This is a genomic window from Gordonia sp. KTR9 (genome assembly GCF_000143885.2).
In the GTDB taxonomy this organism is placed as follows: Bacteria; Actinomycetota; Actinomycetes; order Mycobacteriales; family Mycobacteriaceae; genus Gordonia.
This window is the reverse complement of sequence record NC_018583.1, coordinates 57,672-172,385: the sequence shown is the minus strand read 5'-3', so window position 1 is coordinate 172,385 and position 114,714 is coordinate 57,672. Positions and strand designations below refer to the sequence as shown.

105 protein-coding genes, 9 pseudogenes and 4 other annotated features are annotated in these 114,714 nt (G+C 63.4%); of the genes and pseudogenes, 52 read left to right on the top strand and 62 right to left on the bottom strand.

Annotation, left to right across the window (positions count from 1 at the left end):
* The first annotated feature begins 3,283 nt into the window (after positions 1-3,283).
* The 3 genes from KTR9_RS28330 (at position 3,284) to KTR9_RS27535 (ending at position 8,915) form a co-directional block, all read left to right on the top strand.
* Positions 3,284-5,065: a MarR family transcriptional regulator gene (locus KTR9_RS28330; protein WP_014928992.1), complete on the top strand. Its 1,782-nt coding sequence runs from the start codon at positions 3,284-3,286 to the stop codon at positions 5,063-5,065.
* Positions 5,066-7,265: 2,200 nt separating this feature from the next.
* On the top strand, positions 7,266-8,096 hold the full coding sequence (locus KTR9_RS26400) for a hypothetical protein (protein WP_238554187.1): 831 nt from the start codon (positions 7,266-7,268) through the stop codon (positions 8,094-8,096).
* Between the two features lie 285 nt (positions 8,097-8,381).
* The gene (locus KTR9_RS27535; RefSeq protein WP_144066074.1) at positions 8,382-8,915 is read left to right on the top strand and encodes a hypothetical protein; all 534 of its coding nucleotides are present in this window, start codon (positions 8,382-8,384) and stop codon (positions 8,913-8,915) included.
* A gap of 804 nt (positions 8,916-9,719) precedes the next feature.
* Here KTR9_RS27535 and KTR9_RS26385 read toward each other — a convergent pair.
* Positions 9,720-10,931, bottom strand: coding sequence for a DUF7373 family lipoprotein (locus KTR9_RS26385; protein WP_014928988.1), 1,212 nt, complete (start codon positions 10,929-10,931; stop codon positions 9,720-9,722).
* A gap of 18 nt (positions 10,932-10,949) precedes the next feature.
* Positions 10,950-12,536: a DUF7373 family lipoprotein gene (locus tag KTR9_RS26380; protein ID WP_144066073.1), complete on the bottom strand. Its 1,587-nt coding sequence runs from the start codon at positions 12,534-12,536 to the stop codon at positions 10,950-10,952.
* A 45-nt stretch (positions 12,537-12,581) separates the two neighbouring features.
* On the opposite strand from KTR9_RS26380, the gene KTR9_RS26375 reads away from it, so the two are divergent.
* Genes KTR9_RS26375 through KTR9_RS26360 form a run of 4 tightly spaced genes read left to right on the top strand, consistent with a single transcriptional unit; the run spans position 12,582 to position 18,046 of the window.
* Complete coding sequence (locus tag KTR9_RS26375; protein ID WP_014928986.1) at positions 12,582-14,408, top strand: dynamin family protein; 1,827 nt, start codon at positions 12,582-12,584, stop codon at positions 14,406-14,408.
* On the top strand, positions 14,405-15,829 hold the full coding sequence (locus KTR9_RS26370) for a GTPase (RefSeq protein ID WP_014928985.1): 1,425 nt from the start codon (positions 14,405-14,407) through the stop codon (positions 15,827-15,829). Before KTR9_RS26375 ends, KTR9_RS26370 begins: the two co-directional genes overlap by 4 nt.
* 31 nt (positions 15,830-15,860) lie before the next feature.
* Entirely contained in the window at positions 15,861-17,693 is a 1,833-nt protein-coding gene (locus tag KTR9_RS26365) for an Hsp70 family protein (protein WP_014928984.1), read from the top strand.
* Positions 17,694-17,743: 50 nt separating this feature from the next.
* On the top strand, positions 17,744-18,046 hold the full coding sequence (locus KTR9_RS26360; RefSeq protein WP_044508785.1) for a hypothetical protein: 303 nt from the start codon (positions 17,744-17,746) through the stop codon (positions 18,044-18,046).
* Between the two features lie 14 nt (positions 18,047-18,060).
* On the opposite strand, the gene KTR9_RS26355 is transcribed toward KTR9_RS26360, so the two are convergent.
* The 4 genes from KTR9_RS26355 to KTR9_RS26340 form a co-directional block, all read right to left on the bottom strand.
* Positions 18,061-18,849, bottom strand: a complete 789-nt coding sequence (locus tag KTR9_RS26355; RefSeq protein WP_049942647.1) for a hypothetical protein — start codon at positions 18,847-18,849, stop codon at positions 18,061-18,063.
* A 211-nt stretch (positions 18,850-19,060) separates the two neighbouring features.
* Entirely contained in the window at positions 19,061-19,534 is a 474-nt protein-coding gene (locus KTR9_RS26350) for a hypothetical protein (RefSeq protein WP_144066072.1), read from the bottom strand.
* Between the two features lie 113 nt (positions 19,535-19,647).
* Positions 19,648-20,226, bottom strand: coding sequence for a hypothetical protein (locus KTR9_RS27530; protein ID WP_144066071.1), 579 nt, complete (start codon positions 20,224-20,226; stop codon positions 19,648-19,650).
* Positions 20,227-20,604: 378 nt separating this feature from the next.
* Positions 20,605-21,252, bottom strand: coding sequence for an MspA family porin (locus tag KTR9_RS26340; protein ID WP_014928980.1), 648 nt, complete (start codon positions 21,250-21,252; stop codon positions 20,605-20,607).
* 374 nt (positions 21,253-21,626) lie between these two features.
* Here KTR9_RS26340 and KTR9_RS26335 point away from each other — a divergent pair, with 374 nt between their 5' ends.
* Positions 21,627-21,956: a hypothetical protein gene (locus tag KTR9_RS26335; RefSeq protein WP_044508781.1), complete on the top strand. Its 330-nt coding sequence runs from the start codon at positions 21,627-21,629 to the stop codon at positions 21,954-21,956.
* A 67-nt stretch (positions 21,957-22,023) separates the two neighbouring features.
* Here KTR9_RS26335 and KTR9_RS26330 read toward each other — a convergent pair whose 3' ends face one another.
* Entirely contained in the window at positions 22,024-22,221 is a 198-nt protein-coding gene (locus tag KTR9_RS26330) for a hypothetical protein (protein WP_044508779.1), read from the bottom strand.
* A 164-nt stretch (positions 22,222-22,385) separates the two neighbouring features.
* Positions 22,386-23,042 (bottom strand): MspA family porin, encoded by a 657-nt coding sequence (locus KTR9_RS26325; protein ID WP_014928979.1) that lies wholly within the window; start codon positions 23,040-23,042, stop codon positions 22,386-22,388.
* A gap of 275 nt (positions 23,043-23,317) precedes the next feature.
* Here KTR9_RS26325 and KTR9_RS27170 point away from each other — a divergent pair, with 275 nt between their 5' ends.
* Entirely contained in the window at positions 23,318-24,388 is a 1,071-nt protein-coding gene (locus tag KTR9_RS27170; RefSeq protein WP_049942646.1) for a DUF6924 domain-containing protein, read from the top strand.
* Between the two features lie 84 nt (positions 24,389-24,472).
* Here the strand turns inward: KTR9_RS27170 and KTR9_RS26665 are convergent, their stop codons facing one another.
* Complete coding sequence (locus tag KTR9_RS26665) at positions 24,473-25,171, bottom strand: hypothetical protein (protein WP_014928977.1); 699 nt, start codon at positions 25,169-25,171, stop codon at positions 24,473-24,475.
* A 183-nt stretch (positions 25,172-25,354) separates the two neighbouring features.
* On the opposite strand from KTR9_RS26665, the gene KTR9_RS26660 reads away from it, so the two are divergent.
* The gene (locus tag KTR9_RS26660) at positions 25,355-25,795 is read left to right on the top strand and encodes a hypothetical protein (RefSeq protein WP_049942645.1); all 441 of its coding nucleotides are present in this window, start codon (positions 25,355-25,357) and stop codon (positions 25,793-25,795) included.
* Positions 25,796-25,815: 20 nt separating this feature from the next.
* The gene (locus tag KTR9_RS26305; protein WP_014928975.1) at positions 25,816-26,376 is read left to right on the top strand and encodes an RNA polymerase sigma factor; all 561 of its coding nucleotides are present in this window, start codon (positions 25,816-25,818) and stop codon (positions 26,374-26,376) included.
* Positions 26,377-26,394: 18 nt separating this feature from the next.
* On the opposite strand, the gene KTR9_RS26300 is transcribed toward KTR9_RS26305, so the two are convergent.
* Positions 26,395-28,344, bottom strand: coding sequence for a MucR family transcriptional regulator (locus KTR9_RS26300; RefSeq protein ID WP_044508777.1), 1,950 nt, complete (start codon positions 28,342-28,344; stop codon positions 26,395-26,397).
* A gap of 55 nt (positions 28,345-28,399) precedes the next feature.
* Positions 28,400-28,825, bottom strand: coding sequence for an Rv3235 family protein (locus KTR9_RS28325; RefSeq protein ID WP_425269086.1), 426 nt, complete (start codon positions 28,823-28,825; stop codon positions 28,400-28,402).
* Positions 28,826-29,172: 347 nt separating this feature from the next.
* Between KTR9_RS28325 and KTR9_RS26290 the strand changes: the two genes are divergently transcribed.
* Entirely contained in the window at positions 29,173-29,649 is a 477-nt protein-coding gene (locus tag KTR9_RS26290) for a lipoprotein LpqH (RefSeq protein WP_014928973.1), read from the top strand.
* Positions 29,650-29,963: 314 nt separating this feature from the next.
* Positions 29,964-30,629 (top strand): hypothetical protein, encoded by a 666-nt coding sequence (locus KTR9_RS26285; RefSeq protein ID WP_014928972.1) that lies wholly within the window; start codon positions 29,964-29,966, stop codon positions 30,627-30,629.
* Between the two features lie 170 nt (positions 30,630-30,799).
* Here KTR9_RS26285 and KTR9_RS26280 read toward each other — a convergent pair whose 3' ends face one another.
* Complete coding sequence (locus KTR9_RS26280; protein ID WP_238554185.1) at positions 30,800-31,093, bottom strand: hypothetical protein; 294 nt, start codon at positions 31,091-31,093, stop codon at positions 30,800-30,802.
* A gap of 159 nt (positions 31,094-31,252) precedes the next feature.
* Between KTR9_RS26280 and KTR9_RS26275 the strand changes: the two genes are divergently transcribed.
* The gene (locus KTR9_RS26275; protein ID WP_014928971.1) at positions 31,253-31,579 is read left to right on the top strand and encodes a hypothetical protein; all 327 of its coding nucleotides are present in this window, start codon (positions 31,253-31,255) and stop codon (positions 31,577-31,579) included.
* A complete protein-coding gene (locus KTR9_RS26270; RefSeq protein ID WP_044508773.1) occupies positions 31,576-31,788 on the top strand; it encodes a hypothetical protein in 213 nt (70 codons plus the stop codon). Before KTR9_RS26275 ends, KTR9_RS26270 begins: the two co-directional genes overlap by 4 nt.
* Positions 31,789-31,885: 97 nt before the next feature.
* On the opposite strand, the gene ligD is transcribed toward KTR9_RS26270, so the two are convergent.
* On the bottom strand, positions 31,886-32,839 hold the full coding sequence (gene ligD / locus KTR9_RS26265; RefSeq protein WP_044508770.1) for a non-homologous end-joining DNA ligase: 954 nt from the start codon (positions 32,837-32,839) through the stop codon (positions 31,886-31,888).
* Positions 32,840-32,887: 48 nt separating this feature from the next.
* Between ligD and KTR9_RS26260 the strand changes: the two genes are divergently transcribed.
* Entirely contained in the window at positions 32,888-33,196 is a 309-nt protein-coding gene (locus KTR9_RS26260; protein ID WP_044508768.1) for a hypothetical protein, read from the top strand.
* A gap of 214 nt (positions 33,197-33,410) precedes the next feature.
* Here the strand turns inward: KTR9_RS26260 and KTR9_RS26255 are convergent, their stop codons facing one another.
* The 6 genes from KTR9_RS26255 to KTR9_RS26230 all read right to left on the bottom strand — a co-directional run bounded on the left by KTR9_RS26255 (position 33,411) and on the right by KTR9_RS26230 (position 37,626).
* Positions 33,411-33,617, bottom strand: coding sequence for a hypothetical protein (locus tag KTR9_RS26255; protein ID WP_044508856.1), 207 nt, complete (start codon positions 33,615-33,617; stop codon positions 33,411-33,413).
* 127 nt (positions 33,618-33,744) lie between these two features.
* Positions 33,745-34,830 (bottom strand): GmrSD restriction endonuclease domain-containing protein, encoded by a 1,086-nt coding sequence (locus tag KTR9_RS26250; RefSeq protein ID WP_086536015.1) that lies wholly within the window; start codon positions 34,828-34,830, stop codon positions 33,745-33,747.
* A gap of 205 nt (positions 34,831-35,035) precedes the next feature.
* Positions 35,036-35,737 (bottom strand): helicase associated domain-containing protein, encoded by a 702-nt coding sequence (locus KTR9_RS26245; protein WP_014928967.1) that lies wholly within the window; start codon positions 35,735-35,737, stop codon positions 35,036-35,038.
* A gap of 4 nt (positions 35,738-35,741) precedes the next feature.
* Positions 35,742-36,500, bottom strand: a complete 759-nt coding sequence (locus KTR9_RS26240; RefSeq protein WP_014928966.1) for a helicase associated domain-containing protein — start codon at positions 36,498-36,500, stop codon at positions 35,742-35,744.
* Complete coding sequence (locus KTR9_RS26235) at positions 36,485-37,237, bottom strand: RES domain-containing protein (RefSeq protein ID WP_014928965.1); 753 nt, start codon at positions 37,235-37,237, stop codon at positions 36,485-36,487. Before KTR9_RS26235 ends, KTR9_RS26240 begins: the two co-directional genes overlap by 16 nt.
* A complete protein-coding gene (locus KTR9_RS26230; protein WP_014928964.1) occupies positions 37,234-37,626 on the bottom strand; it encodes a hypothetical protein in 393 nt (130 codons plus the stop codon). Before KTR9_RS26230 ends, KTR9_RS26235 begins: the two co-directional genes overlap by 4 nt.
* 148 nt (positions 37,627-37,774) lie before the next feature.
* On the opposite strand from KTR9_RS26230, the gene KTR9_RS26225 reads away from it, so the two are divergent.
* The gene (locus KTR9_RS26225; RefSeq protein ID WP_014928963.1) at positions 37,775-38,410 is read left to right on the top strand and encodes a helicase associated domain-containing protein; all 636 of its coding nucleotides are present in this window, start codon (positions 37,775-37,777) and stop codon (positions 38,408-38,410) included.
* A gap of 27 nt (positions 38,411-38,437) precedes the next feature.
* On the opposite strand, the gene KTR9_RS26220 is transcribed toward KTR9_RS26225, so the two are convergent.
* A protein-coding gene (locus tag KTR9_RS26220) for an IS3 family transposase (protein WP_085949824.1) occupies positions 38,438-39,720 on the bottom strand; the annotation gives its coding sequence in 2 pieces (ribosomal slippage) (positions 38,438-39,432 and positions 39,432-39,720; 1,284 coding nt in all).
* Positions 39,314-39,442, bottom strand: a sequence feature (AL1L pseudoknot). (Overlaps the previous gene by 129 nt.)
* 129 nt (positions 39,721-39,849) lie before the next feature.
* Here KTR9_RS26220 and KTR9_RS27665 point away from each other — a divergent pair.
* Positions 39,850-39,990, top strand: coding sequence for a hypothetical protein (locus KTR9_RS27665; protein ID WP_156422439.1), 141 nt, complete (start codon positions 39,850-39,852; stop codon positions 39,988-39,990).
* A 135-nt stretch (positions 39,991-40,125) separates the two neighbouring features.
* On the opposite strand, the gene KTR9_RS26210 is transcribed toward KTR9_RS27665, so the two are convergent.
* A complete protein-coding gene (locus KTR9_RS26210) occupies positions 40,126-40,602 on the bottom strand; it encodes a PaaI family thioesterase (RefSeq protein WP_004023289.1) in 477 nt (158 codons plus the stop codon).
* Between the two features lie 258 nt (positions 40,603-40,860).
* On the opposite strand from KTR9_RS26210, the gene KTR9_RS26205 reads away from it, so the two are divergent.
* The 10 genes from KTR9_RS26205 to KTR9_RS26160 are packed head-to-tail and all read left to right on the top strand — an operon-like array spanning position 40,861 to position 50,970.
* Positions 40,861-41,595 (top strand): MlaE family ABC transporter permease, encoded by a 735-nt coding sequence (locus KTR9_RS26205; protein ID WP_033206584.1) that lies wholly within the window; start codon positions 40,861-40,863, stop codon positions 41,593-41,595.
* A gap of 10 nt (positions 41,596-41,605) precedes the next feature.
* On the top strand, positions 41,606-42,469 hold the full coding sequence (locus KTR9_RS26200; protein WP_014928961.1) for an ABC transporter permease: 864 nt from the start codon (positions 41,606-41,608) through the stop codon (positions 42,467-42,469).
* Between the two features lie 8 nt (positions 42,470-42,477).
* Positions 42,478-43,515 carry an MlaD family protein gene (locus KTR9_RS26195; protein WP_004023292.1) on the top strand — a complete coding sequence of 346 codons (1,038 nt, stop codon included), beginning with the start codon at positions 42,478-42,480 and terminating at the stop codon, positions 43,513-43,515.
* On the top strand, positions 43,512-44,525 hold the full coding sequence (locus tag KTR9_RS26190) for an MlaD family protein (RefSeq protein ID WP_004023293.1): 1,014 nt from the start codon (positions 43,512-43,514) through the stop codon (positions 44,523-44,525). The genes KTR9_RS26195 and KTR9_RS26190 overlap by 4 nt, the downstream gene beginning before the upstream one ends.
* Entirely contained in the window at positions 44,522-45,517 is a 996-nt protein-coding gene (locus KTR9_RS26185; RefSeq protein WP_004023294.1) for an MlaD family protein, read from the top strand. The genes KTR9_RS26190 and KTR9_RS26185 overlap by 4 nt, the downstream gene beginning before the upstream one ends.
* Positions 45,511-46,572, top strand: a complete 1,062-nt coding sequence (locus KTR9_RS26180) for an MlaD family protein (RefSeq protein WP_014928959.1) — start codon at positions 45,511-45,513, stop codon at positions 46,570-46,572. Before KTR9_RS26185 ends, KTR9_RS26180 begins: the two co-directional genes overlap by 7 nt.
* Positions 46,569-47,612: an MlaD family protein gene (locus KTR9_RS26175; protein ID WP_004023296.1), complete on the top strand. Its 1,044-nt coding sequence runs from the start codon at positions 46,569-46,571 to the stop codon at positions 47,610-47,612. The genes KTR9_RS26180 and KTR9_RS26175 overlap by 4 nt, the downstream gene beginning before the upstream one ends.
* Entirely contained in the window at positions 47,609-48,565 is a 957-nt protein-coding gene (locus KTR9_RS26170; protein WP_004023297.1) for an MlaD family protein, read from the top strand. Before KTR9_RS26175 ends, KTR9_RS26170 begins: the two co-directional genes overlap by 4 nt.
* Before the next feature lie 6 nt (positions 48,566-48,571).
* Positions 48,572-49,300, top strand: a complete 729-nt coding sequence (locus tag KTR9_RS26165; RefSeq protein WP_223258800.1) for a hypothetical protein — start codon at positions 48,572-48,574, stop codon at positions 49,298-49,300.
* 29 nt (positions 49,301-49,329) lie between these two features.
* Positions 49,330-50,970 (top strand): long-chain fatty acid--CoA ligase, encoded by a 1,641-nt coding sequence (locus KTR9_RS26160; protein WP_014928958.1) that lies wholly within the window; start codon positions 49,330-49,332, stop codon positions 50,968-50,970.
* Between the two features lie 119 nt (positions 50,971-51,089).
* On the opposite strand, the pseudogene KTR9_RS28100 reads toward KTR9_RS26160, so the two are convergent.
* The 4 genes and pseudogenes from KTR9_RS28100 to KTR9_RS26140 form a co-directional block, all read right to left on the bottom strand.
* A pseudogene (locus tag KTR9_RS28100) lies at positions 51,090-51,380 on the bottom strand (IS3 family transposase); the annotation flags it as partial.
* 4 nt (positions 51,381-51,384) lie between these two features.
* Positions 51,385-52,839 (bottom strand): IS30 family transposase, encoded by a 1,455-nt coding sequence (locus tag KTR9_RS26150; RefSeq protein WP_078114170.1) that lies wholly within the window; start codon positions 52,837-52,839, stop codon positions 51,385-51,387.
* The gene (locus KTR9_RS26145; RefSeq protein WP_014928955.1) at positions 52,754-53,494 is read right to left on the bottom strand and encodes an IS3 family transposase; all 741 of its coding nucleotides are present in this window, start codon (positions 53,492-53,494) and stop codon (positions 52,754-52,756) included. Before KTR9_RS26145 ends, KTR9_RS26150 begins: the two co-directional genes overlap by 86 nt.
* Positions 53,408-53,536: a sequence feature (AL1L pseudoknot), on the bottom strand. It overlaps the preceding gene by 87 nt.
* Positions 53,497-53,814 (bottom strand): transposase, encoded by a 318-nt coding sequence (locus KTR9_RS26140; protein ID WP_004022138.1) that lies wholly within the window; start codon positions 53,812-53,814, stop codon positions 53,497-53,499. Its footprint overlaps the feature before it by 40 nt.
* 148 nt (positions 53,815-53,962) lie before the next feature.
* Between KTR9_RS26140 and istA the strand changes: the two genes are divergently transcribed.
* Together istA and istB are read left to right on the top strand one after the other, a co-directional pair.
* Positions 53,963-55,261 carry an IS21 family transposase gene (gene istA, locus KTR9_RS26135; RefSeq protein ID WP_165629285.1) on the top strand — a complete coding sequence of 433 codons (1,299 nt, stop codon included), beginning with the start codon at positions 53,963-53,965 and terminating at the stop codon, positions 55,259-55,261.
* Between the two features lie 6 nt (positions 55,262-55,267).
* Positions 55,268-56,032, top strand: a complete 765-nt coding sequence (istB, locus tag KTR9_RS26130; RefSeq protein WP_004021756.1) for an IS21-like element helper ATPase IstB — start codon at positions 55,268-55,270, stop codon at positions 56,030-56,032.
* A 56-nt stretch (positions 56,033-56,088) separates the two neighbouring features.
* On the opposite strand, the pseudogene KTR9_RS26125 reads toward istB, so the two are convergent.
* The 9 genes and pseudogenes from KTR9_RS26125 to KTR9_RS26085 all read right to left on the bottom strand — a co-directional run.
* Positions 56,089-56,595 (bottom strand): annotated as a pseudogene (locus tag KTR9_RS26125) (transposase); the annotation flags it as partial.
* A gap of 243 nt (positions 56,596-56,838) precedes the next feature.
* Positions 56,839-59,880, bottom strand: a complete 3,042-nt coding sequence (locus KTR9_RS26120; protein ID WP_033206569.1) for an MMPL/RND family transporter — start codon at positions 59,878-59,880, stop codon at positions 56,839-56,841.
* Positions 59,881-59,966: 86 nt separating this feature from the next.
* Positions 59,967-60,593 carry a TetR/AcrR family transcriptional regulator gene (locus KTR9_RS26115; RefSeq protein ID WP_004021759.1) on the bottom strand — a complete coding sequence of 209 codons (627 nt, stop codon included), beginning with the start codon at positions 60,591-60,593 and terminating at the stop codon, positions 59,967-59,969.
* Positions 60,594-60,893: 300 nt separating this feature from the next.
* The gene (locus KTR9_RS26110; protein WP_004021760.1) at positions 60,894-61,646 is read right to left on the bottom strand and encodes a TetR/AcrR family transcriptional regulator; all 753 of its coding nucleotides are present in this window, start codon (positions 61,644-61,646) and stop codon (positions 60,894-60,896) included.
* An 85-nt stretch (positions 61,647-61,731) separates the two neighbouring features.
* Positions 61,732-62,637: an alpha/beta fold hydrolase gene (locus KTR9_RS26105; RefSeq protein WP_004021761.1), complete on the bottom strand. Its 906-nt coding sequence runs from the start codon at positions 62,635-62,637 to the stop codon at positions 61,732-61,734.
* Positions 62,627-63,700: a ferredoxin--NADP reductase gene (locus KTR9_RS26100; RefSeq protein WP_004021762.1), complete on the bottom strand. Its 1,074-nt coding sequence runs from the start codon at positions 63,698-63,700 to the stop codon at positions 62,627-62,629. Before KTR9_RS26100 ends, KTR9_RS26105 begins: the two co-directional genes overlap by 11 nt.
* Entirely contained in the window at positions 63,697-64,566 is an 870-nt protein-coding gene (locus KTR9_RS26095) for an SDR family NAD(P)-dependent oxidoreductase (protein WP_004021763.1), read from the bottom strand. Before KTR9_RS26095 ends, KTR9_RS26100 begins: the two co-directional genes overlap by 4 nt.
* 47 nt (positions 64,567-64,613) lie before the next feature.
* Positions 64,614-66,134, bottom strand: a complete 1,521-nt coding sequence (locus KTR9_RS26090) for a flavin-containing monooxygenase (protein WP_004021764.1) — start codon at positions 66,132-66,134, stop codon at positions 64,614-64,616.
* 161 nt (positions 66,135-66,295) lie between these two features.
* On the bottom strand, positions 66,296-67,264 hold the full coding sequence (locus KTR9_RS26085) for an AurF N-oxygenase family protein (RefSeq protein WP_004021765.1): 969 nt from the start codon (positions 67,262-67,264) through the stop codon (positions 66,296-66,298).
* Between the two features lie 133 nt (positions 67,265-67,397).
* Here KTR9_RS26085 and KTR9_RS26080 point away from each other — a divergent pair, with 133 nt between their 5' ends.
* The 4 genes and pseudogenes from KTR9_RS26080 to KTR9_RS26060 all read left to right on the top strand — a co-directional run.
* Positions 67,398-67,736: a DUF4873 domain-containing protein gene (locus KTR9_RS26080; RefSeq protein WP_004021766.1), complete on the top strand. Its 339-nt coding sequence runs from the start codon at positions 67,398-67,400 to the stop codon at positions 67,734-67,736.
* An 82-nt stretch (positions 67,737-67,818) separates the two neighbouring features.
* Positions 67,819-70,851 (top strand): MMPL/RND family transporter, encoded by a 3,033-nt coding sequence (locus tag KTR9_RS26075; protein ID WP_014928953.1) that lies wholly within the window; start codon positions 67,819-67,821, stop codon positions 70,849-70,851.
* Between the two features lie 239 nt (positions 70,852-71,090).
* Positions 71,091-72,362, top strand: a pseudogene (locus tag KTR9_RS26065) (IS3 family transposase).
* Positions 71,369-71,497 (top strand) — a sequence feature (AL1L pseudoknot). It overlaps the preceding pseudogene by 129 nt.
* Before the next feature lie 31 nt (positions 72,363-72,393).
* Positions 72,394-73,215, top strand: a pseudogene (locus tag KTR9_RS26060) (IS256 family transposase); the annotation flags it as partial.
* 142 nt (positions 73,216-73,357) lie between these two features.
* Here KTR9_RS26060 and KTR9_RS26055 read toward each other — a convergent pair.
* The 6 genes and pseudogenes from KTR9_RS26055 to KTR9_RS26030 all read right to left on the bottom strand — a co-directional run.
* A pseudogene (locus KTR9_RS26055) lies at positions 73,358-73,705 on the bottom strand (transposase); the annotation flags it as partial.
* Positions 73,706-74,005: 300 nt separating this feature from the next.
* Positions 74,006-75,019: a BtrH N-terminal domain-containing protein gene (locus KTR9_RS26050; protein WP_172622077.1), complete on the bottom strand. Its 1,014-nt coding sequence runs from the start codon at positions 75,017-75,019 to the stop codon at positions 74,006-74,008.
* A 111-nt stretch (positions 75,020-75,130) separates the two neighbouring features.
* Positions 75,131-75,802, bottom strand: a complete 672-nt coding sequence (locus tag KTR9_RS26045) for a transglutaminase-like domain-containing protein (protein WP_004020618.1) — start codon at positions 75,800-75,802, stop codon at positions 75,131-75,133.
* On the bottom strand, positions 75,799-76,998 hold the full coding sequence (locus tag KTR9_RS26040) for an NAD(P)/FAD-dependent oxidoreductase (protein ID WP_014928948.1): 1,200 nt from the start codon (positions 76,996-76,998) through the stop codon (positions 75,799-75,801). Before KTR9_RS26040 ends, KTR9_RS26045 begins: the two co-directional genes overlap by 4 nt.
* Complete coding sequence (locus KTR9_RS26035) at positions 76,995-78,386, bottom strand: cytochrome P450 (protein WP_004020620.1); 1,392 nt, start codon at positions 78,384-78,386, stop codon at positions 76,995-76,997. The genes KTR9_RS26040 and KTR9_RS26035 overlap by 4 nt, the downstream gene beginning before the upstream one ends.
* Before the next feature lie 26 nt (positions 78,387-78,412).
* The gene (locus KTR9_RS26030; protein WP_004020621.1) at positions 78,413-78,733 is read right to left on the bottom strand and encodes a 2Fe-2S iron-sulfur cluster-binding protein; all 321 of its coding nucleotides are present in this window, start codon (positions 78,731-78,733) and stop codon (positions 78,413-78,415) included.
* 99 nt (positions 78,734-78,832) lie between these two features.
* On the opposite strand from KTR9_RS26030, the gene KTR9_RS26025 reads away from it, so the two are divergent.
* Positions 78,833-79,858 (top strand): helix-turn-helix domain-containing protein, encoded by a 1,026-nt coding sequence (locus tag KTR9_RS26025; RefSeq protein ID WP_004020622.1) that lies wholly within the window; start codon positions 78,833-78,835, stop codon positions 79,856-79,858.
* A 5-nt stretch (positions 79,859-79,863) separates the two neighbouring features.
* Here the strand turns inward: KTR9_RS26025 and KTR9_RS26020 are convergent, their stop codons facing one another.
* The gene (locus tag KTR9_RS26020; protein WP_004020623.1) at positions 79,864-80,340 is read right to left on the bottom strand and encodes a PaaI family thioesterase; all 477 of its coding nucleotides are present in this window, start codon (positions 80,338-80,340) and stop codon (positions 79,864-79,866) included.
* 108 nt (positions 80,341-80,448) lie between these two features.
* Between KTR9_RS26020 and KTR9_RS28095 the strand changes: the two are divergent.
* A pseudogene (locus tag KTR9_RS28095) lies at positions 80,449-80,574 on the top strand (TetR family transcriptional regulator); the annotation flags it as partial.
* Positions 80,575-80,578: 4 nt separating this feature from the next.
* Positions 80,579-80,821, top strand: a pseudogene (locus KTR9_RS26015) (MMPL family transporter); the annotation flags it as partial.
* A 67-nt stretch (positions 80,822-80,888) separates the two neighbouring features.
* Here KTR9_RS26015 and KTR9_RS26010 read toward each other — a convergent pair.
* Both KTR9_RS26010 and KTR9_RS26005 read right to left on the bottom strand, forming a co-directional pair.
* Positions 80,889-81,812: an acyl-CoA dehydrogenase family protein gene (locus KTR9_RS26010; protein WP_014928945.1), complete on the bottom strand. Its 924-nt coding sequence runs from the start codon at positions 81,810-81,812 to the stop codon at positions 80,889-80,891.
* A gap of 99 nt (positions 81,813-81,911) precedes the next feature.
* Positions 81,912-83,194 (bottom strand): IS3 family transposase gene (locus KTR9_RS26005; protein ID WP_226512018.1). Its coding sequence is split into 2 segments (ribosomal slippage): positions 81,912-82,906 and positions 82,906-83,194, totalling 1,284 coding nucleotides; the frame shifts between segments, so codons are not numbered across the junction.
* Positions 82,788-82,916, bottom strand: a sequence feature (AL1L pseudoknot). Its footprint overlaps the gene before it by 129 nt.
* A 233-nt stretch (positions 83,195-83,427) precedes the next feature.
* Here KTR9_RS26005 and KTR9_RS25995 point away from each other — a divergent pair.
* The gene (locus KTR9_RS25995) at positions 83,428-84,609 is read left to right on the top strand and encodes a hypothetical protein (protein WP_014928943.1); all 1,182 of its coding nucleotides are present in this window, start codon (positions 83,428-83,430) and stop codon (positions 84,607-84,609) included.
* Positions 84,610-84,704: 95 nt separating this feature from the next.
* On the opposite strand, the gene KTR9_RS25990 is transcribed toward KTR9_RS25995, so the two are convergent.
* Positions 84,705-85,316 (bottom strand): LppU/SCO3897 family protein, encoded by a 612-nt coding sequence (locus KTR9_RS25990; protein WP_144066114.1) that lies wholly within the window; start codon positions 85,314-85,316, stop codon positions 84,705-84,707.
* A 378-nt stretch (positions 85,317-85,694) separates the two neighbouring features.
* Between KTR9_RS25990 and KTR9_RS25985 the strand changes: the two genes are divergently transcribed.
* On the top strand, positions 85,695-86,225 hold the full coding sequence (locus KTR9_RS25985; RefSeq protein WP_014928941.1) for a M15 family metallopeptidase: 531 nt from the start codon (positions 85,695-85,697) through the stop codon (positions 86,223-86,225).
* Positions 86,226-86,440: 215 nt separating this feature from the next.
* Complete coding sequence (locus KTR9_RS25980) at positions 86,441-86,710, top strand: hypothetical protein (RefSeq protein ID WP_044508756.1); 270 nt, start codon at positions 86,441-86,443, stop codon at positions 86,708-86,710.
* A gap of 176 nt (positions 86,711-86,886) precedes the next feature.
* On the opposite strand, the gene KTR9_RS25975 is transcribed toward KTR9_RS25980, so the two are convergent.
* The gene (locus KTR9_RS25975; protein WP_014928940.1) at positions 86,887-89,241 is read right to left on the bottom strand and encodes a pentapeptide repeat-containing protein; all 2,355 of its coding nucleotides are present in this window, start codon (positions 89,239-89,241) and stop codon (positions 86,887-86,889) included.
* Positions 89,242-90,166: 925 nt separating this feature from the next.
* Between KTR9_RS25975 and KTR9_RS25970 the strand changes: the two genes are divergently transcribed.
* A complete protein-coding gene (locus KTR9_RS25970; protein ID WP_044508754.1) occupies positions 90,167-90,532 on the top strand; it encodes a hypothetical protein in 366 nt (121 codons plus the stop codon).
* 82 nt (positions 90,533-90,614) lie between these two features.
* A complete protein-coding gene (locus KTR9_RS25965; protein ID WP_014928938.1) occupies positions 90,615-91,730 on the top strand; it encodes a hypothetical protein in 1,116 nt (371 codons plus the stop codon).
* Between the two features lie 201 nt (positions 91,731-91,931).
* Here the strand turns inward: KTR9_RS25965 and KTR9_RS25960 are convergent, their stop codons facing one another.
* The 10 genes from KTR9_RS25960 to KTR9_RS25915 all read right to left on the bottom strand — a co-directional run bounded on the left by KTR9_RS25960 (position 91,932) and on the right by KTR9_RS25915 (position 103,976).
* Positions 91,932-93,914: a pentapeptide repeat-containing protein gene (locus KTR9_RS25960; RefSeq protein ID WP_014928937.1), complete on the bottom strand. Its 1,983-nt coding sequence runs from the start codon at positions 93,912-93,914 to the stop codon at positions 91,932-91,934.
* Entirely contained in the window at positions 93,911-94,531 is a 621-nt protein-coding gene (locus KTR9_RS27795; protein WP_014928936.1) for a hypothetical protein, read from the bottom strand. Before KTR9_RS27795 ends, KTR9_RS25960 begins: the two co-directional genes overlap by 4 nt.
* 270 nt (positions 94,532-94,801) lie before the next feature.
* The gene (locus KTR9_RS25950; protein WP_148281346.1) at positions 94,802-95,071 is read right to left on the bottom strand and encodes a hypothetical protein; all 270 of its coding nucleotides are present in this window, start codon (positions 95,069-95,071) and stop codon (positions 94,802-94,804) included.
* Between the two features lie 209 nt (positions 95,072-95,280).
* Positions 95,281-95,709 carry a hypothetical protein gene (locus KTR9_RS25945; RefSeq protein ID WP_238554189.1) on the bottom strand — a complete coding sequence of 143 codons (429 nt, stop codon included), beginning with the start codon at positions 95,707-95,709 and terminating at the stop codon, positions 95,281-95,283.
* 335 nt (positions 95,710-96,044) lie between these two features.
* Positions 96,045-98,870 carry a DNA methyltransferase gene (locus tag KTR9_RS25940; protein WP_014928932.1) on the bottom strand — a complete coding sequence of 942 codons (2,826 nt, stop codon included), beginning with the start codon at positions 98,868-98,870 and terminating at the stop codon, positions 96,045-96,047.
* A gap of 197 nt (positions 98,871-99,067) precedes the next feature.
* Positions 99,068-100,213 carry a hypothetical protein gene (locus KTR9_RS25935; RefSeq protein ID WP_014928931.1) on the bottom strand — a complete coding sequence of 382 codons (1,146 nt, stop codon included), beginning with the start codon at positions 100,211-100,213 and terminating at the stop codon, positions 99,068-99,070.
* Positions 100,198-100,404 carry a hypothetical protein gene (locus KTR9_RS25930; RefSeq protein ID WP_148281345.1) on the bottom strand — a complete coding sequence of 69 codons (207 nt, stop codon included), beginning with the start codon at positions 100,402-100,404 and terminating at the stop codon, positions 100,198-100,200. Before KTR9_RS25930 ends, KTR9_RS25935 begins: the two co-directional genes overlap by 16 nt.
* A gap of 171 nt (positions 100,405-100,575) precedes the next feature.
* On the bottom strand, positions 100,576-101,247 hold the full coding sequence (locus KTR9_RS25925; RefSeq protein ID WP_014928929.1) for an 8-oxoguanine DNA glycosylase OGG fold protein: 672 nt from the start codon (positions 101,245-101,247) through the stop codon (positions 100,576-100,578).
* 314 nt (positions 101,248-101,561) lie between these two features.
* The gene (locus KTR9_RS25920; RefSeq protein WP_014928678.1) at positions 101,562-102,878 is read right to left on the bottom strand and encodes an IS256 family transposase; all 1,317 of its coding nucleotides are present in this window, start codon (positions 102,876-102,878) and stop codon (positions 101,562-101,564) included.
* A gap of 201 nt (positions 102,879-103,079) precedes the next feature.
* Positions 103,080-103,976 (bottom strand): PH domain-containing protein, encoded by an 897-nt coding sequence (locus KTR9_RS25915; RefSeq protein ID WP_158409770.1) that lies wholly within the window; start codon positions 103,974-103,976, stop codon positions 103,080-103,082.
* A gap of 64 nt (positions 103,977-104,040) precedes the next feature.
* On the opposite strand from KTR9_RS25915, the pseudogene KTR9_RS28320 reads away from it, so the two are divergent.
* The 5 genes and pseudogenes from KTR9_RS28320 to KTR9_RS28200 all read left to right on the top strand — a co-directional run.
* Positions 104,041-104,712: pseudogene (locus KTR9_RS28320) on the top strand (DUF4839 domain-containing protein); the annotation flags it as partial.
* A 59-nt stretch (positions 104,713-104,771) separates the two neighbouring features.
* On the top strand, positions 104,772-105,158 hold the full coding sequence (locus KTR9_RS28090; protein ID WP_443134926.1) for an LmrA/YxaF family transcription factor: 387 nt from the start codon (positions 104,772-104,774) through the stop codon (positions 105,156-105,158).
* Positions 105,159-105,198: 40 nt separating this feature from the next.
* A complete protein-coding gene (locus KTR9_RS25905) occupies positions 105,199-105,702 on the top strand; it encodes a hypothetical protein (protein ID WP_014928925.1) in 504 nt (167 codons plus the stop codon).
* Positions 105,703-105,953: 251 nt separating this feature from the next.
* Positions 105,954-107,513 carry an ATP-dependent nuclease gene (locus KTR9_RS25900; RefSeq protein ID WP_014928924.1) on the top strand — a complete coding sequence of 520 codons (1,560 nt, stop codon included), beginning with the start codon at positions 105,954-105,956 and terminating at the stop codon, positions 107,511-107,513.
* Positions 107,514-107,522: 9 nt separating this feature from the next.
* The gene (locus KTR9_RS28200; protein WP_274518074.1) at positions 107,523-107,651 is read left to right on the top strand and encodes a hypothetical protein; all 129 of its coding nucleotides are present in this window, start codon (positions 107,523-107,525) and stop codon (positions 107,649-107,651) included.
* A gap of 220 nt (positions 107,652-107,871) precedes the next feature.
* Here KTR9_RS28200 and KTR9_RS25895 read toward each other — a convergent pair whose 3' ends face one another.
* Positions 107,872-108,144, bottom strand: a complete 273-nt coding sequence (locus KTR9_RS25895; protein WP_044508839.1) for a helix-turn-helix domain-containing protein — start codon at positions 108,142-108,144, stop codon at positions 107,872-107,874.
* Between KTR9_RS25895 and KTR9_RS27515 the strand changes: the two are divergent.
* Together KTR9_RS27515 and KTR9_RS27510 are read left to right on the top strand one after the other, a co-directional pair.
* Positions 108,118-108,333 (top strand): annotated as a pseudogene (locus tag KTR9_RS27515) (DNA cytosine methyltransferase); the annotation flags it as partial. The gene KTR9_RS25895 and the pseudogene KTR9_RS27515 sit on opposite strands and share 27 nt — an antisense overlap.
* 163 nt (positions 108,334-108,496) lie before the next feature.
* Complete coding sequence (locus KTR9_RS27510; protein WP_148281343.1) at positions 108,497-108,832, top strand: hypothetical protein; 336 nt, start codon at positions 108,497-108,499, stop codon at positions 108,830-108,832.
* A 368-nt stretch (positions 108,833-109,200) separates the two neighbouring features.
* Here KTR9_RS27510 and KTR9_RS25890 read toward each other — a convergent pair whose 3' ends face one another.
* The 4 genes from KTR9_RS25890 to KTR9_RS25875 form a co-directional block, all read right to left on the bottom strand.
* Positions 109,201-109,542, bottom strand: coding sequence for a hypothetical protein (locus KTR9_RS25890; protein ID WP_044508740.1), 342 nt, complete (start codon positions 109,540-109,542; stop codon positions 109,201-109,203).
* 177 nt (positions 109,543-109,719) lie between these two features.
* Entirely contained in the window at positions 109,720-110,151 is a 432-nt protein-coding gene (locus KTR9_RS25885) for a hypothetical protein (RefSeq protein WP_014928919.1), read from the bottom strand.
* Entirely contained in the window at positions 110,148-110,468 is a 321-nt protein-coding gene (locus KTR9_RS25880; RefSeq protein ID WP_014928918.1) for a hypothetical protein, read from the bottom strand. The genes KTR9_RS25885 and KTR9_RS25880 overlap by 4 nt, the downstream gene beginning before the upstream one ends.
* 98 nt (positions 110,469-110,566) lie before the next feature.
* The gene (locus tag KTR9_RS25875; RefSeq protein ID WP_238554188.1) at positions 110,567-110,773 is read right to left on the bottom strand and encodes a helix-turn-helix transcriptional regulator; all 207 of its coding nucleotides are present in this window, start codon (positions 110,771-110,773) and stop codon (positions 110,567-110,569) included.
* Between the two features lie 371 nt (positions 110,774-111,144).
* Here KTR9_RS25875 and KTR9_RS25865 point away from each other — a divergent pair, with 371 nt between their 5' ends.
* The 3 genes from KTR9_RS25865 to KTR9_RS25850 all read left to right on the top strand — a co-directional run bounded on the left by KTR9_RS25865 (position 111,145) and on the right by KTR9_RS25850 (position 113,661).
* Positions 111,145-112,137: a hypothetical protein gene (locus KTR9_RS25865; protein WP_014928915.1), complete on the top strand. Its 993-nt coding sequence runs from the start codon at positions 111,145-111,147 to the stop codon at positions 112,135-112,137.
* A 38-nt stretch (positions 112,138-112,175) separates the two neighbouring features.
* A complete protein-coding gene (locus KTR9_RS25860; RefSeq protein WP_044508731.1) occupies positions 112,176-112,517 on the top strand; it encodes a hypothetical protein in 342 nt (113 codons plus the stop codon).
* A gap of 418 nt (positions 112,518-112,935) precedes the next feature.
* A complete protein-coding gene (locus tag KTR9_RS25850) occupies positions 112,936-113,661 on the top strand; it encodes a hypothetical protein (protein WP_148281342.1) in 726 nt (241 codons plus the stop codon).
* A 261-nt stretch (positions 113,662-113,922) separates the two neighbouring features.
* Here KTR9_RS25850 and KTR9_RS25845 read toward each other — a convergent pair whose 3' ends face one another.
* Together KTR9_RS25845 and KTR9_RS26655 are read right to left on the bottom strand one after the other, a co-directional pair.
* The gene (locus tag KTR9_RS25845) at positions 113,923-114,159 is read right to left on the bottom strand and encodes a helix-turn-helix domain-containing protein (RefSeq protein WP_014928911.1); all 237 of its coding nucleotides are present in this window, start codon (positions 114,157-114,159) and stop codon (positions 113,923-113,925) included.
* 116 nt (positions 114,160-114,275) lie between these two features.
* Positions 114,276-114,653: a hypothetical protein gene (locus tag KTR9_RS26655; protein ID WP_049942641.1), complete on the bottom strand. Its 378-nt coding sequence runs from the start codon at positions 114,651-114,653 to the stop codon at positions 114,276-114,278.
* Positions 114,654-114,714 lie beyond the last annotated feature (61 nt).

Genomic DNA, 114,714 nt, shown 5'->3' with positions numbered 1-114,714 from the left:
GTTCGCGCGGTGTACGACACGCTACGGACGACTTGGCGTTCTACCGGGAGGTCTCTCGTGCGCGACGCCGCAGATACTCACTTGAGCTTGGCAATGATCGAGGCGTTAACAACGACGATGTCCCTGGTCGGCATGCAATATCTACGTCCTGCGTTACGTATAGACATAACTGCTTACACAGAGCTGCCATCACTGCGCACGGGTATGTGTTCACTAGTTTGGTATGTACATCGATCTACATGTACCGCATCAGCGGAGCCGGTAGACGGAGGAACATCTCGACGCACAACGCTTGCGACGTGGAACAAGATATGGCGATGCATGCGGACATGAGTGCTCTGTGCCGCGTAGGTCGCCTTGCGAGCGTCCGCAAGCAGCCCAGTACGTAGCACTTCACAGGACCTTGTACTGAGTGCAACATGGTTTCTGGTAGTCGAGTGGCTACGTGTTTTATTGCTGCGCAGCGTATGGGGGTCTGGACGCTGAGGCGCATCCCGTACTTCGGTGCGGCACTTCACGCTGTATGTATGGCGCGCCGAACAGTGCAAAGTACGGCCCGATAGACGGGGGAACGTATTTGTCGGCGTGCGGTCTGACTGGTGGCGCCCATTAACGCAGAAGATCCGGGCAGCAACCAACAAAGGTGCACTTCCTCGAGTGTTGTGGTTCGTGCTAGGGGGCCCATTGCGGGGCGTAGCGCATAGCTCCGTGACCACAGTGCTGTCGCGATTCACCTAGACGGTCTCGTCGACTGCACTGAGCGCGTGGCTGCGCGCATTGCAGCGCGAAGTAATGCGTGCATTATTACGGGCTGAACAGGCCGTTTGTGCGCACGGCATTCGCCATCGACGCGGTCGGTAACCACGTGTGCGGGGAACGAAAGTCGGAGACCAGGATCGCGGATACGATACCCAGGACAAACAGACGCATCGTGTCTGCACCCGGGAGAGATTCGCGCTCTCGACTAGACCCGTGAAAGAACGAGGCGCTGGGTGACATAGCCACACAGCTCGGCTGTCAGCTGAGTGGCTTATGAGCCAACAGCTCAATGAAGCGGTCCCCGCGCAGACTTGCGCGTCTGCGTGACCTGACCCGGTGGGACGGGTCTGACCATTCGCGACACGGGTGCACAGAGACATAAAGACATGAGACCACAGCGCAGCTCGTTCACGACGAGTTTCGTCCCACCAATGATGACCGGGGAATGGCGTCCGCCTTGCTCGATCGCTCGTCTACGTCGACGCAGCCATCCGGCAACGTGTAGCAGCGGTCCTCGAAGTCTCTGGAATGGCCGGGCGGACCCCACTGTTGGGTCACGACACAGACATCGGCCGCTCTTGTGGGTCCACAACTGAACCGGGCTGACTTAGGATGACCAGATGGCTGACCGGGGACCAGTGCCACAACTACATGCGGCAGCTCAGGCGGGCACCTACAATCCGTGCTCTACGTAGATCACCGAGTCGTCTCACTCCCCCGGGGGCACCGGTGTCGCCGCCGGCCCCCCTCGAGTTCGGCCGCTAGGCCCAATGCCACAAAGCTCTCGGCACTTCGTAAGACTCCCTGAGTGATGGCTTCGGTGGGGTTCCGAGAACTGAGCCGACGTCGTCACCAACCGGATGACACCCGTATGGGTCGGCCGTATGGGCCGGCGGGAGATGTTCGACTCTGACGGTGGGCCATCGCGTATCGACGACCCGTTGGGGCTGAGGAAGCAAGAATGAACGCTTAGTGCGGCTGACAGGAGTCCTGGCTAACGCGCTGAGACGACAGACTTACGTTAACGGCTCCAGATCGCACCGTGACGAGCTGCCACCCATTTTGGCCCTAGGGGATAGGACAACTCAGTTTCGTCGTTCTGCGGGAAACTGGGAGGCAGTTTCGATTTGCGCAGGTCACGGTGCTCAAATGCTGTCGTGATCCGATAATCGAAGTCACGCGCTGGCGCTCGACCGGCACCGCTGGCCGGTGGGGGAGCGGAGAACCGCGGCGGAGTAGACCTTTCTGACCCATCGGCGAACTACTGCTGATGGCCCGCTTGAGGCGCGCCTGTGACTCAGTCGGTACCGCTTCTACCGACAGGCCGACGGCTTGTTGATTGCCTGCCGGTTAGCCCGCTCGATGTTGCTGCTGCGAGGGCTGCGCAGCACGAACTGCGTCCAGCAAGCGAGTGAACTCGCTTGCCAGAACACTCCCGTCTGAAAGCCCCAGGAGCACACCTTCCGCGCGGGCAACGGCTGTGTCTAAGCCAGCGACTGACGAGGGCTCCGGGGTGGACTTGGGTGACGCGGACGAATCGAACGCCGCAAGGTCGCGTTCGAGCATCTGCGCCATCTCGCGATGATGCTGAAGTTGCGCGGAAATTCGTCGAGCGGCGTTCTCGGCGGAGCGCCGGCAGGCATCCGAGCAATAGATCCGAGGCCGACCACGACCCGCGGTCCTACGAAACTCCTTTCGGCACTGCGGGTCAGCGCAGTACGCCGTCACTACCGGAGCTTTGGTCGACCGGTTCTCGATAGCTGCCGGAACTGGCGTGGGTGCGCCAAGGCGCCCACGCCGGCCGTCAGCGGACCGATCCATCCACCCAGTGTGGCATAAATTCGCGCGAAAATACAGCCGAACAACGCCCATGACCTGCGGAGATGAGAGAACCGCCCTACTTGATGTCCCCTGACCCGCCGTCCAGCACCAACATAAAATCGCGCGGAAATCGCGCTCATACAATTACACCGATGTGATTCGAGCCAGCAAGGGGGTGTGATGACTGCAGGACGCGCAGGTAGCGCCAGTCCTAGCGTGGCCACTGCACCGCGGCTCGATCGTCCCTGCGGGAGATCGTGCTCGAGCTTGCGCAGTTCTTCAGCCCAGCACCACGGTCGGTCCCTACTACCGACGACGGTCGATCAGCGCCGGTGCCGCGCCTTCGGCGCGAACCAGATCTTTCCTACCCTGCGCCAGCTTCGTGCTGCGCGCCTAGCATCGCCAACCCAGAAGGGAGCCTCCGAACCTTCCGAACGCTGACATCTGAATAACGCGCGAGGTCCAACACAAGGACCCCCCGATTACCAGTCGGAGGGTCCTTGATCTGAAGTTTCGAGACTGAGTTACCAGCTCGGTCTCACGGGCTCTCGCCCATCCCCGAAGGGACTGTCTTGCCGGACAGATCTCAGGGTAGCGTGCGCCCTCTCGGAGTGCCCGCAATCCCTGTGCTCCGCGTGTCGCACAACCACACGCGGGGAATCGACTGCATTCGTCCGCAGCACTCACCCACTAGTGGGTGGACATGCTGAGTGAATGGAGGCAGTGGTCGCCCCGCTCCACAGTGCGTGTCGACGCAACAAATGAACACAGATACCGATCAGCACCATGGCCAGAACGAATGCCACCGGTGCCTATCGCGACGTATCTAGCGGACCGCCATTCCCGGTACACGCTGCTCGCATTCGACCTGGATGCAGGACCGTACGGTCCCGAGGCCGTTGCTGTGGATGCCAACGTACTTACCGGCGTCCTAACCGACTTGGGTGTGAGCCACCTGCAAGTGCAGTCGGGGCCCTCAGGAGGGCGGCACATCTGGGTGCGCGTCATTGACCCAGGGATACCCGCGGAGAAAGTCGCCGACCTTGCTCGTAGGCTGCGCGCGCATCTTCCAACCCTCGACATCTCTCCGCTTACCAACCCCGTGTCGGGCGCAGTTCGGATCCCCGGGTCTGTGCACCGGTCGGGCGGAAACGCGAGCCCACTATTGACCGGACGGGAACTGGGCAACGCCGTCAGGGACATGCAGGCTCGGCCGGCGCCACCCGACCTAGCTGAGTGGCTGATAGCGAGGTTCCCAACAACCGCGCGGCAAAACTCCAGGCAGCGAACTACGACTATCGGCCTACGTCTGGTCGGGCAGGGGCCTGCCACACGGGTTGATCGCGCGCGAACCGAACTATCCTCAACTACGGCTGAGCGCCTAGTCAGGCGGCTCACAGCCGCCGACGATCGCTCGGCACACGCGTGGTCGATCATGCTCGGGATGGCCGCCAGCGGTTGGTGCTGGACTGATGTGCTTCAACATCTGCACAAGCCTGGACTAGTCCGCTTGCGCGAAGACCTCCGCCAGAACGAGGCGCACGCCCTCACGCAATGGCACAAAGCACTGCGCACTGCTGCCGAGACAGCGTGGCCACGAGCGCAAGGCGACCACACCGTCGACGACCCAGTCCGCACCCACATCGAGGCTGTCTTCGCTGCAGCGAACTCAGATCCCGCAACTTGGGCACGAAAGGGGTGGGCCAGTGCTGAACGGGTCCTGCACAGCCTCCTCGTTGTGTGCGCTGAGGCGCACACAACGACCGTGAACATCGACGTTCGCCGGCTAGCCGAAGCCGCTAACGTTCACGCTGCAACAGCATCGAGGGCACTTCACCGCCTCCAGGCAGAAGGCTGGATCAGACGAGTCGCTGAGGCGCAGGGGACAGAGTCGGCAACTTGGGAGCTCGCACATGTTCCGCATGACACAGCTGCAACACAAGGGGAAACACGCCCCCCGTTTGCCAGCTCCACCCTGCGACTCCACCATGCCCACCACGACATCTGGGTTTGGCGAGAAGGTTTAGGCGGAATCGCCGAGAGGATCCACGCAGCCTGGCAGGGTGGTCACGTATCCGTGATCGGTCTTGTGAGTGCCACGGGTTACTCCAGCCGGTGCGTCCGTGCGTGGCTTCGCTACTTCAGGGAGCTGAACCTACTGACTCCATCCAGAAATAGGTGGGACGAAGTAGCCGTCGCATTCGGATCTTACGGCGCAATGGTCCGACGGGCACAGAGCCATCTTGTCGATCGACTGGTTCGGGACTGGTGGGATGAAGAACTTCGCTGGCGAAAGCAAAGAGGGAAGCGAAGGTATCGGGGTCCGGGCAGAGTGGCAACGGATCCGCAAGCGATCGCACTGCCAATCGCAGCGCCCTCGCGGACACGGTATGGGCGGTTCCCGACGCGGCCCAACGGCAAGGTCGACTATCCGTCGGCTCGTTCGTTGGTGCGTAGTCACATGCAGACAAGTGAGGCTGCTTAGGTGTCACCGCGATCATCAGGACTGCGCGTGACAGTCCAACGTCACGCCACACCGAAGTTCCCGCGTGGTTCGAGGAGATAGTGCTGGGCTGGATTGAACGCCTGCTCACGCTGGCACCTCCGTTGGCGGGCCGTTGATGATCGGCCGGGTGTCGGGTGTCGGGCGTCGAAACTCGGGAACCTTTAGGTGACTACACAGCAACTGACGGGTGTAAGGGTCGCCGCAGCGGCGAACCTTACACCCGATCGGAGAACCACCTAAGGCAACAACCTCGACTGTCTGGACCGCCGGCGCTGTGCCCGCTGCGGGATTGGCCGGCCTCGGAGCGGCGTCGCGACCGCGGCGACGGGCCCATTCGTTCGTTTCGGACTTCGGAGTTCATCAGGTGCACGGCAGTGCCACCGAAAGCCAGGAGCCCTGCACCCTCGAAATCCCTACCGGTTTCCGAGGTCCGGTCAACAACGACGATGAGTTCACCCGTCGTGGTTACGGCGACCCGATCGGTGACGCCGGGCAGCCGAAGATCTTCCGCCCCTGACGGCAGGGTTAGTAGGTGCCCGGACCCGACTGCCGGGTCCGGAAACCGCTGTGTCTGCACCAAGAAGACGACGACCGGCGCGTAGCTGGACTCCGCCGGTCTGTGTGCTCGTTGGTCGGCGGTCGTCAGGATCGGCGCCGGATCTCTCGCGCCGGCTCAAGAAACTGTCAGTTTTCTCGGCAGTGATCTCGGTGCGGGTCACGACGTCGACGACCGCGTGGTCGGGGTCGTGGCCTGAAGCGCCGTCGGCTCCACCAACCGTGTCGCACCCCAAACCAGGCCGCGTCACCATGGGCGAGCTGACGCTGACCGGGCGGCCGTCCGGCATGCGATCGACGGATGATCTGGACGCAATCGCCGCGACCATACTGGCGATCTCGCAGCGACGCTGCTGGCACACCGGGTTCAATTTTCTGGCAAGACCACTCACCCGCTGGCTAGTAGCTGCCTACCAGCAGTGACCGCACCCATCGAAGTGGTCCAATCCGAGCTTTTGCAGTGCCCAATGTCTCGGACAGGCCCCGGCCCTGGTGTGAGCTATGACACAATAGTGGTCGTCGGTCGGGGAGTAACACCTACCGAAAAGGGGGCGGCATCTAGATCTACCTAGCCCATCTATCCGCACATTACGCGGCCTATTTGCAGTAGACGAACCGCGCGCCTTGCTCATCCTGGCCGAGGGGAGAAGAGACGTTCGATAGTCGTCGGTTGACTTCTACGGAACTCGAGGCGCTAGTTTCTCGAGGGCCGACGTCGTCAAGTCTTCGACCGAACAGATCGACTGACAAAGGGGCCAGGAGTAGATCGCCGCTCCTGAGGGGTGGGGTGTTCTGCTTTCCGACCACCGTGCGACTCATGAGCGTGTAGCGAAGTGCTCATGCATCGTCATCTTGGAGCGGGGTTCACGGGTCACTCACATAAGGCCCTGTGTGGCCCTTGTATTCGGTGTCCAAAGGGAGTTAAAAGTGCTCCGAGAGCGCTCACAGTTGGCGGGGCGAGTAATTCGGCCGGGTTCGTCTCGTCGATCATCAGGAAGCGGCAACCCTACGGCACAACGATCGCTCCGATCCGCGCTTCCGGTTCGGTTGCTCATCGTCGTAGCGGTGGTCTCCGCGGGTGCCTGCAGTTCGACTCAGGTGGCCGAACCACAAACAGCGGGGCCTAGGACTGCCGCTGCCGAGTCTACAATTACTACGCTGAAACCAACTAAAGAGACCAAGTTCCCATTACCGCAAGGTAGCAATCTGTACTTCAGTGGAACCGCTGTATACAGTGGATGCGTCCCTGAAATGGAAGAACCCGATCCGCGAAATAGCAATCGTGAGTTTTTTGACATCTCAAAGGGGCGGAATGTTGACATGCCAAACCCCACGCCCAAGTCGGGCGATACGATCATAGAGCAGGCCTGTGTTGTCACAGAAGACTCCAGCGGGAAACCGCTAGCCATATATCTCACCAAGACGAGAACGCCGTCTCATGGTCTCGAACCAGAAGTGATCCGCACAGAATTGTCGTCATACGATATCGTGCGCGCCGAATTGAGAGATTCTAGAGAATTCGAATGGCCGGTTGGGGATAGTGTCAATTGGTCATTGCATCCCGCCTCTGGGGGGGGCGTTTTCTCTCATTACTGCCAATCCTGCTGGCTTTTCACTCGATCATGTGGCCTTTTTTGACGCGTCTACTCTTTCTCTGAAAAGTCAGACTCGGCCAGATGACAAACCGTACGATGGCGTTGATACAGGACCGCAGGGTGTGAACTACGGCGGGTATAGTCTCACGACGTCCAGGCAGGTCGGTGTGGGATACGTCAAAGACATGCACTTCTATGACAGCGACGGTGCGGAAGTTGGGGAGTTCCGGAATGTCGGACCCTACATGGTTACGCAGTTTGGAATCTTGATGGAGCACCGCCCGCGGACAGATGCGATTCCCGAGGAACGTAGGCCGGGCGTTTTCTATTTCGATTTTCGCAACAAGACCTTGGTTGGACCGATTGCGCCGTACTCCGATTTCGGTGACAGTTCATTCAATACCTGGTCTCAAGCTTCCCGGTACACCTACGGTGATCTAATCTTGCTGCGGGGCACGAGCACTTCGGAAGGGCAATATGTCTCGATTGTCGACTTGGGGAGCGGGCAGGTCGTCTTCGACCTCGATCGCACTAAGGTTGCGGGTCTACGGTTAAAGGAAGCGTTCCTTGGCGATCGTTATCTGTATCTGACAAAGTCGGACCAAAGGTCTGTCGTCGATTATCAAACGAAAGAGGAGGTTGCTACGGACTGGGCATTGCGCCCAGTTTTCAAACTCGCTGAGGGTTGGGCGCTCCTCAGGGTAGGTCATGAATCCGAAAATCACTCGCTCATGGCGAGTGGCATCTGCATCAACGTGTACTGGACAACGTGCACTCGTGGACAAAGTGTGCACCCAATAGCTAATGAGTACATCGCTGCTGGTGTCGGTGGGGGTGCATATACGGGGCCCTGGTATTGACTGACAGGTATACAAGACCGCCGTGACTGCGGATTCGGGCGGTTAGAAACGGGGTGGGGTATGGGGTATTGGAGAGGCTTTAGGACTCCGTGGTTCGGGCTGCTTCTTGCGATATTGGCGGTAATCTGGATTGCGGGTTGTTCTTCTAGCTCGGACTCAAGTGAGGCCGTCGATGTCGTACTTGGAGATTCATTCGAAGACTGTGTTGATGCTCGGGGAGTAAACTCAACACCGGAGGAAATAGCCGAGGCGGCACTCAACGCGCCGATCTTTGATCTCGCTTCGATGCGGCAGCAGCGGGTGTCCGACCAGATTGTCGGCGATGGTCAGTACGCTGTTGTGCTGGATCAGGTAGTTCAGCAAGTCTTTCGTGATGTTCCATCAGGAGGCGACGCAGCTTTTGCCCGCGCGTTTTGTCAGATGAGGGGATGGGCACCCGACCTGATTAACGGCAGCTTCCTGACGCTATCCACAGGGTTTGGAGTTCCTGGCAGCGAAGTCTTTGGACGAACCCCTCACCTACTTCGTGGAATCGGTCGCCACGAATGTAGTGCTGCAGAGCAGGGCGGGGCGGATTGGATCGAAGCGCAGGCTACTCTTGACGCCGAAGTGTTCGAAGCTCGCGCCGACCCCGCGCAGTATAAGCAGTCTTTGCTTGCCCAAATCGACGATTCGCCTGGACTGAGGCGAGAGTTAGCTGCGGCGAAGCGCGAGAAGATCCTCGCTGCTTCACCCGAAAGCCTTGTGGATCGTTTGCAAATGACGTCCAGCGTGGGCCGCCTTGCAATCGATTATCAGTGCCCACACCTGCAACAGTGACTAGTCCGGGCAAACTGCGGCAGGGCTCCGATCCAAGAAGTGGCCGCGTCGCCATCTAAATCGTGCCACCCAGGTCCCGACCCCAACTATCGCCATTCGGGTGATATGTCGTGCTCATCCCGACCAGCTCGCCTACAGGGTCAAGGTCAAGTCTGACGTGTCGGAATGAAAGCAAAGCCTCATGGAACCAGCGGCCGCGACCGGCAATGCACAGCACGCCAGATATGGATAGGTCGTGGAAGCAGTGGGGGATCGCTCGCGCGACGTCCGCCCCCGAGCCGCGACCTCAATAATCGACGACGGGCCGTCGCGCGATAGGTCGGCGTTAGTCCGCGAACTCGAAGATGTGCCTGGGAACCTTTCTGTGGTGCGGTAGCAACAGATGGGGTGCAAGGGTCGCAACAGCGGCCGCCCCATTCCTTCGAACGGAGAACAACTCTCATGGCAATAACTTCGACTCGTCTGCTCGCCGGCGCTGTGCTCGCTGCGGGGCTGGCCGGCCTTGGAGCGGGTGTCGCGACCGCGGCGACGGGCCCGTTCGTTTCGGACTTCGGAATCCACCAAGTGCATGGGGGTGCCACCGAAAGTCAGGAGCCCTTCACCTTCACATTCGGTGCGGAGTACGGCGATCCAGTTGGCAACGACGACTTCACCCGTCGTGGCTACGGTGATCCGATCGGTGACGCTGGGCAGCTGAAGGTTTTCCGCCCCTGACATCCGGGGTGAGTTCGGTGCCCGGACCCGCAGTGGCGGGTCCGGGCACCTCTGTCTGCGGGGAGATGACGACGTGCGCGATGTCGTCGGTCAGTGTGCTCGTTGGTCGGCGGTCGTCAGGATCAGGTATTGGGCCGAGGCTTGTTGGTGAGCATCGGTTTTGGTGTTGCCGATGACCTGGGCGCCGTATCGCCCGACCGTCAGTGCGCAGCTGTGTGCTTGGCTTGTCGGGTGCTTTTGGCAGGTGGCGGTGGGCAAGCCTGGTGGGCTGTCGGCGCCGGTCCAGCCGCGGGTGCGGTTGGACCCGAGGAAGCTGTCGAGATAGGTGCGCGCGCCTTCGGCGGTGTCCGCGCGGAAGACCGCCGAGTTCTCCACTGCGTTGGCATCCGAGCCAATCCTGGTCAGCACCTGGAAGTCGGTGACGGGGTCGGTGCTGGTGTGGGCGATGCCGCGGGGCCCGTACACCGCTCCGCGGTCAGGGGAGTCGGGGTTCGCCCGGAGGTAGGCCGCGGTGAACGGCAGCGCGTAGATGAGGATGGCGTCGGGGTCGATCAGCGGAGTTTCACCGTCGGGGGTGGGCGTGAACTCGTCGATGAAAATCTTCTGCTGAGTGATCGCGTTGGCCATACGCACCAACGACTCTCCGCTGCGGAACTGCGTCGTGGGGCCGTAGTACCGATCGAAGAACACATACGAGTCGTGAGCGGTGACAGCCAGGATCGCTGTGGACGCACCGAAATCTTGGATGACAGTTCGAGTGTCCGGCGCCCCGTCGAGCGGCACGATGGGCTTGTTGTCGATTTCGGCGACCGCGGCACTCATTTGCTCAGCGGCGGCCGAGGCGTCGGCAGGGCTGCGATACTTCAGGACCGCATGCCGCAGCAGGTGACGAGCAGCCCCGACGTTGGCATCCCCGTTGTCGGCGGTGGTGACAAATCCGGTGACGAACTCCGCGTTGGCCGGAATGTCGGCCGCGCCCGGGACGACCGCGCGACCGATCCCGGCAGCGTCGTCGAGCTCGCCGACAGGCCATTGCCCATGTGTGAGATCGGGATTGACCTCGAACGGCGCCAGCACGAACTGCGCCATCCGGGTCGCCTCGACCCGCTCGGGGTCGGTGACCGCGCGCCCGAACGGGGCTCGCGCCCGGGTGGGGTAGTCGCCGGTGTCGAGGGCATCAACCTGCACGGCAGGGTCGGTGAATGTTGCCGAGCTGGGCTGACCGTCGACAGTGCAGCCGGCCAGCACTGCGGTCACCGCCGCGGCCGCGGCGATGGAGCGACCGAGGTAGCTGCGCGTCATCGTCGCCTTTCGTCCCGTCTACTTGGCGTTCTGGTCGGCCTTGGTGAGGATCAGATATTGAGCCGCGGCTTGCTGGTAGACGTCAGTCTTATTGGGCGACTGCACTTCTCCGACGTAGCGGCCGACCTGCACCTTGCAGTGATAGATCGTGTACTTGCCGTCGGCGCTGGATTGGGCAGAGCAGTTGGCGGCCGGCAGCCCGGGCGGTGCGTCGATCTTCTGATCGTCGGCTTCGCTCGTAGCGGCCAGCGTGGCGGCCTGCTCCTCGGTGTCGGCGCGGTAGACGATGGAACGCTCGATCGCGTTCGCGGTAGATCCGGCCGCACGAAGGTCGTTGAAGATGCCGGCCGGGTCGCTGGAGAAATGCGACAAGCCGCGCGGCCCGTACACCGCGCGCATGCTCTGCTGCGGCCGGCCGGTGATGCCGTTTTCCATCTCGGTGTCGGTGTAGGGCAGGGCGTAGATGAGGATGCTGTTCTCATCCATCTTCGGCGGCTGAAAACCTTCGCCGTTGCCGCGGGCGGCGTTCTCCGCAGCCGTGGGGGTGCGTGGGAATTGGTCGATCAACGCCGACTGTAACGTGATTGCTTTGCGGGCCATCGGCTCGAGCTGGTCGGAGTGGGCCGCCAGGGAGGAGGCGAACTCGTAGATTACGTACACCCCGTGCGGGGTGTAGGTCGTGAAGTAGCTCTTGTCGTTGCGGGTGGTCTCGAGGGCCCAGGCGCCCTCCACCCCCGGCAGGCTGGTGACCGGGCTGTTCTGCTGGCGGGCGCTGACCTGGGCGAGTTGCTGTGCGGCGGCGCGGGCATCAGCGGCGGTTTCGTAGCGCAGCACCATGTTGTGCAGGCCACGCGGGTTGTCCCGTTCGGTCGGCGCGGTGGTGAACAGTGACGAGAAACCGCCAAGCAGTGCGTCGTTGGCCGGGATCGTCGCCGCGTCGGCGTTGATGTGTGGCACCAGGTTGCGGCGGCTGGTGATCGGTGCGTTTGATTTGTCCGGGGCGGTCAGGTCCGGGTCGACCTCGAAGGGCACCACGATGAACTGCGCCATCCGCTGGCTTTCGACCTGCACCAGTTGCGAGTCGTCGGCAACACCGAACGGTGGGCGAGGTTCGGTGGGGTAGGCGCCCGGATCAAGCGCGGTCAGATCGACCGTCGGCTCGGCGCTACCGGGCGTCGAGGATTCGGGGGCGGGTTCGCCGCCGGTGGAGCATGCGGCCAGCATGCCCGCGGTGACCGCGGCTGCGGCCGCGAGTGGGTACCAACGCTTCATCAGGGTCTCGTTTCTCTCCTGCAGCCCCTGCCGCGGAGGACCAACGACCTCACCCGGGCCAGCGCCGCACACACTGGTGTTGCTCAGTGAGTTGCTGCGCGAACCCCGAACGGTTCCCCCGAAACCCGGATCTGCACGATCCTCTTGTTCGGCTGCAGAATAGTGCGCCCACCCTCGCGCCCACACAGTCGGGTCTGCCATCGCGGGCGAACGGTCCGCTGAGGTAGCCGCGGCGAATGAGTCCGGGCCGGGGTCCCGCACGATCATCTGGGCCTGCACCGCCGGCGCCTGACGCCCACCGTTTTGCGTTTGCCCTGCCGCTTCGACCAGCATGCTTTCCATGACCGGTCGGGGGAACGGCGGCACTGCTACGAGACGATGGTCGGCGTGAACGCGCCCGCAGCACCCCAGACAGGGGTCGATGCGGCCGCGGCGGCGGTCGTGGCTGAGGCGGGAAAGGTGCTGCGCGCCTACAAACACGACGCCGTCGCCGACCTCGCCGAGACGAAACTGCATCGGGCGCCGCAGCGCACCGTGGTGGTGGCCGGCGAGGTGCAGCGCGGCAAAAGTTCGCTGGTCAACGCCCTGGTCGGCTACCGCGACCTGTGCCCGGTGGGGGTTGATGTCACCTCCTCGGTTGCGGTGTCGGTCACCACCACCGGTGATCTACCCGCCGCCCACGCCGCCGAGTTGTTCTTTCCCTCCGGCCCGCGGCCGGCTGAGATCGGCGAGCTGGCCGACTGGGTGACCACTGGCGGGCGGATGGTGTGTGATCGCAGCGTTGAGGAGCTGCCCACTGCGGCGGCGATCGCGCTGCGTGAGGCGGCGGTGGGCGATATGACCCTCATCGACACCCCCGGTGTCGGCGGTCTGGACCCCGGTTTGGCGAAACTGGCGTCGCAGTCCACGCAGCAGGCGTGCGTGCTGGTGCTGGTCTGTGATGCTTCTGCCCCGATCACGGCCCCGGAGATGGCCTTCGTCCGCGAGGCCAGCGCTGGTGTCGATGCCGTTGTTGTGGCCGTGACGAAAACCGACAAACACCTGGGACGCTGGCGGGCGATCGTCGCCGAGAACCAGCGCCTGATCGCCGAGCACCTGGGGCGTACGGTGCCGGTGATCGGGGTGTCGAGCCTCCTCGCCGTCCTGGCCGCCGAGACCCCCGACCCGCAGGCGCGTCACCGCCTCGAGGCCGACGCCGGGATCGCCGCCCTGCGCGCGGCGATCACCGACCGACTTGACGCCGCCGCGGCGGCCCCGCACCTGGATGCGGTCCGCACCTGTCTGGACGGGCTGCGCACCGTGCGCACGACCATCGCCGACGAGCTCGCCGCGCTGGCTGCTGGAGCGAAAGCGTTGCCGGATCTGACCGCCGAACGCGACCGGCTCACCGACCTGCAGGCCCAGTCACGCCAATGGGAGCAATACCTCGCCCGGGACTTGACCTTGTTGCGGCAATCGGCGGTCGATGACCTCGAACGCCGCCTCGATGGGGTGCGCGAGAAGTGGACCACCTACATCAACAGCAACGGCATGGCCGTGTTGCGGCGCAGCGAACAGAAGTTCACCGCCGACATGCAGGTCGATCTGCAGATGGCGATGGCCGAAACCCTCGCCGGGTTCCTGCAGGAGCTGCACGACACGATCATCACCCCACGCTTCGCCGACGACCCCGCGGTGTGGGAACAGATCAGCGACCGCATCGTCGCCTCGATGCAGGACAAGAAGATCGAAACCCACCAGGTCACCAGCAAACGCCAAGGGCTGCTCGACCCGACGTTGCTGACCATGGGTGTGGTCGGGTCCTCCACCCTCGGTGGCCTTGTCGGGCTGTCGGCGCTGATGGGTGTCGGCGCCGTCATCGGCGCGGTGTGGGTCGGAGTGAACTTGAGCTTCCGGGCGATCCGCGCCGGCAAAACCAACCTGCTGGCCTGGCTGCGAGAAACGTTGGCCGCCACCAAGACCGCCACCGGCCGACTCCTCGACAGCGCCGTCGCCCAAGCCCGCCCCGACATCGTCATCCGCTACCGAGATCACCTGCGCGCCAGCATCGACCAGCTTCAAACCACCATCACCCACGTCCAGGAGGCCGCGGCCGCCGACGCCGCCACCCGCGAAAAGTCCACCCAACGCCTCACCTCGAACCTGGCCATCGTCGACAAACGCATCACCGCCGCCCAAGCACTGCTCGACGGAGACCCGACATGAGTAGCGCGACACCAGATTCGGTGCACACCACGCTCGACCGCGGGCTGCACCAGCTGGCCGCGCTCGGTGGGGACTGCATCGATCACGCCAATGCGATCGGCACCATCTTGTGGTCACCGCCGCGCGTCGTGGTGGTCGGCCGACTCAAAGCGGGCAAATCCACGCTGGTTAATGCGCTGATCGGCGCCCCGGTCGCCGAGACCGCCGCCCTGGAGGCCACCAACGTCGTCACCGTCTACCGCGACGGGTCCCCGTCCCGGGCTGAGGTCCTCGCCCTCGACAGCACCCGCCACCGCGCCGCGCTGCGCCCGGGCGCAGGGATCGAGTTACCGATCCCGTCAGCCGAGGTCGCCTACGTCGACCGGTGGCTGCCCTCAGCGGCGCTGCGCGAACTCACCCTCATCGACACCCCCGGCCTGTCGACGCTGACCGCCGCCAACGACGCCGCCACCCGCCGAGTGATGATCGACGGCTTCGAACAAACCCGCACCGCCTCCATCGATGCCGATGCCGCGGTATTCCTCTTCGACGCCGCACCCCGCGTCGATGAGATCGAGTTCCTGCACCGGCTGCCGTTCACCCCGTTGACCATGCTCGGGGTGCTCTCGCGCGCCGACTCCTTCGGCGAAGGCGCCTTCGGCCGCCGCGACCCACTCACCCACGCCGCCGCCCACGCCGCCACCATGGCCGGCCCGCTGGCCGGGATCGTCCACGCGATCGTCCCGGTGTCCGGGCTGATGGCGCAAACCAGCCACACCGGCATGCTGACCGAACGCCACGCCGCGCTGCTCGCCCAGCTCCGCGACATCGCGCCGCTAGAAGTGCTGCGGATCTTCGACTCCGAAGACCCCACCAGCGGGGGAGTACCGCCGGCCGAACGGCGTGAACTCCTCGCCCTGCTCGGCGAGTACGGCGTACTCAACGGCCGCCGTATCGCCGCCGACGGAGCCGCAGCGCTCAACACTTGGCTGGCCGAACGATCCGGGATCGCCGCCCTGCGCCACGCCCTGACCGCGGCCACCGGCCGGTTCGCCATGCTGCACCGCGCCCACCGCATCCTGGCCCGCCTCGATCAACTGGCCTTCACCCATCCCGCCCGCGACCACATCCGCACCCTGACCGCCGGATTGCGCGCCGACCCGGCCCTGGCCGCGGTGACCGTGCTCGAGGACTACCAACGCATGCTCGACGTCGACCCCGACGCCGCGGTCACCGACGAACTGCGCACCATCCTCACCGCCACCACCCCCGCCGGCCGCGTCGGCCTCGACGGCCACTCACCACCGGCCGCCGTCACCGCCGAAGCCCACCGCCGCCTGGCCGCCGCCCAGCAACGCACCCTGGCCACCCGGTCGGCGGCCGAGGACGCCGCCCTGGTCACCCTCATCCGCACCTACACCGCTCTGGCCGCCGGCCACTGACACCCCCTCCCGCACAGGACGATCCGACACCATGACATCTGCCACCCAGACATCTGCCACCCATGCCTGGTCTCTGGCCATCGACTTCGGCACCTCAAACTCGGCGGCCGCGCATTCGGGCGCCACCAGCCGCAGCATCGAAGCGCTCTCGCTGACCCACACCAGCAACCTGATGCCCTCGGCGGTGTTCGTCGACACCGCAGGCACCGTCCTCGTCGGGGGTGCCGCCCTCAACTCCGCCGCACAGAACCCGGCCGGGTTCATCGCCTCACCCAAACGCCTCATCGGCGCGCAACCGGCCGTCGCAGCCAACGGGCACACCCTGCCGATCTATGCCCTCGTCGCCGCCGTGATGCGTACCATCATCGGCCGCGGGGTCGCCGCACACGCCGGCACCATGCCCGACCGGGTCGTGCTCACCCACCCCGAAGCGTGGGCGCCCCAACAGATTCAGGTTCTCACCGACGCCGCAAGGGCCGCCGGCATCCCGGCCGAGCGGATCACCACGATCTCCGAACCCCGCGCCGCGGCCGGGCACTACTCCCGCTCCCACGCCCTGCAACACGGCACCAGGATTGCGGTGTTCGACTTCGGCGGCGGCACCCTCGACATCGCCGTCCTCGAGGTCACCCCCACCAACACCTTCCAGGTCATCGCCGCCCGCGGCGACAACGGACTGGGCGGCAAGAACTTCGACGCCCTGCTGCAACGCTGGGTCGAGGATCGCCTCGCCGACCGCGACCCCGACCACGCCGCCTGGCTGCGCCGCGCCGCCCCCATCGACGCCATCCAGTCCTTGCAGGACTCCATCCAGCAGGCCAAAGAGCTGCTGTCCGAAACGCCGTCGGCCACCATCACCGTGCCCGGCCCGAATGAACGCACCACCCTGCAGATCACCCGCGACGAGTTCGACGAACTCATCACCCCCGCCGTCGACGCCGCCGTCCACCTCACCCGAACCACCCTCGCCGACGCCGGCCTCACCCACCCCGACCAACTCACCGCCCTCTACCTCACCGGCGGGTCCTCCCGCATCCCCCTCATCCAGCAACGCCTCGGCGAACTCGGCCCCGTCGCCACCCTCGACGACCCCAAAACCGTTGTCGCCCAAGGTGCACTGCTCACCGTGCTGGCGGACTCGGCGCCCACCCAGCCCCGCGGCATCCCCGAAGCCGCCGACCTCATGCCGACCTGGCACACCCAACCCCGCACCTTGGGCTCACCAGCCCAGCCCGCCTCGACGCGGCGACGCTGGTTGCGCATCGGCGCCGCGGCGGTCGCCGTCACCGCCGCCGCCGCGATCGTGACCACCATCGTCACCACCGCCAGCGGCAGCGACGACGACCCCACCGATGCATCCCAGGCCACCCAAACCCTGGGCGCCGACACCACCCCCGCCGGCCCCACCGGCGAAGACGGCGGGCCGATCCTCACCGACCCCGACCAAATCCGCCAGCAACTCCCCGGCGCCCTGCAATCCCAGATCACCGACTGCACCAACGGCAGCTTCACCGACAACGGCGCCCTCACACTGGACTGCACCCTCAACGAGGCCGGCACCCTGAGTGGCCTCAAAATCGAGGGCGGCCTATCGGACTCACTGCGGATCGACATCAACGTCGACGACAACGAAGCCACCCGCGAGATCCGCAACCTGCGTAACGGGGTCTACAGTGCCGGCAAGGGCACCGTCGTCGAAGACACCAACCGCCAGGCCGCCGCCGAGATCACCCCGAGTCTCAGCGACAACGAATACACCATCTGGTACGCCAACACCGGTACCGGGCTGGTCCTCAGGGTCACCGAACTGTCGTCGGTAGAGAATGCCCGCACCTTCCTCACCCGCTCCGGCCTCATCAACTGAGTGCGTAGAGGTGTCGACGTGATCGGGCAACCCCACCGTGAAGGACTGGCATGACGAAGTCGCTCGAGCGCGCGATCGCCCGTGCGGTCGCCACTCGGATCGCCCAGCTCGATGACGGGCCGCGCTACGCCGTCTACACGACCGCCGGACTGGTTCTCGCCGCCTGCGCGCTCCTGCTTCCCGACTACCTCATCGTGGTCGTATTCCCGCTGGGGCTCGTCGCTTTCGGCATCCTCGTGGCCGCTATCGCTGGTGCTAAACCAGCAGAGAAGATCGCGCTCTGGGCGGGGCTGACCTTCGGCCTGGCGGCCGATTGCATCTGGGTAGGCCTGGTCTTCGACGGCATTCTGTGAATCTGGAACATCAGTTACCCACAGGCCCAGTCGAATACGTTCGATTCGAGGTCGTACTGAAGGGTGCCGGTGCCGATGTTCATCCCGGGAAGTTCGATCAGGTCGAGGTAGTACGGGGTGAGTCCGTCGGGAATCCACTGGGAGGGAAAGATTGTGCCGCCGAGGTGATTCCACCATTGGAGTTTGTTGGCCCAATCGTGGTGGTCGCCGTCGCCCCACGTGCTGAGGTACGGAGTGTCTGTGGTGGCGTCACGTTCGACGGGGGCGATGCCGGCGTTGGGGTCGTGGCGGCGCGGCGTGAGGCGCACGAGCAGCGGGGGGTCGTCGTGGTTCCACGCATGGCGGGGTAGTCCGTCGTGGTTGTGTTCTCCGGGACGTCGGCGGTCTGCCGGGGGTGAGCCGATCCGGGTGAGTTCCTCGGCGGTGAGCCAAATGGCTGCAAAGTAGAGATCAAGGATGTCGGTGAGGAGAATCTGTTGGGGGTGGGGGCGATGGTGGTGCAGGTCGATGACGAACGGATCGGCCGGATCCGGGTTGTCGGGTAGCGGCATGAAAGCCTCGCCTGCTCCCTGAAAAAGCGCGAACCCTGGGAGGTCCGGGCCGCGCCGACGGAAATGCTCGGGGAGCCACAGGGTGATGACGTGCATCATCGGCATCCCCGTCGTCGGATCGCGCGGCCACTGCTCCGGCGCGATCCCCGGACCGACCGGTCCGATCCGGCCCGCGGGGACCGAATGCTGGGCCGCCCAGCTGGCCGGATCAACCCGCGAGTCTTCGGACGTGTGGCTCGGGTCTTCCCACAACCGGCCGACCCTGTCTTCAAACACAATGTCGTAGACGGGGAACCCGCCGTCGGGGTCGCTCTCTAAGTCGGGTTCTGTGAGGTTAGGGAAGGGCGCGCCAACCATCTCTGCTATTTCCTCCTCAGCGTGCAGACTTCGGTCGGTCCGCTCTAGAGCAATGACTCACCGATCGTTGAACCGGCGCCCTGGCGAACAGTCGATGGGTGGGTGTCTACCTGGTGCTGTCCGTAGCGCGCAGGATGCTCTCGGCCAGCGTCCACAGTTCGGTCTCGGACACAGATCCGGGCTGATACTTGACCTTGATGAACAACGTGTCGGCGGTTAGTGCCCACTCATCCAGGTCGTCATGCGAGGCTGCGACGAAGGAGTGATGGCCAAATGAGGCACGACGATCGCTGGGAACTGGTGTGTAGGTATACGCAGGACTTGGGTATAGCTCCGCATCAGTACGCGCCGTGTCGGCGGTGACTGGGCTTTCCCGGGTGCTGACGAGGATGCTGGCTCTTACATCGTTGGAAGTGGTTGAGGGGGTGTACATCGTCGTGAAGAATCGGGCGGGTTCGGGCTCCTCCAGGAGCACCGGATGCAAGCCGTCCAACGCGGCGGGTAACGCCTCATCGAGCGTGCCGGGCCGCCGTAGTGCGGTCAGGTCGGCGCCACTGGGTGGCGAAGTTGTCTCTGACACCGAAGCTCCGTTGAGTGAGGAAACGCTGGGGCTATCGTCGTCGCTAGTGCAGGCGACAGCGCAGAAGCATAGCGCGAGAGCGATCACAGCGGCAGTCATTGTTCGGGCTCGCGTTATGACGTGCATCGGTGGTCCCCTGAGCCGGTCGGATAGGCTGTGATGATGTCTCCATTGGAGTCTTTGACGATGACGTGGCTCCAGAAGAACTTGCCCGTCACCTCTCCGTTGCGCTTGTCATACATCCAGATTTTGCGCGCATAGCAAGTCTTGCCGTCTCGTTGCGAGGTGGCTTCTGGGTGTCGCAACGTGGCCTCAATGGTGTAGTCCATGAGGTCCATCCACTTGTCACCAGTGATCATTGCCTTGTTCGCCCAGTCATCCATATGACGACCCTTGATGTGTTCGAATCCGTACTCACGATTGCCGCACACCATGAATGCCCGCCGATCCCCGGCAACGTCGTACTCGCCGATGGTCTTCCGCTCGGCAGACGATCCGCATGCGCGGTACGGAGGCAAACCGCTGTTATCAGCGTTACGGCGCAAACTCTCCACAGCGTCACCGAGCGAAGCTGTCGGTGCGGTAGGCACCGCGGTGTTGGAGACCGGAGGTTGAACAGTCCGCGTTTCCGGAACCGGAACGATGGGTGTACGACCTGGTGGCGGAATGTCGGTAGGGGCGTGGGCGGTCATGTTCGGCCCAGTGCCAGGGGTGGTGGGCGTAGTCGCGCCCGGCAGGCTGGGAGCCACCACTGAAGGTGTGGTGGGAGTGTTCTCAGGCGTAGCTTGAGGGTCACGGCAGACGTAAGGCACCGGGGGTGGGGGGGCGTCGTTGGGACTCTTACCGGGGTTGCTTGCAGCCCAACCCTGCTTCCAGGCGTTGTTGTACGCGTTGGTCTCGCGCTCGCAACGCTCTGCTGGTGTCTCGGCGTAGGCAACGCCCTGGCCTACTGCTAGGGAGGCGAGCGCGCAGAGAGTCGCGAGAAGCGTCACCACTGTGACCGCCAGGCCCGCCATCTGAGATCGACTGCGTGTGTAAAAGACTGAAACTTCCTTCTGGACGCGCATGTCTCAGAGCCACGTGCGGCTAGAGAAGATATTGATGGTGTCGTCGGCTGTCGGGGAAGACACTGACAGACGTGCGATGATCCGCACGGTCGTGGGTCCCAGGCATCCATCGACCCCAACACGCACCCGCTTAGCGCGGATCGAGGCCCGATCGGTCTGTAGGGTCTTCTTGCCAAGCGAGATCTCGTTGATTCGTCCGGGTCGGATCTTAGTCGAGATTGATGGGCTCACCGACGCGCTTGCGCCGAGGTTCCCCGCCGGGATGCCGCTGATCGTCACGCCGACGCTAGGGCCGAAGCTAGTAGCAAGACCGAGGGTTGCGCCGTCAGAAACGTCGATCTGGCAACCAATAACGAGAAACTGCTCCAGAACCGCCGACTGAATCGGCTGGCGTCCCTTGCCGGTAATCGAGGCATCCACTTTGGAGGAGATCCAACCCTCGCGCGACGTTGCTACGTTGGCAATATTGGACATGGGATTGACAACCAGCTCAGTAGCTTTGAGCGTTACCGTCCACCCATCATCGGTGACCAGCCGATCGTACTTCGACGACAGTGGCGTCGGCGTAGCGTCAGCTGCACCCGCCGCGGCTGCCAAGGAGCCTATAGCCACCAACGCCGCAATGATCCGGAACCCGACCCGATTCGACACGCAGAATCCTCGCCCTCATCCCCGGATTGGCCGGGGAGCCTGGCGATGTCAGCGGTAGCACGCCCAATAGGGCGATGTCCCCCGACACCGCTACGTAGACAATTCACAAGAATGAAGCGGTCGCAACTATGGCACAGGAGGTTTAAAGGCGACAAATCCCAAGCCTGGATTCGTCCGAACGGGGGAAAGGTGCCGCACGGTCGTACCTATTGACCACTGTCGTACCTGTCGACCGTCCTTCGAGGTGAGTCGTCGCCCTATCGCAGAGGGACGTCGACACTCTTGCTGCGTGGGTACGCACGATCGCGGTCAGATTTCACTGAGCTAACCGAGCAATCCACCCGGTCTGTGCGGCCGTTGAGCCGCGCCCTCAGGTGATTGCTTCGCGTGCCGCCGACATCCTGGCCACCGAGCCCAGCTCGGCCGACGCCGTCGCAGAGGCTACGGCCGAGCTGCCCAGCTATGTCGCCGACGTGACCAGATGGGACCTCGTGGCCGCCGTGGAGAAGGCCGCCGACAGCATTGCGCGTAGCCGCCACCCGCTGCTCGGCGATGTTCTCGGACCGGGTCCGGTGCCGTGGGAATGCTGGCAGTGCGAGCTCGTCGAGCCGTGGCCAATCCTCGCCGACGCTGCAGCCCGTCTCGGTTCGGCGCTGCCGTCCCGGCACCCGAATGCCGGACACTGGGCGGTGACGACCGACTGAACGAAGACTGCGGGTGGACGAAGAACGCCCACCCGCAGTGATCGGTTCAGCGCAGCCGAGCTGACTGTCAGGGCCAGGTGAAGTTGCCTGTGCCGCCGACGATGACGTCCTGGCCGTCGACACCGAAGTCGTAGGTCGTCAGCCCGTCGTCGCCGTGCTGCAGCTCGATCGGGGCGGCCGAGGCCAGCCCGCCGCCCAGCAGCGACAGCGCACCGGCCGCGGCGACGGCCGCCACGGTGGAACCGATCGTCTTACGTACTCGCATCTGAGTGTTCCTTTCGTCATGCCAGCCACTCGACTGGACTTCGGTGTTCTGCACGTCTGCGGTCGCAGACCGTGCGCGGCGCACCGCCGGTGGTGCGTCCACAGATGGGTTGCCCTCGGGGTGGTGAAATGTTCCTGCCGGGCAGCACATTCCGGCCGATTGGTTTACAGGTAGACGACGCGGCCGTAGACGGCGTTGCCGTCGTTGGCTTTCGGGGTGCTGGTCTTGAGGATGGCGTAGGAGCGGACCGCGACCGGGCCGGCGCATCCGTCGATGCTGATGTGGCCTTCGCGGGTGGTGGTCGACGCACGTCCGGCGCCGACGGCCTTCTTGTCGAAGGCGATGGTGGTGATCTTGCCCGGTGACATCGTCACCGACAGGCTCGGTTGCAGCAGTGCCTGCGGACTGATCGACAGGTTGCCGCTGGGTCCGGTCGCGCTGACGCCGCCGCCGCCGCTACCGCCGATGCCCAGGCTCGCCCCGACGCTGCCGGTCACCGATTCCAGCTGCACCGCGCATCCGATCATGTACCCGGCCTCGAGTTCACCGGTGATCGGCGACCCGGCCTGCCCGGCCGGTGGCGCCAGCGTGGACACCGCCCGCATCGACATGAACGCTTCCCGCGACGTCGGCACCGAGGACAGCGGGGCGACTTTCTGCACTTTCTCGTGGGTGGAGGCGATCGAGGCCTTCCAGCCGTCGTCGGTGACCCAGCTGCGCTGATGCCCCGGCTGGGCCTCGGCGGTACCGGCGGCGAACCCGCTCGCGACGGCGCCCATCGACACGGCGGCAACGGCAATGGTCATGGCGGTCTTGTTCATCGGTGTGTCCTCTGGTCCTGTCGCAGCGAATCGCCGCGCCCTTGCTGGCAGTCCCGCCTCGGTTCATCGGGGCGAGAAATGTGCTCTGCGTGAGCAACTGAGGATTGGTTGCGGTGCGGCACAGAGAATGTTCCCGACTGCACGACTCCTGTTGACGCCAACCAGCTGGGCGGGTGTGTCGTCAGCGTGACCGCCGCCCGTTCGGCCCTAGGGTGTCGGCTGGGGCAGCCGCTGGAAGAGCGTGCTGTGGGGGTCGACAGTAACGAGGAGTGGTTGTGGAGCTGGAGCACGTGCAGTACGAACACCGGACGGCTGATTTCATCGCTCTCACTGGCGCATTCGCATCATTCGAGCCAGAGCATTATCAGAGCTGGTACACCGGCCAGCATCGGTTGAGTATCGGCATTCAGGACACCAAGGAGTACACGCTCAGCTACGAACCTGGTAAGCCGGGGTTCGACCCGCCGCGGCTTCCCGAGTTGACGTTCCTGATCCCTAATGCGCCGGCCCCGGTGGTCGTCGACCTCATCACTCACGACGCTGAGCCGACCCTGTTGGATGCTGCCGACGGCTGGGTCCATGTCGAGCAAGGTGGCGCCGAATTCGGCTACCTGCCTGTGACGATGCAGCCTCTGGTGTGGTCGTCGCCGAGCGAACACGAGCGCATCAAGCCTCTGGTGCAGACGATTTTTGGTCCTTGGAACATGGTTCGCGTGTCCTGCCGGGACCGGCGACCCTCCGATCCCGCCGTGCAGGTGCGTGTCGACATCTGGCAGATCCCCGGGCCGGCCGGCCTCGAGGTCATCCGCTACACGCCGACCGGCCGCAACACTCCGGCCGCGTCACACGCCCCGGCCCAGCCCGCCGAGGTGCGAGAGCGCATCGACGCCGCCGTGGCGGCCGACTCTGCGACCTCGGTGTCTGGGCCGCTCGACGCCGACCATTTGGCCAACCTGTCGCTGTTGATTCGTGGTGATTTCAGCGATCCCGAGGCGTGGACGATGGTGGTGAATGCGGCGCTGGCTCCCGATCCTGTCGATGGGTTCTCTGCCGATCTCACCCTGGTCGATGACCCCACCTACGACAACATCACCGTCGACGAGCTGGCGCACGCGATCGGGGAGCCGCCGCCGTTCTACGTGTTCCTGTGCGATACCCAGACTCTGTCCGACCCCGACCACCCGATCCTGGCCATCAATCTCGACGGCGAGGACACTTCGAATCGGAGCGTGCGGGTCGTGCCCGCTGCGATGTGGTCGATCGAGAACAACCTCGCGCTGGCCAACATGGACTTCGCCGAGTTCGTCGGCGCCGCCGACGCCGACGGCATCTTCCGCGGATTCTGACGTCGAGGCCGTCAAGCCCATACACAGCGATGCCCGACCCCCAGCTGAGGGTCGGGCATCGCTGTGGTTGACCTCGGGCGGGGGTCAGACGAGGGCGTCGCTGTCGTGGCCGCCGGGGGTGGTGTCTTCGGGGGAGTCCGGGGTGTCGCTGTAGGTGCCGGTCTCGTCGCTGTAGAGGTCGAGTTCGCCGTCACCGTCGGTGTCCTGGCCGTAGACATCGGCCTGGCCGTCGAAGTCGGTGTCGAGCGCGACAGCGTCGAATTGCCCGTCGCGGTCAGTGTCGACAGCGACGGCGTCGATGGCCCCGTCGGCGTTGGTGTCGACGAGCAGGGTGTCGGGTGCGCCGTCGCGGTCGGTGTCGGTCAGCACGGTGTCGGGTGCGCCGTCGGCGTCGGTGTCGAGGGTCTGGGTGACCAGTTGCCCGTCTTCGTAGGAATCGACCTGGGTGAGGCCGCCGTCGGCGTTGAGGTGGGCGACCTCGTCAACCACGCCGTCGCTGTCGAGGTCGCTGGCGATGACCGCGCCGCCGTCGGCGGTCGGTGCCGCCGCGGTGTCGATCTGGCCGTCACCATCGGTGTCGGCCTCGACCAGGACCACCTCACCGGCTTCGTCGTAGTGCACGTCGATGGCGTTGCCGGCGTCGTCGGTGGTGTGCACCACCTCGCCGGCCGGGCCGTCGGCGGCTTCCGGGGCGGGCGCGGGCGCATCGGCGGGGGCAGCGTCGGGGTTGTAGGGCTCGTCGGGGCTGATGATGGGGGCGTCGCTGCTGGGGGTACCGGACATGGTGGGTCCTCTTTCGAACTCGGTCTGTGAGCGTGTCGGGAATCTGTTGCCACCAGGAATGAGGAATGTTCCCGCCCACGATCGCCGCGACCCCGAATCCGCGTCTATCTGGCGAGGAGGATTACATCACAGCTGTCGGGACCGGGTCGGGAACACCAGGGGTGGGCCGTAACATCTCACCTGGTGACCGGGCCGACGGCGACCTTCGTCGGCGACCACCTCACCAGAAACGGAGGTCAACACATGCAGGAGGACGAACCGTCGCCGGTTCTGGCGTCACTCGGCATCGACCCCGCCACCCTCGCCGCCGACCTGCCGCCGGGAGTGTGGGACAACGCGTTGCAGGCCGCCTTCGACCCCGACGCCGTCGCCGACCCCGACACCGTCCCCGACATGGACGACACCCCGCCGGCCGATCCCGATGAGGACATCGACCTGGGCGACGACGACCCCGACGGCCCGCCCGAGGCGCCGGCTGATCCGCCGGTCGCTCAGGCCGCCCAAGACGCCTCCGAGGAGGGACAGCTCCCGCCCGCCGAGGAGGGCAGCGCGAGTGTCGACCTCGCCGACGCCGGTGTCGAGGACCCGCACCCCGGTGCCCACGACACGCACGACGACATCTGAGAATCGGGTTGGGGGAGTTGATGGACGAAGCACGTCTGCTGCTGCAAGCACGTAACGGCGACCAGCACGCCTTCGCCGAGCTCGTCGGCGCTCACCGCACGCACGTGTGGGCGGTGTGCCTCAATATCTGTTCCAACCCCCACGACGCGGAGGACGCCCTGCAGAACACCCTTGTCGCGGCGTGGCAGAACCTGCACAAGTTCCGCGGTGAGTCGAAGTTCAGCACCTGGTTGCACCGGGTGGCCGCGAACAACGCCTTGATGGTCGTGCGGCGCCGCAAAGCCAACACCACCATCACCGACTTCACCGACCCTGACCAGCCGATCCAACTCGTCGACGACACCCACCAGTCAGCGTTTGATGACCAGATCGCGCTGCGCGACGCGGTACGCGACGCTCTGGCACAACTGCCCGAGGATTTCCGAGAAGCCGTGGTGCTGCGCGAATTTGGCGATCTCACCTACGCCGACATCGCCGCCCACCAGGGCGTTGGTGTTCAGACCGTCAAATCCCGATTGAACCGAGCCCGCACCCAACTCGCCGAGCTGCTACGCGACACCGCCGCAGCGACAGGCCAGTAGCGTCGAACGAGACATCGATCAGCGAGATTGGTCGTTGAGGAGGGCTGACGGTAGATCGGTCAGGCGTGGCGCGTTCGGGTTTCGGCGGAACAGTTCCGAGGTTCGGGGGTTGGTAGCGACCTGGTGCTGCTGCCGCTCGCGAATCTCGGTAGAGACCAGCCCGATGCGCTGTTCGATGCCGTGGCGCTGTTTGTACTCGCGGGCGGTCAGGTCGTGGGTTTCCAGATGGGTGCGGGTCAGTGCACGGAAGCGCTCACCGCATTCATGGCAGGCGATTGTCTCGCCGTCGTCGTCGAGGTGTCCCCACCAGCCATGTCCTGACCGGCGAGGAGTCGGCGTGGTGGAGGAATCGACGCCTGCGGGGTCGAGTAGCACGCGCTCGCGTCGCCGCTGGATCGCGTGCGCGTAGCAGCGGTCTTGTTCCACCGCCCACCATTCGCATTCGGGCACAACACATTTACGCGCTTGTCCGTTGCGTTCCAACATCTGAACCAACACGGTGGACAGATCGTCTCCGGCTCGGCCGGCGATGGTGTCGAGGGCGGCCGACAGCGCAGTAGCCACGATGTGCTGTACCCGCTCGGCGGTGAAGCGCCGCTGCCACATCCCGCCCCAGATGGTGGCCGCCAACAGGTCGTCGGAGACACCCGCGGTGCGGTAGACCCGGTCGAGGATGGCGCGCGCATCGCAGACCACCGTGCGCAGGCGGGCGCCGCAGGCAGCGATCGCCGCCACGATTGCGTCGCGATCGGGGCGGCCGGCGGCAGCGATGGCGATGTCGGCGAAGTAGCCGGCGAGGTCATCGACGAGCCGACCACGGCTGTCTTGGCCCAGGTCGCGGATAGCCGCGGCCGGGGTGAACACCGGCAGGCCGTCAACAATGTCGACGTCGTCCCACGACAACGCCGTGGAGCGGCCCAGATATCGGGCGGTCGTGGTCGTACGTGAGCCGTTTCTGCGCTCCTTGGTGATCGCGAGCTGCGGCAGTCCCTTACCGGGCTGTCCGAGGCCATGGATGGCCACGGCGGTTGTGCCGGTGATCACACAGTCAGGGCGGGGCGCCGCTAGCCGTTGAGCAGGGGTCGAATCCCGTACGGCCGCTACCCAGGCCAGCTGCGCGGCGACGAGGACGCCCTCACCGGGACGGTCGGCTTCGCGCATCACTCCGTTGGCGACGGGGACCACTAGGCGCGCGTTGCGCAGCTTCTTGTGATCGCTGCGGGTCACGCCCTGCTGCTGGAGCTGGGCGCTGGTGATCAGGCCCCACTGGGCCGTCCGCAGCGACGCGGTATCGGCCCATTTGCGAGCAAGCAGCGGGGGCAGGGGAGACGACGGGGCGTCCAGGCGGACACCGGTGGCCGCGATCGCGGCGACGATGGCGGCGCGATCGGGGCGGCCGGCCGCGGCCCCGACGATGGCAGTGAAGTAGTCGGCCAGGTCGTCGGTGAACCGGGCGCCACCGTGTGCGGCGAGATCGCGGATCGCCGCGGCTGGGGTGAAGACTGGCAGTCCGTCGAGGACTGCCACGTCATCCCACGACAGTTCTGCTCGTCGAGGAACGATCGCGTAGGTGGCGGTTTGCCGGTGCTGGAAGCGCCCGGTGACTGCCAGCTGCGGCAGCGTCTCGACTGGGGGATCGGCGAGTCCATGCAGGGCCAGCGCGGTGTACGCGGTGACCACATAGTCTGGTCGCTCGGCCGAAAGCCGTTCCTTCGGAGTTGAATCCGGTGCTGCCGACACCCAGGCCAGCTGGGCTGCGGCAAGCAGGTCGTCCGACGGCGGGCGGGGTTCACGCATTACACCTCTGGCCACCGACACCAGCAATCCGTTGCGCCGGAGCAGAAGCTGACTCGACCCGGCCACGCCGAGGCGCTGGAGTTGGGCGCTGGTGATCAGGCCCCACTGCTGGGCACGCAGCGGTGCAGAATCGGCCCATCTCTGAGCCAACACCGACGACTGCGCAACCACCGGGAAAGGATAGGTCACGCCGAGCCGATGACAGATGTCAGCGCCAGCCCTGGACTCAGCAGAACTCGAGAGCAACCAGCTGCCACCGATAGGCGACACGGCCCAGAGTGGATCGGCTGCCCGGCCGCGCGGCGGCACGTATCCGACATGGTCTTCGCTCGACGCGGGCGGCGAATGGCCGCACCTGGCCGTCCGTGGTGACGGAACCGAAGATCTCGGCGCCGCAGGGGTCACACAGCTGTACATGCAGTCGATGCACCGATGGCCCGATCGAGGACTTCTGGGTCCTATTTGCCGTCGCGGCAACCATCTTCGCGATATGGAAGGCGTCGTGACGGACCAGCACCGCGATCTGGTCCGCGACCGTTGGAGCGACCGTCTCGCCAAGACGAGACGGTCCTCGATGGCGTCCGATCACCTCGCACACCAGCTGCATGACAGCAACCGAGAAACGGTGGGCCTCCCTCGCGGCTGACGACATCGCCAGTGACGCATTGCCCCTGTGCGCGAGCGGGTCTCGCACTCGGACGGTGCCGCTCGGGGCCGCCGCGCGCACGGACGTGTGCGCAGAAGCCGACCGCACTCGGGGGTGCGGCAGGAATATCCCTGTCGGTGACGCGCGAATCAATGGCTGCACGGTGATGAGTTGCAGCAAGGACCCCGCCCGGTTCCCAGCCGGTGTGTGTTCCGTCTCGGCGACCCCGGCGGTATGTGACCGATCGGCGCCGCGGCGATCCGGTGCCTTCCCTTCGCGGTCTCGACCGGTACAGTCCCGCAGCAAGCAAGCAGATCGTGAGCCTCACGACCAGCCCAGGGGGAGACAGAGTTATGGCTAGCCGTCAGCGTTTCGTGGTGCCACTGCTGGTGGCATCGTGGGTCGGCCTCGTAGTAGCCGGATGTTCGGAATCCGATGCCTCCGAAGCCGCGGATACGCGGCCGAAGTTGTCCAAGATCGACATCCCCTACGCCGAACTCAGCGTCACCGTCAATGGCCAACCACTCCCGGGCATCGACCCGGCTGAGTTCATGTGCTACCGACAGAGCGATTCCATCAGCATCACCGGACAGGACCCCACCGACGGGCAGCCCGGGCTCATTGCCGATCTCCAACCAGGCAATCCACCGAAACTCGTGAGGGTGTCGTTCGGACTCGATGGGGTCCTTTACACCGCCAAGCAGGGCAAAGGATCGGGCGAAGACGTCTACGAAGACGGTTCCCGAATTACGGTTCGCGGGACCGCGGAAAGCTGGGATCTTGCCGTACCTATCACTAAGCAATTCGAGTTCTCGGCAACCTGCAACTGACACCGCACAAGCCTTGGATCGCCGGGTCGCCCGCTGTCGTGGGCAGTGATCGACTCCGCGGCCATCACCCAGCTTCCCGGCGGTCAGTGATCAGCTCGACGTAACACCTGAGGAGCTCAGTTCCACCGACGCCGTGGGCCAGGCATGTCCGGCTGATCGGTCTGAGCGGAACATCACGGCAGCCCCAATGCATCAGACCCTCCGAACAGCCAGCCGATCCGCGGCGGCTCCGGACGGTAAGGACTCGCGATGCCAGGCTGCGTTCCCGCGCTACCCACGCAGGGAAAAGTCGACCGCCGATCGACAGGACCGATGTGACAGCGACGTCGAGGCGAGAGCGCGTCTACCGGCGCCTCGCCGCCGACCTCGCCCACGCCGCTTCTTCGCCACACTCGGACGGACACCTCGGCGTAGCCGACATGCGGCGGATGTCCTGTCCCACGTGCGTTCTCGTGGACTGGTTGCGCCATGTCGAGGAGCGATCCGGGTTCACCGACAGCAGCGAGGTCGATCAACTCCGGATCGATCTCTGCCGGTCGTTGGCCAGCACCGGCACCCGCGATTGCGGCGCCGCTGAGGCCGTCATCGACCAGTTCTACCTTCAGCCACCAGTGAGCGCTGAAGTCTTGACCGAAGCGGCGCAAGCGCTGCGGGAGTTGGCATCTCGCGACCATCACGTCGAACTATCGAGGCTCGCAGCAGACCGCGCACTGGGCGCCTGTCGATCGGGGATCCTCGAGTGCCTGACCGAGCATGGCCAGCAGCAGGATGTGCATCTCGTTGCCGACCAAATCAGCGATCCCAGCGTGCGGGCGACAGCGATAGCCTGCCTCCGACGGTTCCGTCCGACCCCAGTCCATCTCATCGGCACGGTCGAGGCCTACCTCTACGACCCCGACAGCGCTGTCCGCGAGGCAGCATCCCGGACCGTGGCAGTCCTCTACGCCGCAGTGTTCGCGGCGAACAGCGGTGCAATCTGAGTCCCCGGGCACCGTCGCGGGGCCCGTGTCGCGCGGTCCGGCAGGCCGGATCGCCACGCCCTCTTTATAGGTCGCGTGACGATCCAGTGCGGGGCGAAGATCTGCGGTGTCGGTCCATCGCTGCATCAGCGGACAGAGCGGCGGGCCGCGAGGGGCGAAGACGTCACGAGTCAGTCCTGGTCGAAATAGGTCTCCATCGCCTCGATCATTCGATCCTCGTAGGCCTCCTGGTTGATGAAACGCGCCTCGAAACCCTCTTCGGTGTAGCTGCCCTGGGCGGCCTGCTCCCCGAGGGCGATGATGCGTGCGGTGCGCTCGTCGTCGTCGAGAAGGGATTCGAGCTTCTCGCGCAGACGTTGGAGAGCGTGCTCTTCGGAATCCGCTGTCACAGACCATTTTTCTCCGCCATAACGGCCCGTCCAGACACCGTTGTCGTCCTCGGTGAGGATGGCACGTTGGGTCACGTGCAACCGTGGTCGCGCATCCACCGATTCACCTCCCGCGGTGGGAACGGCGGGGGTGCGTACGGTTCCGGACTTCCCTTCCGGTCACACCCCCGCCTACCCGTACAAAACTACACGACCATCGAACAACCATTCGAGTCATCGAGTTAGACTGATGGCATGTTCGACCACTGGCCCGACTCCCGAACGCTGCGCGTGTTCGATCCACCGAGGCCCGTGCTGATCGACATGGCGATCGCTGACCCGTCCTGCGGACGGTCGTATGCCGCCGGTGGGGGAGTGTCGCTGCGGGTGCGTGCCTCCGGTGCCCGTATCGAGCCGACCATGCCGGCGCTTCTTTTGGCGTGGTTGCAGGTCTCAAATGGCTTGTGGCGCGGGGTTTGTCAGATGCCGGTCGAAAGCGCTAACCATGTCTCGTCGGCCGTCATCACGATGTGGGTGCCGCCCGAGGCGCTGCAACCGCGAGAGGACGCCGCCGAGCGATGACCGAGAACAACGATGCCGGGGCCGGGCCCACCAATCGCGTCGCATCCACACGCGGCCGCGTCGCGATAGGCGAGTTGACGTTGATCGTGCGGCCGCCCGGTAGGCCGGCCGGTGTTCGGGTCTACACCGACGACGAAGCCACCGAGGCCCAGGCGTACGCCGATGAGGTCGGCGGACAGGTCGAACGACTCGGAGAAGCCACGAGCTGACTCCGCTGGCGCTGCGCTGCCGCCCTCCCCGGCGGGTCGGTTGCCACAGGGCCATCGTGGTTGCGTTGTGCGGGTGGGTGAGTCGACGTCCGAGTAGTCAGGGCTGGGTGTCGTGTTCGGGCCAGATCACCTCGTCCGGGGTTTTGTCGGTGCGCAAGCCTTTCCACGAGGGATGTCGCAGCCGGCGGGTGAGTTCGCGGTACTCGATGGTGCCGATCAACACCGGTCGCACCCACCGCACGTTTGTGATCCTGGTGGGGGAGTGCTCGGTGGTGAACGGATGCTCGGGCCGCGCTATCGCGGCGAGTTGTTCGGCGATCTCGCGGCGGTGCCGCTGGGTGAACCCGGTACCGACCTCGCCGAGGTAGACCAACTCACCCGAGGGTCGGTAGCCGCCGACCAGCAGCGACCGCACCATGGTCGGGCCGCCGGTCCACCCGCACACGATCACTTCGGCGCTGAGCCGCAATGGGACCTTGACCCAGGCCGGGGATCGCTGCCCCCGCACGTATCTCGACGTTGCTCGCTTGGCGACCACGCCTTCCAGGCCGAACGTCGTCGCGAGTTCGAGCATCGGTTCTGCGGAGCTGTCAGGCCAGTACGGGGTGACCTGCACCGCGCCGGTGCTGGTGAGCGAGGTGTCGAGCAGTTCGCGGCGCTCGAGGTAGGGCAGCGGTGCGACGTCGGAGCCGTCGAGCTCCAGGACGTCGAACAGGTAGAACGCCGCCGGAACGTCGGTGAGGAGCCGCCGGCCCGGCCGCGGGGTGTGCATGCGTCGTTGCAGAAGCGAGAACGACGGCCGCCCGGCGGCGTCGAGGGCCACGATTTCGCCGTCGACCACGACGTCGCGGCCGCCACTGGCGTTCACCAGGGCGGCCGTGATCTCGGGGTAGGTCGAGGTGATCGGGCTGAGGTTGCGGCTCAACAGCGACACCTTCCCGCTGGCGATTCGGGCGACACAGCGCTGGCCATCGAACTTCATCTCCCACGACCAGCCCGAACCCGACGGGGGAGGACCCGCAGTTGCGAGCATCGGCGCCATGGAAGCCATACGTTCCACTGTCCTCGCTCACCGACCGGTCGGGTCTATCCTCAGGCCGTGATCGAACGCGTACGCATCACCGCAGAGACCACCGCGATCAACTACGCCGCCCGATTCGGTTACCCCGGCCGCACCCTCGCCGACTATCTCGACCAGCTCGGCGGATGGGACGGCTACGTCGATGACCCGTTCGGCACCCGGCCGTGGATCTCCCTGCGCGCCTTCGACGGAGCCGACCCCGGCCTGTTCCTCAAACTCATGTTCGCCGTCCCACAGATCCCCGGCGATGACTTCCCGCCCGTCTACGGCGACGAGGTGGTCCTCGCCGAGTACGACCTCCCCGAGGGCACCGTCATCCCGCGGTGACTGCACACACGGCGGTGCTTGTGACGACTGAAGCCGCCGACCCCGAGTGGGGTCGACGGCTTCAGTGCGTTGAGGGACGGTGCCGGTCAGTGCGCCTCTCGGCGAGTGGCCGCACGCAGCGGCGGAAAGGGGTGAGGCCCGGGGCAATGAGCCCGCCACCGTCGCACGAGTCAACGGTGGCCCCACCCGTGGTTATTCCGCGCAGCTGGCCGATCTATTCGGCGAGCTTGGCGACCGCCTGAGCCCAGAGGAAGAACTTGTTGGTGCCCAGGTCACGCACGGTCTTGATGTTGAACGCCGCCTGGAGCTTTTCGGCGTCGCCGTCGCTGACGCCTTGCAGCGCCGCGACCGGCGCATCGGCCAGCTCGGCCAGCGACTTGTCTTCGTATGCCTTGTCGAACTTGTCCGCAATTCCAGCCATGACCACTCCTTGAGAGTTCTCGACGACAGGGTTCGCAACACCCGGGAGGGTGCCGCGACCGCAGCCTAGACCGCCGTCACGACGATCCGAAAGGACCGTCGTGACGGCGTGTGGGATGGCGGGGTGACTATTCGCAGGCGACGCCGTCGCCGTCGCGGTCGAGCTTGCTGCTGTAACCGGGCTGGCCGGCGTAGATCGGGGCCGCGCCCGCGGCGCGGACTGCCGAGCAGTTGGCGTAGTAGACCGACGACGGCGCCTCAGCCGCAGGTGGCGGGGTGTAGGTCGTCGTCGGCGGCGTGTAGGCCGGTTCCGGGAGCGGTGTCGCCGTCGAGGTCCGGGTGTTGGGGATCTGGCGGGTCGTCGGTGCCGGAACCGCGGCGCCGCAGCTACCGAGAACGCGGGTGATGGCGTCCTTCTCGGCCTGGGTCACCCACAGCTGGTAGGCAGCTTTGACCTCGACCTGACGGGCGACGTAGGTGCAGCGGTAGGAACGGTTCGGCGGCAGCCAGGTCGCAGCGTCACCGTCGCCCTTCTGCTGGTTGGTGGGGCCGTCGGTGGCTTGCAGGTTGCGCGGATCGTTGGCGAAGTCCGCTCGCTGAGCCGCGGAGAGCTGCTGGGCACCCTTCTGCCATGCATCCGACAACGCGACGACGTGGTCGATCTGCACCGCCGACGAAGTCTGCTGGCCACGCACGAACGGGATGGTGGTGCCGGTGTAGGGGTCGGCAATGGTCCCGGACTGCACCGCGCAGCCGTTCGAGCCGGGCTTGAGCACGATGTTGGTGAGATCGCGGCGCAGGATGTCGTTGCGGGTGTCGCAGCCGTTGTGGCCGCTGTCGACGTTCACGTCATCGGTCCAGGCCTGCCCGAACAAGGCACGGTCATACCCCGTCTTGGGTGCGCGACCCTTCACCTCGAGCGTGTCCAGCGTCGCCAGTGCTTTGTTCGCGGCCGGTGCCGCCGACACCGTGACGACCGGCGTCGCCGTGGGCAGCGACACCACCTCCGACGCCGTCGCGGCCGACGTCGTCGTCGCAGGCAGGGTCGAGGTGTCAGCGACCCGCTCGGTGGTCGTATCGGTCGTCCCGCACGCCCCCAGCGCCAGGGCCAGCACAGCCGCGCAGCTACCGATCAGAACCCGGGATCGCGTCCTGCGAGGTGACGGGGTGGCCGGCGACTCTGGAGAGGAGACGGCAGGGGGGAGCGGGGGCATAGCCATTGAGCGGGAGAGCCTTTCACACAAGCGGCGACCGGCACGCACTGGCCGATCGAATGTCAACTACCTATAGCAACCCACTCGGACATCGTTACCAAACCGGACAATCCCGTCCCACGTTTGCTTCGGTGCCCCCGGACAGACTCGAACTGACACTGGACGGGCTTTGAATCCGTTGCCTCGGCTCCGCGGGTCGGTCGGATCAGGAACGGCCTCGCGCAGTCCACCGCCAGTCCGGAAACTCGGTTTCGAGGCGGCGGACCCGGCCGGCCGACAGTCGGCCTCGACGGTAGTCGGCGCGACGGTTCGCTGCCCACTGGCCGATCGCGAAGCCGTCGATCACCTCACGCTGGCGGGGGTTGCTGGTGCCGTGCACTACTCGATACCGATGCAGGTGCGCGAGGCCGGCCTCGAACGCGGCGGCCGATGCCGCGTCCTGGGGGTTCCACAGCCAGTCCGCGAACTCGTTGTCGAACAGCGCGATTCGGTCAGCCGACAGTCGGCCCTTGCGGTAGTCGGCGCGACGGTTCGCCGCCCACTGCCCGATCGGAAAACCGTCGATGACGTCGTGCTGGCGTGGGTTGCTGGTGCCGTAGACGGCGACGTAACGGCGCAGGTGTGCGATCCCGGCCGCGAAGGCGGCATCAAGCACGTTCCACCGCCAGCCGGGAAACTCGGTTTCGATGCGGCGGATCCGCTCGGGCGACAACCTGCCCAGCCGGTAGTCGGTGCGTCGGCTGTCGACCCAGCCACCGATCGCGAAGTCGCCGATCGTCGCGTGGCGGGCCGGCGAGCTCGAACCATGCGCGGCGACGTAGCGGTGCAGGTGCGCGATCCCGTCGTCGAACCGCCGCTCGTCCGCATGACGACGGCCAGCGGTCGGGGAGTCGTGCTCGCTGGGCACGGCGTCACCGCCTGCTCTTCGTGGCGGCGGGTCGTACCGTCCACCGCCAGTCCGGGAACTCGGTTTCGATGCGGCGGATCCGCTCTGCGGATAACTGACCTTTGCGGTAGTCGGCGCGCCGGGTGGCGACCCAGGTACCGATCGGGAACCCGTCGATCACATCCCGCTGCGGGACCTGGCTGGTGCCGTGGGCGGCGACGTAGCGGCGCAGGTGGGACAGTCCGGTCTCGAACGCCGTCGCGAAGGCCTCGTCCTGAGGCAGCCACCGCCAGTCCGGAAACTCGGACTCCAGACGCGCGATCCGCTCGGCCGACAGTCGGCCTCTGCGGTAGTCGGCGCGACGAGACGCGACCCAGGTACCGATCTCGAAACCGTCGACCACATCGCCTTCTCCGGCGTTGCTCGTGCCGTGGACGGCGGCGAAACGGCGCAGATGGGTCACGCCGACGTCGAACATCGCTTCGCGCACATTCCACACCCAGCCGGGGAACTCGGTTTCGAGGCAGCGGATCCGCTCGGCCGACAGTTGGCCCCGCCGGTACTCGGCACGGCGGTTGACGACCCACTGACCGATCGCGAACCCGTCGATCGTCGCGCCGCGGGGAGGTGAGCTGGAACCATGCATGGCGACGTAGCGGTGCATGTGGGCGATCCCGGTGTCGAAGAGACGGTCGTAGGCATTACCACGGCTGGTCGAGCCAGCCTCCTGCTCGTTCGACGATGCGGGACAGCCTGTTTCAGGTCGGTCTATGCGGGGGTCCACTCGAGTCCGAGGAGGGTCAGGGCGCGGGCCAGGTGTGGATCCGCGGCGTCGATGGGGCAGTGGTCGACCACGTCGATGTGGGGGCTGATGTCGGGGTCGGCGGCGCGTTCGTAGAGCGCCCACATACGCAGCTGGTCGCCGTGGCGGGAGTCGAACTCGATCCCGTCGACCGCTGCCTGTCCGTGGTCGGTGAGGGCGTAGAGCCAGCGGGAGATGGCCTGGGTGAGACCGCGGGGCCGCCCGTCCCGCAGAGCGGCGGTGTCGAGGTCATCGAGTCCGTAGCGGATCGCGAGCGGCCGAAACACCGTCCGCAGGGTGGCGAGGCTGTCCGGGTCGGCGGGCACCGCGAACCGGCCGGTCAGGGTGGCGTGGCCGAGCATCCTTGCCTCACACCACGATCGCGGGACGCGCCCGGGCGGCAGCGTGGGATAGTCCTGCTCGTCTTCGTCGTCGACGACGATGTCGTCGAGGTCGGCGATCAGTTGCGGGCTGGGTCGGGCGAAGGCGAGGACTTCGAGGTAGCAGGCCAGGGGAGTGTCGGCGCAGTACAGGGTGCGCCACACCCCGTCGGGGTCGTCCCAGCGGCCGGCGAAGCGGCCGTCGGTGGCGTACTCCCACGGCGTCCACTCCCACGGGCTTGGCGCGTACCCGACCCGGAAGATGGGCGTGGCGGCCCGGATGCTGGTGGTGATCGGGCCGTGCAGGGTGCCGATCGTCGACGTGCGGGGTTGGTTCATCCCACCGCGGCGAACTGGCGGGCAGCGTTGAGTACCTGGGGGCCGACGTCGGCGAGTTCGCCGTCGCGCAGCAGCAACGCCGGCGCCCGGTCGTCGAGGACCGGGTTGAGGCCCTGAAACCACGCCTGAGCGACGGCGGGGGTGTCGCGTTCGGTGATCAGGCGGGCGGCGCGGTAGGCGATCCGGAGCCGTTCGACGTCCTCGGGGTTGGCGATGGTGCGGGTGCCCTCAGCCCACTGCCGCACCGCTCGGGTTTCGCTGACCCGGCCCAGGTAGGCCACGAGTTTCGCGCCGAGCAGATCGCGCAACGCAGCCACGAGTTTGGGCTGCGACATACGGGCCGCTTCGGCGTAGGCGGCCAAATCCGGCCGGGGATGCGCTGCAGTCATGGTGATCACCTCTCGATCCCAGTATAGATCCCATACCGTGTGACAGCCAGCCGCCAGGGGGATTGCCTGCCGGCGACACCTCGGTGGTCGTGGGTGAAAACGCCGGGTTGGTGGTCGACCGCTCGCTGGCGACAGGCACACTAGGACTGTGACCAGCCGATTCGATGAGGGTGTCGCCCATCTACATCGGTACGTCGCCGTGCACGGCACTAGTAGCCCGCGCCAGCGGGACGTCATCGACGGCTTCCCGATAGGCCGGTGGGTCAACACACGCCGCACCGACTATCGCCGCGGCGTCTTGCCCGCGGAGCGGATCGCGCAACTCGAGTCCGAGTTCCCCGACTGGCGATGGAAGACCAACGCACGGACGTCCTTCGCTGCCGGCCTGACCCATCTGCGTCGCTACGCCGCAGCCCATGGCACCGGCAACGCCCGCCGACACGACGTCATCGACGGATTCCCGATCGGTACCTGGGTCGCCAGCCGCCGCGCCGAATACCGGGCCGGACAAATGCCACCTGAACACGTCCGCCAGATTGAAGCCGAGTTCCCCGATTGGCAGTGGACCCTGCGGACACGAGCACCGTTCCACGTCGGCCTGGACCACCTGCACAGCTACGCCGCGGCCCACGGCACCAGCTCGCCACCCCGCCACGCGACTATCGACGGGTTCCCCATTGGTGCCTGGGTGGCCAAACGCCGCACCGAGTACCGACGACACCGACTCTCGAGCGACCGGATCACCCAGATCGAAACCGAGTTCCCCGACTGGCAGTGGAACTGAATCGCCCCGGGTTTGCTGGAGGCTCGGTTAGTTGGTTCCAGCGTTTGCGGGGACCGGGTTCTCACGGTAGCTGGTGACGGTTTGGGTCGACCAGTAGGCGCTCTCGTACTCGACGGGTGGGACGTGTCCGATCTCGCCGTGCAGGCGGCGGTGGTTGAACCATTCGACGTACTCAGCGACGGCGATCTCGACCTCGCCCACACCTGCCCAGCCGCCTCGCGGGCGCATCACGGGGTTACGGATGCATTCGGCTTTGAACAGCGAGTTGAACGCCTCAGCCATCGCGTTGTCGTATGAATCCCCTTTGGAGCCAACAGATGTCACCGCTTCGGCTTCGGCCAGTCGTTCGGTGTAGCGGATGGCTCGGTATTGCACTCCGCGGTCGGAGTGGTGGATCAGCCCGGCCACGTCGTGGCCGGCACGCGACCGTGCCCACAATCCCATGTTCAGGGCGTCGAGGGCGAGGTCGGTGTGCATGGTGGTCGAGACCTGCCAGCCGACGACCATCCGCGAGAACACGTCCAGGACGAACGCCGCGTACACCCAGCCCGAGTGGGTGCGGATGTAGGTCAGGTCCGCCACCCACAACGCGTTCGGTGCCGCCGCGGTGAACTGACGGTTGACCCGGTCAGCCGGCCGGGGTGTTTCAGCTCCCTCGCTGCGCGTGGTCTTGCGTGTCTTGAGTCTCGCTATCCCTTGCAGCCCGTCGGCTTTCATCAATCGCTCGACGGTGCAGCGGGCAGCACTATGGCCCTGTCTGCGCAATTGGGCATGCACCTTGCGGGCACCGTAGACGCCGAGGTTGTCGGCATGCACCGCGCGGACCTGGGTAAGGAGCTCCCGGTCACGCACCACACGAGGCGCCTCGGTCTTCTGGGGGCTCAGGTGGGCTCGTACCGTGGACGGAGCGATCTGGGCGGACGTATCGCGCAATGCCGCACAGATCGGATCGACTCCGTGTTCATCGCGGTGAGCCGCGACGAACTCCACGATCAGCGCTGTGGGCGGTCGATCTCCGCCGCAAAGAAAGCCGAAGCCTGCTTCAAGATCGTGTTCGCTCGCCGCAGTTCACGGTTCTCCCGCTCCAACGCCGCGATGCGGTCAGCGTCCTCACTCGTGGTGCCCGGGCGGACCCCGCCGTCGATCTCGGCCTGACGAACCCAATTGCGCAACGCCTCGGGATGGACTCCGAGCTGATCGGCGATCCGCTTGATCGCACCTCTCGACGAATCGGGATCTCGTCGCGCTTCACATGCCATCCGGGTGGCCCGGTCCTTGAGTTCCTCACTGTACTTGCGTGGTGCTGCCATGCTCTCCATCCTTCACAGGTTCGAGAGCCTCCGACAGACCCGGGGCGGTTCAACTGTAGCCAGGACGGAAGGAAGAGAGCTGCACATTCGAGGGAGCTCGCCGCCCTCCCCTCCAATCCTGTGAGAACAGTGCTGCCGGTGACCGTTATGGTTCAGCCGCTGTGTACGAGCCTGATGCTGCAGCGCCGCGACTGGTGGGCGGGCAATCCGCTCGGCCTGACCCTCGCGGTCAAGCCGGTCCTTGCGGTGTTGTTTTCCTGTCGCTACTGAACCGGCAGTGGAAGGCCGAGCGTTTGCAGTTCCAGCCCTGTTGACCGTCGCAGCCTGACCGCTGGCGGTGGATCGCCGAACGTGGTCGCGTACCTCGCAGAGTTGGCGGCGCGCAGAACGGAGACGCGTGCGGCGTCAGTCTGACCGCGTGAAGTTGGCGAAGAAGTCATCGATTGTTGATACGTCGGCATAACGTCGAAAGTGAGCAACGTCGACCTTGACGAAAACACCGCTAGAGGTGAAGTACGTTTGCTCATCGAACGATCCGGCGGCCGCGATGTGCAGTAGGCGATCCGACTCGTGGTCAATCCAGGCAGTGAGACGTATGGGAGTGTGCAGCGGGACCGGCCGGCGGTATTCGACGGTCAGGGTGCGGGTCACCGCGGGGGTCCGCGCGATCCACAGGGTGAAACCCATGATGTCGTCGCAGGCGGCCGAGATCGCGCCACCGTGCGCCAACCCGGGCGCGCCGAGGTGTTTCTCGTCGAAGGTGTGATCGGCGTACACCCGCTCGCCGCTCCGGTAGACCTCAAGTTGAAGTCCGTGGGGGTTGCTGCTTCCGCAGCCCATGCACTGGGACGAGTGTGCCGGCAGTCTTGCTTCGGGGGTCATCTCTGATCGTTGTCCTTAACTCAGCCCGCCACCTACGCAACAGGGTGCGGGGGGATCGATGAGGTGTGGGAACCGGTCCCGAACACGGTCTGTGCTCACCACTATAGGTAATACTGCCAGTACCTGATACTGTCCATTACGCACACGCGAATGGAGTGGCGCACACCACGCGCACTAGGGGGGGAGATGGCCATCACCACCGGCACAGGCGTCAACCGTCTGCTAGACGGCGCTGCCACTTTTGGAAACACCGTCGGCTTGGCTGGTCAGGCCCTGCGGTGGGTAGCAGTAGACATTGCTACAGGACGATTTCCGTTTCGCGAAGCCGTATCGCAGACCTGGTTCGTCATCGTCGTGACAACTCTGCCGGCGATTCTCGTAGCTGTGCCATTCGGTGTCATCGTGTCAGTACAGGTGGGTAGCCTCACTCAGCAAGTTGGGGCCACGTCAATAGCTGGCGCCGCTGGTGGCCTCGGGATTATTCAACAGGGAGCGCCCATCGTTACCGCCCTCCTACTCGGGGGCGCGGCCGGATCAGCGATTGCCTCTGATTTGGGTGCTCGAACGATTCGCGAAGAAATTGCTGCCATGGAGACACTCGGACTCAATCCGATCAGGCGAGTCGTAGCGCCCCGGTTCGTATCTGTGTTGATCACCGCGCCGCTGCTCTGCATGCTAATCGTCTTCACCGGGCTGCTGGCGGGCTACGCCATCAGCGTCGACGTCCAAGGCATCACACCAGGCAGCTACGTCGCCTCGTTCGCTTCGTTCGCATCGATAACAGACATCGTTGTCGCTCTATGCAAATCGCTTGTGTTCGGACTTGTAGTGGTGACGATTGCTTGTCACCGCGGCCTGTCGACGAAAGGCGGCCCTAAAGGCGTCGCAACCTCAGTAAATGCCACCGTAGTACTGGGCGTCGTCGCATGCTTCGTGATCAATGTCTTTATCACGCAATTAACAACCATGTTCGTCCCCCAAACTATTGGATGAGAAACGCCTCGTGACCACCGTTCCCTCCCGGAGGTTCTCCGCCGCCACCCGCCCTGTCGAAGCCGTGATCGCGCCAGTTGTACACGTACCTGAACGCTTGGGGCACGTCGCGACCTTTGTGATCGCCGCGGTCCTCGGCATCCGCCATGTGATCACCACCTACCGACGCCAAACCCTGCTCTACATACAAGAATTCGCCTGGGGTAGAGGTGCAGTCTTGGTCGGTGGTGGAACGGCCATCGTCCTCGCCATCCTCGGCATCGCCGTCGGCGCCTCAATCGGTATCCAGGGTTACGCCTCTCTGGACCTCGTAGGGATGGGTTCACTGACGGGGTTCATCTCTTCCTATGCCAACACCCGAGAGCTTGCGCCAATGATCGCGGCGATCGGGTTCGCAGCACAAGCCGGCTGCCGGTTGACAGCTGAGATCGGCTCGATGCGCATTTCCGAGGAGATCGACGCTCTCGAGGCTATGGCGGTACGTCCTATTCCATTCGTCGTCAGCACTCGCGTAGTTGCGTCGATCACGACCGTGATTCCTTTGTACATCGTCGCGCTTATTCTCGGATTCGGGGCCGCCAAACTCGTCGTCACACAAGTTCACGGCCAATCCGGCGGCACTTACGATTTCTATTTCGACCAGTTCCTCAAACCTCAGGATCTTGCCTTCTCGCTTATCAAAGTTCTTGTATTTGTCATTTCTGTAGTGATTATCCATAGCTATCAGGGCTACTTCGCCACAGGCGGAGCTGAGGGGGTGGGTCGAGCGTCCGGTCGAGCGATCCGCACGAGCCTCATAGTCATCGTCGTGGAGGACATGATCTTGACCCTTCTGATGTGGGGATTCGATTCCGGCGTACGGATTTCAGGGTAGGGGGTTCAGTGGCTGTCTTTCATGATCCGTCCGGACGCGAGCCGTCGCACGGGAACCTGGCCCTTCGGGGGGTCGCCCTATTGATCCTCGGCGCGATAGCTGCCTACTTACTGATAAGTGACGCTAACGGCGACTTCAGCGATCACACGTCGTTGACCATCAACACCGACGCGATAGGCGACGGATTGAAGGGGGGATCGGATGTGAAGTACCTTGGGTTCACCGTGGGGGAGGTCTCGAGCATCGCGGTTCGAGACCGTGGCGCGGCGGTCAAAATCAACCTCACCGGTTCCGGTAACGACCTAGTTCTCCGGCAGGGCATGACGGTGAACTACACCTCGTCAAACGCATTGGGACCAACTGCACTGGAGATCGTAGATCCTGGACAAGGACCACCCATCGGTTCCGGCGGGAGTGTCTACGTGAGCAGGTTGCAATCTGAACAGACCTCGGTGTCAACGCTTGTTCGCAAGATCTCCACGCTGGTCGAGGCACTGGACCAGCCCTCATTTGAAGCGGTAGTGAGGTTCATCGTTGAGGACTCGCAGGCAATGGCTGATAGCGGAAGACTCGTTCTCCAGATTGCGCAACTCACGCGAGATGTCCAGAAACGGCCGGTCGGGGAGGACCTAGGAATTGCGGCTAACCTGTCCACCGGAGTCGCCGACTTCATGACGCCGTTTGTCCCTGGCGTCTTGAAGAACGTCGATATCGCTGACTTTTTCGCCACCCAACAAAACATCGACCGCACGAAGAGTAATCTCGGCGACACGGGAAAGGTTCTTTTCGGTGGGCTCGGCGGCCTGCTCGATAAGAATTACCCAGCCCTGAGTTCGCTGTTAGACGTCGGCCTTGACCTAGCGCGGCCCGTCGCCAGATCCGCCTCGGGGCTAGTTCGCACGGTGTACACGATCCCGCAGATCCTCGATGGCATCGACAAAGCCTTGCCGAAATTCAACGAACGGGTCCAGCTCCAGCTAGCACTGGTGGTCCAGACGTCGCCTGCCCTACAAGGCGCATTGAGAATGGGGGGTGCCACGCGATGACTCTGAGGTCGCTAACACCCACAATCATTAAAATCGTCGCTTTCATCGCTCTCATCGGAGTCCTTTCATATGTCATCATCGCGATTCTGCAGCCGACCAACGAAGGGTCACCCAGTTCGCAGCGTTCCGCGGTGTTTGCCGACGCTTCCGGACTCAAGCCCCGCGACGGGGTACGACTCGCTGGAGTGAAAGTGGGATATGTAACGGCTGTCGATCTCGAGGGCTCAACAGCGATCGTCCGTTTCCAACTGGATGACGGTGTCGCGATTACCCCCGCGACGACTGCCGCTGTGCGTTACCAAAATCTGCTGGGGCAGCGGTATGTGGAACTCATCAATGCCGGACAAGGCGCCGACCAGGACTCGATCACACAGGTGGCACTCGAGAAGACCGTCCCGTCCTTCGACGTATCGACACTATTCAACAGTTTCAAACCAGTATTCGATACATTGAATACTGCGGAAATCAACGAGCTTCAGTCGAACCTTCTACGGGTTGCCCAGGGAGACGGTCGAGGTATCGCACCAGTCATGAAGCAAGTCGCGAACATCACTGATTACGGGAACCAGCGTTCAGAGATCATCACCAATATTGTGACGAGCCTGGGGCAGGTGTCCGACCAGTTGATGGGGCGCTCCGCTGAACTGGTTGAGTTGATAGACAAATTGGGGTCAATCGTCGATGCGTTCAGCCGCGTGAGCGATCGACTGCGGGCCTCGCTGCGAGAGGTCAACCGTTCGATGGCAAAGACTGTACTCGCCGGTGAGCAGATCGAGTCGACCTACGACACCAGCTTCGCGGCTATCTTTCAGAGATTAGTGCGGGAGCCAGGGGATACAGAAGGCCTACTGAATGGTGCCGTTCTCCTGAAGCCGCTCCTGGACGCCCTGGCCGCAACATCCAACGCGACTCCCCCGCCCTCGGCGGCAGGGTGTGCCCGAGGGGTGCTCGACCTACCGAGAACAGTGCAGATCGCCCTGATGGGTCAACGACTGGTGGTGTGCCAGTGACCCGTTTCTTCGGCAAGCGTCCGCATCACCGCCCGCAGCGTCGGCGGGACCTCATCCTGGCGGGGGTCGTAACGATGGTCACGGTGGCCGGTCTCGTCGCCGCCGGAGCTGTGTATATCTCGCCGCCCGGACAAACTATCTACAGCGCGGAGTTAGTCAATACCGGCGGATTGGAAGCTGGCGACCAGGTACGTATCGCCGGGATCAGGAAAGGCAAGGTAGCGTCGGTCGACCTGACCGGAACGTTCATCACCGTGCGGTTCCGGCTGGATGACTCGATTGCCGTTCGGTCGGACGCGACGGCGAACGTCCGTCTCCTCACCCCTATCGGTGGACGTGTATTGGACCTCGACCCAGGTTCAGGCCCGTCGGCCATTGACGGCGCGATCCCACTGGTGCAGACAGGCAGCACCTATGATATTTCCAGCACCCTGGAGACATCTACACCGGTGTTCCGTGACGTGCGTGGTGTTGATCTACGGCGCACGGCGGCGTTGCTACAGGATGCCTTTTCCGACGGAAACACCAATATCCCTGATGCCCTGCAAAACGCGAGCAGCCTGATGGACTTGCTGGAGCGTCAGTACGCACAACTCGACAAGACGGTGGCTTTGTCCGACGAGTATGTCGCTGCCCTCGCAAACCGCAAGCAGGTACTCGTGGACTTCCTACGCCAGCTCAGCTTCCTTGCCCGCACCCTTGGACCAGACATCGCCAACGTCCAGAGCGGGTTCGATTATCTACGTCGTCTTTTTAAGTTGCTGACCCGGCCGCTTGTCGCGTACCGCGACGGTATAGAACCATCGGTACAGCAGTTTAAGATCCTTCTAAACAAGGTGTCGGCCCAGATGCCCGCCTACCAAGACGCGCTGGCCCAGGTCGATCAGATCACCAGAAGACTGAGCATTCTCCTCAATGCTCCGCAGGTCGGACCTGCGAGTCCTGAACCGACCGTCCGCGTCTGTATCCCGATTGGTGATAACAAATGTTGACGGAGCGGATGCGTCGGCATCTGATCCCGATCGCCACCATTGTCACACTGGCAGTAGTGATCGGCGGCGTCGGAATCGACTATGCGACAGCCGACGACGACACGCGATCACTATGTGCGGAGTTTTCTGACGCATCAGGTCTGTACGAAGGCAATTCCGTCGCGATGCTCGGCAAGAAGGTGGGCAGGGTCGTAGGCATTCACGAGGAGGGACAGAAAGGTGTGCGTGTCGATATGCGGATCGACAAGACCGTGCCGCTTCCCGCAGATGTGGGTGCGACCCTGGTGTCCACCTCGATTGTCACCGAAAGACAAATCGAGTTCACCCATCCCTATCGTGGCGGAGAATATTACAAGTCGGCTAAGTGCATACCACTGAACAAAACCAGGACTCCACTGGGGATTAGTCAAACGCTCGACGCGATCAGCACTCTTTCAGACGAACTCGTCAAGGACGACGGACGTAACACCGATGCGATTCTCCAGGCACTTACACTCGTCTCGAAAAACATGGAAGGGACCCAGGGTGATATATCCGGCATTCTCCAGGACTCGGCCACGCTAATCAACGATCCGACCCGGCGTGATAGCCAGATACGCAGGATTGTAGCCAATCTCGCCACCTTAACCGGTGTTGCCACCGAAAACAGTACTGAGGTGACCCAGCTATTCGACAACTTCGTCGGCGCAATCGAGGTGATTATTGCTTTCGGCCAAACATTCGGCGCCGCAACAGAGTACGCAGGCACCTTCGTCCCCATCCTGTCGCGCCTATCGTCTGACTTCGGGCCACCTATTTTCTCACTTGGAGATGCTGCGGTTCCCCTCCTCTCGCAAGCGGGCAAGCAAGAAAACATACTTGCGTCCGTCGCCGCTCGAACAGCTGACCTCATCGTTGAGCATCCAGATGCGAAGTCGATCCTGCGGGCATTCGCAATATCTGTACCACTGCAGGCCCTCAAGAACGCGTGCGCTCCTCCTTCCGTCAAGGACGTTTGCGCGACGGGTAACGAAGCGGCGACGATCGCCAACTTGATCGGAGGGCAACCTCGATGATGATCTACGGCTACCTTCGTCGTGTCACGGCCGCGATCGTGACGCTGTTCGTAGCGACTATCGCCCTCGCCGCCTGCAGCATCAGTGCTGACAACCCGCCGACCATCGGTGGATCATCCGCCCGAGACGGCTACGACATCGAGATCGAGTTCACGAGTGCTCTGAACTTGCCTGCCCGTGCCAAAGTCCTCTCTCGAGGGATTGACGTCGGTGCCGTCACCAGCGTCGCTTACGACGGAGGCCACGCGCTGGTTGCTGCCCGAATTGATAAAGACGCCCAGCTGCCGGAAGATTCGCGCGCGGAACTCCGCCAAGACACTCTCCTGGGCGAGATTTATGTGGCCATCCTTCCCCCTGCACAGCAGTCCACCCAAGGCTTGCTGCGCGCGGGATCGGTAATACCTCTCTCACGCACCGAACCGGCTGCCAACGTCGAGGACGTGATGCGGGGTATGGCTAACGTATTGGGCGGGGGTGAACTCGATAAAATCCATACCGCGATATCGACGCTGAACTCGACTTTTCCGAGTGACCCCGCCCAGTTCGATGCGCTCTACCGCACGACCTTGCGCACCGTGTCTGAGGTGTCTGCCAACACCGACAAACTCGACGTAATCCTGCAGTCAGCCGATCGCACACTCAAAGTGATCCTGGCCGACCCGTCAGGTACAGACCGAATGTTGACCAAGGGGGGAGTGAACTTTTATGGTCTGGGCTACTCGCTAATTGACGTAGCGCTACTCATCGCTAATCTGCGCGACTTCGCGGTATCCGCAGGCCGTATCGTCGACCCTGAGTATTCCCGCATCAAGGAAACGGTGGGCGCGATCGCGCCAGTGGTCGCGTCCATCGCGTACTCGGACATCTACTCCAAGGATGTTTCCGACAAGGCGGCTCGTGTAATACGCGAAAGGCTCATCCCATTCGTCAGCTCGCCAGATATCAACGTCTCCGATGTGTCTATCGATGGCCGAGAACTGGCGCGGCGTGATGCCGAGTCGTTCATAACCGTCTTGCGAGCGATCGGAATGATGCCATGATCCGCAGCACCCTCGTATCGCTGGTTGCCCTTGTCCTCGTTCTCCTCGTCGGAGCGACATACTTGATCATCGACGTGGCACGGGTAAACCCGTTCCGCACCGACTACGCGATCTCGGCCATACTCGAGAGCTCGGGCGGCCTTCTAGACACATCACCGGTAATGTTAGAGGGGGTGCCGGTGGGAAAAGTGACATCTATTCGCGTCACAGGTAATCAGCTCGCCGTCGACATGTCCATCGACTCCGACTATAAGATTCCTCGCGGCAGTGTCATGACGATTCAGAACCTCTCGGTCGCGGGAGAACAATACATCAATTTCATCCCACCGGGCACAACCACCAGTGAGTACTTGCGTAGTGGGGACCTAGTGCCCGCCGGCGCCATCCGCGTGTCGCAATCCGTTCCCCAGGTGCTCCCGAAAATGTCGGCAGTGGCGGACGCGCTCGATCCAGCATCGATTCAGTCCATCAACGAAACGATCTCGGCGGCAGTCGACGGCCGGCAAAAGGACCTCGACACGATCGGAGACATGATGCACCGCCTCGTGGACTTCGTCGGTGACGACGGTGCCGTCCGTACCACTGCGGACAATGCCGAGTTCCTCCTGGGCCTTATGTCGAACGTGGGCGGTGTGCTCAGCACCGCGTCGGTCCGGACCCCGGATGCCGTCGACGGTTTGGCGAGGATCCAACGTGCGTTCATCGTTTTCACTTCTACGTCCTACGACAAATGGCCACCGATCCTGAAGCTAGTGGAAAAGCTCAGCGGCTACATCCAGATACTCCAGCCCGATATTGTCGCCATTACCCGCGCGGTGAAGCCGGCGACGGCGAAAGTCGCAGACACATACATCGACTTCGGATCGATCGGTGATCTTCTGGCTCGAACATTCCCAGCGTCACATCGGGGGCAGGCGCAGATTCCGATCGCCGTCACGCCATCACCTCGCTGACGCCCGATGGATACCTCCTACACCAGCATTCACAGAAGGCAGCAAATGACGGCACAAGACAACGGACCAGAATCCAAGGACAGCAGCGCTGAGGATAAGCTGACTGCGGCTTCCGACAAAGCAGATCGCAGCGACGCCACTGGTGCTACAGAATCTGCGACGTCCCAAGACGGTCCCGCCCCGGACGAGGCAAGCCCCCCGACGTCCGATGCCAGGCACCGATGGAGATCAGCACGCGTCCAGGCGGTGGCCGCCGGCGCTTTCGTGGTGGCACTCGCGGTGCTGGCCGGCCTCTTTGCTTACCTCTACATTGACATGAGGGAAGCAAAGACGTCCGCGGAGAACGCTGCCACACAACGAGCGCAGGCAGCGCAGGCAGCATCGGACTACACCACAAAGTCGCTCACCTACAGCTACCAAAACACCGGCGCATTCTTTACCGAAGTGAAAGAGAATGCCAGCGATGCGTTGGTCAAGCGATACGACGATGTCGAACCCACCCTGACCCAAATCATGGAACAGGCCAAGGTCCAAGCGTCGGGACGCGTACTGGCGACCAGTGTCACCGGCAGCGCCAGCGAGAACCGGGGGGAATACACGGTGCTGGTCTTCGCCACCCAGAAGACCCAGAATGTTCAGAACCCTCAGCCGAGCGAACTCCCCACACTGTTGAAAGTAGTCGTGCTGAAGACCGAGAACGGCTGGCAGATCCAGGATTACGGACCTGCCGAATGATCCAGCGTCCGCCGCGAAAGGAGAATTTGATGAAAAGCACCATGCAGGAGGTGCCGATGACAGTGTCATCGATACTGCGTCACGTCGCAACCAATCATACTGATAGGCAGGTGATTACTTATTCCGCGAGCGACTCTGCCCGGTACGCAACCTACGGCGATCTCGAAGAGCGATGCGCACGTCTGGCGAATGCTCTGCGCCGGGTCGGCGTGGTCGGCGACGACCGCGTGGCAACCATGCTGTGGAACAACCAGGAGCACCTCGAAGCGTACGCTGCGGTACCCGCGATGGGCGCGGTGCTGCATACGCTGAACATCCGGTTGTCACCGGCTCAGCTGCAGTTCATCGCGAACCACGCCGAAGACAAGGTCATCATTGTGGACGGGTCGCTGGTGCCGTTGTTGGCGGCGGTCTTACCGGGCTTGGCGACGGTTCGGGTTGTGTTCGTTACCGGCGACGGCGACACCTCCCCGCTCGACGGCCACGGCGTGACCGTGATGCGATACCATGACGCGCTCGCAGCAGAATCACCAATGTTCTCTTGGGTCGATCCCGACGAGCGGTCGGCTGCGGGTATGTGTTACACGAGCGGCACTACAGGCGATCCCAAGGGGGTCGTCTACAGTCATCGCTCGGTGTTTCTGCACTCCATTGCAGCGTGTACTGGTAACGCTCTGGCGATCGCAGAAGCCGATCGTGTACTTCCCGTCGTGCCGATGTTTCATGCCAGCGCCTGGGGTCTGCCCTACGCGTCGCTGATGGCCGGCGCGGACTTGCTCATGCCTGATCGATACCTTCAAGCGGCGCCGCTCGCCGACTTGATCCAACAGCATCGCCCCACGAAGGCAGGAGCAGTACCGACAATCTGGAACGATCTTCTTCAGTACGGTATCGCGAATCCGGGTGTCGACTTGTCATCAATCGACCTTGTCGCCTGTGGTGGAGCTCCTGTCCCGCAGTCGTTGATCGAAGGGTTTGCGGACCGCTTCGGCGTACAGATTATCCAGGCGTGGGGCATGACTGAGACGTCCCCGCTTGCAGCGGTAAGTCGGCCTCCCGCCGGGATCAGCCCCACAAAGGAAATGTCGTACCGCAAGCGACAGGGACGGGCAATTTGCGGGGTGGAGATGCGCCTCATCGACGAGGGCGGCCTGCCGGTTCCCCGTGACGACAAGTCCGTCGGCGAACTCGAAGTGCGGGGTCCGTGGGTCACAGGCAGCTACTACCGGCTCGAGGACGCCGAGAGGTTTCGGGATGGCTGGTTGCGGACCGGAGACGTGGGACACATCAGCCCGGACGGGTACCTGACGCTGACCGACAGGTCCAAGGACGTCATCAAGTCAGGGGGCGAATGGATCTCGTCAGTGGAGCTCGAGAACTGGATCATGTCGCACCCAGATGTCGCCGAGGCCGCGGTTGTCGCGATGCCCGACCCCCGGTGGCAGGAAACAGCTCTCGCCGTGGTGGTTCCGGTACCGGGTCGCAAGGTGTCGGCTGACACGCTTCACGAGTGGTGCCTAAGAAATTGCCCGGAGGAGATCCCACACTGGTGGATCCCGAAGAACTGGACGTTCGTGGAGCAGGTACCGCGTACGAGCGTGGGCAAGTTCGATAAGAAGGTGTTACGCGCGAAGCATGAGCAGGGCGAGCTGCCGGTTGTATCGAATTAGCGCCGCTATAGGGCGCAAGTGTGCCCACCGAACGTCGTCAGCGTTCGGTGGGCACACTTCTATAGAAGCAATGCATTTGCCGATGGGGACTGCTGCACGGATAGGTGACAGTTTGGGTGTCATGCCGCGGCAGCGGCGGTGTTGATCATTGCTTCGAACTCGACAGGCGTCAACCGACCGAGGCGGGCTTGCCGGCGCCGGCGGCGGTAGGTCCGTTCGATCCAGGTGACGATCGCGATCCGAAGCTGCTCGCGGGTGTCCCAGCGTTGGCGGTCGAGCACGTTGCGTTGCAGGAGTGCGAAGAAACTCTCCATCGCTGCGTTGTCCCCGCACGCTCCGACTTTGCCCATCGACCCCGTGAGTCCATGAGTGTTCAAGGCGTGTACGAATTTTCGCGATCGGAATTGGGCGCGTTCAATCGGTCGATGCAACACTGGGTTGTTGTAGCGAGTGTAGTTGTTCGCCAAAGACTTCGGCGGGAGTTTTCCATCCAAGGACTTTTCTAGGACGGTTGTTGAGGGTGTAGGCGATGGCCTCGAGGTCCTCAGCTGACCACCGCGACAGATCAGTTCCCTTAGGAAAATATTGGCGCAGAACACCATTGGTGTTCTCGTTGGATGGTCGCTGCCACGGTGAGTGCGGATCGGCGAAGAACACCTGCGTTCCGGTGTCCATCGCGAACTGGGCGTGAGCGGACAGTTCCTTGCCGCGATCCCACGTCAACGTTTTGCGCAACTGCTGCGGCAGCGCGGCGATCGACGCTGTCAGTCCTGCATTCATCGCGATGGCACCGTAGCCACCGAGTGCGGGCCCGTTCTTCACAGGCGGCTGCTCACCCCAGCCCTGCTGGCGTGGCAGATGCACCAGAAGTGTTGCACGACTACGACGTTCAACGATCGTGCCGATCGCCGATCTCCCAGTTCCGATAATCAGATCACCCTCCCAGTGCCCGGGGACGGCACGGTCCTCGGCCTCGGCAGGGCGCTGACTGAACACGACATCGGAGGTGACGTGACCCTGCGGCTTGTTGCGCGAGCGGGCCCGCGGCTCCCTCAGTGCACGTCCGGTGCGCAGGCACGCGACCAGCTCACGTTTGAGCGCGCCGCGGCCCTCGATGAACAGGGACTGGTAGATCGCCTCGTGACTGATACGCATGGATTCATCATCGGGGAAGTCGACCTTCAAACGCTGGGAGATCTGCTCTGGACTCCACGCCAGCGACCACCGCCGGTTGGCCCGGTGCGGTTTGTTAAGCCCCTTCCATGGCGGTGGCGTGGGGCCCGCAGCGATCGTGCCATCGGGACGGCGGACAACGCCGGCCAGGCGGTCCTGTACGTACTCCCGCAACTCGACGTGGGCCACGAGCTTCGCTGTTTTCGGGCGCTTGGCGGCCTGCTGGGCTTTCCACTGCGCCACCAACGCCCGATACTCGAGCTTCCCGCTCCTGGTTGCGGCGTTGCGCCGTAGCTCACGCGAGATCGTGGCCGGACTCCGCCCGATCCACCGTGCGATCTCACGCACCCCACGATCCTGGGCGCGTAGCAGCGCGATCTCTTCCCGTTCGGCGAAGGATAGATAGCGGCCCGAAGGCTCATCCAGACTCAGCGGCCTCATGCCGCCAGCGTGGCGGAACCAGCGTGTACCCACCGGCACCGACACACCGACAGCGATCGATGCCTGTGCCGTGCTCACCCCCGTCGCGACCACCCGCCAAAACTCACGTTGCACCTGCCGCGACGGCTCCGGCCGCCCCGGCGATCGCATCGCCGGCCGAAGTGCACGATCAGCACGCCACTGCCGACGAACACCTACCGCCACATCGCTGGTCCTCCGACTCCAGTCCGCCGTAGCCACCGCAAACACCTCCATGATCATGGTGTTGCGACGACCAGTTGAATCCGCCTTGCACTCCGCGGTCGGAGTGGTGGATCAGCCCGGCCACGTCGTGGCCGGCACGCGACCGTGCCCACAATCCCATGTTCAGGGCGTCGAGGGCGAGGTCGGTGTGCATGGTGGTCGAGACCTGCCAGCCGACGACCATCCGCGAGAACACGTCCAGGACGAACGCCGCGTACACCCAGCCCGAGTGGGTGCGGATGTAGGTCAGGTCCGCCACCCACAACGCGTTCGGTGCCGCCGCGGTGAACTGACGGTTGACCCGGTCAGCCGGCCGGGGTGTTTCAGCTCCCTCGCTGCGCGTGGTCTTGCGTGTCTTGAGTCTCGCTATCCCTTGCAGCCCGTCGGCTTTCATCAATCGCTCGACGGTGCAGCGGGCAGCACTATGGCCCTGTCTGCGCAATTGGGCATGCACCTTGCGGGCACCGTAGACGCCGAGGTTGTCGGCATGCACCGCGCGGACCTGGGTAAGGAGCTCCCGGTCACGCACCACACGAGGCGCCTCGGTCTTCTGGGGGCTCAGGTGGGCTCGTACCGTGGACGGAGCGATCTGGGCGGACGTATCGCGCAATGCCGCACAGATCGGATCGACTCCGTGTTCATCGCGGTGAGCCGCGACGAACTCCACGATCAGCGCTGTGGGCGGTCGATCTCCGCCGCAAAGAAAGCCGAAGCCTGCTTCAAGATCGTGTTCGCTCGCCGCAGTTCACGGTTCTCCCGCTCCAACGCCGCGATGCGGTCAGCGTCCTCACTCGTGGTGCCCGGGCGGACCCCGCCGTCGATCTCGGCCTGACGAACCCAATTGCGCAACGCCTCGGGATGGACTCCGAGCTGATCGGCGATCCGCTTGATCGCACCTCTCGACGAATCGGGATCTCGTCGCGCTTCACATGCCATCCGGGTGGCCCGGTCCTTGAGTTCCTCACTGTACTTGCGTGGTGCTGCCATGCTCTCCATCCTTCACAGGTTCGAGAGCCTCCGACAGACCCGGGGCGGTTCAGTGTCTTTCGATACCGACGCACCGTATGTTGACGACGCCTGAAAACTGACCCCCTGACGACGGGTGAATTTTGACCCCCCCCGTCTTGTTAGGAGGGTGATTTCAGTGGAGCAATGGGCAGAGATCCGCCGTTTGCATCGCAGTGAGGGTGTGCCGATCAGGGAGATCGCGCGCCGGTTGGGGGTGGCCCGCAACACCGTTCGTGCGGCGTTGGCTTCGGATACCGCGCCGAAGTACTCGCGGCCGGCGACGGGCTCGGCGGTCGACGCGTTCGAACCGCAGATCCGGGCGTTGCTGCGGGAGTATCCGACGATGCCGGCGACGGTGATCGCCGAGCGGGTTGGGTGGACGAGGTCGTTGACGGTCCTCAAAGACCGGGTCCGGGCTATTCGTCCAGAGTTTCGTGGGGTAGATCCAGCCGATCGGGTGATCTATCAGCCCGGCGGCTGTTCACAGTGGGATTTGTGGTTTCCGGACTACCGAATCCCTCTGAGCCACAATCAGTTCGCCATGCTACCGGTGTTGGTGATGACGTTGGCGTTCTCCCGGTACCGGTCGGCGGTGATGATCCCGTCTCGCCAGGGCGGAGACATCCTGACGGGAATGTGGCTGCTGCTGTCGCAACTGGGCGGGGTGACCCGCAAACTGGTGTGGGACCGCGAAGCCGCGATCGGCCCCAAGGGCACACCCACCGCGTTGGCGGCCGGCTTCGTGGGCACGTTGGGTACGCGGCTGGAGCTGGCGCCACCGCGAGACCCCGAGTACAAGGGCATGGTCGAACGCAACAACCGGTTCTTCGAGAGCTCGTTCCTGCCGGGCCGCCAGTTCAGCTCACCGGCCGATTTCACCGCCCAGTTCGATCGGTGGCTGGCCGATCATGCCAACACCCGAGTGGTGCGCGCGATCGGTGATCGACGCCCGTGTGACGTGTTCGCCGAGGACCTCGAGCAGATGACCGGCCTACCTCCGACCGCACCGCATATCGGCTTGAGTAGCCGGGTGCGACTCGGTCGCGACTACTACGTACGTGTAGCCGGCAATGACTATTCGGTGCACCCGTCGGTGATCGGTCGGTTCGTCGACATCACTGCCGACCTGCAGCAGGTGCGCATCCTCTGCGGCGAGGTCACCGTCGCCGACCACGCGCGCAGCTGGGCCAACCACGTCACCATCGCCGACCCTCAGCACGTGCGAGCAGCCAAAGAACTGCGCCGCGATTACCGCCGCCAAGACCTCGCCAACCGGGCCCGAAACGCCGCCCGCATCCGCGCCCACCCTGATGGCCACGAGGTGCCGATCCGGGCGTTACCGGACTACGACGAGCTGTTCGGGGTGAACTTTGCCACCCCGCCCCAAGCTCACCCGCCCACCACATCCACCAGCATTGAAAGGTGAAAGACTGTGTCCGACAATCAAACAGGTAAACAGATCGAGTTCGCGGCGCGGGCGTTGAAGATGCCAGCGATCCGCCGATGCTGGGCGGAATTGGCCGAGCGGGCCCGCACCGACAACTGGACCCACGAGCAGTACCTCGCAGCGATTCTTGACCGCCAGGTCAGCGAACGCGAAGCCAACGGCACCATGCTGCGGATCAGCGGCGCGCGCTTCCCTGCGGTCAAAACACTCGAGGACTTCAACTTCGACCACCTTCCAGGACTGCGTCGTGATGTGATCGCCCACCTGGCCACCAGCACCTGGATCGCCAAGAGCGACAACGTGATCCTTCTCGGACCACCCGGGGTGGGAAAAACCCACCTCGCGATCGCGCTCGGGATCAAAGCCGCACACAACGCCTACCCCGTGCTCTTCGACACCGCCACCGGATGGGCCACCCGCCTGACCGAGGCACACACCACCGGCCGCCTGGCCGCCGAACTCAAACGGCTCCGCCGCTACCGACTGATCATCATCGACGAGATCGGCTACCTCCCATTCGACTCCGACACCGCCAACCTGTTCTTCCAACTCATTGCCAGTCGCTACGAACAAGGCTCGATTCTGATCACCTCGAACATGCCATTCGGCCGTTGGGGCGAAGTCTTCGCCGACGACGTCGTCGCCGCCGCACTCATCGACCGCCTCGTCCATCACGCCGAGGTCATCGCTATCGACGGCGACTCCTACCGCACCAAAGCCCGACGAGAACTCGTCAACACCGACCAGTAACCACACCAAAGGGGGTCAAAATTCAACCGTCGATAAGGGGTCAGTTTTCAGCCGCCGTTGACACCGTAGACATCGGCGAAATGCGCTGAGATCTCGCCGGTTGTGAGGCCTTTGGCATACAGCGACAGCACTACCCGATCCACATCGGTGACGCGACGTTTGCTCTTACCGACAATTACCGGGTCGAAGGTGGCGTTGCGGTCGCGGGGCACCTCGATGGGCACCTGCCCGCACGCGTCGGTCAGGACCCGTTTCGTGCGCGTGCCGTTGCGTGAATTGCCGGTGTTGCGGCCGGCCACGTCATGTTTGTCATAGCCAAGATGTTCGGTCATCTCTTCATCGAGCGCGGCTTCGAGCACGCTCTTGGTCAGCGCTTTGAGCAGCCCGTCAGGACCGGTCAGAGCCACTCCCTGAGCGCGTGAGCTACGTACCAGATCGCTCACCAAAGCCTGCTCGGCCTTCGAGAGCTCACGCACCGCATCCGCGGTGGTGACATCGTGTTCCTGACCGGTCTGAACCGGCCCTGCCACCGGGGCATCCACGCCCCCGATTGTGTCGGTCATCGTCGTGATTCCTCCTGCCCCACGCCGGGGGCGATCAAAACCACTTACACCGAATCAGCGACAGTCCCCAACGCCGCGACGGGCCCTCCTGCGAGTTCTACCAGCGTCAACGACGCGAGGGGCGCTCGCACGTGGGTCGGGTGTGGTGCCGCGGCCGACCGTCGAGCGGGTGTCAGTCGATGAGGTGGGCGCGATGGCTGGATGACTGGCGGGGCCGGTCAGATCTCGGCACGTGCGTGCGTACTAGCGGGACGCTGGATGCGTGTCGGTTCGGGTACTCGGCCACCAGCTTGCTCTGCCGACAAGTGTGGCGATGGTCGGCACGACGATGGTGCGGACGATGAAGGTGTCGAGCAGCAGGCCGATGCCGATGATGAGTCCGACCTGGGTCATGATCGAGATGGATCCGGCCATGAGTCCGAACATGCTGGCAGCGAAGATGAGGCCGGCCGAGGTGATGACTGATCCGGTGTTGGTGACGGTTCTCAGGACGCCGATGCGGATGTTGTTTTGGGATTCTTCGCGTAGGCGAGAGATGAGAAGCATGTTGTAGTCGGCGCCGACCGCGACGAGGACTATGAAGGCCAGTAGTGGTACGGGCCAGGCGATGTCGGTTTTGAGGATGTGTTGAAAGATCAGGACGCCGATACCCAGTGCCGCGGTGTAGTTGAGTATGACGGTGCCCAGAAGGTATAGCGGCGCGATGAGTGCTCGGAGTAGGAGTATCAGGATCAGGCCGACGATGGTGAGGGTGGCCAACGCTAGGAGTCGGAAGTCTTCGGTGAGTAGACGTTGCAGATCGGCGTTGATGGCGGGGAACCCGGCTGTCGCGATGTTGGAGTCCTGCAGGGTTGTGTTCGGTCTGGCGGCGAGTGCGACATCGGTGATTGTGTCGGCCAGTTGCATGGCCTCGGTGCTGTAGGGGTCGAAGCTGGTTTGTATTGCGTAGCGCACGGTATGGCCGTCGGGCGAGACGAACTGGCGAGCGACGTCGACGAAACGGCGGTCTGCGTTGGCCTGAGGTGGGAGGTAGAAGCCGGTTGCTGAGTTTGTTCCGGCGGTCTCGCGGGCGGAGGTTTGTAGTTGTGTGGCTAGCGCGGCCATCCCGGCGAGTTGTTGAAGGTTGCTGTCGATCAGCGCGGATACACCGGCGGCGAGTTGGCGTGATCCCGCCGCGAGTTGACTGATACCTGTTTGCAGTTGGGTGAGCTTGCCGGGAAGGTCTTGGCTGCTGATGCTTCCCAGCGTGGAGCCCAGTGAGTTGACGGTGGAAGTGAGTTGGTCGGTGACTGTTGAGATCGGTGTATCCAGCTGCGCGAGTTGTGTTGACAGCGTGGCGATCTGGTCGAGGGTCCCGTTGCTCAGTAGGGCGTCGAGATTGCGGGTCTGCGCGCGCAGAGCTGCGCACTGCGGGACTTGGGTGCACCAGGGCGCATTATCGAGGATGGGCAGGATCGAGGTCACTGTTGCCAGGGCTGCAGATGTTTGGCGGGTGAGCGCGGCCAGCTGTGGGGCATTCTGAGAAGCGCGATCGAGCGCTGGTGCAGATGCGGCGAGTTGGCGTAGTAGTGGCTGGTACTGCTGAATTTGCTGCCCGGCTGTGCTTGCCTGATCGAGGATGCCGGCCAGGGGGGCCAAGTTGGTGCGTACCTGGGTGTCGAGCTGAGTAAGCCCGTCGGCGAGTTGGAATGCGCCTGTACGGAGCTGTTCGAGGTCACCGCGGCGGTTCTGGCCATCGTCGACCGCACCCGCCAGCCGGTTCCCGATCTGGCCGTTCTGCCAGGACAGCTCGGCTTGCTCGAGCTTGTCCCCGGTGGGACGGGTAACGCCGATGACTCGAGTCACTCCGGGGATCTGGGATACACGTGAGGCCATTTGCTCAAGATCGGCCAGCCCGCTGGCAGTACGGAGATCGATCGGTGCATCTACGACGAGGAACTCGGTGATAGTGACGTCTTGAGGGAAATGACGGTCGAGCAACGCGTAGCCTTCGTTGCTGTCGGTTGTCGCGGGTTGCCCCTCACGATCGTCGAAGGTGATCTGGATGCCCGTCGCGAAGACGCTAAGCACGATTAGCCCGACCAGGGTTAGTGCCAGCAGCGGCACAGGACGCCGCACGACGAGCACGGCGACGCGATTCCAGTACTTTCGGGTCAGATCTCGCCTGGGTGCGCCCCAGCCGAATCGTGCCGCCCACAGCAACACCGGTGGTAGCAGGGTGACCGTGGCGAGGAATCCGATGAGGATGGCGATCGCGCATGCCGGACCCAAGGTGGAGAACACGCTCAGCTGACCAAAGACCATCGCCAAAAAGGCCAGCGCCACCGTGGCAGCTGAAGCCAGGATGACCCGTCCGATAGTTGCTGTCGCGTCCACGAGCGCAACCTCGGTGGTGGCGTCCTGGCGTAGCCGTTCGTGATAGCGACTGATGAAGAAGACTGAGTAGTCGACCCCGGCTCCGAGCAGGATGACGGTCATGAACGCGACGGTGAACTGCGATACCGGCATACCGAGTTCGCCGAGTGCGGACAAGATGCCACGGCCCACGCCGAGGCTGACACCGATCACCAACAACGGCACCAGCGCGGTGAACAGCGATCGGTAAACGATCAACAGAATGATCGCGATAAGCGCCACCGTCGCCAGAGTGATCACGACTAAATCGCTTTCAGCACTGACGATCTGGTCACTGAAAGTGGCTGTCGGCCCGGTGACATGGACAGTGGTGCCCGTACCGTCAAACACGCGCTGCGCGGTTTGGCGCACGGTCTCCACAGCATGCGTGGCCGTTGGCCCTCCCAATGTTCCGGTGACCCCGACAGGCAGGTACCAGGCTTGCCCGTCCTCACTCAAGGCTTGGCCGGCCGTCGTCGGATCGGAAAGCAAATCCCGCACTGACTGCACATCGTCGAAATTTTCGCGCAGCTGCAGAACGAGCATGTCGTAGCGTTCCCGCGCCACGTCGGTGAACCCGTTCGGGTTCTCCATGGTCACGAAAACAGTGGTCTTGGCGCCCTTCTCACCGAACGCACCACCCATCTGATCGAGTGCTTGAAACGATGGAACCCCAGCAGGGATCGGATCAACAGACTGCTGCCGCACCACCGTCTCCAGCTGGGGAAACAGAATCGCCAAGACGATACCCACAGCCACCCACGCCCCGATGACGAGGAATCTGTGCGCCAAGGTGAACCGTGCCAACCGCCCCAATGTCGTGCTGTACTCGCTGCGTTCCGCCAACCGGCGCGCCGCCAAGCGCCCACCACTTGGACGTTGGACCACCATATGCAGCACCTCACCCTCGACCCAGCCCGTCTACGAAACCGACGGTATCGTTACGGTACTAGCAGTACCGTAGATGGGGAAGGAGGTCAGGAGGTTTGGTGTCGCCGGTGGGCCATGAGGAAATCGTCGACAAGCTGTTCGAGATCGCCAACGGTCATCGACCGAATGCCCGTGAGCTTGGCAAAGATCAGCGGGCCCGCGAGCTGGGTGACAGCCATGGTCAAATCGAAGTTGTCGAGCTCAGCCGTGGCCACGTCACTCGTCAAAACTCGATCGAATGGTTCTCGATACTGCTCGACGACTCGACGACGCAGTGGCGCGAGCGCGTTCTGATCCCCGTCGGATTGCCCGGATTGCCGGGGCTGCTCGGGAAGCATTGCCAACCATGCCAGCGTCGTCAACTGCAGCGGTGCATGCTCAATAAGCTCAGCCTGCCGCTGCATCAGCTTCAGCAGGTCATCACGGATCGACGTCGTCGTCTCGGGGGTCTCGGCCTGAGGCAACAATCGCTCGAAGGCAGCCGCCACCAGATCTGTGGAGCTCTCGAAGTGACGATACAAGGTGGTGCGAGCAACACGAGACAGTCGAGTGACCGCCTCCACGGTAACGGCTTCGACCCCGCCACTGTTCAGCAAGGTCACCGCAGCATCCAACAAACGCTGACGCGACCGAACCCGCCTCGGGTCAACATCGTCGAAATCGATGGTTTCCACCCTGGCCACTCCCTACGAAACCAAATCAAGAACCTCTGACTGCACACCAATACCGTCGGTAACAGAACGAAACTGCCAGTGGCGGTACCGATGGAAGGCTCGAGGGGGGCCTTATGAGTGCCGCCACGACTGTGGCACTGTCGTCAACAGTACCGTCTGTAGCGCTCCGCTACTAAGATGAGCGGCGACCAAGGATGATCCCCCATGACAGCCAGCAGTCAGGATTGTGAAATGCGCTCCGTTTGTGTGAGCAGTTCTGCCGCGTGCGTGACACAGGGCGGACCACCCGTACGAAGGGGATCAGACGGCGTCGAGGCGAGTGGCGAATCCAGGGTCGCCTAAGGGCCTGTCCCTATGGAATCGAACGCCTACTGTGGCTGCAGCGCCGTCTATGATCCCCCACGAGGTCTGGCACAGGTGCGCGGCAAACATGTCCCTGCTCATTCCATTCTGCCGACCGTGATCGATCCACCACTGGGTCGCTGATAGGCCAGCCCCCAGAATGGAGGCTACTGCTACGGCGACGGGGGACTCCTCGGCATCGACCTCTCGGAGGCCACGAGCGAACTCGTCGGAAATAATCTCCATTGCCGATCTCAGCTGATCTGCGGCCCCACCCTCGCCGGACTCAGAGTACTGGAACATGTGGTTCGTCATGAGGAAACGGACGACCGCTGGATGTTCATCAACCAAGGATACGTATGCGGACACCGCTGAACGGAAAAGTTCGTCGACGGTGCTGTCTGCCTGTCCGGAGAGCAGAGTTGACTGCGCTGACTCCCACATCATAGAACCCAGACGGGCTGCCACGGCGGAGTAGAGCCCAGCCCTGTCACCGAAATGGCGGTAGAGCTTAGGCTTCGACGCACCAGCCTCTTCCGCAAAATCGTCCATGCTCACGGCATCGCCGAACTTTTCGATCGCGCGTATCGCTGCATCGACGAGTTCAGCTTTGACGACGGCGCGGTGGTCGTCCCAGCGCGTGCTTCGAGCGTCGCGCACACGTCGCTGCACTTTCACCGGGGCCGCGGAGATGCGACGGACTACAGACATGACCTCCTACGTTATCAGGATGGCTGACTTGTCGCGCCAGTGACGCACTAGCCAGTGAACATGGGTTGGGTCGACGAGACCCGCGTCAGGCGGATTTGTCTAATCTGGCCACGGCTGAATTGAAGTCTTCGACGGCCTCTAGGTTGGACATGTGACCGACTTTGTCAAGAAGAGTGAATTCAAATAGAACGCCCTTCCGACCCAGGCGCGCTGCGAGATCCACTGAATGGGTCGCTGGGGTCAGTCTGTCGGCATCACCTACGATGACCGTCGCCGGCACCTCCAGCGAGTCAACCCCCTTACTGACGTCGATTGTCGCCAACACTGAACCCCACATCCCGCGCACCTGTGGTGGGCATCGCAACACGATGTCGGCGCACTCGTCGACTACCTCGGCAGTCGCGCCCGGGCCCAGGGTTCCGTAACGAATCAGGCGGCGAGACAAACGCGTCCCCTGCATCTCGGGTCCGGCGACTGCAAGACTGGCCGCGAAGGCCCGCTCAAGTCTCGGTCGTAGCTGTCGGGGAACCTTGAGCAATGTAGACCGATCCACCAACTGTGATGGCCCGGTGCTTGCCAGTACTACTCCGCGGGCCAGCTCCGAAACCGAGGCGGGGTACTCAGCCGCCCAACTCATGATGGACATGCCTCCCATGCTGTGTCCGACCACGACAGCCTTGTCGGCGGGAGTCGCCACTGCCCGGACTACGGCCTCCATATCATCGGCCAAGAGCTTCGCCGAGAACGGTACCCGGCCCCGGTCGCTCAACCCGTGTCCGCGTTGGTCGTAGACCACCACCCGATGCGTCGCCGCGAACTGCTCGACCTGCGGACGCCAGAAACGTCCCTGACAAGCCCAGCCGTGACTAAAGACTAGGAGCGGAGCATCCCGGCCCGGACCGAATTCCTGAGCGAACAACTTGGTCCCGTCGGAGGAAAGGACCTCGAGGTCACGCGATCCTCGCGACGCACTCGCAAACTCAGAGGTCATCGAAGCTCACCGTGACAGAATCCGTCAGCGGAAGTGCCTGGCATGCGAGCCGTTCACCGTCGGCAACATCACCCTCAACGAGGATGTGGTTCTGGGCCATTTCTACATCACCCTCGACCAGCTTGCATACACACGCGCTGCAGGCTCCTTCTCGGCAGGAGTACGGGGCATTGTGGCCTTGGGCCAGTAGCACGTCGAGCAACGGCGTGTTGCGCGGCCACTCAGTCGTGATGGACTGCCCATTCAGATAGACCGTAGCGGTCGCCACACCGTCGTCGTCACCAAGCTGACGCATCGTGGCTGTATCGAACGGATCCCCGGTCAGTGACTGGAAGACTTCTCGATGTACCGAGGAGTGCTCGACACCGCAGGCCTCCGCCGACTTCTGCACCAGATCCATGAACGGCGCCGGACCACAGGTGAAGATCTGTGCACCGCGGTGCTCACGTATGGCGGACTCGACATTCTGAGGCGTCGGAATACCCATAGCCGACTCCAACCAATGGAAGACGGTGAAACGCTCAGGAAACTCGGAGACGATCTGCGTCAGTTGCCCCCCGTACATGATCGACTCGGCATCGCGGTTCGCGTAGAATAGTGTGACCTCGCCCCCGCCGCACACAAGTGCCGACTTAATCAGCGAAAAGACCGGAGTGATCCCACTTCCTCCTGCGAAGAATAGAAAATCAACGTCGAGATTCTTCGCCGTGAAATGCCCTGACGGCGGGAGGACGGTCAATTCCATTCCCGTAATCGCGTTATCGCACAGCCAGTTCGATGCGTAACCGTTCTCGGTCCGCTTGATGCCGATCTCGAGACGGAAGTCGTCGACGTGAGGCGAGCTGCTCAATGAGTAGCACCGTGCGACATGACCGGTCCGATCAGATGGGATCTTGACGGTGATGAATTGCCCTGGGGTATGCTTGAATTCCTCGACCATGGCGTCGGGGATTTCGAACGAAATGGTAACGGAGTCTTTCGTTTCCTGGATCACTTCCGAGACGGTTAAGGTGCGTGAGCGGGCCGCCGCGGCAGCCGGACGTGAATCGGGTTCGACGGTCACTTGAGGATCCCCTGTCTACGTGCGACCGCGTAACCCGCTCGTGTCAGTGGCGCCGCGATGTCCTGGTAGCGGGGACCGATCACCCGTGCCACGAAGTCGAAACCGCGGGCGTCCGCACCGATCAGCACTCGCGCTCTCTTCTTGTCCATACCTTTGAGGATTGTCGCCGCTGCTTTATCCGGGGTGCTTCGTGCGATCCTGTCGAACAGCGAGGCGACAGTCGCGGTGTCTGCCCCCATGGCGGAAACGCCTCGGGCATTGTTGACGATGTTGGTTTTTACACCCCCCGGGTGCACACATGTCACTGTGACCGGGTATCGACTGATTTTCATCTCCTGTCGGAGCGCCTCGGTGAAGCCTCTGACGCCGAATTTCGCGGCATTATAGGCGCTTTGGCTGGGGATTCCGATCAAGCCGAAGACGCTCGACGTGTTAATGAGATGTCCGTCCCCGGACGCGATCAGGTGAGGCAGAAACGCCTTCGACCCGTTAACGACTCCGCCAAAGTTGATGCCCATGAGCCAGTCGAAGTCTTCCCAGCTCATGTCGACCACGTCGACGCCCAAGGCCACGCCGGCGTTGTTGAACACCATGTCGACGTGGCCCGACTCTGACCGCACTCCGTCGGCATAGTCCTGAAAAGCAGCGCGGTCCGCAACGTCTAGTACGGCGGCGGTTACCGTTGCCCCATGCGTGGTGCGGCAAAGTTCTGCAGTCTCCTTCAAGTGCATCTCATCAATGTCGGACAGTGCCAGTGCGGCACCTCGCTCCGCCAACTGGAGTGCCAGAGACCGACCGATCCCTGACGCGGCACCGGTGATCACTGCCACCTTGCCGGTATAGTCATGCCGATTAGAACTGCTCACCGTCGTCCCACCATCTCTTCGAATCGTGTCTCTCCGTGCGTTCGGGCTCAGGCGATGTCGTACTCGGCGGGCTCGAAATCTTTCGTGGCGCGCCAGTACTGCCATGTGAAGCCCGGCCACACGGTCCGGTTGACGCCCTGCGAGTCGAGATACCAACTCGTGCAGCCGCCGTTGGTCCACACTCCCTTGGCCAGCTTCCGCTGGATGTCGGTGTTGAACTGTTCTTGCACGGACGGGCGTACGTCAACCTTCTCAGCGCCTCGGCTTTCTACTGTGTCGATGGCCTTCATGATGTATTTGATCTGTTGCTCGATCATGAACACCACTGAGTTGTGGCCGAGGCCCGTGTTGGGTCCGAGGAGGAAAAACAGGTTGGGAAAACCCTCGGTCGTGATGCCCAGGTGCGTGTTAATCCCCGTCTGATGCCAGTGGGACGGGAGATCCTCGCCAGTGGCACCTTTCAGGGCGAGCTGATCGAAACCATCAGTCACGTGAAAACCGGTCGCATAAATTATAACGTCCACGAGATGCTCGACACCGTCTGAAGAAATGATGGAATCAGCGGTCACCTTCTCAATCCGATCGCTGATGACAGTGGTGTTAGGTGCCGCAAGCGCCGGGTAATAGTCGTTTGACCCCAGAATCCGCTTACAGCCGATACGATACGACGGGGTCAGTTTCTTGCGCAATGCCGGATCAGAGATGGAGCGTTCAATGTTCCACCGAGCGACCTTTTCAATTGGCCGCATGAGGTTAGAGTGACCGTTGAGGCCGAAGGCCAGGCTCTCCGCACCCCAGTACACCGACCACCTGGCGATACGACGTGCAATCGGGAGTTTACTCAGAAGAGTCCGCAGGGCCGGCGGAACGGAGAAATTCTTGCGGGGTAGGACCCAGGCAGGGGTTCGCTGGAAGACCTTGAGGGACATGGCCTCCTTCTGCACGAAAGGTACAAACTGGATAGCGCTGGCACCAGTGCCGATCACGGCGACACGCTTGCCCTCCAGATCCACCGAATGATCCCACTGTGCGGAGTGAAACGCTTCGCCTTTAAAGTCCTCAATCCCCGAAATTTCGGGAAAATTGGGGATATGCAGCGCACCGACTCCTGACACCACGAACTGAGCAATGTACTCACGTCCGGACTCAGTACGCAGGTGCCACCGCGACTCCGACTCGCTCCAGTATCCAGAAACCAACTTCTGACCGAAATGAATCTTTTGTGTCACGCCACGCTTATCCGCGACATCCTGTAGATACCGCTCAATTTCTGGCTGTGACGACCACACCTTCGACCAGCTACCTCGACTCTCGAATGAGTACGAGTACATCAGCGACGGAACGTCACATGCACAGCCCGGATAGGTATTGTCGCGCCAGGTCCCACCGACGGAGCTTGCCTTCTCCAGAATCAGAAAATCGCTATACCCGCGACGTCTAAGCTGCGCGGCCATCCCGAGACCAGAGAACCCGCTTCCAATAATCAGAATCTTGGTCGAAATCGGGTCGTTGGTTGAATCCGTCTTGGCGGTTGCGCGCGAGGCGCGCCGGGTAGTCGATGATGCCATGTTTATGCTTTCTCCCTCGTAGGTTGGATCGCACAACACATCACCTGCGCACAGTGGCGGCAGGTGATCTGTTGAGGCGGAAGTGATCGCGAAGCCATCGAGAATGCTCCGCACAGGTCTAACTGATGTCGATCACGACGGCTCGGCCGCGTGAACGGAGATCAGCGAAGATCGTCGGGAAGGCTCCGCGTCGCACGCCACATGGCCATTGTGAACTTGCCTTCCAACATTCCCGCCTCATGGAAGAACCGAATCATGGGCTCCGACATAAATTGCAGGTTGGTCCGATAGTTTGGGCTGGTCTGCTGCGCCCACACGCCACGCCAGCGACTAATTCCCACTGCGGGGTACACTTTCGGATTAATGAGCAGCGGGTACGCCAGGTTCGCGATGACGGCAAGCACCCCTCGGTGCCAAGCGCGCGTCGCCTTACGACGACGCTGCATGCCTTCGATCATCTCCAGTCGCGCAAAGGTAATGTGACGGGCTTCCTCAAGGACGTGGATCTTCATGAGCTGGCGAAGCTGAGGCTGCATACTGGGGTCGTTCATCGCCTCGCGCTGGGCGCGGTCCAGGATTTCCTCGATCAACAGCGTAGCTCCAGACACCGACGGCCCGAGAGGGACGAAATGCAGGATCTTCGCGAAGCTCAAGAAGCCCTTAGGAAGCTTGTAGGGGGGCACGCCCGTCTTGTTGATGAGGCGCGCGAACATAGTGGAATGGCGGGACTCATCGCCGATCTCTGTCAACGCGTATAGAGACTTCTGATCGGTTAAAGCCCCCTTCGCCGACATGCGCAGAAGCGCTGAACTCAACAGATTCTCTGCGTAGATGCCGAAACTGAGGATGCTCACGATCTCATGGCGCCCCAACTCGCGACGCTGCTCCTCAGTCATCTTGTCCCACAGCCTGGTGCCGTATAGCGACACTCGATGCTCTGGCAGAAAGCACTTGCCTTCCTCCCAGGGCGACTCCCAGTCGATGTCGATCTCCGCGTCGTAGAACTTCTCCGCGGAAGACCGCAGCAATCGACCCGCAGATCGTTCCATGTCGACGGGCTTACGCCCGTTCACCCGAGCCATGCCCTCCTTCGAAAAGTCGGGGTTCATCTGGACATCCTGCACGGTCATGTCTTCTCCTCGGTCGTTCAAGGCTGGGAGTCGGGGCCTGGCGCCCAGTACCCATTACTCATAGTATCTGGTACTGCTAGTATCCACGAACTGCGATATTTGTCAACGCTCAGTGCGAAGAAGGTAGGACTGCATGTCTGACGACCATGACCTCGACTACTCCGGCGAAGGAACCCTGGTGTGCCGCGGGGCGGAGATCCATGTCGAAGCGAAGATCAAAGGCTATTTCCAGCCGCTGAACGGCCTGTACACCTGGTATGGCCGGATTCAGAAGAATGATGAGCTCGACGGGCTCCTGAAAGGCGCCCGCGCGATCGCTGTATTTACGACCCCCGAGGGCCGAGCGGAGTGTGTCGTCGGGGATCCCGACTTCTGGGGCCGATACCGCATCTCAGGCAAGAGCACTCCGCCATACCACCTGCCCACCACTCTCGAGGAAGTCGAGAACATGGTCGAGCACCACCACAAGTGACAACCATCCACCGCCGCACGGACATTCGCGAAACGGGTCCGCACGATTGGGTCGCCCACTTCAGGTCGAGAGGATATTGCACATGGTGAGTTCGTCTCCCATTCGAACCCGCCCGTCGAGAGGGGGCGAGAAACTCGGCGAGTACAGTCCGACCCTTGAGCGGGTTGCATGGTTTACCCTCCGCCGCAAGGGAATTGTGACGCTGGTCTGGCTCGGCGCCGCCATCGGCTTAGGCCTTCTCTTTCCTCAACTGGAGTCAGTGATACGGGAACAATCTGTGGATCCGATCCCGGCCGGAGTCCCGTCTTTTCAGACCTTGGACCGTATGGGTGCATCTTTCGACGAGCGCGGCGCCAAGACCACAGTATTCGTTGTGATGGAGAACAGTGCAGGCCTGTCCGACAACACCCGCGATCGATATCACGTGCTTGTCGACACCCTGCGGGCGGACGACAGGCACGTCATCGCTGTCCGGGACCTGCTGAGCGATCCCCTCACCGCAAGTCAGGCTCTCAGCAAAGACAAGCAAGCCTGGTATCTGCCCGTGGGAGTGGCCGGCACACTCGGGGGACCCGATACCGCGGAGGCGGTCGCAGCGGTGCGTGAGATCGCTGAGAGTATCTTTCGTGACAGTGGGACGACAGTCCGTGTGACAGGCCCGCCCGCGACCTTTAGCGACCAACTCGCCGTGGGCGAGTCGGATCTGGTCCTGATCACTGTTGCCACCGTGCTGCTGATCGCCGTGATCCTCCTGATCGTCTATCGTTCGGTCTTCACCGCGCTGATGCCGCTGCTTGTCGTGGGCATGAGCTTGGCTGTGGGTCGCGGAGTTCTATCTGGACTGGGCGAGCTGGGCATGCCGGTATCCCAGTTCACGTCAATGTTCATGACCGTCATCATCTTTGGTGCCGGAGTTGACTATTCGGTGTTCCTCATCAGCCGCTATCATGAAGGTATTCGAGCGGGTTACTCTCCTGATGTCGCTATCGCCCACGCGAATGCAACTATCGGCCGCGTGGTTCTAGCGTCGGCGGGCACTGTGGCCCTAGCGTTCCTGGCTATGGCCTTCGCCAAGCTCAGTGTGTTTAACACTTTGGGTCCGGCCTGCGCAATCGCCATAGCTTTCGCATTCTTGGCGACGGTGACATTGCTGCCCCTCGTACTCTCTTTCGCTGCCAAGAAAGGCGCCGGCCTTCCCCGCCGTGACCTGACGCGGGATTACTGGAGAAGAGTCGGAGTCATGGTTATCCGGCGGCCGGTCCCTCTGCTCGCGATCAGTGTGGTCGTGTTGATCGGCCTCGCCATGGTCGCCGCAACAATTCAGATCACCTACGACGATCGCGAGGGGCAGCCACCTGACACAGGGAGCAACGAAGGATACGCGCTTCTCAACCGCCACTTCCCGAAAGACATCATCATCTCAGAATTCTTGGTGGTGGAGTCCGAGAACGACATGCGCACGGCTCAAGGCCTTGCCGACCTCGACCAGCTAGCCTCCCGCGTCGCGCAGATTCCCGGCGTGACCAGGGTCATTGGCGTGACGCGGCCGACCGGTGAGAAGCTAGAGCAGGCGCAATTATCTTGGCAGAATGATCAGATCGGTACCAAGATCACCGAGGAGACCGGTGATGGACAGGCCCGCAAGGGTGATCTGGCCGTCCTGAAGACGGGGTCAGAGCAGCTCGCCGGAGGCCTGGCACTGTTAGAAGACCAGATATCCTCCAACCTCGCTCCGCTGTCGGGGTTGCTCGACGAGGTGTCGTCATTTGGCCCGCAGCTCGACGAGTATCGGCCGCTTGTGAACCAACTGGCGAACGCTGCCCCAAGGCTTAGACAGTTTTCCAAGCAAGCGCCCGAGCTGTCTCAACTCGCACGTCGGGCCCAGTCTGCGGCAGATGCGGTCGCGCCGGCGTTGTCCGCGTTAGACAATCCGTGGTGCCAGCAGATCGCGCAGTGCTCGGCACTGCGCGCGCAAATGGCCGACATCCGGGCACTCGCGGATGATCAGTCGCTTGGGAGGGTGGCTGACTTTGCCGCGCAGCTCGGCCGCGTGAGTGCGCCAGGCTCGACCAACATTGCACAGCTGCAGCGTTCTCTTCAAACGCTGGATTCTGCACTACAAGCCATCGGCGGACAGGACCTCGGGAACAGGCTCTCGCAACTCGAATCCGGCGTCGGCGCACTTGCCGACGGCGCGCGTCAGTTGTCGAACGGAGTCGGTGCTCTGGTGGACAGCAACCTTCAGCTACTCAGTGGACTGGCACAGGTCGCCGCACAGCTTCGGGCTCCCGCACGGGAGGTCGGCGATTCTGACTCGGCAACCGGCTTCTATCTCCCCGCGGATGCGTTCAAGGACCAGCAGTTCAGTCAGGTCGCTCGACAGTTCATCTCGTCCGACGGGAAAACCGTGCGCTATGCGGTACAGACCGCCTACGACCCATACTCTGCCGATGCAATGACGCTGGCGAACGAGCTGTCCAGCGTCGCCGAGAACGCGATGCCGAACACCACTCTGGAGGGCGGACGTGCTTCTGTTGCGGGCTTTCCTGCGATCAATGCCGACGTCCAGCGACTGTTGTCGTACGATTTCAAACTGCTCGGCATAGCCACCCTTCTCATCGTGGGTCTGATCCTGATGCTGCTGTTGCGGGCCGTCGTTGCACCTGTCTATCTCCTTGCAACCGTCGTCTTGAACTACATGGCGGCTCTCGGTATTGGTGTGCTCGTACTTCAACACATCCTCGGTGCCGGGATCGCCTGGCCCGTGCCACTGGTGTCGTTCATTGTCTTGGTGGCGGTGGGCGCCGACTACAACATGCTGCTGGTGTCACGGCTGAGAGAGGAAACGAGGTGGAGCGTGCGGGTCGGCGTAATGCGTACCGTCGCTTACACCGGGTCGGTCATCACCTCGGCTGGGTTGATATTCGCGGCCAGCATGTTTGGGCTGATGGTCGGGTCCATCGATGTGATGGTGCAAATCGGGTTCATCATCGGTGTCGGTTTGCTGCTCGACACGTTCCTGGTGCGGACCTTAGTAGTCCCGGCGCTAGCGGTGCTGCTGGGCACTGCGAGCTGGTGGCCGGGTGACATCGACCGTTTCCGGCTCGCCCCTTGACCATCGCAAAAGTCACGCGGACGGACCCATGGGGATCTGACAAGCGTCGGTCGCTGAATATCCCGACCATTCCGTCAACAGGTAGGAGGGGCATAAGCATGACGCAGCACCGTCGCCCGTGATAGATGAGTTGCGTCCTAATTCAAACGCTAGCTGCACTGACCTTGGTACGCGGCTGGCTGGTGGTTGAACCGCCCCGGGTCTGTCGGAGGCTCTCGAACCTGTGAAGGATGGAGAGCATGGCAGCACCACGCAAGTACAGTGAGGAACTCAAGGACCGGGCCACCCGGATGGCATGTGAAGCGCGACGAGATCCCGATTCGTCGAGAGGTGCGATCAAGCGGATCGCCGATCAGCTCGGAGTCCATCCCGAGGCGTTGCGCAATTGGGTTCGTCAGGCCGAGATCGACGGCGGGGTCCGCCCGGGCACCACGAGTGAGGACGCTGACCGCATCGCGGCGTTGGAGCGGGAGAACCGTGAACTGCGGCGAGCGAACACGATCTTGAAGCAGGCTTCGGCTTTCTTTGCGGCGGAGATCGACCGCCCACAGCGCTGATCGTGGAGTTCGTCGCGGCTCACCGCGATGAACACGGAGTCGATCCGATCTGTGCGGCATTGCGCGATACGTCCGCCCAGATCGCTCCGTCCACGGTACGAGCCCACCTGAGCCCCCAGAAGACCGAGGCGCCTCGTGTGGTGCGTGACCGGGAGCTCCTTACCCAGGTCCGCGCGGTGCATGCCGACAACCTCGGCGTCTACGGTGCCCGCAAGGTGCATGCCCAATTGCGCAGACAGGGCCATAGTGCTGCCCGCTGCACCGTCGAGCGATTGATGAAAGCCGACGGGCTGCAAGGGATAGCGAGACTCAAGACACGCAAGACCACGCGCAGCGAGGGAGCTGAAACACCCCGGCCGGCTGACCGGGTCAACCGTCAGTTCACCGCGGCGGCACCGAACGCGTTGTGGGTGGCGGACCTGACCTACATCCGCACCCACTCGGGCTGGGTGTACGCGGCGTTCGTCCTGGACGTGTTCTCGCGGATGGTCGTCGGCTGGCAGGTCTCGACCACCATGCACACCGACCTCGCCCTCGACGCCCTGAACATGGGATTGTGGGCACGGTCGCGTGCCGGCCACGACGTGGCCGGGCTGATCCACCACTCCGACCGCGGAGTGCAATACCGAGCCATCCGCTACACCGAACGACTGGCCGAAGCCGAAGCGGTGACATCTGTTGGCTCCAAAGGGGATTCATACGACAACGCGATGGCTGAGGCGTTCAACTCGCTGTTCAAAGCCGAATGCATCCGTAACCCCGCGAGGCGGCTGGGCAGGTGTGGGCGAGGTCGAGATCGCCGTCGCTGAGTACGTCGAATGGTTCAACCACCGCCGCCTGCACGGCGAGATCGGACACGTCCCACCCGTCGAGTACGAGAGCGCCTACTGGTCGACCCACACCGTCACCAGCTACCGTGAGAACCCGGTCCCCGCAAACGCTGGAACCAACTAACCGAGCCTCCAGCAAACCCGGGGCGATTCACACCGTCTCCCGAATCACGGATCGGGTCATCGAAGAGATGGTGTCGTGGTGGGCACGCCCGCTGGAGAAAGTGTACGCGGCGGTGTTCATCGACGCGATCATGGTCAAGATCCGGGATGGGCAGGTGCGTAACCGGCCCATCTACGCCGCGATCGGGGTGGATCTCGACGGGCACAAAGACATCCTCGGCATGTGGGCCGGCGACGGCGACGGCGAGTCGGCCAGGTTCTGGCTGGCGGTGCTCACCGACCTCAAGAACAGGGGTGTCCGCGACATCTTCTTCGTTGTGTGTGACGGATTGAAAGGGTTGCCCGACAGTGTATCTGCCGCGTTCCCGTTGGCCACGGTACAGACGTGCATCATCCATCTGATCCGCAACACCTTCAAGTACGCCTCCCGCAAGTATTGGGACACGATCAGCGCCGATCTCAAACCGATCTACACCGCGCCGACCGCCGCTGACGCCCGGGCGCGGTGGGAGGAATTCGCCGAGAAATGGGGCACGCCGTACCCGGCGATCGTGACCCTGTGGGAGAGCGCGTGGGAGGAGTTCATCCCGTTCCTTGACTACGACGTCGAGATACGGCGAGTGTTGTGCTCCACCAACGCGATCGAAAGTCTCAACGCCCGCTACCGGCGTGCGGTGCGCGCTCGAGGACACTTCCCGAACGAGCAGTCCGCACTCAAAACGCTCTACCTGGTCACCCGGTCGCTGGACCCGAAGGGTACCGGTCAGACGAAGTGGGCCGTACGCTGGAAGCCAGCGCTCAACGCCCCGGCCATCACGTTCGCCGATCGTATGCCCGCAGCCGAAGAACGCTGACCCGCCGAGCAATCGGAAAACCGCCGCTTACACCGAATATCGGACAGACCCGTCGGGGCCCGATTCCCGCCGAGCTCGTGGTGAGCGTGCGTGAGACGCTGGGTGGGGGTCGTCCAGAACGGGGGGTGTCCCTATGGGTTTGTCAAGCAGCTGAAGCGATTGGGGTTCGGTAGGGCTCGCTGTGCTTGAGCATCGCGTAGAGGACGTCGCATCGTCGGCGTGCCAGGCAGATGAGGGCGGCGTTGTGTTTCTTTCCTTCGGCGCGTTTGCGGTCGTAGTAGGCGCGGCTGGTGGGGTCGTGCAGTGCGGCGAACGCGGAGAGGAAGAAGGCTCGTTTGAGTTTGCGGTTTCCGAATCGGGCGGGGTGCTCGCCACGGATGGAGGTGCCGGATCGGTGGGTGACTGGTGCGATGCCGGCGTAGGCGGCCAGGTGGCCTGCGGTGGCGAATGCTGAACCGTCGCCGACTTCGAGGAGGATGCGGGCTGCTGTGTAGGGGTCGTAGCGGATCTGGTTTCGCACCGCGGCAAAGTGGCTCCGCGCCATGTCTCGATCGTTGTCCGCGTCGCCGGTAGCATCACGGGTGGACGCCTGCACGGTGGCGTGGTCGAAGGCCAGGATACGTGACGCTGCGAGAAGAACTGCAGGCTTCCCGGTTGCCTCCTGTCGATGTCACAGGACCCGGGTCAGCGGGAACCGGCGTCCTGCTGATGGTAATGCTCCTGCGTGCGTTTGTGTGAACGCGGCGGCCCTGCTTAGCGTCCTCCTCGCGGACTTGCCGCGACAGGCCGGTTAGCCTGACAAGGATGCTGCGGCCTTTCGTAGTGACGCCTCCAGGGTCGTTTCCGCCTCGGGTAGAGCCGCCGCGAGGGTTGTGACGGATCGGAGCCGCTCGGATGAGGCGTGATCCTTCTGTACTGCTGCGCGTGCGACTGCAGTCCAGGATGTCGCCGCATGGTGGGCGTTGGCTGCAAGGATGGCGGTGGCGTGATCGCCGGTGAGGCGCGCGATTTCGTCGCAGCCCTGTGCCAGCAGTCGGCGGAACAGGCCGCCGCCGGTCCCCGCTTTCTCGATGAAGGCGCCGAGGCTGAATAAATGCATCTCGAGGTCGTCGGTCGACAGGGCTCCCCAGCTGCAGACGTCGGATGCGAGCGCGCTGGCAGCGTCGAGGCCGTGTGACCCGTGTTCTGCGGGCCCGGCGATCGTCGATGCGCCTGGGGTGCTCAGGCTCGCTGCGGATTGTGCGAATGCCTGTGCGGCCACCTCGAGAATCGAAGGTGGCGTCTGTGGCCAATTGATACGAAACAGCGTGTGTCGGGTTGGCTCCGGGAAGGAGGTCGAGCGGCGCGCGCGTGCGAGTGCGTCCAGTGGGACGCGTTGAAGGTCTTCGCGATCGTTGTCGGCGATGTACGCGACGCCTTGCGTCTCGTCGTAGCCGACTACAACGATGTCGTGGCGGCTCATGCGCAACTGGACCCGCAGGTAGGGGAGTTCTGCGATCTCCGCCCAGACCAGTGCAGGGCGTCCCTGATCGATCTCGCCACGAAGGTTCTCCCAACCCTCGGCCGGGTCGTCTGTGGCAAGCACCTCGACGGTGCCGCCCAGACGGCGGGGGAGGTCGATCTCAAAATCAGGTCCTCGTCCGACTAAGTACACGGGTGGCATCAGCGCTTTTGATCGAATGTAGGTGAGGGAGAGGGCTCCGCCGAGGGCAAAGACGAGGCCCTCGTCGGGTGGGCCGTCGTAACCGAGCCCGGTCCACTCCATGAGGTCTCGCATCGCACCGGACCCACAGTGGCCACCCATTCGGTGCGGGTAGGGGTCGATCATCGAGGGGCCGGACACTGACACGATCCTCCTGTGTTGAGGCGGTACGAAAATTGTCGATTGCCGGGCCGACGACTGAGGCAGACCGGGTTAGGCGTGGAATGCATCTAGTGACGTCGCACGCTGCGTGAGTATAAGAGGGCCATAGGCCTCTTTGAGAGCCACCAGGATGTTGTCGAGAGGCAGGTCGTTGTACACACCTCTTTCGCGGACGTACTCCATGTGTGTTGAGCCGTCCGCGGAGTGAGCGTGGAGCAACGCGTCGCTGTCGCCGGTGAAGTCGATCGGGGCGACTCCGAACCGCGCGCACAGTTCCGAGTTGAACGCGGGTGTCGCCTTGAGCCACCGTCCGTCTATGTAGACGTGGCTGTACCCGTGATAGACGAAGACGTCGGTTCCCATCAGCTCACGTAGGGCGCCCGTTTGGAGGTGATTACGGACGTCGGCGAAGCCTAGCCGCGCTGGGATCCCGGCGGCGCGGAATGCGGCGGTAAGCACGACGGCCTTGGGGACGCAGTATCCACGCCCGGATTCGATTACATGGCTGGCCCGGTAGTGCTCTGGGTCGTTGGAGACGGTGTACGGGTCGTAGCGGATGGCGTCGCGCACCGCGGTGAACAGGCGGCCGGCTTTGTCTTTGTCGGTGGTCGCGTTGCCGACGGCTTCGCGTGTGAAGGTTGCGACGGTGGCGTGCTCGATGTCGAGGAAGCGTGAACCCGTCAGCGCCGCCGGGCTGACCGCATTTGTCGGTGATGTGGTCATGGGGCCGCTCCGATCAATTCGGACCTGACGATCGGCGCTCGTTGTGCAATGGCGCGCTTGGCGGTCACGAAGTCAGCGGGTCTGTTGACGCAGTCAGCTGCAATCAGTTCTCCGGCGGTTAAGTAGTAGCAGGTGAAGTCGCGGCCATGGGCGGGGTTGCCGCTGACCAGCACCTCGTCGTATCCGGTGTTGAGCCCGGCGATCTGGAGTTTGAGGTCGTATTGGTCGGACCAGAACCATGGCAGTGCGGCGCGACCGGTTGTGTTGTCGCAGATTGTGGCCGCCGCGATCTTGGCGTGCTCGGTTGTTGCGGACACGCACTCGAGACGAACACGTCGCCCGTACCGCTCGATTCGGTGGTTGGCGCAGTCGCCGGCTGCGACGATGTCAGGATCGCTGGTACGAGCGCGGTCGTCGACGAGGATGCCGTTTTCGACGTCGATGCCCGCAGCTGCTGCGAGCTCCGTGTTCGGAATGACGCCGACGCCGACGATGACCAGGTCAGCGGCCAGCGTCTCCCCCCCGGACAGGACAACGCCGTCGACTCGTTCGTCGCCGCGGAACCCTTCGACCATTGCGTCGGTCCGTACCTCGACACCCTTCTCGCGGTGAATTCGATCGAAGAATTCCGACACGACGGGCGCCGTGACACGTTCGAGTACGCGTCCTGCCGCCTCCAGGACGGTGACCTCGACACCCAGGGTTCGAAGCGAGGCCGCTGTCTCCAGGCCGATGTACCCGCCGCCGACAATGACGACCCGCGAACCCGGGACCGCGGCGGCGCGGATGGCCTCGACATCGGTGGCGGTGCGCAGATAGTGCACGCCCGGCAGGTCGGCGCCGGGGACCGGCAGTGCGCGAGCTCGAGCGCCGGTGCACAGGGCCAACTTCGAGTAGGACACCGCGTCGTTGTTGCCAAGAGTGACGGTTCGTTCGGCACGGTCGATCGAGGTCACGGTCCCGTCGACGAGCTCGATCCGTTGCTTGTCGTAGAACTGGCGGCTCCGAATCGCGACATCGTCGAGATGGCAATCGCCAGCCAGGTATGCCTTGGACAGCGGCGGCCGCTGATACGGCAGGCGGCCCTCGTCGCCGATCAGCAGGATGGCCCCAGCCCACTTCTCCTTGCGCAAATTGGCCGCCAGCTGTGCGCCCGCGTGGCTTGCGCCGACGATCACGACCCGATCAGTACTCACGTCTCCGGCTTGGGAGTCAGACGGACCATCATCTTGCTGATCCCACGAACGAAGTTGGACTGCACGTACTCCGGATCACCGACCACCTCGATGTCGTCGAAGCGCTCGAGAAGTTCTTCCCAGAGAATGCGCAACTGCAATTCGGCCAAACGGTTTCCCATGCAACGGTGCACACCGAAACCGAACGCGATGTGGTTGCGAGCGTTGGACCGATCGATGATGAGCTCGTCCGGGCGGTCGAACACTCGCTCGTCGCGGTTGCCGGAGGCATACCACATGACGACTTTGTCACCTGCGCGGATGAACTGACCGTTGAGCATCACGTCCTTCTTGGCGACCCGACGCATGTATGCCAGCGGGGTTTGCCACCGGATAATCTCCGACACCGCATTGGGAATCAGATCCGGATTGGCTTTGAGTTTCTCGAACTGCTCGGGAAACTCGTTGAGAGCCAGCACTCCGCCGCTCATCGAGTTGCGGGTGGTGTCGTTGCCGCCGACGATCAGCAGCACGAGGTTCCCGAGGAACTCCATCGGGCTATTGTCGAGAAGGTTCTTGGTGTCCTCGTTGCTCTGCAGCATGGTGATGAGGTCGAATCCGGTCTCCTCGCCTGCCGCGGTCCGCGCGGCCTTGTCTCGCCACAGCGCACTCAAGCCCTGTGCCATCGCGACCATCTCGCGGAAAACTTTGTCGTTGTCCGATGGTCCGCCGTTGGCCTGCTCCATCGACGTGGCCAAATCCGACCACTGGACGAGTTTGTGGCGCTGCTCGTAGGGGTAGTCGAGCAATGTCGCGAGCATCCGCGCGGTCAGTTCGACCGACACGGTCTGGACCCAGTCGAACGGTTCGTCGAGCGGTAGCTCCTCGACGACTTCCCGGACGCGAGACCGGATGAGGCCCTCCATCTCGCGCAGGTTCTTCGGTGCGACGACTCCCTGGACGGCGGCGCGCTGCTTGTCGTGCCGCGGCGGGTCCATGGCGATGAACATCGCGATATCCATGAAACGCGGGGGCCGACCGATGATGATGAACGGTTCGGCGGAGAACGCTTCATGGTTTTTGTCGACAGCGATGATGTCGGCATGTCGAGTGACCGACCAGAACGGCCCGAAGGGACTGCGGGGCTGGAAGTGAACGGGCGCCTCATTGCGCACACGCTCGAAGTAGGACCGCCACATGCCCTGTCGGTAGAGAAATGGGTTGCTCAGATCGATGTCAGTGAGTTCGACGTCCTCGACCGGCGGGATGGGGGTCTCGGTGAAGATTTTCTTGCCGTCGGTTCGGGTGACGATCCGGCGGGTCTTGTCATAGACGTGAGCGCCACGGATCTGCAGATCGATCGGGATCATGGACTGCGCCTTCTCGGCGATCGCGGTGGTAATGCTCATCTGAAAGTCGCTCTCATTCTCTCACTTCACAACTGGAACTCGGGGAGGTGAACGGTCAACCCGTCCCACTCTTCGCGCGCGGTCATCTGACACGACAGCCGCGAGTTGGCCTCACGCTCGGGGTGCATGCTCAACATGCCTTCTTCGACGTCTGTGCTGTGGCCGACGGTGTCGATCCACGCGCTGTCGACGACGACGTGGCAGGTTCCGCATGCCGCCTCACCGCCACAGTCGCCATCAATGCCCGGTATCGCCTGGTCGACCGCGGTCTGCATCAGTGACCTGCCGGGCATCACCGGCGCGGGGTAGTCCTCGCCGTCGTGGGTCACGTAGGTGATCGTGGCCATGGCCACCTCCTTGTTCCTGGGTCGTAGAGATGAGTGTGCGCGCGGCGAATGTGGTCGATCCAGGTTCGGACGTCGCGATGTCTTGTTAACTTGGCTCATATGAGCCTTGTCGAGTCGGGGATGCCGCCGCTGGCGTTCGCCCAGCTCCTCGACAGCGGCGCCTTGGGCGCGGCGGAGACCCGAGCGTTCGAACGCATCATGGCCCGCGAGGGCGTCGATCTCGCGGTCGTCATTGCGCGACAGGGCCAAGTGCCTGTCCGGTGGTTTCACGAGGTGTATCCGGCGATGGATTCCCAGCAGGGATTCCGGTTGGGCGTAGCGTTCGCCGAGCACGCTCAGCTCACCTCGTTCGGCCCCATCAGTTTGCCGCTGGTCAGTGCGGGTTCCGTCGTCGAAGTTGTTCAACTGCTTCAGTTCTTGCCCCTGATATCGACCGCGCTGAGCACCGAGTTCCAGCACGGAGATTCTGGACTGACGATCGCTCTGGCCGGGCGCACCGACAGCGCCGGCACCGATTGTTTCGCCGTCACCTACGGTGGTCTGGCTGTCCTGCGGTTGGTGGACATGCTCGCCGGTGCCGTCCCCTCCGTGGAGCTTCATCTGACATGCCAGGCGCCGGCAGACCTGATCGCCGTGGGTGAGATCGGCCATCGGATCGTTTTCAACGCGCCCGCGGCGTTCGTGCACATACCGGCTGCCGTGCTCTACGACGTGTGCCGTTTCTCCGACCCCGTGGCCTACCGGATCGGTATTGCCGAGCTTCGACGCGTCTACGAACAGCGTAGGCCCAGTTCCTACACGCAGCTGGTCCGCGCACAGTTCGATGCCGACCCTGCCCGCGCTGACGGTGCTCGTATCGCGGCGGAGCTGTCGATATCGGTGAGCACACTCAAGCGACGCCTGAACGCCGAGGGCACCACCCTGCGTCGCCTGCGGCAGCAGTTCGTCCAAGAACGGGCCACCGCGCGACTGCTGGATCCGGGCATCGGTGTCGGCGAGATAGCCGCAGAACTGGGGTACTCCGACGCCGCCAGCTTCTCTCATGCGTTCACACGGTGGGTCGGATGCTCCCCGACGCGGTTTCGCCGCGCACCGGCGAATCGGCAGGCAGCGCCGGGCATCTGAGCAGGTCAGTCCGCGCGAAGAAGATTGACGAAAAAGCTGTCTACCGTGGAGGTGTCGGCGTAGCGCGCGAAGTGCATGAGATCGACTTTCACGAACTCGCCGGTGGCGGAAAAGTAGGTCTCGCCGTCCACAGTCCCGCTCGCCCCGATGTGCAGGATGTGATCGGCGTCCTCGTCGATGCACGCCGTAAGACGTACTGGTACGTGGAGGGGTACCGGTCGGCGGTACTTGACGGTCAACGTGCGCGTGACGGCCGGGGTGCCGGCGATCCACAGCGTGAATCCCATGATGTCGTCGCACGCGGCCGAGATAGCGCCTCCGTGCGCCAAACCTGGTCCACCGGAATGCTTGGTGGTGAAAGAGTGATCGGCAAAAACGCGGTCGCCGTCGCGGTACACCTCGAGCTGCAGGCCGCTGGCATTCTCCGGCCCGCAGCCCATGCACGATGGGGAGTGTGCGGGCAGTTTGGTGGGTGCTGACATCACAGTCCTCGAATCGATGCTCGTGCCGGTAGCAGACCACTACCAACGGTATCGTTGGTAGAATGCCACATCCACGCTGGACCAACAGCGTGAGGAGACCTGGTGGCGGTGAGCATCAATGGCCTCGACGACGTCGATCCGCGGCGGGTTCGTTCCCGGAACCGTCTGCTCGACGCCACGGCGGTGTTGCTGCGCAGCGGGGGAGTGGAGGCTGTCACCGTCGAGGCGGTCACGAGCGTTCCCGCAGCTGGAGACAGTCGTGCGGCAGCAGTCGGTCGACCCGATCCCTGCGGGAGTGCCGTCGTTTCAGTCATTCGACCGGATGGGCACGGCGTTCGGGGAGAAAGGCGCCAAGACAACGGCGTTTATCGCCATGGAGAACCGTGGCGGCCTCACCCCGACGGTGCGTGCACGCTACGACGAGCTTGTCCAGGAACTTCGTGGCACCACCGCCGATGTCGCTTCCGCCCGCGACCTGGTGGGGGGATCGCCGATGTGTGTTGTCGAACTTGTCAGGATGTAAAGCCTGGGACGGGATCACGGTCGTTCTAGAAGTACTGGCCGACGTCGGCAATCTTGTAGGCCACCGGGTCATGCAGGCTGTGCGTCCGGATGTTGCGCCAGAACCGGTCCAGCCCCAAACGCGGGTGTGTCCCACGCGCCCCGATGACCTCGAAGATCCGGCTGCCTATAGACAGACCCGCCTCGGTGGCCAAGACCTTCACCCCCGACACCTGAACCATCAGCGAGGCCCGATCGGCGGGTGCCAAAGCATCACCCTTCTCCCAGATCCGCTGCACCGCGTGCGACGCATCGCGGGCCGCCGCGTCAGCGCCTTGTAGTTTAATCGCAAGCTCTCCAAAGGTCCGAACTACGTATGGATCCTGCGTGGCCTCAGAAACCCCCGCAGGGGTCCATGGCCGTGCGTGCTCCAGCGTGTATTCGCGAGCGGAGTCCAGCGCTTCGGCGGCAATTCCTATGTAGACGTGCGAGAAGATCAGTTGCACCAACGGGCCGAATAGGCTGGCGCGCCTATAGCCGAAAAAGTCGGTGATCACGCTGTTCGGAGCCCCCAACACCTCGTGCGGAAGCACTTGAACATCTTTGAAGTCCGTTGTACCGCTGTCGGTCCGCCGCATCCCCAGGGCTTTCCAGTCATTGTTGGGACGCACTCCCCCTCGGTCGGTGGGTATGACCGCTGTGATAATTCCCGACCGCTCGGGTGAGTCATCATCCTGCGCCACGCCAAACACCAGAAGCAGATCGGATCCGAGCGCCCCGCTACAGAAATGCTTGGTCCCGTTCAGCACGTAACCACCGTCGTCGCGTGGGGTTGCACGCACCTTCCAGTCGAGAATGTGACTGTTGTTCTCGCTCAACGCGTTCCCCGTCCAGGAACCCTGCGCCACGCGGCGGTAAGTGGCGTCGCGCTGCTCCGGCGAGCCGAGGAGTTCGATGAAGGCTGCACACACGAGGTGGTATCCGTAGAGGTGGCCAAGCGAGCCGTCGACCTTGGCAATCTCGCGGATTACTGCGAAGACTGAATCGCCCCGGGTTTGCTGGAGGCTCGGTTAGTTGGTTCCAGCGTTTGCGGGGACCGGGTTCTCACGGTAGCTGGTGACGGTGTGGGTCGACCAGTAGGCGCTCTCGTACTCGACGGGTGGGACGTGTCCGATCTCGCCGTGCAGGCGGCGGTGGTTGAACCATTCGACGTACTCAGCGACGGCGATCTCGACCTCGCCCACACCTGCCCAGCCGCCTCGCGGGCGCATCACGGGGTTACGGATGCATTCGGCTTTGAACAGCGAGTTGAACGCCTCAGCCATCGCGTTGTCGTATGAATCCCCTTTGGAGCCAACAGATGTCACCGCTTCGGCTTCGGCCAGTCGTTCGGTGTAGCGGATGGCTCGGTATTGCACTCCGCGGTCGGAGTGGTGGATCAGCCCGGCCACGTCGTGGCCGGCACGCGACCGTGCCCACAATCCCATGTTCAGGGCGTCGAGGGCGAGGTCGGTGTGCATGGTGGTCGAGACCTGCCAGCCGACGACCATCCGCGAGAACACGTCCAGGACGAACGCCGCGTACACCCAGCCCGAGTGGGTGCGGATGTAGGTCAGGTCCGCCACCCACAACGCGTTCGGTGCCGCCGCGGTGAACTGACGGTTGACCCGGTCAGCCGGCCGGGGTGTTTCAGCTCCCTCGCTGCGCGTGGTCTTGCGTGTCTTGAGTCTCGCTATCCCTTGCAGCCCGTCGGCTTTCATCAATCGCTCGACGGTGCAGCGGGCAGCACTATGGCCCTGTCTGCGCAATTGGGCATGCACCTTGCGGGCACCGTAGACGCCGAGGTTGTCGGCATGCACCGCGCGGACCTGGGTAAGGAGCTCCCGGTCACGCACCACACGAGGCGCCTCGGTCTTCTGGGGGCTCAGGTGGGCTCGTACCGTGGACGGAGCGATCTGGGCGGACGTATCGCGCAATGCCGCACAGATCGGATCGACTCCGTGTTCATCGCGGTGAGCCGCGACGAACTCCACGATCAGCGCTGTGGGCGGTCGATCTCCGCCGCAAAGAAAGCCGAAGCCTGCTTCAAGATCGTGTTCGCTCGCCGCAGTTCACGGTTCTCCCGCTCCAACGCCGCGATGCGGTCAGCGTCCTCACTCGTGGTGCCCGGGCGGACCCCGCCGTCGATCTCGGCCTGACGAACCCAATTGCGCAACGCCTCGGGATGGACTCCGAGCTGATCGGCGATCCGCTTGATCGCACCTCTCGACGAATCGGGATCTCGTCGCGCTTCACATGCCATCCGGGTGGCCCGGTCCTTGAGTTCCTCACTGTACTTGCGTGGTGCTGCCATGCTCTCCATCCTTCACAGGTTCGAGAGCCTCCGACAGACCCGGGGCGGTTCAAACATTCGCCGACTTGGTTGACCGTCTTCCAGCAGACATGGCGCCCCAGCCCATTCTCCTCACGCGCCTCATCTACCTAATGCGGGTCTCGAATACGGTCGGAAACCGTCCGGGGCACGACTCAAGTGTGGCAGCACGTTGGTGACAGCACCGCGGTGGCGATCCTGCAGAATTGCGAGACATGGCCGCACACAGTTTTATCGAGATAGTCGGTGGTCCTCGCATACTGACTTGTCGAGAGGGTTACATTCCTGACCTGGCGACCCTGTTTACCGAGAGCGACCTGCGATGTGATGACGAAAGCTACGGCTACGTCTCGACGGTAGGTGGTCTGCGCGACCGCCTGCAACTGCGTGGCCTCACCGAGGGACGGGCGCGTGCGCAGTTGGACGAGCAGGTTCGGGTTTGGCACGAGCGTTGTCGCCCGTCAAACCCGCCCGCATTCGGCGACCTTGGCGTAGAGCTCCTGGATTCGTCGACGATCATGTCGGAGTTCGACAGGTATGTTAAATGCACTCCCTCTGAGTGGATTCCCTACGACGAGCCTGATGTGTTCTCTCAGCTGGATGCTCGCACCGTTCTGCGATTGGCCCTCGACCTCATTAAGGACGACCCCAGGCGCAGCGTTCGCTATGACTTGGACGATCTGCAAAGCTTCGGGCTCCTGGAGCCGGGCAGTGCGATCACGAAACTCGAAACTGAGAAGCGTCAAACGATCATCACGGCCGACGCGCCGCTCGTTATTCTCACCGAGGGCTCCAGTGATGCCGACCTACTCGCGGAGGCAATCGAGGTGACACACCCTCACCTCGTTGGATTCGTAAACTTCATGGACTTCGGCTTCCGGACCGAAGGCGGTGCGGCCAGCCTGGCAAAGCAGGTGCGATCGTTCGCAGGCGCGGGTATCGCTAATCGGGTCCTCGCATTGGCGGACAACGACACTGCTGCCTACGATGCCCTCCACAAGCTGAAGAAGTCCGTACAGCTTCCAGCGAACATTCGCGTGATGCACTACCCGCCGCTACCGCTTCTGGAGCAATACCCCACGCTGGAGTCGCAGACCTCGGCTGATCCTGTGCTGATGGACGTCAACGGCACAGCCGGATCGCTCGAGATGTACCTCGGCTGTGACGTGTTGACGCACGATAACGCACTTATTCCTGTCGTGTGGAAGGGGCGCGTCGAAGGACAGGGACAGGACCAGGGCGCAATCTCGCCAGTGGACAAAAGACGAGTTCAGGCAGCGTTCCGGAAGAAGGTGAAGACGGCCCTGGATGACCCCACCGAGCGAGGTAGGCAGGATTGGACTGGGATCGAGGCGATCGTGAAGGTGATCCTCAACGCCTTCAACGCCTTCGAGTAGAGGATGTCCGACTGCAAGCACGCTCGTCCCACCGTCACCGAACGCAGAGATCCCCGCAGTAGGACGAGTCGCCGTGATGGTTTTAACGAGCAGGTTCAGGACTCGAAGTACGTCAGGCAATAGCCAGTCGGTGTCGGCTTCGCTGCGAAGTACTCGACCTGTCCCTCTGTGCATTCCGGAGCCGCGGCCACCTTGGTGTCGACCTTGAAGTAGTTCGTACCGCCAGGGACCAGCGTCACCCTTGAACAGTCGACCTCGTTGACCTTGGCTAACGGGTTTGGCACATCCGTTGGTGGTTCGGAGTAGCAGAGCCCCTGCTGGTACACCTGGGCGAGGCACAGTACTTCCTCGATGCGTGGGCGGGCGCCGGCGTACGGGCGTTCCTCGTACCAGAACGCGGCGTAGTCGATGCCACAACCGTTTCGGGTCTGCACCCGTTCCGCGACTGCGTAATGAAACCCTCGGTAGCTGCAGTCGACCGTCTCGACCTCGAGCTCCCCGGCGAGTTCGCCTACCGTCAGACAGTCACCCACCCTCACCTCGGTGGTGTCGGCGACGTTGTTTTCGAAGTCGCTGGGGTCCTCGAGGGCCACGCTCACCGCGATCATCAAGGCGAGCACCGTCGCGAACCCGAAGAGCCCGGCTAACAGCCATAATCCCTTGCGGCTCTTCTTCGGTGGCTGACCACCGGGATGCGGCGGGTACACACCTCCCGGATAGGGTGCAGGCGCCCCGTAGGGGACTCCCCGTCCCGGAAAACCGGCGTTTGGCTGATGCTGCCCGGGCTGTCCGGGCGGGCCCTGGAATCCGTAACCGGGATGGCCAGGACCAGGTGGTGGCATGGTCACGCGCGTAGCCTAACCCGCCGCAAGCGGTCGGTCGCCAGGGACTTCACAGGCCGGAAACTGACCTACGTTCGCACTATTCGGCTCGCCGGTATACGGATAGTCCGCGGTCGCAGACCTTGAGGTGGACAGTTACGGGTACTGTCTGCGTTAGGTTCTCTGCTGCAGATCCCTGCTGGTTGCCGTCGGCGCGAGTCTGCTGAGAACCGCACGTTCACAATCGAATCGAAAGGTTGACTGATGCCGTCCAGTCACTCTCGCTCCACGCTGCCCACCCGCAGCCTCCGCACTCATCTCCTGGTCGCCGGTTCGGCGCTTGTCGTCGGGTGCGCATCCATCCTCGGCGCCGGCGCTGCCGCCGCCGGGACCTCCCAAAATGGGTACCCGCTCATCACTCAGGCCCAAACCACCCAATGGGCCGTTAACGGGGTCAATTTCTGGACCGCCCCCGGTAAGCCCACCGAACTGCTCCGCGAGTTCGTCACCTGGTTCGACGCCAACGTCGAGCCCATCACTCTCGGCAACGGTGACGACTGGTCATGGGCCGAACCGGCACTCGTCCCGCCGACAAATACGGCCTACTCCAACCACGGCAGCGGCACCGCCGTGGACCTCAACCTCGAAATCCATGGCGGTCAGGGCTTCTCGGGCACCTTCACCCCCGAGCAAACCGGAAAGATCCGCGCCAAGCTAGCCAGCATGGGTGGCCAGATCGTCTGGGGCGGAGAATGGTCCAACCTCCCGGACGATCCGCACTTCGAGGTCAGATAGCTGCTCCAATCCGGACTCGGCTGTGCGGGCGTCGACTCTCTCGTCAGACAGGGACTCGGCGCCCGCACGAACGTTGAGCGGTTTCCGGTGACAGGCACCGGCGGTCCCTCGTCCTCGACCAGCCCGTCGACTGTGCCGAAGCCTGGTTCATTGAACCTCGCTCTCAATCAATCACGTTGTGTAGCAGCTAAAAAGGCTGCCCAAAGGAGATCAGTATGAACATCACCAACAAGGTGCGCGCCGTCGTAGTCGCCGGGGTCGTCACCGCCGGAATCGCCGCATCCGCGCTCGTCGGCGGTCTCACCGCGGCACCCGCACAGGCGAACACCTACACCTACACAGGTTTCGTGGAATGCGACGCGTGGCGCAACACAGTTATCGCACAGAACCCCAACCTCGGCGCAACAGCCTGCGCCCAGGGCTTCAAAGGCTGGCAGTTCAACACCTACCAGGCTCCGACGAAACAGCCGCAGCTCACCTGGTAACCCGAGCCCTGCTGTGCACTGCGCCCCGCCAGCCGCATCGGAGGCGGGGCGCAGTCGTACGGCGTCACAATTCCGAACCAGTTCGAGCTACGAGGATTTCGTGGACAAGTGGCGATCGCCGTTGGCGTCGAGGTGGTGTTGCTGTTGACGGCCGCTTCCCGCCGCCACCACACCCGTCATCGTTTAGTGCGGTTACGGATCGCCAACACAGCCAGCGCGAGAAGTATCGGTCCGAGGATGCGGACGGCGAGATCGACGACGTGCCCCCAGCTTGTAAGGGTGACTCCCGACAGTCCAGCGGGCCGGAACGGGACGACGGCTTCCTGGGCGGCGAACAACCATGACCGCATCAGCGACAACCCATCCGCGGTCGATGCGGACGAGGTGATGGCCCCGGTGCCGAGGTCCACGGACGTGGGCGTCTTGGTCACCGTCTTGACCGCCCACGCGTCATTGGTGAAACACCACCCTGCGACCGCAATCACTACAACGAGAGTGGCCAGGGCCCGCCACGCGCGTAACCCGTACCCGGCGATCAGCCAGTACAGGGTGAGTAGCGACCTTTCCACCGAAAGCGGTGACGCGGCGAGGCGTCGCATTGTCATCTCGCCGTAGTAGAAATCGGCGGCGCCGGGCTCATCTCTACTGTCCTCAAGCGCTTTGCGGAGGGATCGATAGGTGGCGGACACGCTGCGATACGTCAGTGGTGCGGTAGGCGTGGCAGCGGGTTCAACGGTGGCGTCGGTCGCCCCACTGGCCCCAGCGGTGTCGCTGGCCGCGGGGTGCGGCTGACGAACGGCGAGCTCATCATGCAGGACGCGTCGGCTCGTCCTCCACCACTTCCGTCCGCGAGCGGGCCCCGCCCGCATCATGTCCTTATCTCCGCGGTGGTTGGTGAGAATGTCGTCGCCGACGATGACAAGTTTGTCAAGGCCGTCGGCGCCGGTGAAGGTGCAGGCCCGCAAGTCCATCCCCGACAGTGAGGTGCCGGCAACATGCGTGCGCCGTAGCGAAGTCACCGAGGCCGTCGGCGTGTGGTCAAGGGCAGTGCTGAGGTCAGCCTCGAGAAATAGCGAGGCGTACATGAGACTGCGAGAGAGGCGCTGTGCCGGGTCGAGAACTTGGTGCGTGTCTTCGTCGGGGGGCAGCCCCGATGTCGTGGCCGATGTGTAGTCGGGATCGGGGTAGGGCGGTATGAACACCCACCTGCCGATGCCAGACTTCTGCACTCGCTGTTCTTGAGCTTCCTTCGCGGTGGTCTCGGTGGCAGTTGTTGGTGTCTGGACTGGTGCAGCGTCAATGAGCGAGCCTACGGCGAAGTCGGCATCTTCAAGGTTCACCTGCGCACCAGCGATCACCAGGTGCAGGCGTTCGGTGGCTTGCATGCGCTCCATGCTGACTCTTCCCGCCGCCAGTTCTAACCGTACCGGCTGCTCGAACTCCGCCCGATCGAGCACGATCTCGACGGCCGCCAACCCCGCCGACTCCACCGAAGCGGTCTTCCACACCGTGCGAGACCAGCCGAGCGTGCGCCACCGGGAGTTACGGAACCAGGCGGCTCCGGTGAACGTCGCCCCGTCGAAATAGGTGCCTGCGGTGAACGTCGCTTCGTCGAAATGGGCGTCCCTGGTGAACGTCGCCTCGAGGAACGCGGTGTCCCCGATGAACGTCGCCCTAACAAACCGGGCGTCCCTGGTGAACGTCGCCTCGGCGAACGTGGTGTTCCCTGCGAACGTCGCTCCAATGAATAGTGCTGACCTCGTAAATGTCGCCCTGTCGAAGTGAGCGCCTGAGGTGAACGTCGCCCCGTCGAAATGGGCGACCGCGGCGAAAGTCGCTCTGTGGAATCGAGCGGACCTGGTGAACGTCGCTGTGTCGAACTGAGCGGCCCCGGTGAACGTCACCCTCAGAAACCGGGCGTACCCGGTGAACGTCGCCCTTACAAACCGGGCGTCCCCGGTGAACGTCGCTCTGTCGAACTGGGCGTCTCCGGTGAACGTCGCTCTGTCGAACTGGGCGTCCCCGGTGAACGTCGCCTCGACAAACCGGGCGTCCCTGGTGAATATCGCCTTGTCGAACCGGGCGTCCCCGGCGAACGTTACCCCGTCGAACTGGGCGTCCCCGGTGAACGTCGTCCTGACGAACCGGGTCGCCCTAGCGAACCCGAACCGAGCGTCCCCGGTGAACGTCGCCCCGTCGAACCGGGCGTCCCCTGCGAACGTCGTCCCGTCGAAATGTGCGGCTCCCGTGAGGATGCAGCGGGGGAGGCTGAGGGTGAGCGTGTGGCCGCCGGTCAGGTAAAGGTTGCCGTCAATGCGAGCGCCGGTCAGGTGGACGGGCAGCTGCTGATCGATCAGCAGGTGGCGGAGGAAGTCGGCTCGTACCTGCCGGTCTTCACTCCAGATGGCGGCGACTTCGGCGGACGGCCCCCAAGCTGGTTCAGCTTGCTCGGCTGGTGTGAGGAGATTGCACTGTCCTGCTGCGGTTGCGTCAGCGAGGAGCCGACGTTCGGCGGGGGTGATCGGCTCCACTGCTCGCTCCTTCGAGGCCGACGGCCGGGGCCCGCCGCCCGGGTTGCGGCGGCCGACCGACCGCGCACATCCGCTCGATCGTAGCGACGTCCCCGAGGCCAACAGGACGCGAGCGTCATGGACATGCTGCAAAAGCTCCGGGATGCCTGCCGACGGTTGAGGAGTTGTGTCACCGCCGGCACGTGGGTCGCCGAGCGCATGTTGTGGACAAGGCAAGGACAACCTGTGAGCGACACGCCCAACACGCAGGAGACACGCGCGGATTTGCGATCGTGCACCGCTCCGACCTGCATGTCTTCCATCAATGTTATTCACAACCCCTTGTGGTGACCGGAAATGTCAGCCACTAGGTGTAGTGTCGGAGGTGCTGCAAGACATGACGAAGCCCCGACCTCCGGGGATTGTCCGTCGATCGGGTGCTCGTGTTGTTATCAGTCTGGCAACTGTGGCTACAACACTACACCCACTCGGCAGCCTCGCCACAGAGGGCGAGGGCCGTGTCGCTGGACCTTCGTGGACGCAGCAGTAGGGAGGTGATGGCCAATGGCCACCACCAAGAAGACCCAGGTAAAGCGGGTCGGTCCTGTCCGTGTCCGGGTCACGACGACCACCACTGTGAAGAAGGTGCGTCGCCGTGGCTAAGGGCAAGGGTAAGGGCACGAACAGTCGCAGCGCGATCACGGGACGGTTCGTCTCGAAGGCGCACGCGAAGCGACACCCGCGCACGACCGTGAACGAGAAGCGCAAGTAACTCGTTCGTTCGGTCAGCTCTGGGAAAGGAGTTCCGCATCAGCTCGGCGTCGGTCACCTCGACCGACGCCGGGCTCCATCTTGATCAGTCCGTTCGCCACAGTCGTCGTGCGCTGAATCGGGCGACTTCCTAGGAGGCGGTACAACGATGCCTACACCCGACGAGTTTCCTCGTATGTCCATCCTGGACTTCGACGTCCAGATCAGTCCGCAGTTCTCAGCGGAACGTGAGATCGAGCCACACTTCAACCGCGAGCCCTCCAACACCTGGGCTGCGTTCTTCTGGCGGCGTTGTGAAGCGGCGGAGGATATTGAGTTCCTTGGAGCAAACTTCGCCCGCGCTGTCGAGGGCACCGTGGAGTACGTCGAGGGCCGGCTAAAAGAGCTGTGCGAAGAGGCGAACGACGACATGGTCGCGTACCTGGCCTCCAAACCAGATCAGAAGGCGAGCGACATCGTTGAGCTCGAGCGTCTGCAGGCAGAGGCTCAGGCCGCAGGCCGGTGGCGTCTGCCTCCACGCCCAACGCCGTATACCTACTGACCAGCGAAGACGCAGCTAAGACGTCCGTTTCCGTTAGCGCGGGCATTTCACCTGAACCGCGCGCCCATATATAGGAGTCTCTGTGGTCGCCTCTGTCGAACAGTGGCGGCAATGGGCGGCGGAGGCCATCGTCGCGTTGCTTGAGTCGGATGGTGCGGCAACTCAGCGGGGTATGGAAGCGAAGATCGCCGACGTCAAATATCCAGGTCAGCGCTATCCGATCAACCCTCATCACTTGACTAGCGCCCGTAAGCGATTGCTCGACGCAGACGTCATCGAAGAGACCCGTGAACGGACCAGGGGCGGCGGTGTGGTGCCGGTGTTCACACTGTCATCACCTACGAAGGCGGCCCAACGCGCCGCCGGCCGAAAACGACTACTCCATACCCGGTTTCTGGGATGGAGTAAAGAGAACACCGAGTGGGGTGCCCCGCCGATCCCGGCCGCGCTAGAACGGGTAATTCACGCCTCGCTCCGCGAGGCTGCGCCCTACGGATATCACATGCTGAGGCCCGACGGAGGCGGCGAAGTTCGTAAGATCGCAGGCAAGCCTGTGGCAGGTGGACCACTCGACAACGCAGCGTTCTATACCGGGATCGGCGCGGACGGTCTTCCCGCGCCGGCGATACTCACGACGATCGAAGCGAAGAACCTCAGGCAGTGGATCTACCCGAACTCCGACGAGCCGTACCAGCTTCTCGACAAGAGTGCTCGGCTGCGCCTCTCTCATCCCCAACTGCGGATCATGCCCGTCTTCGTATGCCGCCGGTCGCATCACAACCTCGGAAAGATGTCCGCCCAGCTGGGCTTCCATCTGATCTACACCGGCACCCAGTACGTGCGTCCTGCCGTTGCCGCTACTCCCGACGACGAACGAAAATTCACCGAGGTCAACACCGAGCTTGCGTACAGACTGACCCTCAATGAGGATTCGACACCCCAGATGGTCAGGCAGTTCACAAAGTCGATCCCCGGACGCATCGATGAGGCCGCCGATCGCTGGACCCAATTCTGTTCGCACCCGCAGGTTCCTGATCTGTTGCGATCACTTCGCGACCCCAAACTGGAGTACGAGGACCGGCAAGAGTTTCTGGGGGAGCTCGCGGACGCGACGGAGGAGGTCTTCGCGGAAGACTGCGAGTGGCGACACGAGCATCCTGAGGACGCCGACGGCGAGGACGAGAGCGTGCCCTTTTGAGCCCCCGGCATCTATCAGCCTTGGTCACATCCGGGATGTGACTGCTGACGACGTCCCGGTGAGGGGCATCAGATACTTCTTGACATGAGGTAGATGGTCGGAGCTTCAAATCGACTGGGAGAACTAGCAATTCTGGTTCGAGATGACATAAGAGTCACGCATGGCCTTTCCAGCGTCGGTCCGCCCGCCCCGGCGACAGGATCAGCGTTTGGTGCGGTTGCGGATTGCCAGGACCGCAAGGGCTAGCAGGACTGGTCCGAGGACGCGGACCGCAATGTCGACGACTGCGCCGAACCCGACAAGGGTGACCCCGATGGTTCCGGCCGGCCGAAACAGTGCGATGGTCTCCTGCCCAGCGAACAGCCACGGCCATGCATCACTGGTGGGGGAGAGCACAGGTGACCCCGGTCCGGTAGGTGAGATGCGCACCCAGTCGCTGTTGGTGAAACACCAGCCCGCTACAGCAATTACCACGGCCAGCGACGTCAACGCCCGCCACGCCCGCAAACCGTACCCCGATGTTAACCAATACAGCGTCAGCAGGAAACGGTCGATGAGGCGGGCGGAGCTCCGCCGCATCTCCATCTCCCCGTAGTAAAAATCCGCCGCCCCCGGCTCATCCTTACTGTCCTCGAGTGCCTTGCGAAGACTCCGATAGGTCATCGCCACCGATGCCTCCGTCGGGATCGGCACCTCTGTGGCGCGCGGGTTGGCCTCGTCGGGAATCGCCGGATCGAGCTGGACGCCACGAGCTCGGCGGCGTTCAACCACCTCGTCGTAGATCACCCGACGGGTAGCTCGCAGGCGACGAAGACGGGGGAACCTCCACCCGGGGTCAGCGTCGGTGGACTCCTGCAGCACACAGGTATCGGAGATCAACAGGCCATCAAGCCCATCCGCCCATTGAAAGACGCACTGCGTGAGATCCATCCCGGACAGTCTGACCCCGGCCACGTGTGCCCGCTTCAACGACACCACCGCGGCCAACTCGCGGTCGGCAAACAGATCAGTCAAGTCCGCTGCGAGACGGTACCGCTCCAGCGTGATTTCCAGGAACTCATTGAGAGGCATCACTGAAGATCGCTTCGCCAAACGACCGTTCTCCTCGAACAGTGGCGGTACCGACACGAATCTGTCGACGGTTGTGGGCAGCTCCATTGATTCAATCAACGACCCCGCGGCCAAGTCCGCGTCGGTGAGGTCCAGTCGTCCAGCAGCGAGAATCAGATGGAACCGGTGGTTCGCCTGTAGACGGGACCCGAACACGTGAGCCGCGACCAGCTCGACCCGAGCAGGCACATCGAACACAGCCTCGCTCAAATCGGCACGGCCAGCGACAAGACCAACCGTGACTAAAGATCCCGACCAGACCGTCCGTATCAACTCAAGACGCCGAAAACTACAGCGGGACATATCCGCCCCCTGAACGAACACTGCGTCGGTGAAATGGGCTCCGCCGGTAAAGGTCGCCTCGGTGAACTTGGCGTCGCTCGTGAAGATCGCCTTGATGAACCCGGCGTCGCCGGTGAAAGTCGTGCCTCCGAACCCAGCTCCGCCGGTAAAGGTCGCGCGGTCGAACCTGGCGACGTTGCCGGTGAAGGTTGCGCTTTCGAATGAAGCGGCGCTTGTGAAGGTCGCGCCCGCGAATCCGGCGTGGTTGATGAAGGTCGCGCCGTCGAACCAGGCGTGGCCGGTGAAGGTTGCGCCGCTGAACGAGACGTCGTCGGTGAAGGTCGCGCTGCTGAATCCGGCGTCGCCGGTGAAGGTTGCGTTGTAGAACCCGGCGTTGCCGGTGAAGGTCGCGCTGTTGAATGCAGCGTAGCTGAGGAAGGTCGTGCCTTCGAACCAGACGTCGACTGGAAAGGTCGCGCCGTTGAACCGGGACGGACCGTCAACTATGCACCGAGAGAGGTTGATTGGTGGTAGCGAGGCGCCGCGGAGGTCGAGGTCGCCGGCGATGCGGGCGCCGTACAAATTTACCGGCGTGCCCAACGTGAGCAGAAGGTGCTGGAGGAATTCGGCTCGTACTGTGCGGTCGTCTCCCCATGCTGCACCGTCGTCGGGAGAGGGGAGCTCTCGTCTAGATCGCTCCTTCCGAGTGCGGAGGTCAACAGTGCCGCCGCCGACTGATACCGCATCTATGAGTTGACGTTCGGCATCGGTTGCCGGCGCAGCGGCGGTCACGTGCGATCCCTCCATCGCTCGTTTGCTGATTGTCGGGTCATGCCGACCGCCGCGCCGATGTCTGCCCAAGAGCGACCCAGTCGGCGGGCCCTGGCTACGGCGGCGTCGAGCTGTGCGTTAGCGTTCCTGCGGGCATCTGCGGCGGCCCGGATCTCGTCGTCAACGTCGATCGGTTCGAGATGCTTACGCCGCCACACTTCTCGCGCGGCCTCTGCGACCTCAGGCCGCGCGTTGACGTCGAGGTCGGTGTCGGGGGCGAATACGCGGTGGCCAGTGAGGTCCTCGAGCGACGCTGAGGGCACCCGTGTCCACTGGTCCGGATCGGTCCAGGTCGACACCTCGGAACTGGATAGGCTGGCGCAATCGCAGCTCAACACCCAACCGGCAATCTCCGCCGATGGTCGCAGGGCGATGTCACTGCCCAGCGCGGCCATACGATTCCGCACCGGCAGTGACGCACGCGCAGCTACATCGGCGGCCTGATGCCGGCCGACCTCGACGAGCTCGTAGTCCACGCCGTCGACCATGGTCGACCCGCAGCTCTGAGTCCCGTCCGCGAATATCGCGACCAATGCCGCCTCGTGTACGTGCGTGTCGCTCTCATGCATCCAACCCATGCAGACAGGGTAGATCCACCATGTCAGGATAACCAGACGTAGATTCTGCCAACGACAGGATAACCTGACATAAGGTAAATTATCGGCGAATCATGTTGGGCAAGAACATGATTCGTCACCAGTGACGAAACCGCGCGGCAATGGGGGATTTCCGCAGCCGTTACTCGCCGCCCGAGGAACTGATGGGTCGACGCGCAACCAGCGCCACACTGCACCTGTCTGGGCTGATCAAGTGCCTCGTCGCCCACGAGTAACGGCAACGCCCGACGGTCAGGCCGGCGCAGCCGAAGGGTAATTGGTTCGTGTCGTCGAGTACAGCGCAGCAGCGACCCCAAACCCACCGGACAGCGCAACGCCGAGCGGCAGCGCTAGTCCCGACACCGGGATCAGCGCAACGAGGACCACCAGCGCGGCGATCGTGTTAGTGATGGTGCGCAAGCGGGCCTGCTTGAGGGACACCATAACTGCGAGAGAGGCCGTCCCGAGCCACAGTCGCAATACTTCTCTGATCTCGTTCACACTGATCTCCCGAAAAGCCATGCCGTCGACCTCCGCGACCTCGATTGAGCTGTCACAGACGATCGAACGAGCAAACGACGAGACCACCGACAAGGCGCGCCGGTGGTCCCATAACTGGCAATCCAGGTGGTCCCATCACCTGGCAAAATTAGCTCACAGTGGTCCCATGCTCATGGCAGACGACAAGCCCGGTGGGTGCCGCGACTACCCGCGGCACCCACCGGTCAGGTTCAGTTCGACGAACCTTCCTGGTCCTCGCGCACCAGCTTCACGATCTCCGGTAGCACCTCGAACCCGAGAGCTCGTTGGAATCCCTTCACGCCAGGGTCGTAGAACGTCGACACCGGATAGTCGGTGTCGTGCGGCAGCCCGTGCTCGTCTTCGAGCCAGTCCGCGGCCACCACGAACGGCGCGGTCCAGTTGTTGAGTCGCCGCGAGTCGTCGTAACCACCCAGCCGATACACCGACGCTCTCGACACGAATCCACCGTGCTTGATAGCCAGATCGAACGCCGCGAGCTGCACATCTTTGCCCCGTTCCTCGAGGTGTTCACGCAGCAACGTCACGTGGTCGAGAGTCCACCCGGTCGACACCGCGTCTCGCCACGAGCCGTCATCGACCTCGCGTTCGTCGATCTCCGCTTCCCGCAGCGATGCCACAAACCTCAGAATGTCGGCGACTTGCTCAGGGGTCAGATCGCCCACGTCAAGCGTTAGACTGTCAGACATCGAGATATTTCCTCTCGGTTGAGGCCCCTCCAGGAGCGCACAGCTTCCAGGCACGTTGCTCCAGGAGGGGCTATCTTCGCCACCCGGTTGGGCGACTACCTCAGATTACACGATGTTAACCATTCGTTCCAGCCATCTAATGCGCGGGTAGCTCTCTGTAACGGGAATGTTCCGGGTCGATCGTTGTGCTACAACAGTTTTGGACGGCTCAGATTGCTTCCCGGGGGATGCTTGGTCGACCGGTGGCGTCCCAGGCGAGGGTCCGGTTAGGCGTCGGCGGAGAGGTTGCGGTAGAGCTCGAAGAGCAGTTCCAGCCGTTGCCGCTCGTTGTTGAGTCGTCGGCTTGCACCGAGGGCTGTGTCGACTTCTTTGTCGAGCCGGTGGTGTGCCTTGAGGAGTTCTGGGTCCATGGCGAGGGGGTTGTATGCCTCGGCGAGGCTGCGGTTGGGGTGCAGTGCGCGGGCGGCGAGAACTCCGCGTCCGGCGGCAATGATCTTTGCGCGAGTCGCTGATGTCAGTGCCGGGACGGGAAAGGTGTTCCACGTCAGCGTGTTTGCGAATCGGACTCGTGATTCCAGGCGGCCGCCGATGGCCTTCTGCCAGGCGATGAACATCGCTGACGATACGAGAGCGAATTGTAGGCCGTCGGTGTCTTCGATGGTGAACGTGAGATCGCTGGCGATGGTGGTCGGGCCGATCGCCGCGGCGATGTAGTACGGGCGTGTCTCGCTGCACACTTTCGGCAGGCACAGGTGGGGTACGTCGCGGTGGGAGCGTTGGCCGAACAGGTGGGGGGTCGATGCCATGGCGCGCGTGCTGGCGGCTTTGCTTCGGGATCGCATGAGGGCGACCTTTTCCAGGCGTTCTTTGAGGATGGGGCTGCGTTTGACGTCGGCGGGGTCCATGTCCACGAGCCATAGGCACCAGCGCGGCAGATTGTGGAGCAGCTCCCGCGAACCGATGAACGGTCGCACGTACTGTGCAGCGACTGGATCGGCGATGACGGAGGGGTAGTCGTCATTTTCGACGATGAGGTTTCCCTCGTCGCGGGCCATGTTGCCGAAGACTGCGGGCACGATTTCGGGTGAGAGTGGTCGATTGCGTTTGGTGATCAGCACCGCCGGTGCGTCGACGAGGTAGGCGTTGATGTCGGTGGTGACCTGCACCGGATCTGGGTCGGCTTTCGGTGATGGATAGGTGAACAGTCGCTGTTTGACTGTCAGGTCCTTGGTGAAACCGACGATGACGCAGTGGACTGCGGCTTTGCCGGGCGCTTGGGAGTCCCAGGCGAAGGTGCGGTGGGCGAATGCGATACGCCAACCGTTGGCGGTGATCGGTCCGAACAGCCGTGGCACCTGGTCGCCTTGCACGATTGAGTTGGTGGTGACGAACGCGAACGCTCCGGGTCGCTGCGCGAGGAGGTCGAGTGTCTTGGCGTGCCAGGCTGTCACGTAGTCGAGCCGGCTGATGTCGCGGGTGCCCCACGCGCGACGTAGCTGTTCGGCTTGGTCGTCGGTGCGGGTGGCGTGGCCGAGGAACGGTGGGTTGCCGAAGACGAACGTCTGGCCCGCTACGGCCGGCAGTTGCGCTTTCCAGTCGAGGTCGAGGGCGTCTGCGTGGGTGATATGCGCGGTGATGGTGATGGGTAGGCGTTCGGGGGCTTGCCCGATCGCTTCGGCGAGGTTGCGGTTGGCCTGGTGGTCGACGAGGAACATCGCGGTCTCGGCGATTTTCGCTGGCCACCAATTGATTTCGAATCCATGGAAGCGGTCGATGGTCAGCTTCTGTTCGAGGGTGGCATCGAGCGACATTCCGGTCTCGCCGAGTCGGCGGCGACGTTCGACGATGATGTCGGTTTCGATTTCGCGCAGCTTGGCGTAGGCGACGTTGAGGAAATTGCCGGAGCCGCAGGCGGGATCGACGTAGATGTTCGATGCCAGTTCGTCCTGGAAGGCGGCGAGTTGGGCGGCGCTGGTGGACTTGTTCGCGATCAGGCGGTCAGCGCGGGCCCGGTAGGTATCAAGGAACAGGGGCCCAATGGTTTTGAGGATGTTGTCTTCGGTGGTGTAGTGCTCGCCCGCGGTGCGCCGCGCCTCCCGGGACTTGACCAGCTGGAACATCGCCCCGAAGATCGCCGGGCTGATGCGGGTCCACCGGAAGCGGCAGGCAGCCAGCAGAGCTTCACGCATGTCGTGGGTGAAGAAGTCCGCTGGCATGGTGTCGAGGAACAGTGCACCGTTGACGAAAGGGAAACGGGCGATCAGGTCGGGTAGCGTACGTGGGCGCCGCTCGGCGGGGGTGTTGAGGACCTGGAATAGGGTGACGAGTTGACCGCCGAGGGTGTCGGCGGTGGTGGTCTGATCGACCCACCGGTAGAACAGGTCTGCCTCCCACAGGCCGGCATCGTCGCCATAGAGCAGAAACAGAATTCGGGTCAGGAACATCGAGGCGTGCTGGACCGCGGCGTCCTCCTCGTCGGGATTGTGCGCGGCCCCGTCGGCGACCGGGGCGTCGGCATCGTCACCGACCATGGCGGCATAAAGACCAGCCATGAGTCGCGCGGCGTGGATGGAGGCGTCCTGTTCCTCGGCGCGAGTGACTGTTTCATGACCGGCGAGAAACAGCAGTTCGTCGAGATGCTCCGGGCTCTGCCCAACCGGGAACTCGACCGACCATGACTCGTCACCGAGGCGGTCGATGCGAATCCGGGCAAAGTCAGTGACCAGTACATACTTAGGGAATTCGTGTTGGCCGATCGAACCGCCGGCCAGATAGTCCAATGCCTGGTCGTGTGCCTTCACCAGGTCAGCACCCACCGATTTCGCTTCGCCGATGAACACTCCGGATTGGAAGACGTCGATGTAGCCGCCGCGGCCGGTCGTAGCGCGCACCGCGTCACGCTCGAACAGATCACGTCGAGAGGCGTTGATTCCGAAGCAGCCGAGCAGATCAGACCAGAACGACTGGGCATAGCTCTTCTCAGTGTGAGGTGCTGCTGTGCTTGTCCATTCGGCAACCGTGCCTGACCAGTGAGTCGCGAAATCGCGAAGCCGGCGGAGCACCTCTCCGCGGTCTACACCCGTTGCTGACAACCGCCCAGCTCCTCCCCCGACACCCGTCGGACCGCGTTATATCCGCTCATCATCACATCCGGCAACCCTCACACGTGGTGCGGCGTGGCCGAACCCTTTGCGTGCTGGCTGGTCGCACCGCGGACGGGGCTACCCCTGCGATTGGCGACCGCAACGCAGATGACCTGCGCGGTGTTGACGGAACGTGCCCTGGGGTGCTAGTCGAGTGACGGACTGAGATCGCCGTCTGTGGTGGGGTCGGCCCATCGCAGGGTGGTGGGGTCGACGATGTAGTGTTTGCGGTCCTCGCCGATGATCAGGTGCCGGGTGCCCGATTCCCATGCCCCATCGACATGGTGGGGATGGTAGCGCCCGACGACGAGGCGGCCCGGTTGTTGACGTCGCGACGGCGGGAAGTCGCCAGGTGGGTAGTCGCTGAGGCGGGCTCGAACGCGGTCCCCGCCGCCGGCGCCGTGCGCGACGGGATAGGCAGTGTCATCGTCAGACCATTCATAGCCGCATGCGGCGCACCGGTATTCCAGGGTGGGTCCGGTGATGACACAGCCGGCGAGAGCGACACCTGGCCCCGGAGGGCCACCAGGCATTCCCCAGATCACTTCGAGGGTGCGTTGGGCAGAACACGATGGACACAACGGCCGCCGCGCGCAGATGAGATCAGCGAGGCTGACCGGCAGGGGTTGGTGCAACTGGTCGTGACAATCGGAACACACCGCCACCGGGGAGCCGTCGGCAAACGCGGGGTCCTCGTCGTCGCCGACGTTGCGTTGGTGGGATTGGGCAGGCAGATCTTCGGTGAACTGTCGACCGCAGCCGACACAGTCGGCCGGCCCGAATGGTGCTCCGGGCGGGTCGTCGGCTGGATGCCAGCGACACCAGGAGTCGTCGATTTCGCGCCACGGCGTGGGGTGGGCCTCTTCAGCGTCGATCGCGGCGAGAAACTGCTGGCCCAGGGTGTCGTCGGTGATCGTCACCGGCGCCTTCGGCAGGGTGTCGCCTAACCGTTTCTCGATCGCCCGCAGCGACAACCCCTGGTCGAAGGGGCCCCACTCCGAGGCAGGTTCGGCGTTGAGGCCATCGTCCTCCGAGCCGCGGGACAGGGTGTCGATCTTGACGATCGCTGGGCTGGGGGCGTCGACCACGTACACCATGATGTCGCCGGCAGCATACGTTGACGGTGTCCGCCAGACGAGATCGTCGATGTCGGGGTCGTCGTCATCGCCAGGAAAGAAGCTATTTACGGCTTGCCGCCACGGCTGTAGCAGGCTCAACTGTACTCGTCCGCCGTCGGTGTTGCCGGTGCCGCCGGTCCGGGGAGTTCTTTTGCGGGCTACGATTCGGCCCATTCGGCGAATTCCTTCCACGAGATCGGAATGGGCGCCGAGCGCTTCTGTCCGTGTTTCGGTCGCCACTGCAGATTGCCCTCGGAAACGTAGAGGATGCCAAGGGTTTTGCCGTCGATCGCGACATCGAATTCGAAGTCGATGCCCGCGACGAGCACCCAGTTCCCGCTGAACCGCACGTCATGATCGGCCACGAGGATCGATCCTTCCCCAACAAACCGCACCTGGTGGTGTCGATCCCTTTTCCCGAACGTAGCGAACGGCCATGGCTTCGGCAAGGATGCGTTCAGTGCCGATGCCAGCTCACCGGTCCAGTGATCGTCGGTTGCTTCGGGACCTAGACCCTACGTCGAGGGACGGGACCGTCAGCGGCCGAACAGTGCTCGCTCGATGACATCGGGGGCGGTGTTGAAGTCGTGGGCCCAGTCCGCGGCCAGATCAAGGTAGCGGCCGTACATGTCAGCCGGGCCGTCGATCTCCCACGTGTCTGTGGTCACTCGACGCAGACTGTCGACCACCCTGCTGTCATAGATCAGCGGGCGGCCCATCAACGCATTCGCGTCGTACCCGCCGAAGTAGAGGAATTTGGTGAAGAAACCTGCCGCCAGTCCGGTGATCTTCAACCGGTTGCGTCCGCTGAGGGCTCTGTAAGCACTAACCGGCCCCTCAGACCGCACCACGGCCAGCGCCTTGGCGAGCTTGTCTGCGGCGTTGGGCTGGCTGAGGGGACGCAGCGCCCGCACCATCGTCAGGCCCGGACTTGTACCCCACACCACACACGCCACGTGCAGTTGCGCCGCTGCGATCGGCGACCCGTCCTGCACCGCTCGGGCTGCGACCTCAAAGACATCGCGGCGCGAAACCAGTCGATAGCGCCCACTGCCCGCCGACACACTGTCGAGCTCGTCAGGCCACATCGCAGCATCCGGCAAGCGTGCGCGAACCGCAGCCGGATCGAATCGAATCGATTGGCCCAGTACCCATTCGCGATCGGGAACCGAACCGTCGGGAAACAAGGTAGTCAATCGGATCGACATTCCTTCACGCTACCGGCAGAATACCGGCGACAACGCTACTGTGCGGCGACCCGTGGCGAGTGACGTGACGCGTCTGCTCGGAAAGTAACGCCGAGACGGTGGCGGGGCTGCGTCCTCCCCCGGCCGCGAGCCCCGCCACCGCGGCGTGCCGTTCACGACACGCCCGATGTCCGCGCTAAACAGCCAAACAGGAGCGGACACCCTCACGGTAAGCACCACCGGCCGCCAGGCGGCTCCTTACTCGACGGACACCAGGCAAACCCCCGATACCCCCTCGGGGAGTATCAGACTAACGGTGTAAGTGGCGTTTTCGGTTAGTTGTCTTCGCTGGCCGGCATGCGGTCGGCGAAGGTGATGGCGAATGCGTTGAGTGCTGGTTTCCACCGCATTGTCCATCGTTTCTGTCCGGTGCCGGTCGGATCGAGCGACCGGGTCACCAGGTACAGGCACTTTAGCGCCGACTGCTCGTTCGGGAAATGCCCACGAGCCCGCACTGCGCGCCGGTAGCGGGCGTTGAGTGACTCGATCGCATTCGTCGAGCAGATCACCTTACGGACCTCGATGTCGTAGTCGAGGAACGGTATGAATTCTTGCCATGCGTTGCGCCACAACCGGATAGCTGCCGGGTACCGGTGCCCCCACTCGGCGTCGAACGCATCCAGCGCCTCGGCCGCGGCTGCAGCGGTGGGGGCGGTGTAGATCGGTTTGATCGCCTTGGCGATAGCATCGCGGTGCTGGCGGCCGGCATAGCGGAATGTGCCCCGGATCAGATGGATGACACACGTCTGCACCACCGTGTCGGGAAAGACCGCCCCGACCGATTGCGGCAGGCCTTTTAGCCCGTCGCAGACGAGGAAGAAGATGTCGGCTACACCCCGGTTCTTCAGCTCGGTAAGCACCGCCAGCCAGTACTTTGCCGACTCACCATCGCCTTCACCTGCCCACATCCCGAGCACGTCACGATGCCCGGCCAGATCCACCCCGATCGCGGCGTAGATCGGCCGGGGCCCTACCTGCCCATCGCGGATTTTGACATGGATGGCGTCGATGAACACCGCGGCGTAGACGCGTTCGAGCGGACGGGCATGCCAGGTGGCCATCTCTTCGAGCACCCGGTCGGTGATCCGGCTGATCGTGTCTTTGGAGACCGCAGCACCGTAGATGTCGGCGAAATGGGCGCTGATTTCACCGGTGGTGAGCCCACGGGCATACAGCGACAACACCACCTCATCCACATCAGTCAAGCGGCGTTGGCGCTTCTTCACGATCTGCGGCTCGAAGGTGCCCGCCCGATCCCGCGGGACATCGATCTCGACCTGCCCACACGCATCAGTCAGCACGGTCTTCGACCGAGACCCGTTGCGCGAGTTGCCACTCCCGCGACCACGCTGGTCGTGCTTGTCGTAACCGAGATGCTCAGACATCTCTTCATCGAGCGCCGTCTCGAGCACCGTTTTGGTCATCGCTTTGAGCAACCCATCCGGACCGGTCAGGCGGACCCCGGCCTCCCGGGCCTGGCGGACCAGCTCGCGGGCTACCTCGAGTTCATCGACGCTGCGGTCCGCAGGCACCTCGACGATCCCGTCATCGTGTTCATCAGATGGCTCCACAGCCACCAGAGTGTCGGTCATGATGCGACCTTCCTGCCCCCGACACACCGAGGGCGGTAAGGCCACTTACACCGTTCTCACGACAGTCCCCTCGCCTCGGGATCGGTACTTTGAGATCGGTGGCATCACCCGTCGTCTGAACGAACGATGGGACCCAACTGACTCACAACTCGGAATGATCGGGACTGTCGTCCTGGGTCCGTAACGTGGCTGGGACACTGTCTACAGGCGGTCGAGCACCTCAGCCTTCTTGCGGTTGTACTCGTGGTCCGACAGCAAGCCCTCGTTGTGGAGGTCAGCGAGTTGTCGGAGCGCAGATGAGACGTCGGTCCGAAGACTGGTATCAGTCCGTGGTGATGTCTGCGAGTGCTTTCGGGTAGCGCGTTCTCGAGCGGCGGTGGTCTGAGCGACCAGTTCCTCAACGAGTTGTGCCGGGCGTGGCTCGCTGAACAGCGAGACGTGTGACGTCATGTTGATCGTTATGTCGGAAGTGATGAGTCCCCGACGAAAGCCGACGGATTCAATCGCGTCGAATGGGAAGATCTCCGTTCGCGGTCCGAGGTAGTCGCCGACGTACATCAGGCGCTCTGTAGTGAGGCAGAGCAAGCCCACCTTCAGCTCGTAGCTGCCGTGAAGGAGAATGAGTACTCGTTCGTCTGGATGGAGGAGAGCGTCGAGTCGGTGGGCGGCTTTTCCCAGAATTCGGTCGCTCCCGCTGACGCTCGCGCGAGCAAGGGAGGCTTGAACGTCCGGACGCAGCGTTCGACCCGATTTGGGCGGGTCGGCCGACTGCGGCGGATCTGTTTCTGATACGACCGTTTTCTCGTCTGTAGTCGATGCCGGGACGCCCATTTTGGCCACTATCTCGTCGAGGACGAGGTGATGCTGGCGGCCGTTAGTGTCGATTGTCCAGTCGACGAGTGTGCAATTTAGGTCATCCGCGGGTCGGATTCCTGCTGTCAGTGTCGCGGCCCAGCGGTTCTTGCGGATGGCGCGTGGGGCGGACGCGGTGACGGGGTTGGAGTTACCCTCCAAAGTGAAGCCGGCCGCAGTAAGAGCCGTTACGACAGCGTGAAAAACGACTTCGTAAGGACCTTCGAACTGGTCGGTTCGATTCACTGCGCTGACCATACGTAACTCTAACGGATGAGCTTCCAGACGCCGCAGCTTCAGCTGTCGCGCAGTGCCGGACGGACACCCGCGCGGCCGAAAGATTCCGAACGACCGGCACATAGCGGACCCGGTGTCCGTGGGTAAGCTCAGCGCGGCCGGTCGCCTTACCGGGCGGAACTTAAGGGGTTGCGGGTATGACGTCGGACGGCGAAGTCACGTACGAGACGAAGACGGTCCGTGCAGTCCGGGGCATGGAGTCGATCAAGAAGTGGGAAGCCGATGGTTGGGAATTCGTGTCTCAGTCGCCTGGCAAGGTACAGGCGGAAATCACCTTCCGACGCCCCCAACCCAAGTCGCGCCGGCTCCTGTGGATGATCGGCGGGCCGTGTCGGTGGTCGTGTTGGCGATCATCGTCGCCGTTGGGGTCGTCAGCGAGAAGAACACTGCTCCAGCAGAATCCGCGAATCCCACGGGGGAAAAGCCAGCAACACCAAGCCTGCAACTCTCCCCTGAAGCCACGGATAGGGCACCGTCCCAGTCGTCGAACGCCGATGGCATCGTGCTTACGTCGAAGAACAGCCCCGAGTTTGCGGCCGCCCTCGCATCGTCCGACTACTGCTCACCCGCCATCGCAGCGTTCGCTAAGGCGCACCGTGGTCAAACGATCAGGTTTCGCGGCAACGTCGGCGAGATGGCACCGCACGGGGCCTCGAAGACCCGATACGACATCCTCATCAACGCGGGCGACTACAACCACTTCCCCGGCGGACGACGTGAGCTCCTCCACCAAGCACTCCAGCAATCAGGCACCGCAATCAGCAAGACGATCGACAAAGCTGCCGACGTTGGCCCGCTGCAGGCGCTCGCAGACTTTCGCGAGTTCTGGCGCAGATCCTCACCGACTCTTCGTTCCAGGCAGGCTGCCCGGTGGTGTCAGTGGTCACCTCCGATGCCGACGAAGACTCCCAACAGGAAGCCGCGGCGATCCTGGGCCACTGGCACCAAACACTCTGCACCGCACTCACTTCCGCAGAAATCGGACAACAACGAGCCGAACGCCTCGCCACCCTCACCGTGGCCTCCATCGAAGGCGCCATCGTCCTCGCCCGCGCACAACAGAGCCTGCAACCCCTCGACGACGTCATCGACGAGTGCCAGAGCCTTTTCAAAAGCGCACTGGCAACGTAGCTGCCGGGTATACGTATGATGCCGTGCGATTCTCGGAAGCATGACCGATGACGACTGGGTGGTCCCAGAAGATGACTACGAGCCGTTCGACGAGTGGATGGTGATCGAGTTCAGTTACCAGATCTTTGCAACCCGCGATGAAGCCGAACGCTTCGCTGCCGCACTGCACGACGTGATCGCTCCCATCGTCGGTTCCGTCGGCCGCTGCCAGACGGGCCGCATCGAACTCACGTCGGCAGCCAACGGGCAGCACGACGAACAACACTCGGCCTCACGTCGGCGACGACAACCTGGACAGAGTCTGTACGACGTCGAGTTCGCGGTCCGCGGTCGCGGCGACAGCAACTGGCTCAGCCACTCGATCTTTCACGCCGTCCATGCAGCACGCCTCGATTGGGAACAGATGACAGAGGGGCTGCGGCAGGGCGCCGACCTCGCCGCGGCGCTACAAAAGTACCCTCAGCTCGCAATTGGCGTAGGTGAGGCGAACGATCACTCCCCTTCTGATGACGACCCAACGGTCAATCCACCGCGCTACCTCTGATGGCCGGGCAGCAGCGCGATGGCTCACCTGGACGAACGTCATAAGACAACATCATCGGCGAATCCCTCTGTGCCGCAATATATTTCGTCACCAGTGACGAAAGTGTGCAGGAATCAGGGAGAGTAGATGAGAGATTTTCGCGTCCTAGTGCACCTGTCGGCAGCTGGTCGTTCGCTGTCCTCAGCACCGGTTGATGCACGTACATGTGGAGCTGCTCACGGTATGGTCATCGGCGGGCTGAGGGAGATGAGTTGAGGTCAGAGATTCGCGACAGCACGATCCGCCACCTGTCAGAGCGCGTGCGCAAGCGGAACTATACGAAGTACCTGACGGGTATGCGTGTGGTGAAGCTGCGTGGGTTCACCGACGTCGAGGTCCGATTCGACTTTCCCGTCACCGCGCTTATCGGGCCCAATGGAGCGGGAAAAACCACCATCCTCGGCGCAGCTGGACTCATCTACGACTCCGTTCCACCTCGCAGGTTCTTTGCCAAGAGTGGCACCTACGACGGGTCGATGCGTGGTTGGAAGATCGAGTACGAACTTATCGACAAGACCCGCCCCGGCTCGCCTTCTATTAACCGAACCGCGAGCTACCTGCAGGCCAAGTGGAACCGCGATGCCGTTAACCGTGTAGTCGTGATCTCGGGGATCGGTCGTACACTCCCTGCGAGTGAGCGGAAGGACACGTATCGCTTCATCAAGGGCGACTTCGAGGGCGCACGCGAGGTCACCTTCCCGCAGGATGTGGTCAACGCGGTGGAGAACATTCTCGGCAAGGCGGCCGCGAACTATCTCCAAGTTGACGCGGACGCTGAAGGTAAGAACTCGATCTACGCCGTGCGCGGAGCCACCGACGCCGAAGACAGCTACAGCGAGTTCCATTTCGGTGCAGGAGAGGCGAGCATCATCCGCATCGTTGCCCGCGTCGAGGAGGCCCCCGACGACTCACTGCTCCTGATTGAAGAGATTGAGAATGGTCTCCATCCCGTCGCCACCCGCCGCCTCGTCGAGTACCTGATTGATGTTGCTCGCCGGAAGTCCTGCCAGGTCATCTTCACCACTCACTCGAACGACGCTCTCGCTCCGCTACCGACAGAAGCTGTCTGGTCCGCCTACCGCGGTAGGGTCACTCAGGGCAAGTTAGACGTCGCTGCACTCCGCACACTAACCGGCCAGGTGGAAGCACAGCTGGCCGTTTTTACTGAGGATGCCTTCGCTGCGATGTTCGCGGAGGTGACACTCCGGGCGTATTGCCAGGCGAACAACTATGAACTCGCGGGCATCGAGATCCACAGTCTGGGCGGTGCCGCACCCGCAAGAGATCACACTCGCTTCCACAATGAGAACCCGTTGCGACGCTTCCGAGCGATCGCCCTCCTCGATGGAGACAAGCGGGACGAGGGCGGCTACGCCAGCCGACAGATCACGGACTCGGCAGACCCGGATGATGCTCCGGAGGATGGCCGCGCGGACATCACCTACGGCCCCGGTGATGGGCACCCTGAGGCTGCAGTGTTCGAGGACATCCATGACAACCTCGACGTCGTTGGCAACCTACTCGGCAAGCTGACTATCGCGTTACAGCTCGACACTCCAATGCAATCGAGGGTGCGTGGCTCCATCGATGAGCGGCGGCGCACGAACCGCGACGTCCACATCATCTTCGCCCAGATCGGCGAAGACCTTGACTTCCTCTCCGAGTCGCTGGTCCAGCGCGCGTTCCTCAGCACGTGGGCCAACACGTTTCCCGAGAAGGTCGCCGCAGTCTGGGACCCCTGCCGTGAGCTATTTACACGCAAGGCGGAGTAGTCCGCCGCGGTGAGCGCGTTCTACGCGATCCTCAACGTGCTCATCCTCGGCCTGTTCGGATTCTGGGCCGACCTACGACGCGCCCTGAGCAACCGTCGGCGACCCACCGGCCCACCCGACATCGAGCGCATCCAGTGAACAATCCCAAGTGCGCGCGGCGGCGATTAGAGCAAAGAGTCGATTTGCTAGTGTGCCTGGACGTTCTTCTGAGTTGCCACACCCAACCGAAGATCGTTCCTCACAGGATAGGAGGGGAGGGCGGTGAACTCCCCCGAATGTGCAGCCCCTCCCCTCCGTCCTGGCTACGCGCGCGACAGCGACCAGCGTCGGTGTGGGTCTTCATTGCTGGTCGTGGATGCTAATGCCCGATCTGGTGGAGTATCTGCGAGAGAGGAACTTTCAGGGCTTCGGCGATGCGGGCCAGGGTGATGATGGTTGCCCGCCGCGATCTGTCTTCCACGCCGCGCAGCATGTTGCGCTCGACGCCGGCCTCGAGACCCAGGGCGCGCTGACTGAGGCCCAGTTCCTCGCGGCGGGTCGTGATCGTTTCTCCGAGAGCGCGTAGCAACGCTGGGTTCGTCGATGTCGACGGCCAGGACGGCTCCTCCTGTTGTTCGACCTCGACGACCATGAGTTCGAAGAACGCGCCACACGTTCCGAGCGGGACCGCGCAACGGCCAACTGCGTGCTGCACTACGCCGACCAACACCATCCCCTGCTGATCCTGGTCGAATGCACCACCGAGTTGCAGTCCTGGGGTCCAGCGGTCCCCGGCCGACGCAAGGTCGGCGACGGCTCGACCTATCGGTGGTGGCTGCGCGGTCAGAGCACGTGAACCGAGTCGACGGTGGCGGGGTCGGGTTGGAGGCCGGCGGTCTTCATAGGTGCTAGAGCGCGGTACTACGTCCGAACGGGGTACAGACGCAGCCCGATTGTTCCGGCATCATCTGCACGAGAAACCATTTGGTACGGAGGAGTGTCTCGTGAAACGACTCATTGCAGGTGCAGGGGCGGTTGCCTTCGCTTTCGGACTGACGTTTGCCGGCGGCGGGGCCGCTCACGCCGCTCAGGGTGGCATCACCCCAGACAGCGGCACCGTGGCGCACACGTGGGTCAAGGTGGGCCGTGCCGAGTTGAACCAGAGAGGCGCCCAGGCGGCGTGCTTGTCTACTGGGCTGGGTTACTGGGGCTGCGACGGGCTCGTCGCCGCGCTCAACGCACAAAAGGGTCGTAACCCGAGCGCCAATGGATACTGGGCTGAAAAGTACTACAAGCGGAGCAATTCCAGTACCATCAGTGTTCGCTCCGGTACCTGGTGATCGTCCTCGGCCACAGCTGAAGCGGTGGTCGCCGACCGACACGTCCGTCGGATCAAGTCGCGTGAAAATGGGTTCGGGTCCGTCGTTGCGCCGCGCCGAAGGCGAGCGGGTGGCGGCTGTGCGATGCGAGAGTTGACGTCGTTCCACCACGTCCCGGGGCAGTACAACTAGCCGAGGCCGGTGGGCGCAGGTCTCCATCGGCGTGCTAATTCCTTACGATGGCCCGCAGCCTGTCTCGGTTGGGCGCCGAGGCGGCGGCCTCGTCGAGGAGGATTGCTGGCGGGCTCTTCGGAGATGTCGTCGTGCAAACGGCACTCTTCGGCGCCCCTATCTACGGGTAATCGGGCGGTCGAAACGTCAGTGCGAAGCTAGTCGTACTCCCTGTCGAAGCCGAGGGCGCGAAGGTGCTCGACGTCGGGAATGCGAACTCGCGCAATGAGGAAGCACTCGGCCGCTCCCGCAACAAGCATGACGGCGCCGTAGACCCATGTCGTGGTGTGTCCGTTGTTGAGGGCGGCTGTGGTGGCACCGCATACGACTGTGGCCGCGGCGAAGGTCATCGCGACCCGTTGGATTTGCCGCGCACGGGCGACAGCGGTCGCGGCGCTCTCGTGTCGAGGTTGAAAGTGATTCAGCCGATAGTGAAGTACCTCGGCGGTGACGATCGTGGCGAGCCCGGCAAAGAGGAGGATGGTCGCTGTCAACTCCATGGGTGCTATGCCCTTCTGTTGGCGATTAGCGCGAGGTCTACGGTGAATTCTTGGGTCTGACTGAACTCGCCGCGTGCCGAGCGTCAAGAACTCTCAATGTCGTTACGTTGCGGGTCCCAGCCGACAGCGACGGGTAACGGGTTGAGAAAGTTACTCATCACTGCGCACCGTTCATGGTCACGAACCGAGGAGGTTTCGGTGGTGCTGACGGTGCAGAGCTGCGCGAATTGTGCGGCCTGGTCCGAGTTCTTTGGCGATCGACATTTCGCCGACCATCAGTAGTGTCAGCCAACCGAGAATGGCTATTGTCCAACCTGCCCCGACGAGGACGCCTGGCGGCCACGAACTGGCGATGATCCGCCAGACCGCGCAGAAGGCGGCGACGAGCACGCCGACAGGCAGAAGGGCCACGCCGACGAATCCGATGACCCACTTGAACCGGGCGGGCGGCGGAGTAGGTCCGAGTTCAGGGTGCGGCTGCCAGCGCACCGCCCGAACGGGCTGTGTCGCTGCGTCGATGACCGCTGCCGCGCCGAATCTCGACCAGTAGACGAGACCGCCCAGGAGCAGCATCTGCCAGACGAATCCGGCCGTTACCGCTTGATTCAACGCGGCCGCCTGACACGCAAGACGCGTGCGACGTACATCGCCGGGTTCCCGAACCGCAACGGCGGGCCGGCGAGCTCGTAGCCGTGGGCATTGATCGCGGCGAGTGCGGCCTTTTTCCGTCCGCGTCCCTTCCCCGGAACATCAAACTGATCGAGCACGCGCCTGTCCTGGTCGTTGTGTCCGTTCGCGGTGACGGTGACGGGCCCACCGGCTACATGGAACATTGCCATCGGATAGCCAGCCTCCATGGCATTGGCGCCCGACTCGCCGCTAGGGGTGAAGAGGTTGACGACGGTGTTGGTCAATCCGGTGAACATCAGGTTCCTCCTACGTCGCTTGTTGCCTGCTGTGCGGCGTTGTTCCAGGTCGTCGACTCGCAGTTACCTTTTCATGAAGGTCCGACAGTCTCGCTGAATCAGTCGGGCAGTAGGCGCGAGGCGGCAATGCCGAAGTGGTCGGCTATCCGGTAGAGCGTTCCGATGGTGATGTTCTCGCGCCCGGCCTCGATCGCCGACAGGTGGGTTCGGTGCACGCCAACAGCTTTGGCTACTTCGGCCTGCGTCTGACCGCAGCTGGTCCGCGCGTCGCGCACACGCTTGCCCAGCTCCTGAAGTCTCTCCACATGTTGACTATATCCCACACGTATGTAGACTAAAACCATCACCGCTGATGTTGGTGGTGAACCTTCGCTGCCGACTCGGGCAGAAACAAGAGTGGTCCGCGGGTGCTGGAACACCCACGGACCCGACGCACACCACGGAAAGGGCCGTGACATGCATCAATGCGCCACTCTAGTCGAACAGGCCTCGGGCTATCTTGCCGCCGACCACACCATCCGCCGCATCACCCCGACCGCCCGGGCGAGCGCCGCAGCGGCGATCCTTGCGCACTACCCGCCGACGTCGGCGTTCGATGACGGATTCCGGCAGCGGCTTGTCGAGTTCACTACTACCCCCATGGCATCTGCCGATTACCGAAAGGGACGGTAGGCCAATGCAGTTCACAACGTTGGAAGTCCTGGCCGACGTCGCCCCCCTCAAGCTGGAAGCTCCTGAGCGCTTCATGCAGCTGGCGTCCAACCTCGGATGGGGGGCCTCGATCGTCGGGGTGGTCATCCTGCTGGGGGCGGGCCTGCGAGCCGCCATCGCGAAGAAATCGGGCGAAGTCACCGACACCGTCGCTCCACTTGCGATCGGCGGTGTCATCCTCTCCTCCGTCGGACTCGTTCTGACTCTGGTCGGCCCCGATCCGGATCAGGACAGGCAACCGACCTCCACCGATGCGCCCCCCGCGCCGACGCCGCCGGCCCCGGTCGAGCAGGCACCGTCGGCACCCGAGGCGTCCACCGATTACACGACGCTGTGGATCATCGGCGGAGCCGTCGCGGCCAGCCTCATCGTCGTCGCTGTCGCGGTTCTCGCCTACCACAAAGTGAGCCAAGCACGTTCCCGCCGAGACATTCTCGTCAAGAGCACGCGCGCTCAATGGGCCAAAGCGGCCGACATCCTCGGCTCCATCGACGCTGACTACGCCGCCTATCACGCCGACCTCGCAGACCGGTTGTTCACCCGCCCACTCCTCGACGACACCAACGACCCGCGCACCGCGGCGTTTCTCGACGCCTACACCGCCGCCCACGCCGCGGCCTACGACTCCCGGCCACTGGACAAAGACCTGGCTGAGCGTGCCGTCGCCACTGCCCTGGCGGCCCGCGACGCATGGAGCAGTGCCTCACGCCACGCCCGCGAGACCGGGCTGAATATCCGACCGGCCAAGCGTGAAAAGCTCACCCGCGCCCGCAAACTGCTCGACCAGGCCCTGGACCCCACCATCACCGACGGCTACCGCGACACCCTGCTCGACCGCATCACCACCATGCTCGCTGACGCCGGCGCGCACCGCATCCCGCCCGTCCGGACACTGGTCACCGAAGCCGTTCAGCGCCAACTCGACACCCCGGCCTGTCGGCCTCAGCTGCAACAATGACGCACTGAACGCACACCGACCCACGAAGGAGGCCCGCTGTGTGGTCCTACCTGTACGTCGCCGTCGTCCTGCACCTGGGCGGGCTCCTCGTCCTCTCGAGGATTGGCTCAGCGCATCCCCACCACTCCCGAGGGCTGCGTGTGCTTGCTGCCACGGCTCTGGCGGCCTCGTCCGTCACGCTCGTGACCGGCGCAGTCCTCACCATCGCCTCCGGCCAATACCAGGCCGTCGACGCAACTTCGATCACCCTCATGGCGATCGTGTCCACTATCGTCAACGTCTTGATCCTTGGCCTGTTCGGGTTCTGGGCCGACCTACGCCGCGCGCTGGACGACCGCCGGCGGTCGTCCGGCCCTCCCGACATCGAATCCATTCCCTGACGAAGGGTCCGCATCTAGTGAACGGCAGGCCAAATCGCGTCGACACCGACCGCGCCGACCTCGTCGCGCACGTGGCCGAACGCATCCGTACCCACCCCGACCCCCTGCTGAGGGCACGCGCAGTCCAGATCATCTGCGTCAAGGAAGGCATGCAGGCGATCGACCGGTGGATGGACCCCAGAGGCGCTGTGATCGCTGACAACGAGCTACGCAGGCGGGTGGACGAGCTGGCCGCGTCGCGGAGCTGGCTGACCTCGAACAGGAGTTCCGCCTCAGCGGACAGCACCCCGCTCGACGTGGCGGCGATCTCGCCTTTTATGGCTTCTTCGGACTGTCGGGTCCGGCGGCATACCTCCTCAGCGCCTTCGCCTTCGAGCTGCCGCCGTCCCTGCACGGGTTCAGCGTCGTAGCAATGGTCATGGCCGCTCTCACCCCCATCGCCGCCTTCTGGTGCTACTACCCCCTTCACCACTCCGGTCAGGATGCTCGCGGCTGGCAGGGAATAGTCGAACAGGCCGTCCACGCCGTCTTCGCCGGTCGCGACGACCACACTCCCGACCAGCCGTCCGTTGCCGGGGACGACGACCTCGCCCGGCGACGAGCCGCCGCCGCCCGCGCTCTCGAGGACCTGCTCGCCGCGTGGGGCCACTACAAACTCGACACCGAAGCCTGGTACCTCACCAAACCCCTGCTCCACGACACCACCGGCACCGTCGCCACCACGGTCGCCTACACCGCGATGGCCGACCTCACCGAGGCGGTCGAAGCCCTGCACGGAGACTCCCCGGCCAGCGACATCGACCACGCCCTTGACCTCGCCGACCGCGCCTGGGCAGCCTGGCACGACGCCATCGACCACGCCGCCGCCGTCGGTCTCGACGACCGCAGCCCCACCGAACGCGCGGCGCTGCAACGCCTCAACAAACTCGTCACCCGACTCACCCACAGCAGCGCCGACGACCCCGACCTCGCCGCGGTCAAACGCGACATCACCCTCTGCCTGGACCGCATCCACACCATCTCGGTGTCCTGGGCCGACATCGCCGCACTCCCCGCCCTCGACCAACGACTCATCCCCCAACTACCCAGCGGCATCACGCCATCCAGCCCCGACCATCACTTCGACGAGAAAGTCACCCAGTGACCCATACTGGCGACCGCGACCCCGCCCAGCAACACCCAGTCCACGGGCTCGAACATGGGACCACCACTCCCACCGGCCAGCAGACGGTAGTGGACCTCGACGGCATCGTGGCCATCGCAACGATCACTGCCAGTGTGATCGGCCGTCCACTCACACCTGGCGAGTCATCCCGACTGAAAACCGCATGGACGCAGGCTCACCCACGCACCCTGCCCGCGATTGCTGACCAAGCACAGGCATTGACCGCCCCATAGCGGAAAGTCAGTGCCCGATCTGGTGCAGTAGCTGCGAGACCGGCACTTTCAGCGCTTCGGCGATACGTGCCAGAGTGATGATCGTCGCGCGGCGCGACCCGTCTTCCACCCCGCGCAGCATGTTCCGCTCGACACCGGCTTCCAGGCCCAGGGCGCGCTGACTGAGTCCGAGTTCCTCACGCCGGGCCGTGATCGCCTCTCCGAGTGCGCGCAGCAACGCGGGTTCGTCGATGTCGACGGCCATGAGGGGTCCTCTCCTGTCGTCCGCCCGCTCGATGGGCACGCCTGGTGCTGCTGAGCCTACCGGCGGCCTCGCCGGTATCCCGTCCCCTGGAGCGGGCGGCGCCGCTGGACTCACCGTCACTGAGGACCGCCCAGGATGGTCAGGGTCAGGTCGTCTTCGTCGACGAGCTCGTGGGACTCCTCAACTGCAAGCCAGTGATCACAGACGAACTGGTCACGGTCGGCATCGTCCATCGTGTCCCACTCCTGTGGGAGCGGCCCGACGTAGCGCTGCACCCTGCGCACCAGATACGACCGTTCGACAACTTCGGTGCGCGCCAGCTCGGGCATGGCCTGCTCCACGAGCGCGACCAGTGCAGCAGCCGCCTCGTGTTCAGCATCGCCGCCCGATGCGCTGTCGGCGGCTCGACGCCACCGCTCGATACAGGCCGCGATAGCGCGTGAGTACGCACTCATCGCCGTTGCCGCAGAGGTGCTTTCGGTGGTGACGACCATGACTCTCTCCTTCTATCGACCCTGACTACTGGTTGCCTATAGACTACCGCTAATGGTAGTC

Bases quoted from the DNA above. Each gene is read 5' to 3' on its own strand.
- KTR9_RS26025 (WP_004020622.1), top strand. From the start codon at position 78,833: ATGAGCCTTGTCGAGTCGGGGATGCCGCCGCTGGCGTTCGCCCAGCTC.
- KTR9_RS26105 (WP_004021761.1), bottom strand. From the start codon at position 62,637: ATGACCTCTGAGTTTGCGAGTGCGTCGCGAGGATCGCGTGACCTCGAG.
- KTR9_RS26360 (WP_044508785.1), top strand. From the start codon at position 17,744: ATGACGAAGTCGCTCGAGCGCGCGATCGCCCGTGCGGTCGCCACTCGG.
- KTR9_RS25920 (WP_014928678.1), bottom strand. From the start codon at position 102,878: ATGACCGACACTCTGGTGGCTGTGGAGCCATCTGATGAACACGATGAC.
- KTR9_RS26035 (WP_004020620.1), bottom strand. From the start codon at position 78,386: ATGAGCATTACCACCGCGATCGCCGAGAAGGCGCAGTCCATGATCCCG.
- KTR9_RS25925 (WP_014928929.1), bottom strand. From the start codon at position 101,247: ATGTCGATCCGATTGACTACCTTGTTTCCCGACGGTTCGGTTCCCGAT.
- KTR9_RS26305 (WP_014928975.1), top strand. From the start codon at position 25,816: ATGGACGAAGCACGTCTGCTGCTGCAAGCACGTAACGGCGACCAGCAC.
- KTR9_RS27795 (WP_014928936.1), bottom strand. From the start codon at position 94,531: ATGGGTTGGATGCATGAGAGCGACACGCACGTACACGAGGCGGCATTG.
- KTR9_RS26050 (WP_172622077.1), bottom strand. From the start codon at position 75,019: ATGGGTGGCCACTGTGGGTCCGGTGCGATGCGAGACCTCATGGAGTGG.
- KTR9_RS26075 (WP_014928953.1), top strand. From the start codon at position 67,819: ATGGTGAGTTCGTCTCCCATTCGAACCCGCCCGTCGAGAGGGGGCGAG.
- KTR9_RS26190 (WP_004023293.1), top strand. From the start codon at position 43,512: ATGACTCTGAGGTCGCTAACACCCACAATCATTAAAATCGTCGCTTTC.
- KTR9_RS27530 (WP_144066071.1), bottom strand. From the start codon at position 20,226: ATGACCGCCCACGCCCCTACCGACATTCCGCCACCAGGTCGTACACCC.
- KTR9_RS26150 (WP_078114170.1), bottom strand. From the start codon at position 52,839: ATGGAGGTGTTTGCGGTGGCTACGGCGGACTGGAGTCGGAGGACCAGC.
- KTR9_RS26255 (WP_044508856.1), bottom strand. From the start codon at position 33,617: ATGGCTGGAATTGCGGACAAGTTCGACAAGGCATACGAAGACAAGTCG.
- KTR9_RS25895 (WP_044508839.1), bottom strand. From the start codon at position 108,144: ATGGTCGTCGAGGTCGAACAACAGGAGGAGCCGTCCTGGCCGTCGACA.
- KTR9_RS26375 (WP_014928986.1), top strand. From the start codon at position 12,582: ATGGTCGGCGTGAACGCGCCCGCAGCACCCCAGACAGGGGTCGATGCG.
- KTR9_RS26120 (WP_033206569.1), bottom strand. From the start codon at position 59,880: ATGGTGGTCCAACGTCCAAGTGGTGGGCGCTTGGCGGCGCGCCGGTTG.
- KTR9_RS25935 (WP_014928931.1), bottom strand. From the start codon at position 100,213: ATGGGCCGAATCGTAGCCCGCAAAAGAACTCCCCGGACCGGCGGCACC.
- KTR9_RS25985 (WP_014928941.1), top strand. From the start codon at position 85,695: ATGCCGTCCAGTCACTCTCGCTCCACGCTGCCCACCCGCAGCCTCCGC.
- KTR9_RS26250 (WP_086536015.1), bottom strand. From the start codon at position 34,830: ATGCCCCCGCTCCCCCCTGCCGTCTCCTCTCCAGAGTCGCCGGCCACC.
- KTR9_RS25980 (WP_044508756.1), top strand. From the start codon at position 86,441: ATGAACATCACCAACAAGGTGCGCGCCGTCGTAGTCGCCGGGGTCGTC.
- KTR9_RS28330 (WP_014928992.1), top strand. From the start codon at position 3,284: ATGCTGAGTGAATGGAGGCAGTGGTCGCCCCGCTCCACAGTGCGTGTC.
- KTR9_RS25995 (WP_014928943.1), top strand. From the start codon at position 83,428: ATGGCCGCACACAGTTTTATCGAGATAGTCGGTGGTCCTCGCATACTG.
- KTR9_RS26170 (WP_004023297.1), top strand. From the start codon at position 47,609: ATGATCCGCAGCACCCTCGTATCGCTGGTTGCCCTTGTCCTCGTTCTC.
- KTR9_RS25970 (WP_044508754.1), top strand. From the start codon at position 90,167: ATGTCCATCCTGGACTTCGACGTCCAGATCAGTCCGCAGTTCTCAGCG.
- KTR9_RS26180 (WP_014928959.1), top strand. From the start codon at position 45,511: ATGTTGACGGAGCGGATGCGTCGGCATCTGATCCCGATCGCCACCATT.
- KTR9_RS26665 (WP_014928977.1), bottom strand. From the start codon at position 25,171: ATGTCCGGTACCCCCAGCAGCGACGCCCCCATCATCAGCCCCGACGAG.
- KTR9_RS26325 (WP_014928979.1), bottom strand. From the start codon at position 23,042: ATGAACAAGACCGCCATGACCATTGCCGTTGCCGCCGTGTCGATGGGC.
- KTR9_RS26175 (WP_004023296.1), top strand. From the start codon at position 46,569: ATGATGATCTACGGCTACCTTCGTCGTGTCACGGCCGCGATCGTGACG.
- KTR9_RS26165 (WP_223258800.1), top strand. From the start codon at position 48,572: ATGGATACCTCCTACACCAGCATTCACAGAAGGCAGCAAATGACGGCA.
- KTR9_RS26110 (WP_004021760.1), bottom strand. From the start codon at position 61,646: ATGTCTGTAGTCCGTCGCATCTCCGCGGCCCCGGTGAAAGTGCAGCGA.
- KTR9_RS26290 (WP_014928973.1), top strand. From the start codon at position 29,173: ATGGCTAGCCGTCAGCGTTTCGTGGTGCCACTGCTGGTGGCATCGTGG.
- KTR9_RS26045 (WP_004020618.1), bottom strand. From the start codon at position 75,802: ATGACCACATCACCGACAAATGCGGTCAGCCCGGCGGCGCTGACGGGT.
- KTR9_RS26140 (WP_004022138.1), bottom strand. From the start codon at position 53,814: ATGGCAGCACCACGCAAGTACAGTGAGGAACTCAAGGACCGGGCCACC.
- KTR9_RS26655 (WP_049942641.1), bottom strand. From the start codon at position 114,653: ATGGTCGTCACCACCGAAAGCACCTCTGCGGCAACGGCGATGAGTGCG.
- KTR9_RS25865 (WP_014928915.1), top strand. From the start codon at position 111,145: ATGCAGTTCACAACGTTGGAAGTCCTGGCCGACGTCGCCCCCCTCAAG.
- KTR9_RS26385 (WP_014928988.1), bottom strand. From the start codon at position 10,931: ATGACGCGCAGCTACCTCGGTCGCTCCATCGCCGCGGCCGCGGCGGTG.
- KTR9_RS26020 (WP_004020623.1), bottom strand. From the start codon at position 80,340: ATGTCAGCACCCACCAAACTGCCCGCACACTCCCCATCGTGCATGGGC.
- KTR9_RS26230 (WP_014928964.1), bottom strand. From the start codon at position 37,626: ATGACTGCAGCGCATCCCCGGCCGGATTTGGCCGCCTACGCCGAAGCG.
- KTR9_RS26370 (WP_014928985.1), top strand. From the start codon at position 14,405: ATGAGTAGCGCGACACCAGATTCGGTGCACACCACGCTCGACCGCGGG.
- KTR9_RS25845 (WP_014928911.1), bottom strand. From the start codon at position 114,159: ATGGCCGTCGACATCGACGAACCCGCGTTGCTGCGCGCACTCGGAGAG.
- KTR9_RS26270 (WP_044508773.1), top strand. From the start codon at position 31,576: ATGACCGAGAACAACGATGCCGGGGCCGGGCCCACCAATCGCGTCGCA.
- KTR9_RS26365 (WP_014928984.1), top strand. From the start codon at position 15,861: ATGACATCTGCCACCCAGACATCTGCCACCCATGCCTGGTCTCTGGCC.
- KTR9_RS26030 (WP_004020621.1), bottom strand. From the start codon at position 78,733: ATGGCCACGATCACCTACGTGACCCACGACGGCGAGGACTACCCCGCG.
- KTR9_RS26090 (WP_004021764.1), bottom strand. From the start codon at position 66,134: ATGGCATCATCGACTACCCGGCGCGCCTCGCGCGCAACCGCCAAGACG.
- KTR9_RS25850 (WP_148281342.1), top strand. From the start codon at position 112,936: ATGGCCGCTCTCACCCCCATCGCCGCCTTCTGGTGCTACTACCCCCTT.
- KTR9_RS26160 (WP_014928958.1), top strand. From the start codon at position 49,330: ATGAAAAGCACCATGCAGGAGGTGCCGATGACAGTGTCATCGATACTG.
- KTR9_RS26330 (WP_044508779.1), bottom strand. From the start codon at position 22,221: ATGCGAGTACGTAAGACGATCGGTTCCACCGTGGCGGCCGTCGCCGCG.
- KTR9_RS25905 (WP_014928925.1), top strand. From the start codon at position 105,199: ATGACCGATGACGACTGGGTGGTCCCAGAAGATGACTACGAGCCGTTC.
- KTR9_RS26085 (WP_004021765.1), bottom strand. From the start codon at position 67,264: ATGACCGTGCAGGATGTCCAGATGAACCCCGACTTTTCGAAGGAGGGC.
- KTR9_RS26380 (WP_144066073.1), bottom strand. From the start codon at position 12,536: ATGCTGGTCGAAGCGGCAGGGCAAACGCAAAACGGTGGGCGTCAGGCG.
- KTR9_RS25880 (WP_014928918.1), bottom strand. From the start codon at position 110,468: ATGTTCACCGGATTGACCAACACCGTCGTCAACCTCTTCACCCCTAGC.
- KTR9_RS26275 (WP_014928971.1), top strand. From the start codon at position 31,253: ATGTTCGACCACTGGCCCGACTCCCGAACGCTGCGCGTGTTCGATCCA.
- KTR9_RS25890 (WP_044508740.1), bottom strand. From the start codon at position 109,542: ATGGAGTTGACAGCGACCATCCTCCTCTTTGCCGGGCTCGCCACGATC.
- KTR9_RS26235 (WP_014928965.1), bottom strand. From the start codon at position 37,237: ATGAACCAACCCCGCACGTCGACGATCGGCACCCTGCACGGCCCGATC.
- ligD (WP_044508770.1), bottom strand. From the start codon at position 32,839: ATGGCTTCCATGGCGCCGATGCTCGCAACTGCGGGTCCTCCCCCGTCG.
- KTR9_RS26210 (WP_004023289.1), bottom strand. From the start codon at position 40,602: ATGACCCCCGAAGCAAGACTGCCGGCACACTCGTCCCAGTGCATGGGC.
- KTR9_RS28325 (WP_425269086.1), bottom strand. From the start codon at position 28,825: ATGTCGTCAGCCGCGAGGGAGGCCCACCGTTTCTCGGTTGCTGTCATG.
- KTR9_RS25950 (WP_148281346.1), bottom strand. From the start codon at position 95,071: ATGGCTTTTCGGGAGATCAGTGTGAACGAGATCAGAGAAGTATTGCGA.
- KTR9_RS26080 (WP_004021766.1), top strand. From the start codon at position 67,398: ATGTCTGACGACCATGACCTCGACTACTCCGGCGAAGGAACCCTGGTG.
- KTR9_RS27535 (WP_144066074.1), top strand. From the start codon at position 8,382: ATGCGGCAGCAGCGGGTGTCCGACCAGATTGTCGGCGATGGTCAGTAC.